Below are 110,394 nucleotides of genomic sequence, written 5' to 3'. Positions count from 1 at the left end.
CCTGCGGGCAGCGGACATGTCACGGCGGCGCACCGGCGCGGCCTCTCTGGGTGCGAGCTTGCGCCCTGCCACAAAGCCGATGATTGCGCCCAACAGCAGCAGGCCAAGCGCCAGCAGCACGCGCGCGGTAAAGCCGAGTGGTGGAGCGGCCGCAGGGACGATTGCGGGAATCCCCAGCGCGACGACCGGACCTTCGAACAGGGAGGGTGCCACGGCAAAGCTGCCGAGGCCGAAGAACGCTGCGAACCACAGGGATGTCACGACCGGAAACATCGGATGCGCGGTGATGGGCTTTGGCTTGCGCTTTGTCGCGGTCACGTGGGCGTCGTCCTGTCTGTTTCGGTCATCCTGCCGCCACCGGCGTCGCAGCTCAGGCCGCGACTGATGGCAGTTCGTGATTCGGTAACAGGGCTTGGTAAACAGGTAGATAACGTCTGACGTTGCCAGCCCAGTCGTGGCGTTCACGGACGAACGCCTTAGCAACGTCGCGCCGGGTGTGCCATCCGTCGCGGGATCCGAGCAGATCGGCAAGGGCCGTGGCAAGGCCGGCCGGATCGTCGGGCGGGAACAGGGTGCCGGTCCTGCCCTGCTCGATCAGTTCGCGATGCCCGCCGACGTCCGAGGCGCTGACCAGCTTGCCTTGCGCCATGGCTTCAAGCGGCTTCAAGGGGGTGACGAGATCGGTCAGCCGCATCGCCTTGCGCGGATAACAGACCACGTCGACCAAGGAGTAATAGCGATCCACCTCGTGATGCGGCACGCGGCCCACAAAGCGGATGGCGTCTGCTACCGCCGAGGCCTGCGCCTGCGCGCGCAAGTCCGCTTCGGCAGGGCCCCCGCCAACCATCAGCAGGCGCGCGTTAGGCACGCGAGCGACGATGGCCGGCATTGCCGCAATCAGGTCGTCGAGACCTTCGTAAGGGTAGAAGCTGCCGAGGAAGCCGATCACTGGCCCCTCTCCCAGCCCCAGTTCGTTTGCCAGCCCGGCATCGCGCGGCAGCGGTTCGCCGAACAGGTCGAGGTCGACGCCGTTGGGCATGATCGACAGTTTCTCCGGTGCAAAGCCGCGGGCGATCAGATCGGCCCGCAGGCCTTCGCAGATCGTCACGACGCGGTTGGCGCCACTGACGACATCGTTTTCCAGCACGCGCGTCAGCCAGTACCTGGCCGAGCCTTCGCGCCCCGTTCCATTGCCGACGGCGGCGTCCTCCCAGAACGCACGGATCTCATAGACGACCGGGATGCCGAGCTTGCGCCCGGCCCGGAGTGCCGCAAGGCCGCACAGCGCCGGCGAATGGGCGTGAAGCACATCTGGCCGCCATTCGCGCGCGATGGCGACGATGCGCTCGGCCAGCATTGCAACTTCGGACCATTCGCGCACCAGCGGGAGGCCGCCCGCCGTGCCGCCAGCGCGGTAAAAGGTCAGGCCATCGACGACTTCGGGATCGCTCGGCATGGGCGCCGTGTGGCGCTGCCCCGTCACGGCGCGCACCTCCAGCCCCATCGCCGCCTGCGCCTTGAGGATGGCGCGGGTGCGGAAGGTGTAGCCGCTGTGCATCGGCAGCGAATGATCGAGAACGTGGAGCACGCGTGTCATGGTCAACGCTCTGCCATGGAAGGCTTAACGCCGCGTCAACCTCGATCGGCTAGCGCAAGTCCTGCAATGATCGACAAGTTCACGATAATCCTGCCGCACGTGCTGATGGCGATCGCCATCTGGCGCCTGCTGCATCGTGACGATCTCAACGACGACCCTTCCCTGCCGAGCCGCAAGACGCCGTTCCGCAAAGGCCGCGAGCAGGCGCCGGGCGGTGGCGATGCTTGACCTGTTCCTGCTGTCCTGCGTGCTCGGCTTCATCGGCGCGGGCTTTCGCAAGCCGTTCATCTTCGTGCTGGCCTACAGCTACATCGACATCGTCGCGCCGCAGAAGGTCAGTTGGGGCATCCTCAGCCACATCCCGGTATCTCTGATCGCGTTCCTCTGCGCGTTCGCCTCGTGGTTCGTGGCCGAGGACAAGAACGGCATCCGCATCTCGCTGCGCCAGTTCCTGCTGCTGACCCTGCTGGTCTACTGCGGGCTGACAACGCAGGCCGCCGACTTCCCGGTAGAAGCGGCGGAGAAGTGGGCGTGGGTGTGGAAGGCGCTGCTGTGGGCGCTGTTCCTGCCCCTCACCCTGCGCACCCGCCTGAGAATCGAGGCGATCACGCTGATCCTGGCTCTGTCGATCGGAGTGATCGTGATCGGCGGCGGGATCAAGACTGCGGCAGGCGGCGGGGGCTACGGCGAATTGCGCCTGCTGGTGAACGACAATACCGGGCTCTACGAAGGTTCGATCATCTCGGCCGTCGCCATCGCGGTAATCCCGCTGGCGCTTTGGCTGTCGCGCTATGGCACGATCTTTCCGCCCGACTGGCGGGTGAAGATCTTTGCCTGGGCGCTGTGCTTTGCCTGCGCGCTGATGCCGATCGGCACGGGCGCGCGCACCGGCCTGGTCTGCGTCGTCGTTCTGGCGGCCATGATCCTGCGCACGGCCAAGCGACGCATGCTGATCGTCTCGGTCATGGCGGCCGGTGCCCTGATCGCGGTCCCGCTCCTGCCAAAGGAGTTCACGGACCGGATGAGCACGATCAGGAACCACCAGTCCGACCAATCCGCCTCGACGCGCGTGGCGGTATGGAAGTGGACGATCGAGTTCGCCAAGCGCCATCCCTTCGGCGGCGGGTTCGAGGCCTATCGCCAGAACAAGCTGACGTACGATACCGTCAAGGCCGACTACGCCGGCGACAACAATGCCGCGCTCGAATACCAGCCGATCGTCGAGCAAGGGCGCGCCTACCATTCGAGCTATTTCGAGATGCTGGGCGAGCAGGGCTACCCCGGCCTGGCGCTATGGCTGTCGCTGCACCTTCTGGGCGTATGGCAGATGGAATTGCTGCGACGACGCTATCGCAAGGAGACCTCCGAAGAATTCCGCTGGGTCGCGCCGCTTGCCGAAGCGTTGCAGCAGGCGCAGGTCATCTACCTGGTCGGCTCCACCTTCGTCGGCATCGCGTTCCAGCCGTTCTGCTACATGCTGGTCGGGCTGCAATGCGGTCTGTGGGCCTATATCAAACGGGTGCGTACGGCACAGCCGCAGCCTTTCCGCAAGGCAGCGCAGCAGCCTGCGCCGCACCCCGCCACGGCTTAACCACACACTTAAACCCGCTTGCTCCGCGTCCGGCTTGTCGCCATTGTGCCTGCCGAGAGACATCAGCAGGAGAGCGCATCGCCATGACGACATTCCTTCCGCCCGAGGAAATCAAGGCTCGGATCGGCCAGGTGGTCGGCACCTCGAACTGGATCGAGATCACGCAGGAGCGCGTGAACAAGTTTGCCGAGGCGACCGGCGATTTCCAGTTCATCCACGTTGACCCGGAAAAGGCGAAGCTGACCCCGTTCGGTGGCCCCATTGCCCACGGCTTCCTGACGTTGTCGCTGATTCCGCTGCTGACCATGGAAAGCGATTGCCCGCGGCCCGAGCATATCAAGATGGGCGTCAACTACGGCGGCAACCGCACGCGCTTCCTTGCGCCGGTGCGCGTCGGCAAGCGTGTGCGCGGCGTGTTCAAGCTGCTCGAGATGGACGAGAAGCGTCCCGGTCAGTGGCAGCAGACCATGGAGATCACCATCGAGATCGAGGGCGAGGCCAAGCCCGCGCTGCAGTGCGAGTGGATCACGCAGTTCTTTGTCTGAGGCCGGCCAGGCTGGCGGAGATTGCGCGCACCAGATGAAATAGCAGGTGCCGCGAATTGCCGGGGCCTTGGCCAGACCAAGCCCGGGGCGCGCCTTGCAAGCCTGCCACAGCATCCCCAGCCGGGCATCCAGGCGGCTTGCCAGGCCGTGCTCAAGAAGCACCCGCGCCCGCAGTCCGGCATCGTCCACTGCGGCAAGTTCGCGCCGTATGATCTGGCCGACGAGGCGGTGGATCTTGAGCGCGCGCGTGTCAGTCAGGCTCCCCTCATGACGTCGATAGAGATAGAGGTCCTCATCCAGGGTGACAAAACGGAACCTGCGCGCTGCCCGCAGCCAGAAGTCGTAGTCCTCGACGCCGAACAGCGCAGTGTCATACCCCCCAAGCACTTCGGTCACTTTGGCCCGATAGAGAAACGCCGCGCCGATGCGGTTGCCGAACAGTATCTCGGAAGCTGGCCCGACCTTCTGGAAGCCAATGATGCGGCCCTGCCCGTCGATCACGCTGTAGTTGGCGTGGGCAATGGCCGCATCGGGGTTGGCATCAAGCGTCTGGACCAGGCGTTCCAGCATGTGGGGACGCGCGATGTTGTCGTCCGATGTCCAGGTATGCAATGGCCCGCGTGCAGCAGCGAAACCCGTATTGAGAGCGCCCGGCAGGCCCTTGTTGGGCCGATTGGTGATGATGCGGATGCGCTCGTCGGCTGCGGCATGGCGCGCGAGGACAGCGGGCGTGCTGTCGGTGGAACCGTCGTCGACGCAGATCAGCTCGAAATCCGCAAAGGTCTGGTCGAGGACCGATTGTATCGCTTCATCGAGGAAGGCAGCGCCATTGTGCACCGGCAGCACGATGCTGACGCGGGGCGATGCTCCGCGTCCCGGTCCGCCGATAAAATGCGCTCCCTTGTCCACAAGGCCACCTCTGCCATTTCAAGGCATCCGCGATCTTGCCGGAAAGTTGCGCAATATTGCAGAGAAGTGGAAAGCCGACCTGTGCCGGATTGGCACGGTCGGCTTCGGGATTTGACGCTTCTTGCCGTTATTCAGGCGACGACGCTGAGCTTGCGGCCTTTCGCCTTCTTCTCGAACTGGGCGATCCACTGTTCGACCACCGGGGCGATCGACGAGCGCCAGCGCGAGCCGTTGAAGATGCCGTAGTGGCCGACTTCGGGGGCCAGCAGATATTGCTTCATGTCCTCGGGCAGGTTCGGCGTGACCTTGAGAGCAGCCTTGGTCTGGCCGATGCCCGAAATGTCGTCGCGCTCGCCCTCGATGCACAGGATTGCGGTGTCGGTGATCGCGCCAAGGTCCACGGCCTGGCCACGGTGAATGAACTCGCCCTTGGGCAGCGCGTGGCGCTGGAACACGACATCCACCGTCTGCAGGTAGAACTCGGCGGGAAGATCGCAGACCGCGCGATATTCGTCGTAGAAGGCCTTGGTCGCTTCGGCGCTCTCGTCGGCCCCGGCGTTCATATGCTGGAACAGCTTGTAGTGGCTCATCATGTGACTGCCGAGGTTCATCGACATGAAGCTGGCGAGCTGCACGAAGCCCGGATAGACGCGGCGTCCCTCACCCGGATAGTTGGTTGGCACGGTGGTGATCACGTTGTGCTTGAACCAGACATAGGGCTTGGTGATCGCGTGGTCGTTGACCGCAGTCGGGCTTTCGCGCGTGTCGATCGGCCCGCCCATCATCGTCAGGGTTACCGGGCGGCAGGGGTGCTTGCTGGCGCCCATGATCGCGGTGGCGGCGAAGGCCGGGACCGATGGCTGGCATACCGCCATCATGTGCGCGCCTTCACCGATATGCTCGAGGAAGCCAGTCAGGTAATCGATGTAATCGTCGAGGTCGAAGGTGCCTTCGGCCAGCGGCACATACTTCGCATCGGCCCAGTCGGTGATGTAGACCACGCAGCGTTCGAGCATGCGTTCGACCGTGCCTCGCAGCAGCGTGGCGTAGTGCCCGCTCATCGGTGCGACGATCAGCAGGCGCGGCGCATTCTTGGGCAGGCCATCGTGGGTGAACATCTTGAGGTCACCGAACGGGCGCGTAACGACCGTTGTTTCCTTGACCGCATGAGCCGTGCCGTCAACGTGGACGACCTTGATGCCGAACGCGGGCTTGCCGCGCGGCGCTGCTGCATGCGCGAACACATCGAGCGCGTTGGCGAGGGTCTGCGAGGGGCCGACGCCCGCCCACGGGTTGCGTGGATCGGTCAGCGCATCGGCCATCATCGAGGCCCAGGCGCTGCCCGCGTTCATCAGCGAGCGCTGAATTTCATAAGCCTTGTAGAGCACTGCGAACACCTTCTGATTATGGCCTGCCCAAAGAGCGGGAGTCGTTTGTATACAGATTGCCGCGATTCGATTGTTTGTGCAACGCAACAAATATCCGGTCATGTTGCGGGTTCCCTAACCGCCCCCTTTCGGTAATCCCCGCCATCGGCTAGGCACGCGGCCATGGACGAGGAAACCAAGAGCCCGCCGACCGCTGCCGAGCCCGCCCCCAAGGCCAAGACCCTCGGGCCGCTGCGCATGATCTGGCGCGAGGCGCTGAAGTATCCCCGCCAACTGGCATTTGCAGCACTGGCGCTGCTGACGACCTCGGCAGCCACACTCGCCATTCCATCGGGCTTCCGCCTGATCATCGACAAAGGCTTTGCCGCCGGCGCCAATGTCGATGACCTGGGACGCTGGTTCCAGTATCTGCTGCTGATCGTGCTGGTTCTGGCGATCGGCACGGCTTGCCGCTTCTACTTTGTTTCCTGGCTGGGTGAGCGCGTGGTCGCCGACATCCGCCTGCGCGTGCAGCAGAATCTCTTGCGCCTGCCGCCGTCCTTCTTCGAGACCAACAGCCCGAAGGAAATCTCCTCGCGGATGACTTCGGACACCGCCATCATCGAACAGGTGGTAGGCACGACGGTTTCGGTCGCGTTGCGCAACACGATCACGGCCATCGGCGGCCTCGGTTACCTGTTCTACCTGGCGCCGAAACTGACGGCGATCCTCATGGTCGGCATCCCGCTGGTCGTCGGCCCGATCGTGTTCTTCGGGCGGCGCGTCCGCAATGTCTCCCGGTCGAGCCAGGATCGCGTGGCGGGCATCGGCGTGATCGTGGCCGAAGTCCTCGGCGCAATGAAGATCGTGCAGGCCTTTGGACAGGAGAAGCGCGAGCTCGAGCGTTTCGGCGAGCGCGTCGAGGCGACCTTCCAGACCGCGCTTCGCCGCATAAGCCTGCGCGCGGTGATGACCGCGATCGTCATCCTGCTGGTGTTCGGCGGGATCACCATGCTGGTGTGGGAAGGCGCCGTCGGCGTCGCACAGGGGACAATCAGCGGCGGCACCATCTTCGCCATCGTCATCACGGCAGGCCTTGTTGCCGGTGCGGCAGGGGCCTTGTCGGAAGTCTATGGCGATCTGCTGCGCGGGGCCGGCGCTGCCGGACGGCTCAATGAACTGCTTCGCGAGGAGCCGGAAATCTCGGCCCCCGCCCGCCCCACGGCCCTGCCCGTGCCGCCGCGCGGCCAGATCGCGTTCCAGAACGTGACCTTCCGCTATCCTTCGCGGCCCGAAGTCCTCGCCCTCGACGACTTCTCGTTGACGGTCGAGCCGGGTGAAACCGTCGCCATCGTCGGCCCGTCAGGCGCTGGCAAGTCGACCCTGTTCCTCCTCGCCCAGCGCTTCTACGATCCGCACGGCGGCATGATCCGCATCGACGGCGTGCCGCTGACCAGCGCGGACCCGGCCGAAATCCGCGCGCGCACCGCGCTCGTCCCGCAGGACGCCACGCTGTTCGCAGCTTCGGCGCGCGACAACCTGCGCTATGGCAACTGGCAGGCCAGCGACGAGGCCATCTGGGAAGCAGCCCGCGCGGCCAATGCCGAACAGTTCCTGCGTGATCTGCCGCAGGGCCTCGACACGTTCCTGGGCGAGGACGGCGCCCGCCTCTCTGGTGGCCAGCGCCAGCGCATCGCCATCGCCCGCGCCGTGCTGCGCAATTCGCCGATCCTGCTTCTTGATGAAGCGACCTCCGCGCTCGACGCCGAAAGCGAGCGGCTGGTCCAGGAAGCGCTCGACCGGCTGATGCAGGACCGCACGACGCTGGTCATCGCCCACCGTCTCGCCACGATACGCGCGGCGGACCGCATCGTGGTCATGGATGCCGGCAAGATCGTGGAACAGGGCACCCATGCCAGCCTGACGGCGGCGGACGGGCTCTATGCGCGGCTCGCCCGCCTGCAGTTCGAAGGGCTTGCCGCCTAACACCTTGACTTGATGCTGCACTGCGGCAAACGCTTGGGACATCATGGACACGATCGTCACCGCCATTCTGCTCGGCATCGTCGAGGGCCTCACCGAGTTCCTGCCGGTCTCCTCGACCGGGCACCTCATCCTCGCCACCGAGCTGTTCGGCTATGACGCGCACCAGTGGGCGATGTTCAACGTCGTCATCCAGCTGGGCGCGATCCTTGCGGTGGTGGTGCAGTACTGGCGCACGTTCTGGGCCGTGGGCATGGGCCTGCTCAAGCTGAACCCCGTGTCGCTGCGGTTCCTGCGCAATCTGCTGGCGGCTTTCATTCCCTCCGCAATTCTCGGCCTTGCCCTGAAAGACTACATCGACGTGCTGCTGGGCAGCCCCGCCGTGGTGTGCTGGGCGCTGATCGTGGGCGGGGTGGCGATCCTGCTGATCGAGCGCAGCGCGAAGACTGGCGAACTGACCGGCATTGGCGAACTGCCGCTGCGTCAGGCCCTCGGCGTGGGCGCCGCGCAGTGCCTGGCCATGGTTCCCGGAGTCAGCCGGTCCGGCGCGACGATCATGGGCGCGCTCGCCATGGGCATCGAACGCCGTACTGCGGCCGAATTCAGCTTCTTCCTCGCCATCCCGACAATGCTCGGCGCCACTACGCTCGAACTGCTCGACAACCGCGATGCCCTGATGACCGGCACCATGGGTGTGGGCTGGACCGAGATTGCCATCGGTTTCGCCGTATCCTTCGTGGTCGCGCTCGCGGTTATCAGGATGTTCGTGGCATATGTCAGCAAGTCCGGCTTCAGGCCCTTTGCGTGGTACCGCATCGTGGCTGGCGCCATTGCACTCGTCTGGCTCGGAGCGCGCTAGCTCCCGATAGCCCGGTAACGCCCCACCGCATTTGCGGAACCAAGTTCATCGTCGGGATTTTAACCGACAACTGAACTTCAAAGGGGTACTTACCATGGGCCTTATCATTCTTCTCGTCGTCGGCGGCATTCTTGGCTGGCTTGCCAGCATCGTGATGCGCACCGACGCGCAGCAGGGCATCTTCCTGAACATCGTCGTCGGCATTGTCGGCGCGCTGCTGGGCGGCTTCCTTCTCGCTCCGCTGATCGGCGGCGGTTCGATCACCGACGGCATTTCGGCCGGCACGCTGATCGTTTCGTTCCTCGGCGCCCTGATCCTGCTGGCGATCGTGAACCTCGTTCGTCGCGGCTCGGTTCGCTAATCGGCGAAATTCCAACTTTCAACCTGAAGGCGGTCACTTTGGCCGCCTTCTCCATACCTGAAGGGGACTGACATGAAGGCAATTTTCAAGGGCGCGATGATGGCGTCTGTCGTGGCGATGGGCCTTGGCCTTTCGGCTTGCGACAGCGCGCAGGAAAACGCCGCCGAAGATCAGGCTGGCGCCGTGCGTGAATCGTCGGAAGCCGCTGCTGACACCATGGAAGACAAGGCCGACGCCATGGGCGGCGCTTCGGAAGACGCCATGGAAGCCAAGGCTGATGCCGTCCGCAATGCCGGCGAAGCCAAGGCCGACGCCATGGAAGACAAGGCCGACACGATGGACAAGACCCCGGGTTGATCCCGCTCTTTTCCGCCTAACGGCCAAGGAAGCCCGGCGCACCCTGGAAGGCGCCGGGCTTTTTGCTGTCTGCTAGACGGCGTGCGACCTAGACAGGCGTCGCGCCCGAACCGCGCCCGCCGCGCAAGTGATACTCGAGCGTGCCTCTATGGAGGACGTCATCGACGTCGATCACCGCGGTGTTGGCATAAGTGAACCCGGCGCCGAGGCCGCGATAGAGCCGGTCGAAGTCGCGCTCCACGGTCTGGTGATAGAGGTCCGCGAAGCTCTCGATCACGAAGTAGGTCGGCTGCAGATCATCGATCACGTAATCGGTGCGCATGACGCGGTCGACATTCAGCATGATCCGGTTGGGCGATTGCCCTTCAAGCGCGAATACGGCTTCTGCCGGTCCCGAAAGAATGCCGGCGCCGTAGACCTTCGGCATGCCGTCCTCCATCACCAGCCCGAATTCCACCGTATACCAATAGAGCGCACCGAGCGACTTGAGCCGGTTGTGGCGCATCGCTTTCCATCCGGCGCGGCCGTACTCCTGCATGTAATCGGCATATGTCGGGTCGGTCAGCATCGGGACGTGGCCGAACACGTCGTGGAAGACATCGGGCTCCTGGATATAATCGAAAGCCTCGCGCGTGCGGATGAAGTTGCCTGCCGGGAAGCGCCGGTTAGCCAGGTGCCAGAAGAACACGTGATCCGGGATCAGCATCGGCACCGGCACCACGCTCCAGCCGGTCAGCGCGCCGAGTTCCTCGGACAGGCGGCCGAAGTCCGGCACTCCACCCCGGCTAAGGTCCAGCCGCTCCAGCCCGCGCAGGAACGCACTGCACGCCCGCCCCGGCAGAACCTCCATCTGCCGGGCATAGAGATCGTCCCAGATTGCGTGCTCCTCGGGAGCATAGCGCCGCTGGGCGGTCTCAAGCCAATCCTCCCCAACCCGCGCTGGACGTTTGAGCGGCGCGGTGTAGACCCCTTCCGGCAGATCGGGCAGTCGCGAAAAGTCCGTGGCAAGGCTGGCAGTGCTCATCGTCTCTCAATCTGGTTTCGTATGCAACCATTAGCACGGTGGCTCCCTTCCGGCAAATCTCGCCGTCAGTCTCTCCTCGCTTGACTTTGCCCTGATTCTCCCCCAACGGCCCCACCCTGTGACGGCGGCGTGGAAACGCGCCGCCACATTCGTTTTCAGATTCGCGCGCGAAAGTTCAGGATAGAGCCATGGCAAAGCCCACCACCGTCAAGATCCGTCTGGTCTCGACCGCTGACACCGGCTTCTTCTACGTGACCAAGAAGAATCCCCGCAACACGACCGAGAAGATGACCTTCCGCAAGTACGACCCGGTCGTGCGCAAGCACGTCGAGTTCAAGGAAGCGAAGATCAAGTAATCAGCGCATCTGCGCTTTACCCGTGAAGCCCGTCCCGCCATTTTCGGAACCGGGACGGTTCACGGCGAGTTCAACGCCGACACTGCAAGGAACGGCGATGAACATGATCAAGACCTCGATTCGCAAGCTGGGCCGTCCTATGGCGGCCCTTTCGCTTGCCTTCGCTGCGGCCACGCCCGCAACGCTTCTCGCGCCGACTGTGGCGCTGGCACAGGCCTCCGACATCGACCGCGCGGTCTCTGCACTGCGCGGCATTTCGACGCTGCGCGCAAATTTCACGCAGACCGACCGTTCGGGCCAGAGCGTTTCAGGCGTGCTGACGATGAAGCAGCCCGGCAAGATCCGCTTCCAGTACCAGAAGGGCGTGCCGCTGCTGATCGTGGGTGACGGCAGGGCGCTCACCATGATCGACTACGAAGTGCGCCAGGTGCAGCGCTGGCCGATCAAGAACAGCCCGTTGGGCGCGTTGCTCGATCCCAACAAGGACGTCGCACGCTTCGCCAAGCAGCTGCCCACCGGCGATCCGGGCGTGATCAGCCTGCAAGTGCGCGATCCCAAGCACCCCGAATACGGCACGATCACCATGATCTTCGTCCGTAACGGCAATGCACCAGGCGGCCTGCAGCTTGATTCGTGGGTTGCGCTCGATTCGCAGAACAAGCGCACCACGGTGCGCCTCTCGGGCCACCAGTACGGCGTGGCGGTGAACGACAGCACCTTCCGCTGGACCGACCCGCGCCGTCCCGTGACGCGCTGAGCCGACTCACTTGTAAAACCTGCTCCCCCGCGAAGGCGGGGGGCCTTCATCGGCTTGCGCGGACGTTTCGTAACCCCCACAAGGTCCCCGCCTGCGCGGGGACGCGTTTGCATCCTGAAAGAAGCCGGCACCACCCGTCGCCCCAGATCGTCGCCTTACCCATCAACCGTTCACCCCCTGCGACAAGCTGCGACAAACCTGCAGCCCCCGTTCATCGGGGCGCAAGCGAAACGGGCCTAGAACGATTTTCGACGAGGCGGTCGAGGCGGGTTTCCCCCCTGTTGCCCGGTCTCCTGGAGACCGCAGCGTCAAGCGTGACGAACGCAAATGGAACCCTCGGACCAATGCCCCCGGTCCGAGGGTTTTGCGTTTGGGGTCCGGGAGTTCCCCCAGAGACGGCTGCGGATAGCGGCTTTCTGCGCTTCCGGTGCTCACGACCCAAAAGGTCGCTGCGCGCCAGTTCTCGAAATCCACCATCCTCGCTCGCCCCTGAGGAAACCCCGAACCCCAAACCCAGCGTAAATCCATCGTCACCCTGAACTTGTTTCAGGGTCCATTTCTCCGCATAAGCGTTGGCGCGATTTCAAAATCAACGGTGCAAGGTCATGGACGACTCGACACGACGATTGGGCAGTCGGTTGTAATGACCACCATTGAGGCCGTAACCATGATGCACAACCCTCCCCATCCCGGCGAACTGCTTCGTGACGAAGTGATCGAAGCGCTGAACCTGTCCGTCACCGAAGCCGCCAGCCGCCTTGCGATGTCGCGCGTCGCCCTCTCCCGCGTGTTGAACGGCAAGGCCGGGATCAGCCCCGTTCTGGCACTGCGACTGGAGCAGGCAGGCGCAAGCACCGCACGGGCGTGGCTGGCGATGCAGGCGAACCATGACCTGTGGCGTGCTCGCCAGCACGAGCAGCCGGTTGTGCGGCGGTTGTAGGAAACGGCTTGAGGGAAAGCGATCAAATGCGCTGCTTTCAAGTACTTCTGCATGGGCGCCTGATCTGGATTGGGAATGCGCCAGCACTGCCTACGGATACCGCGCAGCCAGCCGGATTCATGTGCAGTCACTTTGTGTTGGCATCCAACCAAGAAGCAGCCATCGAAAAGGTAGGAGTTCGCGTTACGCGCAACTTTGACCAAAAGACCCGCTGGTTACGCGAAGGCAAAGTGGGATTAACGCTTGAGGTGGAAGAAGTGTCGCAAGCCTCACTGCTAAGAAGCCTTTGGCCCGCGAACCAAGGCTTTGTATTCTACACGGACGAATAAGTGCACCTCCGTCACCCTGAACTTGTTTCAGGGTCCATCTCTCCGCAGCCACGTCCGCCTGAGTCTGAGAAATGGATGCTGAATCAAGTTCAGCATGACGAGGGGAGGGCAGAACCCGCCTCGCCCACCCCACATCCCATCTAGCAATCGCCCCCCTGCAACCCTAAAGCAGCGCCATGATCTCGGTTGCCACATGGAACATCAATTCGGTCCGCTTGCGCGCCGATCAGGTCGAACGCTTTCTCGTGCAGGAAGCACCCGATGTGCTGTGCCTGCAGGAGATCAAGACGCCGGAAAACCTCTTCCCGCACGAGGTGTTCGAGAAGCTTGGCTATACCCATCGCGCGGTCCATGGGCAGAAGGGCTACCACGGCGTCGCCACGGTCAGCCGCATCCCGTTCCGCGATTTCAGCAAGCATGACTGGCAGGACAATGGCGAGGCGCGGCACATCGGCGTCGAACTGCTTGGGGTGGGCAACGGCCTGATCATCGAGAACGTCTATATCCCCGCAGGCGGCGACGTGGCAGACCGCGAGGTGAACCCCAAGTTCGGCCAGAAGCTCGATTTCCTCGAGCGCATGACCCGCTGGGCCGAGAAGATCGAGCGGCCGACGCTGATCACCGGCGATTTCAACATCGCGCCGCTGGAATGCGACGTCTACGATCACAAGGCGCTGCTCAAGGTCGTCAGTCACACGCCAATCGAGGTAGAGACGCTGCAGCGCTTTGCCGATGCGCATGGCTGGGTCGATCTTGGCCGCAAGCACATCCCCGCGCCGGAACGCAACTATTCGTGGTGGTCCTACCGCTCGTACTGGCGTGCCAAGGACCAGGGCCGCCGGCTTGACCACATGTGGGCCTCGCCCGAGGCTGCCGCGCAGACGCGCTCGCACCGCTTCGTCGAAGAGACGCGCAAGTGGGAGCAGCCTTCGGATCACATCCCGCTGATCACCGAGCTGGATCTGTGAGCGAATCCCGGAATGTAGCAAAAGCGCTTGACGCGCTTCGCCACGGTTGGGCGATCCGGGTGACCGGCGCGGACGGCGCGCTCGACCTGCTGCCTGCCGAAACCGCTTTCGCCCAACCCGGCATCTATGCCGCGCGACTGCTGATTTCCGCCGCCCGCGCGGCGACGCTGAAGCTCGCTAACCAACGCGACGCCGCCGTGCCCGAAGCCCCGGTGATGATCCATGGCGCCGAACCATTCAGCCTTGGCTCTGCACGCAATCTGGCCGATCCGGCGAAGGACCTCGGCAGCCCGTTGCGCGGGCCCTTCAAGGCCGATCCGATCGAGGCGCATGATGCGGCCGTTGCCGCCATGGAACTGGCCCGTCTGGCAGGGATCCTGCCCGCTTTCCTGATCTCGACCGGCGTCGAGATCGCGGCGGAGGTATCGGCGGCCGATCTTGCGGCGTTCAAGGACCCGCTCAATCTCACCCTCCAGGCCCGCGCCCGCCTGCCCGTCCACGCCTGCGAACATGCTGAAATCGTGGCATTCCGCGCCCGGGATGACTTGCGCGAGCATGTGGCGCTGGTGATCGGCACGCAGACCAGCGAGCGCGAGCCGGTGGTGCGGCTGCACAGCGAATGCCTGACCGGCGACATTCTCGGCAGCCTCAAGTGCGATTGCGGCCCGCAGCTTGATGCCGCCCTTGCCCGCATGGCCGAGGAAGCCAATGCGGGCGGCTGGGGCGTCCTGCTCTACCTGCGGCAGGAAGGCCGCGGCATCGGCCTGATCAACAAGCTCCGCGCCTATGAGCTGCAGGACCAAGGCTTCGACACGGTCGACGCCAACGAACGCCTTGGCCTGCCGAGCGAAGCGCGCGACTTTCCGGTGGCGGCGCGGATGCTCGACCTGCTCGGCGTGCGTTCGATCCGCCTGCTGACCAACAATCCGCAGAAAGTGGCGACATTGCAGGCACTTGGAGTGGAGGTGACGGAGCGTCTGGCGCACCAGCTCCCCGCCAACCCCCACAACCAGCGCTATCTCGATACGAAGCGAGATCGGACCGGTCATCTGCTGCGTTAGAACGCGCGCCACGCGATCAGCAGCACCGCAGCCGCGATAATCGCCGCGAACAGGAGGGCATAGCCCATGTCCTTGACGGTGAACTTGTCCACGTTTTCAGAGCGAAAGAGCCGGTAGCCACGCTCGGCAGCGGGGTTGCTGGCGACGAGCGCGACGTCGAGCGCGCTGGCTTCGGAGCGGAACCAGTTGACCATGAGTTGCCGCTCCTCCGGCGTGACGTCGGGGTAGGCGGCGAGGAGCGCCTCGACGTGGGCGCGGCGAGAGTCGACTGCTTTCGCAATCGTGGAAGTGTTTGACATTGTGGGATTCCTGACATGCGTTTGAACTGCGCCCGAGGGGCGCGGGGCTCAGGTCAGGAAAGTGGCGGTGCCCTGGGTGCTGGCAGCAGCGCGAGCGGCTGTGGTGCAGGCGGCGCGGTTTGCGGGGGCCAGAAGCCTTCGTGCTGGACGAGCGGCACAGGCGCAAGCCTTGGCGCAAGGACGACCGGCGGCGGGGGCGCCATCGGCACGACAGCGCGTTGAATCTGCGCGGCTTTGCGCGGTGCCACCGCCATGTCCACCGTTGCCGCACTGAAGGCCGAGCCGTGACGCACGGTCACGGGTGCCTCGAAGGGGACAAGCGCGTGGGTCAGGACAGTGAGGGCGAGAAGGATCGCCCAGAGCCGTCCGCCCAGCCTCAGGAGGGCCGGACTCTGCATTTCCAACTCACCCTAGACTCTCGAAGGCAGAGGGGCAACTCCGCCCCAACTCGGCGCGACTCTAGCGGGACTCGAAGCGGCTGAGGCCCGAGCCCAGGGTGTTCGCCCCGAGCGCCAGCTTGTCGCCCGACCAGTCCGCGACGAAGGCCGACGAACGACTGACCCCCGGCGCGAACCGCGCATCATTTCCAACAATGGCGAGGCCGGTCGCAGGGTGTGCCTTGCCCTCGGCGGCGATGGCGATGAAGGCGCTGTAGTTTTCCTTGTCGAGTCCCTGGACGAAGACATTGTCGGCAATGCGACCGGTTGCCCCAGCGGGCAGGTCGATCATATAGTTCGTTGTTTTTCCTGCTGTATCGTCAAAACTGGACTGGGTGACCTCCACCCGACCCGCGCGGCTCTTGACGTAATGCCCGCCGCGCCCCGCTTCGAAGCGGCTGCGGCGGATGGTGACGCTGCCGTAATCGCCGAAATAGACCGAGTGGGCGCAGGAAAGGCCGCGATCGCACCGGCCAAGACGCGAAAAGGTTGATTTCTCAATGAGAACCGCGCCGGCGGGGTCGTCGGCGGAGAGGATGCCCTGCTCGCTGTCGCGGAACCATGACTGGCGCACGGTGAGGTTGCCGCGTTCCAGCCGGATGCCCGAGCCATTGGCATCGGGCACGCGGATGTTCTGGAAGATCAGGCCTTCGACCGTGGTCGAGCGTCCGCGCGCGACGATGACCGCCTTGCCCTCGCATGCCGCGCCGTCGAACACCGTCTGCCCCGGCACTTGCGCGACGAAGCCGATGTCGCCCGCCTGCTGCACCGCGCAATCGCGATAGACGCCGGGTTCGATGCGGATCGTGCCGGTGCCTTCGCCGATGGCGTTCACCGCCTGCTGGAGCGCGGCATAGCTGCGGCCGGTCTCGACCACCGTGTATGGCGAGCGCTGGCCCTGTGCGAGCAGCGCGGTGGCCGGAATCGTTGCAATCACCGCGATCCCGAGGAGGAAGACGGCAAGGCGCTGGCCACGGTGGCGGCGCTCTCTGGAGGCGAACGGGTTCATCATGCGCATATCTGTTCCCCGGCGATTTCGAATGCCGGGGTAGCGCGGAATGATTGACAGGCCCTTGCGTTCCCGCAGGAACCGGGGACCTGCCCGAAGTTACAGGATCAATCCTTCCTGCCCCAGCGCCACTTCCAACCGCCGCGCGTGCGCCTGGCGGAGACCGAGAACACGATTGCCGTGGCGACGATGAAAAGTGCGAAGCCCAGCGTGCGCAATCGGCCGTCGCCACTGTCATCCAGCAGCTTCACCAGCGGCAGCAGAGCGATATAGCCACCGATCAGGGCCCAGCCCTGCCAACGCAGCGGCAAGCCCGCGCCATAGCCAAAGCGCTTGGGCGCGAACCATGCGCCGTCGTCGGTGGCGGGCGGTTGGGACTTAGGCGGCCGGGTGGTGTAGCGGGCATCAACCATCGCTGTTCTCCGTGTCGATTTTCGGCGGCCGCCCGCGCTTGACCGGCTCGGCCGCGGCGAGCTTCACGCCGCGCCGGGTCAGGGCCTCGCGCAGCAGCACTTCGATCTGGGCATTGGCCGAGCGCAAGTCGGCCGAGGCCGTGCGCTCGATCGCGGCGAAGAGCGCCGGATCGATGCGCAACGGAAAGGCCTTCTTTGGACTCGGCGCCATCCCGAACGCCTTACTGGTAGAGCGTGCCGGTGTTGACGACCGGCTGGGTATCGCGCTCGCCACAGAGCACGACCATCAGGTTCGAGACCATCGCTGCGCGGCGTTCGTCGTCCAGCTCGACCACGTTCTTTTCCGAAAGCTGGGTCAGCGCCATTTCGACCATCGAGACTGCGCCTTCGACCAGCTTCTTGCGCGCCGAGATTACCGCTTCGGCCTGCTGGCGACGAAGCATGGCTCCTGCAATTTCAGGTGCATAGGCAAGGTGGGTAAGACCGCATTCGTCAACCGTGATGCCTGCAAGCACCAGTCGCGCGTTGAGTTCGGTGCGCAGTTCGGCGTTGATCTGATCGTGGTGGCCTCGCAGCGTGACTTCGTGGTGCTCGATATCGTCATACGGGTAGCGCGAGCCGATCGAGCGCACCGCGCTTTCGATCTGGACGAAGACGAAGGCCTTGTAGTCATCGACGTCGAACAGGGCCTGCGCAGTATCGGATACGCGCCAGACGACGTTTGCGGCAATCTCGATCGGATTGCCGCGCAGGTCGTTGACCTTGAGCTTTTCCGAGACGACGTTGTTGGCGCGTACCGAGATCTTGGTCTTGGTCATCCACGGCCAGACCCAGCGCAGCCCGTGGTTGCGGTCCGTGCCACGATAGGAACCGAACAGGTTGATCGCGGCGGCCTGATTGGGCTGGATCATGTAGAAGCCCGAGGCCATGAACACGATGGCGACCGGCAGCGCGGCAATCGTGGCAATGAAGCCCGGCACGGCATCTTCCGACGGATTGCCGCTGGCAAACCCGAGGACCCGTGCAGTGGTGAGGATCACCAGCACGACCATGAGGATCAACATGAGATAGCCGCTGATCGACCAGGCCCCGGTTTCGGTGCTGGCGGAATGCGTCTTCGACTCGGACATCGGAGATTCCCCTTAAATCTGATATCACATTAATATCAGATTCGGATTCAGGTGCAAATGGTTTCGGATTCCTGAGGGGCGTAGCGTTGCTTGCCCACTCCCAACCCCTCCCGCAGGCAGGAGGGGTTGGGGGTGGGTCGGTTTAAACACCCCCCTTGCAATCCGGACCGAATCACTCCACATTAGCGGAGCGGACCGGGCCCCTCTGGCGCGGCGTTCTGGCCATACTGGCAGTTCGCTTCGTGATGTCGGACCGCATCGGGTAATGCCGATGCCATGCGGGTCCGGGTCTCTTCCCCCTCCTTTCGGACTTTGGCCTCGCAGGCTTCGGCATTCCCGATCGTAGCAATTGCTCGACTAGGGAGCTTTGACATGTCCGCGTGGCTGAAGATGTCACGCTCTGCCCAACCGGCAAGGTCGAGCCGGGCCCGCATCGGCAGGAAATCGAAGCAGGCCTGCGCCATCGCGGTGCGGCCCTCGCGCTCCAGACGCTCGACGAGGATCGCGTGCATGGCATGGAGGTGGCGCACGTCGGATGCGGCGTATTCCTGCTGCGCATCGGACAGCACCGGCCCACCCCAGTCGCTCGACTGCTGCTGCTTGGAGATTTCCTTTCCGAGCAGTTCGCGCACCAGGTCCTTGAGCCCGTGGCGATCGGTATAAGTCCGGACCAGCTTCGAGGCGATCTTGGTGCAGAACACGGGCGCCGCGACCACGCCGAGGTAATGCTCGATCGCGGCAAGGTCGAAGCGGGCGAAGTGGTACAGCTTGACCCGCGAAGGATCGGCCAGGACAGCCTTCAGATTGGGCGCCGCATAGCTGCTGCCCGGTGAGAAGCGGACGAGGTGTTCGTCGCCCTGCCCGTCCGAAATCTGCACGACGCAAAGGCGATCACGCGGTGTGATCAACCCCATCGTCTCGGTATCGACGGCGACGGCACCCGGCGCAAGCACGCCTTCGGGGAGGTCTTCTTCATGGAAATAAACGGCCATTCCTGTCGCTTAGGGCGTTGGGCAAGGACCCGCAAGCTTTCAGTCCCGCCCAGACAAGTGCAAGGAGGAAAAGACGTGGCCCGTCACGACCGCCAAGTTGGCGTTTGCGGCATGAAAGTATTGTATTGCGGCCATGCTCCCAGATGGGAGCGCACCACACGCGGTGAATCGCGCAAGGAACGCTCACGCAATTACGGAGCGAGAGCCGTGGCACTGGACGCCAAGACCCTGACCCATCTAGAACGCCTTGAATCCGAGGCGATCCACATCATGCGCGAGGTCGTCGCCGAGGCGACCAATCCCGTCATGCTCTACTCCGTCGGCAAGGACAGCGCGGTCATGCTGCACCTTGCCCGCAAGGCGTTCTATCCCTCGCCGCCGCCGTTCCCGCTGCTGCATGTCGATACCACCTGGAAGTTCCAGGACATGTATGCCCTGCGCAACAAGATGGCGGTCGAGAGCGGCATGGAACTGCTCATCTACCAGAATCCCGAAGCTGCCGAGAAGGGCATCAATCCGTTCGATCACGGCGCGCTCCACACCGACATGTGGAAGACGGAAGGGTTGAAGCAGGCGCTCGACAAGTACGGCTTTGACGCGGCCTTCGGCGGCGCACGGCGTGACGAGGAAAAGAGCCGCGCCAAGGAGCGCATCTTCTCCTTCCGTACTGCCAGCCACGGCTGGGACCCGAAAAACCAGCGCCCCGAATTATGGAACCTCTACAACGCCCGCAAGAACAAGGGCGAGAGCATTCGCGTGTTCCCGATCTCGAACTGGACCGAGCTTGATATCTGGCAGTACATCCACCTCAACGACGTGCCGATCGTCCCGCTCTACTTTGCCGACGAGCGTCCGACTTATGAGTGGGAGGGCCAGCTGTTCATGGCCGACGACATTCCGCGTCTGGAAAAGGTGCTGGGCTATCGCCCCGAAATCACCATGAAGTCGGTCCGCTTCCGCACCCTTGGCTGCTTCCCGCTGACCGGCGCGGTGGAGAGCACCGCCAAGACGCTGCCTGAAGTGATCCAGGAAACCCTGCTCACCACCACCAGCGAACGTCAGGGTCGCGTGATCGACAAGGATGCCGGTGGCGCCGGCATGGAAGTGAAGAAGCAGCAGGGGTATTTCTGATGAGCACGCAGGACGTTATCTATCAGACCGACGCCCTCATCGCCGAGGACATCAACGCCTATCTGGACCAGCATCAGCACAAGACCATGCTGCGCTTCATCACCTGCGGGTCGGTGGACGATGGCAAGTCCACCCTTATCGGGCGCCTGCTCTATGATTCGAAGATGATCTTCGAGGACCAGCTGGCCGCACTCGAGAACGATTCGAAGAAGGTCGGCACGCAAGGTCAGGAAATCGACTTCGCGCTGCTCGTCGACGGTCTCGCTGCCGAGCGCGAGCAGGGCATCACCATCGACGTTGCCTATCGCTTCTTCAACACCGAGAAGCGCAAGTTCATCGTCGCCGATTGCCCCGGCCATGAACAGTACACCCGCAACATGATCACCGGCGCATCCACCGCCGACCTTGCCGTGATCCTGATCGATGCGCGCAAGGGCGTGCTGGTGCAGACGCGCCGCCATTCCTACCTGTGCCACCTGATCGGCATCCGCAATATCGTTCTGGCCGTGAACAAGATGGATCTGGTTGACTACGACCAGCAAGTGTTCGACGCCATCGTCAAAGAATATGCGGAATTCGCCAAGTCCATCGGGATCGAGAGCTTCACCGCGATGCCGATCTCCGGCTTCAAGGGCGACAACATCACGACGCGCTCGGCCAATACGCCCTGGTATCAGGGCCCCACGCTGGTCGATCACCTTGAAACCGTGGAAGTTCTTTCCTCGGTCGATGCCGACAAGCCCTTCCGCATGCCGGTGCAGTGGGTCAACCGCCCCAACCTCGATTTCCGCGGCTTCTCCGGCTTGATCGCCACTGGTTCGGTCAGGCCGGGCGATGAAATCCGCGTCCTTCCGTCCGGCAAGACCAGCAAGGTCACGCGCGTCGTCACGCTGGATGGGGACCTCGAACAGGGCGTTGCAGGCCAGTCGGTCACACTGTGCCTGGCCGACGAGGTCGACTGCTCGCGCGGCGACGTGATCAGCCTTGCCGACAATCCGCCTCAGGCCGCCGACCAGTTCGAAGCGACGCTCGTCTGGCTCAACGACGAAGCCATGCTGCCGGGTCGCGCCTACTGGCTCAAGCTCGCCACGCAGACCGTCTCGGTCACGGTGCAGCAGCCGAAATACGTCGTGAACGTCAACACGATGGAGCATCTTGCGGCCAAGACGCTCGAGCTCAACGCAATTGGCGTGGCCGAGATCGCCACCGACAAGCCGATCGTTTTCGAGGCCTACAACGATGGCCGCACGCTCGGCGGCTTCGTGCTGATAGACAAGATGAGCAATGCCACCGTCGCTGCCGGCATGCTCAACTTCAGCCTGCGCCGGGCCCAGAACGTGCACTGGCAGGCATTGGACGTGAGCCGCGAGGCCCACGCCACGCTCAAGAACCAGAGCCCCAAGGTGCTGTGGTTCACCGGCCTTTCCGGTTCCGGCAAATCCACCATCGCCAACATGGTCGAAAAGCGCCTGCACGCGCTCGGCAAGCACACCTTCCTGCTCGATGGCGACAACGTGCGCCACGGGCTGAACAAGGACCTGGGCTTCACCGAGGCCGACCGCATCGAGAACATCCGTCGCGTCGGCGAAGTCGCCCGCCTGATGACCGACGCCGGCCTGATCGTGCTCACCGCTTTCATCAGCCCGTTCCGGGCCGAGCGCGAAATGGTCCGCAGTCTGATGGCCGACGGCGAGTTCGTCGAAATCTTCGTCGACACGCCACTCGAAGTGGCAGAAGCCCGTGACGTGAAGGGCCTCTACAAGAAGGCGCGTTCCGGCCAGCTCAAGAACTTCACCGGGATCGACAGCCCCTACGAAGCGCCTGAGGCTCCCGACTTCCGCGTGGATACGACCGCCGAGTCGCCCGAAGATGCCGCCGAACGCATCGTGAATGCGCTTCTCGGGTGGGCCCCGACCATTTAAGCAATCGTCTCTGGCCGGGAGGGAAACCGCCAATGATTCTGTTTCATGGACACGAGGCGCACGCCCGTTCGATCGTCAAGGCGATCAGCTGGCGTACCTTGGGCAGTATCGATACGTTTTTGCTCGGCTGGCTGTTCACCGGCAGCATGAAGGCTGCCGGGGCCATTGCCGGCACCGAGGTGATTACCAAGATTGGACTCTATTACTTCCACGAGCGCGTGTGGAGTTCGATCCACTGGGGCACTCAGCGTCCCCCGGTGGAAGAGGAGGACGCTGCAATCAGCGCCGAAGCAGGCTTGGTCTGACCCCTCAGACCCGGCCGATGCTGCTGTAGGCAAAGCCTGCAGCACGCGCCTCGGTCGGGTCATAGACATTGCGCAGATCCACCAGCACCGGCGCGTTCATAAGGCTCTTCACCCGCGCAAAATCCAGCGCGCGGAACGCATCCCATTCGGTGACAAGGGCAACCGCGTCGGCCCCTGCAACGGCTGCATATGTAGATGCCGCCATGGTCACCTCAGGCAGGATCTCTGCTGCGGCGTCCATGCCTTCCGGATCGTAGGCCACAACTTCGGCCCCCGCATCCAGCAACGTCTGCACGATCGCGATCGAGGGTGCATCGCGCATGTCGTCGGTGTTCGGCTTGAACGTCAGGCCCAGCAGCGCCACGCGCTTGCCGCGGGCGTCGCCGCCCAGCGCCTCGATCACCTTGCGACCCATTGCGCGCTTGCGGCTGTCGTTCACCTTGACCACTGCTTCGACCAACCGCACCGGGCTGTTGTAATCCTCCGCGGTCTTGAGCAGCGCCAGAGTGTCCTTGGGGAAGCACGACCCGCCATAGCCCGGCCCCGCATGCAGGAATTTCGACCCGATGCGATTGTCGAGGCCGATACCCCGCGCCACGTCCTGCACATCGCCGCCGACCTTTTCGCACAGGTCTGCCATCTCGTTGATGAAGGTGATCTTGGTGGCAAGAAAGGCATTGGCGGCGTACTTGATCAGCTCGCTGCTGCGGCGCGAAGTAAACAGGATCGGCGCGCGGTTGAGAAACAGCGGGCGATAGACCTCACGCATCACGCCACGCGCCCATTCCTCCTCGGCACCGATGACGATACGGTCGGGCCGCTTGAAATCGCCGATGGCGGCGCCTTCACGCAGGAATTCCGGATTGGATACCACGGCGAATTTCACATCGGTTCCGCTCTCGCGAATGATCCGCTCCACCTCGTCGCCGGTGCCCACCGGCACGGTCGACTTGGTTACGACAACGGTCGGCGTCCTGATGTTTTCCGCCAGCTCCTGGGCCACGGTATAGACATAGGTCAGGTCGGCGTGCCCGTCGCCCCGGCGCGAGGGCGTGCCGACTGCAATGAAGATCGCAGCAGCATCTTCGATGGAACTGGCAAGATCAGTCGAGAACGACAGGCGCCCGGCCTTGACGTTGGCGGCGACCAGTTCGGCCAAGCCCGGTTCGTAGATCGGCATGACGCCGGAGCGCAGTCGCTCGATCTTGCTCTCGTCCTTGTCGATGCAGACCACGTCGTGGCCGAAATCGGCAAAGCAGGCTCCCGAAACCAGCCCGACATAGCCCGAGCCAACCATTGCGATCTTCATCAAAGCACTCCGTACAGCCCTGCGCTGTTAGCAAGCACTGGCCCATCCCGGAACCCTGCTTGCGGGCGCGCCTCCTAACCGTCTAACCTTGCCGGAACATGACTAGCATTTCCCTGCCCGAAAGCTGGCTGCCGAGCCTCGAACCGGTCCTGCAATCCCCACCCTTGCGCGACCTCGACGCTTTCCTCGACGCCGAAGAACGCATCGGCAAGGAGATCTATCCACCGCGCGATGCGCGCCTCGCCGCGCTGGAGCTGACGCCGCTCGATCAGGTGCGCGTGGTCATCCTCGGGCAGGACCCCTACCACAGTCCGGGACAGGCGCACGGTCTGGCTTTCTCCGTCCGGCGTGGCGTCAAGATTCCGCCAAGCCTCGTGAACATCTACAAGGAACTCGAAGCCGACCTTGGCATCCCGCGCGCAGGCCACGGCAATCTCACGCGCTGGGCGCAGCAAGGCGTGCTCCTGCTCAACAATGCGCTGACAGTCGAGGCAGCAAACGCTGGCTCGCATCAGGGCAAGGGCTGGGAACTGCTCACCGATGCCGCAGTCGAAGCCGTCGCCTCGCGGCCCGAGCCCACCGTCTTCATGCTGTGGGGCAGCCATGCGCAGAAGAAGGCAGCGCGCATCGCCGCGCTGCGGAGCGGCCCGCATCTCGTGCTCAAGGCCCAGCACCCCAGCCCGCTTTCGGCCTACAAGGGCTTCTTCGGCTCGAAACCCTTCAGCCAGGCCAATGCCTTCCTTCAGGCCCATGGGCGCGGCGCGATAGACTGGCGCCTCCAGGAAACCCTGTTCTGACGCAAAAAGCCCCGCCGCAGCGGGGCTTTCACATCGGGATCGGGCCGAAGCTCAGCCCGGAATCGAAGCAGACGCTGCCTGACCGTCACCTTCCGGCGCGGCAAGGATGTCGCGCACGACCTGGCCCTTGGCCACGGTCTGCGTTGCCGGATCGCCCACGGTCGAACGGATCGAGGCTGCTGCGGTACCCGCACGGTTGAGCGCGTCGGTCTCCACGCTGGAACGTGCCGAAGGACCGCCGAACAGGGTTTCCAGCGCCTGCTTGCCGGTTTCCGAATCCTGCGGACGCGGCGCGCCGGGGCTCGGCGGGGTCAGCGCGAAATCGGGCGGCACGACCAGCGGCGCGGCGCGCGTCACGGCCATTTCGTCAGGACGGTCACGGTTGAACAGCGAACCGCCGCCACCGCAGGCCGAGAGCAGGGTCGCCCCCGAGACGACAAGAGCAAGGGCGGCAGCTTTACGCATCATGCATTCTCCGTGGCGGTTTGGTCGCCGCTATCGTTTGGCTTTTCGCGCGATTTGAACGAGCGGGCAAGCAGTATCAGGACACCGAACGTGATCGCCACGTCGGCCAGATTGAAGATCGCGAAAGGCCGCCATTCGCCGATGTGCAGGTCGGCATAGTCGATCACATAGCCCAAGGTCAGCCGGTCATAGATATTGCCCAGCGCCCCGCCCAGCACGAGCCCAAGCGCAAGAATGTCACCGCGCAAGGTCTCGCGCAGCATCCACACCGTCACGCCCAGCGCAATCAGTGCCGTCACGATGATCAGACCGTACCGCATCTCCATCGACGTTGCCGTGAACATGCCGAACGAAACGCCATAGTTCTCGGCATAGCGCAGGTCGAAGAGCGGCAGCAGGTCTATTACCCCCAGATCGCGCAGCATCAGCGGGCCCACCATGACCGCCTTGACGATCCGGTCGACCACAGCAACCAGCAGCGCCAGGCCCAGGCCCTCGATGCGCGGACGGGTCAGCATCAGGCCGCTGCACCTGCGTCAATGGCCGTCACGACCTCGTCGCAACGATCGCACAGCGCTCCGTCTTCCGTGACTTCCGGAAGCAGGCGCCAGCAACGGCCGCACTTGTGGTCGGTGGAACGGGTGACAATCACATCACTGCCCTGCCCGCGATTGACTGTCGCGGTGATGAACAGCTCTGCCAGATCAGCCTCCGGCGCGCCTTCCGGCACGGTCACAACCGCTTCGAGGCCCGAGCCCAGCACCTTTTCCCGGCGCAGCGGTTCGATCGCCTCGTTCACCGTCTGGCGCAGCGCGCGAAGTTCGCTCCAGCGCGCATCGTCCACCGAAACGGCAGGAACCTCAGGCCATTCCAGCAGATGCACGCTGTCGCTGCCCGGATAGCGCGAGGCCCAAACCTCTTCCGCTGTGAACACCAGCACCGGCGCGCCATAGCGGACCAGCGCGTGGAACAGCGTGTCGAGCACGGTGCGATAGGCGCGGCGCTTCGGGTCCGAAGGTGCGTCGCAGTAGAGGCAATCCTTGCGGATATCGAAGAAGAAGGCCGAAAGGTCCTCGTTGCAGAAATCGGTCAGCGCGCGGACATAGGTGTTGTAGTCGAAGTCCTCGACAGCCTGCTTCAGCGTGGCATCGAGCTTGCCGAGCAGGCCGAGCATGTACTGCTCCAGCTCGGGCATCTCCACCACCGGCAGCCGCTCGGCCTCGCTGAAACCGTCCAGCGCGCCCAGCAGGTAGCGATAGGTGTTGCGCAGCTTGCGGTACTGGTCGGCAACGCCCTGGAGGATTTCCTTGCCGATGCGGTGGTCCTCGGTGAAATCGACCGAGAGCGCCCAGAGCCGCAGGATATCCGCGCCGTAATCGCGCATCAGGTCGATCGGGCTGATCGTGTTGCCCAGGGACTTGGACATCTTCATGCCCTTCTGGTCCATGGTAAACCCGTGCGTCAGCACCGCATCATAGGGCGCCCGCCCGCGCGTAGCGCAGGATTCCAACAGCGAGGACTGGAACCAGCCGCGATGCTGGTCCGACCCTTCGAGATAGAGGTTCGCAGGCCACTGCAGATCGGGCCAGCGCCCCGATTCCAGCACGAAGGCATGGGTGGAGCCGGAATCGAACCACACGTCGAGAATGTCGGTGACGCGCTCGTAGTCCTCGAGCTTGTACTTGTCGCCCAAGTACTCCTGCGCCCGCTCCTCATCCCAAGCATCCACGCCCTCGGCCATGACCGCCGCGACGATGCGCGCGTTCACTTCGGGATCGTTGAGATACTGCCCGGTCTTGCGATCCACGAACAGCGTGATCGGCACCCCCCACGCCCGCTGGCGCGAAAGCACCCAGTCCGGACGCCCTTCAACCATCGCGCCGATGCGATTGCGGCCCTTTTCGGGGACGAAGCGGGTGTCGGCGATGGCCTTGAGCGCGATCTCCCTCAAGGTCCGCTCGCCCTGAGCCTGTCGAAGGGCCTCGCCCGGGGCTTCGACAAGCTCAGCCTGAGCGGGACTGGGGGCAATCGCCCGATCCATCGGCACGAACCACTGCGGCGTGCAGCGATAGATCACCTTGGCCTTCGAACGCCACGAATGCGGATAGGAATGCTTGTAATCGGCACTCGCCGCGAGCAACCCGCCCGCCTCGCGCAGGGCCTCACAGATCGGCCCGTCGGGCGCATTGAACTTGGGGTTGATGACCGAGCCCTGCCCGCCGAGCCAGGCCCAGTCCTCGCGATACTTGCCATCGCCCTGCACCGCAAAGACCGGCTCGATCCCATGCGCCTTGCACAGCGCAAAGTCGTCCTCGCCATGATCGGGCGCCATGTGGACAAGGCCGGTGCCGCTGTCGGTCGTGACGAAATCGCCGGGGAGCATCGGGCGCGGCTTGGCGAAGAACCCGCCCAGCGCGTGCATCGGATGGCGGACGATGGTGCCAGCGAGGTCGGATCCTTTGAACAGTTTTCGGGGATGATTTTGCTCGAACGAACCCACGAAGCTCGAGTTATTGTTCGAATAAGCCTCGGCGCTTCGCTCCATCATGGCTTCAAGAAGCGAATTAGCGACAATCAGCTTGCGTCCGCCATATGGCACCAATGCATACTCAACCTCCGGCCCATAAGCCAAAGCCTGGTTCACCGGAATCGTCCACGGCGTCGTCGTCCAGATCACCGCATAAGCGCCGACCAGTTCGGGGATCGGCGACTCAACAATCTCGAACGCCACATCGATCTGGGTCGAGACGATATCCTCGTACTCCACCTCGGCCTCGGCCAGGGCGGTCTTTTCGACCGGAGACCACATCACCGGCTTGGCCCCGCGATAGAGCTGGCCGCTTTCGGCAAACTTCAGCAGTTCGCGCACGATGGTGCCCTCAGCCTGGCTGTCCATCGTCAGGTAGGGGTTGTCCCAATCGCCATTGATGCCAAGGCGCTTCAGCTGCTCGCGCTGCACGTCGACCCACTTCTGGGCATAGGCGCGGCATTCGGCGCGGAATTCCTTCGGCGGAACCTCGTCCTTGTTCTTCTTCTTCTTGCGGTACTCTTCCTCGACCTTCCACTCGATGGGCAGGCCGTGGCAGTCCCAGCCGGGCACATAGGGCGCGTCCTTGCCCAGCAGCGACTGGGTGCGGCAGACCATGTCCTTGAGGATATGGTTCAGCGCATGGCCAATGTGCATGTCGCCATTGGCATAGGGCGGGCCGTCATGGAGAATGAACTTCTCGCGGCCTTTGCGCGCCTCGCGCAGCTTCCGGTAAATCCCCTCGTCCTGCCAGCGCGAAAGAATGACCGGCTCCTTCTGGGGGAGGCCAGCCTTCATCGGGAAATCGGTCTTCGGCAGGAAGACGGTCGGTCGGAAGTCGCGTGGTTCAGTCATGACGGCTGCGCACTAGAGCAATTGCGCACATTGGGGAAGTGGGGCGCTGGCAAGCGGCAACAAGCCTTCAAAGCAAGCACATCGTCACCCTGAACTCGTTTCAGGGTCCATCTCTCCACACGAACAGCAGTTTGATCGGCAACATGGATCCTGAAACAAGTTAGGGATGACAGGGTGACGAGCAGCGGGCCGCTACGCCAGCAACCGCCGCGCTTCGTCGCAATCCCGCCCCATCTGCGCCACCAGCGCATCGAGCCCCTCGAACTTCGCCTCGGGTCGCAGGAAGTGGTGGAACGCCACCTCGATTTCCTGCCCGTAGAGATCGCCCGAGAAATCGAAGAAGTGCGGCTCGAGCAGCTCCTTGGGCGGATCGAACGTCGGGCGGATTCCAAGGTTCGCCGCGCCTTTGAGCACGCACCCGTCAGGCAGGCGCCCCGTAACCGCATAGATGCCGTAACGCGGGCGCAGATACATGCCGATGTCGAGGTTCGCGGTGGGGAAGTTGATCGTCCGCCCCAGCTTGTCACCATGCTGCACCATGCCGCGGATCGCGAATGGCCGCGTCAGCAGCTTCGTCGCCGTCTCGCAGTCGCCCGATTTCAGCGCCTCGCGGATGCGGCTCGATGAGACGACCTCGCCCTCCAGCGTGACCGGCCCCACCGCGCGCGCCGTCAGGCCAAAGCGCGGCCCCTCTTCGCGCAGCACTTGCGCATTGCCGCTGCGGCCCTTGCCGAAGGTGAAGTCCTCGCCCGTCACCACGCCGACCGCGCCAAGATGCCCGACCAGCCCCGCCTCGATCCATTCGAGCGCGGTCATCCCGGCAACGTCCGCGCCGAAGTGGATCACCAGCATGGCATCGGCACCAGCGGCCGCGAACAGCTCCTGCCGCTGATCCAACGTAGTAAGGCGGAACGGCTCGGCATCGGGCTTGAAGTGCCGCACCGGATGCGGATCGAACGTCGCTACGATCGCCGGACGCCCTTCCGCCTTGGCCCAACGGATCGCCTCACCCACCACCGCCTGGTGGCCAAGATGAAACCCGTCGAAATTGCCCAGCGCGACAATCCCGCCACGCATCGCTTCCGGAACCGGCTGCAGACTGTCGAGACGAATCATGCGTCCGCCCTGGCGTACGTGACGAAATCGAAAGCGGGTCTCTCAGCCTGCGCCGGATGCACTTCGCGCGATACCTCTGTCCACTCCTGTCCGAGCGGCTCCATCACGGTATCACCCTCGAACAGCCCACGTACTTCCGTCAATTCCACCCGTTCGGCAAGGGGCATGAACAGGCGGTAGATCTCCGCCCCGCCGACGACGGCAACCTCGCCCTCACCCGCCAGCGTCAGAGCCTGCTCCACGCTCGTCGCCACTTCGGCACCTTCGGCGTTCCAACCGGCATCGCGCGTCAGCACGATGTGGCGACGTCCCGGCAGCAACCCTGGCAGGCTCTCGAAGGTCTTGCGCCCCATGATCATCGGCTTGCCAAGGGTCAGCGCCTTGAACCGCTTGAGATCGGCGGGCAGGCGCCACGGCAGGCCATTGTCCTTGCCGATCACGCCGTTGTCGGCGCGGGCATAGATCAGGAACAGCCCAGCCCTGATTGCGCTCACAGCACCAGCCGCGTCACGTGGCCCATCTTGCGCCCCGGCCGCACCGCCGCCTTGCCGTAAAGGTGCAGGTGGTTGGCAGGGTCGGACAGGATCGCGGGCCAATCGTGCGCATCATCGCCGATCAGGTTGTCCATGACCACGCCCTTGGCCGCCAGCGCGGTCGAGCCCAGCGGCAGCCCGCAGATCGCGCGCACGTGGTTCTCGAACTGGCTGGTGAGCGCGCCTTCGATGGTCCAGTGCCCCGAATTGTGCACGCGCGGCGCCATCTCGTTGAACACCGGGCCGTCAGCCGTCGCAAAGAACTCCAGCGTCAGCACGCCGACATAGCCCAGCGCATCGGCCACCTTCGCCGCCAGCGCCCGCGCCTCTTCCACTTGCGCCAGGATGACCGGCGATGCAGGTACGGTGGAGCGATCCAGAATGCCGCCCTTGTGCACGTTCTCGGCGCTGTCCCAGAAGCGCACTTCGCCCGCTTCCGTGCGCACGAGGATCACCGAGAACTCAGCGTCGAAGGTCACGAAGCCTTCGTAGATCAACGGCTTGCCGGGCAGTTCAACGGCCTCGGCATCAGAAGCCTGCATGATCCGCCACTGGCCCTTGCCGTCATAGCCATCGCGCCGTGTCTTGAGGATCCCCGGCGCGCCGATACTGGCCACCGCGGCGCGCAGGTCCTCCATCGAATCGACCTTGGCCCAGGGAGCAGGCCGCCCGCCGAGTGCTTCGACGAACGACTTCTCGTTCACGCGGTCCTGCGCCACTTCCAGCGCCCTGGCCGGAGGATGGAGCGGCGCATGGGCCGTCACTGCCGCCAGAGGCGTTGCCGCCACGTTCTCGAACTCGTAGGTCACGACCGCGCATTGTGCAGCGAATGCCGCCAGCGCCGGCTCGTCGTCGTACTCGCCTTGCGTGAATGCGGCGCAGACATCGGCGGCAATCGAATCCGCTTCCGGCGCATAGACGTGGCAGCGATACCCCAGGTTCGCCGCCGCCAGCGCAATCATCCGGCCCAGTTGGCCGCCACCGAGGATGCCGATCGTCTCGCCGGGGGGGATCATCAGACTGGCTTCTCCGCCACCGAATCGGTCTGCGCGGTGCGGAAGGCAATCAGCCGCTCGGCCAGCGCCGCGTCAGACGTCGCCAGGATCGACGCTGCAAAAATGCCCGCATTGGTCGCGCCCGGCACGCCGATGGCCAGCGTCCCGACCGGAATGCCGCCCGGCATCTGCACGATCGACAGCAGCGAATCCATGCCTTTCAGCGCCTTGGATTCGACCGGCACGCCCAGCACCGGCAGATGGGTCATCGAAGCGACCATGCCCGGAAGGTGCGCCGCACCACCAGCGCCGGCGATCACCACCTTGAAGCCTTCGGCATGCGCGCCCTTGGCAAAGCTCACCAGCCGATCGGGCGTGCGGTGCGCCGAAACGATGCGGCATTCATGTGCCACGCCGAGCTTTTCCAGCACGGCAGAGGCGTTCTTCATCGTCTCCCAGTCGGACTGGCTGCCCATGACGATGGCGACCAAAGGCTTGTCAGTCATGTCCCCTGCCCCCTTCAGGCTTGCCGAAGCGCTCAGCGCTCCGAGAGGTAATAGCGTTCGATCTCGGCAAGGTTGTCGTCGAGTTCATAGACGATCGGCTGGCCGGTCGGAATCTCGAGGCCGGTGATGTCCTCGTCCGAAATGCCGGACAGGTGCTTGACCAGCGCGCGCAAGGAATTGCCGTGGGCCGAGACGATAACCGTCTCACCGGCACGCAGCGCAGGCGCGATCTTTTCTTCCCAGCACGGCAGCACGCGCGCGATGGTATCCTTGAGGCTTTCGGTCGAAGGCACCGCGATCCCGGCATAGCGCGGGTCGGACGACAGATCGAATTCGCTGCCTGCTTCGAGCACCGGCGGCGGCACGTCAAAGCTGCGGCGCCAGACCTTGACCTGATCGTCGCCATGCTTGGCCGCGGTCTCGGCCTTGTCGAGCCCGGTCAGGCCGCCATAGTGCCGCTCGTTCAGGCGCCAGTCCTTGTCTTCCTGCACCCACAGACGGCCGGCAGCCTCAAGCGCCAGATGCAGCGTCTTGATCGCGCGGGTCTGCAGCGACGTGAAGGCCAGCGTCGGCAGCACGCCCTTGTCCTTGAGCAGCTTGCCTGCGGCGAAGGCTTCGGCCGCACCCTTCTCGGTCACGTCGACGTCCCACCAGCCGGTGAAGCGGTTCTCGAGGTTCCACTGCGACTGGCCGTGGCGAATCAGGATCAGGCGGGGCATCAGGGCATCCTGTAACTGACTTTAAGAAGGAACCGCGCCCCTAGCGTCGGGCGGCCGAATTGGAAAGCCCGGTTTCCGGCGAATCGGGCGATTCGGACTCGGATTCGCTGGCAGATCCCATGGCACGTGCCTGTGCCTTGCGGCGCTTGAGGTTCTCGCGCAGCCGCGCCGCCAGCCGCTCTTCGCGCGTCATCGGGGTTTTTGCATCGTTCATGGCACCCGATTGCCGGTATCGCCGACCAACTGCAAGACTTGAAGGCATTGCGCCGGAACGTCGCTTGACAAAGGGTCATGCCCCCGTCATTAGCGCGCCCCTGCCCACCCCGCCGGTTCGCCGGTGGGAAGTGGCCAAGCGGAAATGGTGTGCTGCTGTAGCTCAGTGGTAGAGCGCATCCTTGGTAAGGCTGAGGTCGGGAGTTCAATCCTCCCCAGCAGCACCATTTCCCCGCAGACACAGCATGGTCTGCCGCAAAAACTTACTTTTGATATATGGAACCTGCCGTAGCGCTGCGGCTTTATGCTGTATTGAACGCGCGTGGGGGCTCCCGGATGCTGTCTAGAGCAGAACTCTCTCCTGAAAGCCTGTCCCACGTCCTTGAACAGAGCACCGATTGCGTAAAGCTGGTCGATCCGCAGGGCAACTTGTTGTGGATGAATCCCAACGGCCTTTGCGCGATGGAAATCGAGGACTTCGACTTACTTAGCGGTCAGGAGTGGGCGGCACTCTGGCCGGAGGATGCCCGCCCGGTGATCCGTTCTGCCCTGGCCGACGCCAGCGCAGGCGGCGTCGTGCGCCTCGAGGCGTTCTGCCCCACCGCCAAGGGCACGCCTCGCTGGTGGGAAGTCAGCCTTTCCGCGGTTCGCGCCCCTGATGGCGAACACGCCGGCTACATCTCCATCTCCCGCGACGTCAGCCAGCTGCATGCCGATCGCGAGGCGCTGAAGATCCTGCTGTCGGAAATGCGCCACAGGCTGAAGAACAGCTTCGCCATGGTCTGCGCCATGTTGCGCACGGTTGCTCGCGGAAACGAGACCCACACGGAGTTTGCCAGCGACATGGTCGCGCGGATCTCGGCCCTTGCCACCGCACAGACCCTGTTTGACGGCGAGACCGACCAATCCGACCTGCATGATCTGCTCTCCACGCTGATTCTCCCCTTTCGCACGGCACAGGGCACGCGGGTCGAGCTTGATTGCGCCGCCAGCCAGGAGGTTGATCGGCGGGAGGCCGACGTGATCTCGCTGGTCGTGGGGGAGTTGACCGTCAATTCCACCAAGCACGGTGCCATCGGGCACGGTGGCAGCATCGCGCTTGACGCGCGCACGGAAGGCGAGGGACTGGAGACGCGCCACGTTATCGTCTGGCAGGAACAGTCCGATCGCCCTGTGGTCGCCAGATCACGCTCGGGCGGACAGGGGCTGACCCTGATCGAGCGGATCTGCGCCGCCCGCGGAGGCACGTTCAGCATCGAGTGGCAGGACAGCGGCCTAGCCGCCATGCTGTCCCTGCCGAGGATAGCCTGATCAGGCCCTGAGGTCGGCCCACTCCGGATGGCGGCGAAACGCCGCTTCCACATAGCTGCACTGTGGCACGATCCTGAAGCCGAACTGCCGCGCGTCTTTCACCAGCGCCTTGACCAGTTCGCCCGCCACCCCGCGACCGCCGATTTCGGTGGGCACCAGAGTATGGTCGGCCACCACCACGTCACCGTTCCGCTGATACGTCAGCCGCCCGATTGCGTCGCTGCCTTCGACCTTGGCGTGGTATTCCCCGCGCGCGCCCTGATCGAGATGAGTGATGCTGACGTCGGCCATTGTGCTTCCTGTCCTTTTGTGACTGCTTGACCCGAAACGCCGCTCCCGACATTGCGGTTTCCGATGAAATTTCTCTCCGACAACACCGCCGCTGTCCACCCCGCGGTCTGGGATGCCATGCGTGCCGCCGATGCGCCCGATTCGGGCTATGACGGCGATGCCCTCTCGCAGCGCATGGACGAGGCTTTCTCCGAGCTTTTCGGCACCGAATGCACCGCGCTGTGGGTCGCCACCGGCACAGCGGCCAACTGCCTGGCGCTCGCCGCGATGGTGCCAGCCCACGGCGGCGTGGTCTGCCACCGCGAGGCGCATATCGAGATGGACGAAGGCGGCGCGCCCGGCTTCTATACCCACGGTGCCAAGCTGATGCTGGCCGAGGGCGAAGGCGCGAAGCTGACCTCGCAGGCGATCGAGCGCGTGATCGACCCCATCCGCAACGACGTACACCAGGTCCAGCCGCACGCCATATCGATCACGCAGGCCACCGAATATGGCCGCGTCTATACGCCAGAGGAAGTCGCCCGCATCGGCTCGCTGGCGCAAGGGCGCGGCCTTGGCCTGCACATGGACGGGGCGCGCTTTTCCAATGCCGTTGCGCATCTGGGCTGCCACCCGGCCGAAGTCACTGCGCAGGCCGGCGTCGACGTGCTGACCTTCGGCTGCGTCAAGAATGGCGGCATGAACGCCGAGGCGCTGGTATTCTTCGACATGGAACTGGCCGATGTTGTCCGTTACCGCCGCAAGCGCGCCGGGCACCTGCAATCGAAGGGTCGCTACCTTGCCGCGCAGGTCCTCGCCATGATCGAAAATGACCTGTGGCTCGACAATGCGCGCGCCGCCAATGCCGCCGCGCAGGAAATCGCGCAGGCCTGCGGATCGCGCGTGTTCCATGCCGTCGAAGCGAACGAGATCTTCGTGGTACTTTCGCCGGCCGAGCAAGCGACACTGCGCGCGCAGGGCTTCGACTTCTACGACTGGACGGCACCCGAAGGTGCCCCGGGCGCCGCGCGCCTTGTCACCGCCTGGAACACCGACCCGGCCCACGCCTCCGCGCTTGCCCGCGCCATCTCCGCGCTGTGACCGAGACGGGACAAGCGGGACACGAATTGCCCGGACAGGCGAAGTTCTGGCAATGGGACGTTGCCGGGCCGTTCTTCCTCGTCGCGTTGATCTGGGGTTCGACCTGGCTGGTGATCAAGGACCAGATCGGCAGCGTGCCGCCAAGCTGGTCGGTGACCTGGCGCTTTACCGCAGCCGCCATCGGCATGGCGGCGCTTGCGCTGGTCCGGCGCGAATCCTTGCGCGTTTCGGACAGCACGCTGAAAGTCGCAGCGCTGCTGGGCCTGCTTCAGTTCGTCATGAACTTCCAATTCGTGTACCGCGCTGAACATCACCTCACCTCGGGCATCGTCGCGGTGTTTTTCGCGTTGCTGATTGTGCCCAATTCGCTGCTTGCTTGGATCGTGCTCAAGCAGCCGGTGACGCGCGGCTTCCTCGTCGGATCGGCGGTGGCGGGGGCGGGCATCGCCCTGCTGCTGCTGCACGAATACCGCATGGCCCCGCCCGAGGGACAAGTCCTGACCGGCATTGCCCTCACCACCGCCGCGCTGTTCAGCGCTTCGTCCGCCAACGTGTTGCAGGCCAGCCCCATGGCCCGCGGCACGCCGATGATCCCCATGCTGGCCTGGGCAATGCTGTTCGGCGCGGCCATGGACGGAGCTTTCGCGTGGGCCGTCGAGGGTCCGCCGCAGTTCGACATGCGTCCCGGCTACATCTTTGGCGTGCTGTACCTTGGTCTGATCGGCTCAGTTGTCACCTTCCCGCTCTATTTCCGCCTGCTTCAGCGCCTCGGCGCAGGGCGCGGGGCCTACAACGGCGTGCTGGTGCCGGTCGTCGCGATGCTGCTTTCCACCGCGTTCGAAGGCTATCGCTGGTCGGTTCTGGCGCTTGCTGGCTCGGCACTGGCGATGCTCGGCCTCGTGCTGGCGCTAAGGGCCCGCAGCCCATCGCGATAGGTCGGATAGGCAGGCTTCCATCCGAGCAGCCGCTTGGCCTTGCCGTTCGCCACGCGCCGGTTCTCGGCATAGAACGCCAGAGCCATCGGCGAAAGGTTCGCCTCCTCAAGCGATTGCATCGGCGGCGGCGCAACGCCCAGCAGCCGCGCTGCCTCCTCGATCACCGCGTTCTGGCTGCAGGGCAGATCATCGGCGAGGTTGTAGACGCCGGCATTCCCGGCAAACCCCGCGATGACGCCGCTGGCAATGTCCTCGACATGGATGCGGCTGAACACTTGCCCGGGAATATCAATGCGATGCGCCTTGCCCTCGGCCACCCGCTCCAACGCACTGCGCCCCGGCCCGTAGATGCCGGGCAGGCGGTACACCCGCACCTTGGGCGATAGCGCCTGCCAGTCGAGGTCCGCCTGCGTCCGCGCCGAACGCCTGCCAGTGCCGACACCTGAGCTTTCGTCCACCCAAGCCCCGCCCGCATCGCCATAGACGCCGGTCGAAGACAGGTAGCCGATGGCCTCGAGCGGCGCGGCAGCAATCGCCCCGCCATAGGCCTGCAATACCGGATCGCCGCCCTCTCGCAGGGGTGGAACGGAGGACAGCACGTGCGTTGCCCGTGCCAGCGTGGCCTCGATCAAGGCCTTGTCACCAAAGGCGATATCGCCTGCGCTGCCCGTGCCCCGCACCGTCCAGCCCCGCGCCCGCAGCCGCGCCGCAAGCACCTGCGCGGTGTAGCCCATTCCGAAGATCAGCAAGTTTCCCATCAAAAGCCTGATAACCGCGATTGCCCCACCGCGCACGCGTTCCTAAGTTCAGCCTCATGAACGATCTCTCCAGCCAGCCCGTCGTCGCCCCACAGGTCATCCCCCCGCAAGTCATTCGGCGCGCGGACTATCGCCCGCCCGAATGGCTCGTTCCCGAAATCGCGCTGGATTTCGCGCTTTCGCTGAACGCGACGAAGGTGCAGGCGACCCTGAAGGTGGCGAAAAATCCTGCGGGCACAGGCACTTCGCTGTTGCGCCTCAACGGCGATGCGATCGAGCCCAAGTCTGTCACGGTCGATGGCCACGCCCACAATGACTGGCACATGGACGGCGCCGATCTCGTGATCGAACTTCCCGGCGATGCCCATGACGTCGGCATCGAAACGCTGATTGATCCTTCGGCAAACACCCAACTTTCAGGGCTTTACGCCTCGAACGGACTGCTCTGCACCCAGTGCGAGGCCGAGGGCTTCCGCCGCATCACCTTCTTCCCCGACCGGCCCGACGTGCTTTCGGTCTATTCAGTGCGGATGAGCGGGGACAAGGCGCTGTTCCCGGTGCTCCTGTCCAATGGCAACCCCACTGCTGCGGGCGACAATGGCGACGGCACCCACTGGGCAGAGTGGCACGATCCCTGGCCCAAGCCTTCGTACCTGTTCGCGCTGGTGGCCGGTGAATTGGTCGCAAACCGCGATAATTTCACGACAAAATCGGGCCGCAAGGTCAATCTTGCGATCTACGTCCGCCCCGGCGACGAGGAGCGCACCACCCACGCCATGCGCTCGCTCATCGCCTCGATGAAGTGGGACGAGGACGTCTATGGGCGCGAGTATGACCTTGACGATTTCAACATCGTCGCGGTGAGCGATTTCAACGCCGGAGCAATGGAGAACAAGGGCCTTAACGTCTTCAATACGCGCTATATTCTGGCCGATCCCGAGACGGCGACCGATGGCGACTACGACGCGATCGAGGGCGTGGTGGCGCACGAGTACTTCCACAACTGGTCGGGCAACCGCGTGACCTGCCGCGACTGGTTCCAGCTGAGCCTCAAGGAAGGCTTCACTGTCCTTAGAGATCAACAGTTTAGCGCCGATCGCGGCTCCGCGCCGGTCAAGCGGATCGAGGATGTGCGGATTCTGCGCGCCGTGCAGTTCCCTGAGGATTCGGGGCCGCTGGCGCATCCGATCCGCCCCGATTCCTATCAGGAAATCAGCAACTTCTACACCGCGACCGTCTACAACAAGGGGGCCGAGGTGATCCGCATGATGACCGTGCTGGCGGGCTTGGAGCGGTTCCTGAAGGGCACCACGCTCTACTTCGATCGCCACGATGGCGAGGCGGCGACCTGCGAAGACTTTGTAAAGGCTATCGAAGATGGCGCCGGGCTGGACCTGAAGCAGTTCCGCAACTGGTACGAACAGGCCGGAACCCCGCGCGTGAGCGTTGCCATGACGCTCGATGCGGCAAATCCAACTCTCGAGGGCGAAGCGGCAACTCTCGGAGGCAGAGGGGTAACTCTCACGCTCAAACAGACAACTGCACCCACACCCGGACAGCCGGACAAGAAGCCGTTCGTGATCCCGCTTCGCATCGCGCTGTTCGACCGCGAGACGGGGAAGCACCACGGCGAGGAACTGATCGTCCTGACCGAGCCGGAGCAGTCCTTCACCTTCGAGGGCTTCACCTCGCTCCCCGTCCTTTCCATCAACCGCGGCTTCTCCGCGCCGGTCGAGATCGTGGCGCCGATGACGACGGAGGACCTCGTCTTCCTCGCCCGCCACGATGATGATCCCTTCGCCCGCTATGAGGCGATGCAGCAGCTGATCGTGCGGCATCTGGTTGGCGCTGTGGCGGGGACGCTGGAGAAGCGCGAGGAATCGCAAGGTGCAATCGGCGCGGCGATGGGCGCGATTCTCGATGACACCGCATTGGACGACCTGATGCGCGGCGAATTGCTGATCCTGCCGGGCGAGGCCTACCTTGCCGAGCAGCTGACCCGCGCCGACCCGACGCGCATCTTTGCCGAGCGCGAGGGGCTCAAGCGCTGGCTGGGCGAGACGCTGAAGTACAAGTGGCTGGCCCTGCACGATCGCGTCTCTGCCGTGCCCTACAGCCTTGCCGCCGAGGCGCGGGGCGCGCGCAAGTGCAAGACGCAGGCGCTCGTCTATCTCGGGGCCGCCGATCCCGCCGAAGCCGCACGCCGCGCCAAGGCGCAGTACGATGCCGCCACCAACATGACCGACCGCCAGGGCGCGCTCATGGTGCTGTGCAGCCTCGAATGCCCCGAGCGCGAAGCGGCGCTGGCCGATTTCCACTCGCGCTTTGCCGGCAACATGCTGGTGATCGACAAGTGGTTCTCGCTGCAGGCAGGCTCGCTCAATCCCAAGGCGACCGAGCATGTGAAGGCATTGGCCGAGCATCCAGACTTCACCATGACCAACCCCAACCGCGTCCGCGCGCTGTGGATGGCGTTTGCGGCCAATGCGCAGGCGTTCCATCGGGAAGGCGGCGAAGGCTATCGCCTGATAGCCGACCTGATCCTGAAGCTGGACCCGATAAACGGCAACGTGGCGGCGCGCTTCGTGCCCTACCTCGGCCGGTGGAAGAAGGTCGAGGAAGGCCGCGCCGCGCTGATGCGGGCCGAGCTGGAGCGGATCGCCGCCGAGCCGACGCTGTCGCGCGATGTGCGCGAGCAGGTGAGCAAGAGTCTGGAGGCGTGAGCGTCGAGGCGCTTACCCATCCGCTTCTCGCTGGCGCCGCCCACGGCTTCCTTGGCCGCAAGGGCGGGGTGAGCACGGGTGACCTTGCGGGGCTCAATGTCAGCTACAGCGAGGATGACCCGGCGCTGACTGCCGAAAACCGCCGACGTGCGGTGGAGGCGGTGCTGCCGGGCGGGACCTTGCAGACCTGCTTCCAGATTCATTCGCCTGACGTGGTGACCGTGACCGAACCTTGGGCCGACGCAGATCGTCCAAGGGCCGATGCCCTGGTAACGGACCGCCCCGGCTTGGTCCTTGGCGTGCTGACCGCAGACTGCGCGCCGGTGCTGTTCGTTGACCAGCGTGCAGGCGTGGTCGGCGCGGCACATGCGGGCTGGAAGGGTGCGTTTACGGGCGTGACCGATGCGACGATTGCGGCGATGGAAGCGCTTGGCGGGAACCGGCAGAACATCGCCGCAGTGGTGGGCCCTTGCATTGCGCAGAAGAGCTACGAGGTGGACGCAGGGTTCGAAGCGCGGTTTCTTGAACAGGCGGGCGAGAACGAGCGCTTCTTCCGGGCCGGGCGCGAGGGCCATGCCTGGTTCGACCTTGAAGGCTATGTCGCCTCGCGTCTGCGCGATGCGGGCCTCACCAAGGTCGGGATGATGGGCGAGGACACGTACGCGCAGGAAGAGCGGTTTTATTCCTTCCGCCGCGCCACGCACCGCCAGGAGCCGGGCTACGGCCGGCAGGTCTCGCTGATCGCCTTGCGCGGCTGAGCCAATGGCATTGCCGGTCCTCTACAGCTTCCGTCGCTGCCCTTATGCGATGCGGGCGCGACTGGCGATTGCGGTCAGCGGCGTGAGCGTGGAGCTGCGCGAGATCAAGCTTTCCGCCAAGCCGCCCGCGATGCTCGAAGCCTCGCCCAAGGGGACGGTGCCGGTGGTGGTCCTTCCCGACGGCGCGGTGATCGAGCAGAGCCTCGACGTGATGCACTGGGCGCTCTTGCAGCATGATCCCGAAGGCTGGCTGGAGCGCGACGATGCGGGGCTGATCGCGCGCAACGACGGGCCATTCAAGCATGACCTCGATCGCTACAAGTATCCGGAGCGGCATGACAGCAATGCGCTGGAGCATCGGGAAAGCGGCTTGGCGTTTCTTGCAGATTTGGATTCGCAGCTCGCCGAGCACGGACAACTGTGCGGGAAAGAGCGGGGCCTTGCCGATATGGCGGTGATGCCATTCGTGCGGCAGTTTGCGGCGACGGACCCTGTCTGGTTCGAGAGCCAGGCTTTGCCGCACCTGCAGCGCTGGCTTTGCGCGCACCTTGAGTCTGCGTTGTTCGCGAGCGTGATGGGCAAGTTCCCGCCTTGGCGCGAGGGCGATTTGCCGGTGGTGTTTCCCTTCCCTTGAGGTGGCGGGCGGCAGTGCTTCTTGCCTACCCCCAACCCCTCCCGCCTGCGGGAGGGTCAAGAAAAAGGGGCTCATTCCGTCCTTCATCAGTGCACGGCCCACTCGGTTCGTCGCACGCTTGGCGCTGCCAGTGCCCGGAATCGGGTTCCCGGGCGGGATCGTTCATCTGCGGGAAAGTTCCGTCGCAACACCGACACCTTTTTGAAGGTCGCAAGGAGCGTTCTCGATGACTACCACTACCCCCCGGCGCGCAAGGCTGATGCTGCTCGCTGCGGCTGCCGCATCGGTTTCGGCCATGGCTGTCGCTCAGCCACAGCAGAACGGGATGCAGGACCCCAACATCATCGTCGAAGGCGAGGTCGTGCCTGATACCTCGGCGATGACCAAGGGTCCCGAGGTCAAGGGTATCATCACCGCGCGCAAGGGCGACAAGATGAAGGTCACTGCCGACGATGGCACCAGCACGATCGTGTTCTTCAACGACGCCACGACGGTGAAGGCCAGCACCGGCCTGTTCGGATCGAAGAAGCTGACGACGGAAAACCTGCTCAATGGCCTGCCCGTGACGGTAAAGACCATGCAGGCGGGCGAGGCGCTGCTGGCCAGCCAGATCACCTTCCGCAACGGTGACTTCAAGACCGCGAAGATGATCCGCAACGGCACCGCGCAAGGCTTTGCCGAACAGACCGCTGCCACTGCCGCGCTCAAGGGCCGCATGGGCGACATCGACAAATACAACATCAAGGCAACGACAAACGTCTACTTCGACACCGGCAAGTATGCGCTGACGCCGCAGGCCAAGGCCGAGCTGTGCCAGACCGCCTCGATGGCAAACGGCACCGAGAACGCGCTGATGCTGGTGGTGGGCTATACCGATTCGGTCGGTGACGAGGAATACAACCAGACCTTGAGCGAGAAGCGCGCCGCCAGCGTGATCAATTTCCTGCAGCAGCAGTGCCGCTGGGCGCCCTACCGCATGCTGACGCCGACCGGCATGGCCGAATCCGATCCGGCGGCGGACAATTCGACCGAGGAAGGCAAGGCGCAGAACCGCCGCGTTGCCGTGAACGTGCTGGTGAGCAAGGCCATCGACGGGCTTTGATCACGTGGGGGCGAGAGGGTGCGTTACACCTCTCTCCTCCCCCTTGCCGTCACCCCGGGCTTTGCCCCGGGGTCCCGCTTCCGGCTTCGGTTGACGCCGTGGCCAAGAAGGAAGCGGGACCCCGGAGCAAGTCCGGGGTGACGTTGTTTCTGCAGGTGAGAAGCGGGGTTAGAGCAGGCCCAGCGCGCGCATTCGCTGCTCCAGCACATCGGGATCGCCGACGAAGTGGTGGACGTGCCACCCCAGCGACCTGGCCGTCGCGATGTTAGCGGCGTTGTCGTCTATGAACAGCATGGTTTCGGGCGCACGACCGAAGCGGCGGGCAGCGAGGTGGAAGATTGCCGGGTCGGGCTTTACCAGCCGTTCGACCGCCGAGATCACGATGTCGCCCATGTGGTCGAGAATCGGGAAGGTCGGGCGGAACAGGCCCCATGAATCGATGCCGAAATTGGTGATCGCGTATTGCGGGACCTGGCGTGCGGCCAGACGCTCGATCAGTTCGTGCGTGCCGGGCACCGGACCCGGCAGGCTGGCAAGCCAGTTGCTGGCGTAGAGCGCAATCAGGTCGGCGTATTGCGGAAACTGCGCCGTGCGGGCGGCGACCATCTGCGCGAAGGACACGCCTTCATCGTGCTGGGCGTGCCAGTCCTCAGTGACGACTTCGGAGACGAATCGGGAGCGTTCTGCGGGATCGGGAATCGCTTCGGCATAGATGCCGGAAAGGTCGAACTGCACCAGTACGCGGCCGATGTCCCAGACTACCACTTCTACGGACATGCCAGCCTCTCGATTCGCGGTCCTGCGATGTGCGGCCCATAAACGACTGCGCCCCCGCGTTTCGGCGGGGGCTGCGTGGCTTTTGCAAAGCCTGCCGGTTTCCGGTGCAGCCCCGCCGTCGCGAGACTGCACCGAAACTGGTGAATTAACCCTGGCGCGCCTTGAAGCGCTTCTGGGTCTTGTTGATCACGTAGACGCGGCCACGGCGGCGGATCACGCGGTTATCCCGGTGGCGGTCCTTGAGCGACTTCAGGCTGTTGCGAATCTTCATGTCGAATCCCTTTGCCCGAAGCTGACCGGGCTGAAAACTGAAGCGTGGCCGTTAGTGGGGGCAAAAGCCCAAGTCAACCCTGCAGGTGCCGAGGATGGCGCTTGCCCGGCCGTCATGAGCATGCAAATCGTGCTGATGCGGGCGGGGCCTCGCGGGATGGACGGGAACCGGGCGGATGACCTCTTCGATCATGACAGGACTGCTGCACAAGCCCGGGCAGTCGGTCTTTCTCAACCCCTCGCTGATGGCCAGGAACGTGCTCGAATTCGATGTGCCACAAGCGATTCTCGACGAGCTTGCCCCGCTGGCCGAGGCCGCGCGGACAATGGAAGAGGACAAGGCGACGTATACGCTGCCCGGCGGACAGAAGCTTTACAATCAACGTCCTGCGGCATGGAAGAGCGATATCTGCTGGCTGAGCAATGCCGACGAGGCGACCTACTGGTGGTTCGATGGCCTGTTGCGTCGGCTCAGGCTCGACGAGGCCGTCGCGCCGTTCGTGGCGCACGATGCCGTGATCCGGCTCTATTCCGGCTTCTTCGTCACCCGCAGCCGATGCGAGGCGCATGACATGCACCGCGATTGGCTGACGGAAGGCAACACGGCCTTTACCGTGATGGCACCGCTGACCCCCATCGCCTGCGCGATGGGCCTCGCCTATGTTTCAGTGAGGGGCGAGGAACGCGAATACCGGTATCGCATGGGCAAGGGCGTGGCGTTCGGCTCGGGCTTCGTCCACTCAACCGCCATCGGCCGGCTCGACGAGCGCGCGGTGTTCCTTTCGCTCACCTTCGGGACCGACCGGATGGACGAATGGAACACGATCGAAAGAACCGCAGGCCGGCAGGGGCGCTTTTTCTGCCAGCCGGACGGCGTGTTCCGGTCAATCGGTGGCTAGGGGCGGGACCTGGTCAGGGCGAATCTCGTCCAGCTTGCGCTCCCAGGCCAGGGCGTGGGTGACGATAGTGTCCAGATCATCATAGCGCGGGACCCACGGCAGCGTGGCTTTGATGCGGCTGTTGTCGGAGATCAGCGCGGCGGGATCGCCCGGACGGCGGCCCTGCATCTCGCGCACGATCTTGCGGTTGGTGACGCGATCGACCGCGTCGAGCACTTCGAGCACCGAGAAACCGCGCCCGTAGCCGCAGTTCATCGTCAGCGATTCGCCGGGATCGGCAACAAGCGCCTCCAGTGCCAGAACATGGGCGGCGGCAAGATCGGAGACGTGGATGTAATCGCGCACGCCGGTGCCGTCGGGGGTGTCGAAATCGCTGCCGAACACACCGACCGAGGCGCGCTTGCCCAGTGCCGCCTCGACCGCGACCTTGATCAGGTGCGTTGCGCCCGCAGTCGACTGGCCGGTGCGGCCCTGCGGATCGGCGCCGGCGACGTTGAAATAGCGCAGCACGCAGTAGTTGAGCGCATGGGCGGCGGCGACATCGGCCAGCATGGCTTCGGTCATCAGCTTTGACATGCCATAGGGATTGATCGGGCGCTGCGGCGTGTCCTCGGTAACAGGCGAAATCTCGGGCGTGCCATAGGTTGCCGCGGTGGAGGAGAAGATGAAGTGTGGCACGCCCGCCTCGACCACCGCGGCGATCAGTGCGCGGCTCTTGGCGGTGTTGTTGTGATAGTACTTGAGGGGGTTCGAAACCGATTCGGGCACGACCACGGAACCGGCAAAATGCATGACCGCGCGCGTACCCTGTTCGGCAAAGATGCGCTTGAGAAGGTCGGCGTCCTCGATATCGCCTTCGTAGAACGGCACGCCATCGGGCACGGCGAAGCGGAAGCCGGTGACCAGATTGTCGATCACCGCGACCGGATGGCCCGCGTCCCTCAGCGCCAGCACAGCGTGGGCGCCGATGTAGCCTGCGCCGCCGGTGACGAGAACGGGAACCTTCGACATTGGCAATTCGCTCCGCTCTGGCGCAGGTTTCGTTGCTCCCGCGCGTTCATGGTTGCGACAGCGCGGGCGATTCACACGTCCGGCCGGGTCGCGCCTCACCCCTTACGGGAAAATTACGAATGAAAGCCAAACCGATCTTGTCTGCCGTCGCATTCCTTGCGGCAAGCTCCAGCGCGTTTGCCCAAGCCATGCCGCCGGGGGAACGGTGGGACCAGCCGATGGACCAGCGCATCGGGCGCCAAAACGGGCGGCAGAGTGCCCAGCCTTCGCGCAAGGTCGAGGTCGAGGCGTTCCAGGCCGCCGATGCGGCATCTCTTCTGGGCAAGGGGCCGATCACCGTCGCCGCTGCCGAAGGCGCCGAGGCGGAATGGAAGCTGCCGGTCTATGAAGCCGCCGTCGTCGATCAGTTGGCCAAGCTTGGCTACGAAACGGCCGTGAACGGCGCGGAAGGCGGACAGATCGCGCAGATCGGCATTCGCCACGAGCAGGTCGTGCCCGAGGAAGCCAAGCGCAAGCCGGTTTCGGGCGCGATGGAGGTGGGCGTTTCCAATCGCGGCAACTACACCGCGATGGCGCTCAACATCGACCTGACCAAGGCGAAGAAGGCTATCGTCGCCACCCGGCTCGACGTGCGCATCCGCGACAAGGCGAGCAATCGCGTGCTGTGGGAAGGCCACGCCGAAACGCAGACGCGCGAGGACGACGATGGCCTGAACAATGGCGCAGTTGCGGCAAGGCTGGCCTCGGCGCTGTTCGCGAAATTTGCCGATGCGCATGTGGTTCCGGCGAGCTGACTGGAGCAGGTGTGCCAATTGGCATTGCGGTGAAATCCGCGGCGTAGCACCACCTGCGCCATGATCATGGGACGCAGAATGATGAAACGCCTTGTAGCCGCAATTGCCCTTGCTGCCCTGATGGCAACGCCCGTCATGGCCAAGCCCGCACCGATCGAGGTCACGCGGTTTCACACCGCGCAGACGCTGCCCCGGCTGAAAGGCGCGGCGGTGATTGTCGAGGCGGCGCCGGGCAGTGACCGATCCAGCCTGGAAGATCAGGTCTGGCTTGCCGCCGTACAGAAGGAACTGTTTGCCAGCGGTTTTGGCAGCGCCACGCCGGGCGCCGCCGATGCCGTGGCCGAAGTGCGCGTCGACCGCGAGGTGCAGAGGCGCGAGAGGCTGCGCGGACCGGTGAGCGTCGGCGTGGGCGGATCGACCGGCAGCTATGGCGGCGGCGTGGGGCTGGGTGTCGGCATCAATCTGGGCGGAGGGCCGAAGGACTACGTCGTCACGCGCCTGTCGGTGCGCATCCGCGACCGCCGGACCGGCGAGGCGCTGTGGGAAGGCCGTGCCGAAAACCGCGAGAAGGCCAAGGCGAAGGAAGCCGACCCGGCGCTTGCCGCACCTCGCCTGGCGCATGCCCTGTTCTCGGGCTTCCCCGGCACGTCAGGGGATACTATCACTGTGAGAGCCAGATAACTTATAATTGACCCATCGGGACGGAGCTGATTTTGGCTCAGTGCAAGGATTGAGAAGGGAGCCATGCTATCGCATGGTGACCGACGAAAGACGCCGCACTGGGCCAAAATCAGCCCGCCCCTTCGGGGTTGGTTTGTGAGGCCCGCCGGCAGCGTCACGTCGCTTGCACGGGCAACCAGCCCGCGCTGCGCAACGCTCCTTGTCGGCGAACCTCACAAACCAATCACGGTGGGTCAATTATATGCTATCTGGCTCTAAATGACAGATATCCGCATCAATGCCGCGTTCGATTCCGGCAACATCGAAGTGCTCCAGGTTTCGGGCGCGCGTGCGAAGCTGGCGATCCGCAAGGACCGCGACTCAGAGTTCTTCCAATGGTTCCACTTTCGCGTCGACGGGGCTGCGGGGCGTGAGCTGGAGCTGAAGATCACCGGACTTGGCAATTCCGCCTATCCGGGTGGCTGGCCGGGGTATCGGGCAGCCTTCTCCGAAGACCGCGAGTTCTGGGGCCGGACCGAGACCAGCTATGATCCGGGCGAGGACGGCGCGACGCTGACCATCCGCCACACACCCGAGGCTGGCACCTGCTGGTTCGCCTATTTCGCGCCCTATTCGATGGAGCGGCATCACGATCTGGTGGCGCAAACGGCGGCGCTGCCCGGCGTCACCCATCGCTGCCTTGGCACCAGCATCGAAGGCCAGCCGATCGACTGTCTCGAACTGGGCGAAGGCCCGAAGCAGGTCTGGCTCTATGCCCGCCAGCATCCCGGCGAATCGATGGCCGAATGGTGGATGGAAGGCGCGCTCGAACTGCTGACCGACCCTGCCGACCCACATGGCCGCAAGCTGCGCCAGCTCTGCCGCTTCCACGTGGTGCCCAACGCGAACCCGGACGGATCGTGCCGGGGGCACTTGCGCACCAATGCCGTTGGCGTGAACCTCAACCGCGAATGGCACGAGCCGACGCCGGAGCGTTCGCCCGAAGTGCTGGCAATCCGCAATGCCATGGACGAGAGCGGCGTTGACTTCGCCATGGACGTCCACGGCGACGAGGCGATCCCGCACGTGTTCCTTGCCGGATTCGAAGGCATCCCTTCGTGGACCGACGAGCTTGGCGCCTCCTACGAACGCTACCGCCGCATCCTGGAACGCCGCACCCCCGATTTCCAGACGCGGCGCGGCTATCCGATCGCCGCGCCGGGCCGCGCCAACCTGACGATGTCGACCAACCAGGTCGCCCACCGCTTCGGCTGCGTGGCAATGACGCTGGAAATGCCCTTCAAGGACAACGACGACCTGCCCTGCAAGGAACAGGGCTGGAGCCCGGAACGGTCGAAGCTGCTGGCGCGCGATTGCCTCGCCTCGCTGCTGGAGTGGCTGGAGGGTTAAGCCCTTTTACCCAAAGTTAAGAGATGAGGGCGCATGGCTCGAGCATGGCCCGCACCATCGCCCTCATCCACGCGCCCCTCGCCGACTTCTCGGCGGCTGAACTGGCGCGCAAGGCGATCGTCCTCGGCTGCGCCGCCGCGCTGATCATGGCGGGCAAGCCGTTCCTATTCTTCTGAGCTAGCACTGCCCAATCTAGGTCAAGTGGCAACGCCTGTGACCGCTCGCCGCTCTAGTCACGAAGCTCCAGAACCCGCTTTACCGCAAACCAAGTACCCCAATCGAAGGGTGCATCGCTCAGAGATCCGGACAGAGTCTCCGCAACCAAACTCATCAAATCGGCGTAGTGGCTCATGCACGCCGCATTTCCGGATCCACCGACGACTGCCCGCTCCCGCCATCGCTCGAACATGAATCCTGTACCGTCGACGCACTGGAATGCTTCGCCCCTGTACCTACCCACTTTCCGGTCAAACACATCCAAGAACAGTTTTGCCTGGCCTTTGCTAAGCGAGAAGCTTCTCTCGTATGCTGGCCCCGTCCCATCATATGCAATCGCGTAGATTGCGCCTTTGGCAGTGCCATCTAAGCGACGGTCCAACGAAATCTTGTACCGCCAGCGAGGCCATTCCGACAGAACCAGCCGCAAGCCGCCATTCGCTTCCGGGTCGAGACTATGGCGCTTTTCAAACTCACGAATGATCTTCAGATCCGCATCGTGCCATTCATCGCCAAGGACGAACTGGCGCTGTTGGGTTGTTCGGCTGTATTGGCGGTACGATTCATCCAGAACAAATAGTCCGACACCGTAGAGCACGATTGCGGCGGCCAAGAAGACAGTAGCGACGACGACGATCTTGCGAACCGATCTGTCGTTAAACTTGATCATGGCCGGGAGCTAGCCGCAAGTCAGCCAAGGCGACAATAGGGTTTGTCGAAGCTGGGCAAGAAGACCTTCAAGGTTGCGACAGGTTCCTTCGGAAGATCGCCGTCGCCCGGTGTTCGACATGGGGCTGCGCTCATTCTGCGATTACGCGCTCGGCATGACGGCTCAACAGGCGCGGCAAGATTCGCGGGAGTCTGCGAGGGGCGTCAGAAGGGAGCCAGGCCCCGTGTCGAGCACGGGGCGACGAGGGGTTTGGGGCTGGTTGGAGCGGGTAGGCTCAACCGCCGCTCCCCCTACAATATCTCCAGCACCTTTTCCTTCGGGCGGCACAGGCGGACGCCCTTTTCCGTCTCCACCAGCGGACGCTCGATCAGCTTGGGTTCGGCGGCCATGGCGGCCAGCACCGTCGCGTCATCGGCTGAGGGCAGGCCGCGTTCCTCGGCGTCGGTGCCACGCAAGCGCAAGCCCTGCTGTGGGGTGAGGCCGGCATCGCGGTAGAGCTGGGCGAGCTTTTCGGCACTGGGCGGGGTCTTGAGGTATTCGACCACCGTCACCTCCGCGCCCGCATCCTGCAGCATCGCCAAGGTGTTGCGCGAGGTGCCGCAGTTGGGGTTGTGCCAGATCGTTGCCTTCATCGCTGCCTCCTGCGTGTTCGATGCAAGCCTCATAACCCCGCGAGCACTGGCTGCAACGCCCGCGTTTTGACGCAGGTCAATGTTATTGCGAAAAATTCGCAAGAAACCCCTTGCAAGTGCGATTGACTCGCAATACTCGCCCTCTTGCGAATGATTATCGCAAACACGTGATCGTTAAGGGGACTACCGTGAACCGTCTTTCCAGCCTGCTGCTCGCCGGAACCATGCTGATGCCTTCTGCCGCCTTTGCAGAAGATCTGGTGCCCGCAGATGCCGCGCTGGAGGCCGATGGAACCAACACCGTGATCGTCGTGACCGGCACCGCCGACGGCTATCGCCCGGTCGATGCCAATGCAGTGAAGACGCCGACCCCGCTGGTCAACGTGCCGCAGACCATCACCGTGCTTACCCGCGAGCAGCTTGACGACCAGGGCATCACCCAACTGGGCGATGCACTGCGCTATGTTCCGGGCGTGGTGCTCGGCCAGGGCGAGGGCCATCGCGACCAGATCAACCTGCGCGGCCAGAACACCACTGCCGACTTCTACCTCGACGGCCTGCGCGACGACACGCAGTATTACCGCTCGCTCTACAACATCGAGCGGGTCGAAGTGCTGAAGGGCGCCAATGCGCTCCTGTTTGGCCGTGGCGGCGGTGGCGGCGTGGTCAATCGCGTCAGCAAGACGCCCGACCTTGACCGAACCAAGGGCGAGGCCAGCGCCAATGTCGACAGCTTCGGCGCCTTTGCGCTGGCCGCCGACTGGAACCAGCCCCTCACCGAGACTGTCGGCGCGCGCTTCAACGGCACCTACGAGGAATTCGACAACCACCGCCAGGACTTCGAGGGCCGCTTCATCGGCGTGAACCCGACCATGGCCTTCCAGCCCGGCGAGAAGACCCGCATCGAGTTGTCCTACAACTATGACGACGACCGCCGTACCACCGACCGCGGCGTGCCATCGGTAAACGGCAAGCCGCTGACCGGCTATGACGATACCTTCTTCGGCCGCTCGGACGTCAACATTGCGACGGTTGTCGCGCACATCGCGCAGGCCCGCCTCGATCACGAACTGGCCGATGGCCTCAGCTTCAACGTGCTGGGCCAGTACACCCACACCGACAAGTATTACGGCAACGTCTTCGCCGGCAGCGCGGTGAACGCTTCGAACCAGCTGACGCTCTCGGGCTATTCCAGCGCCAACGTGCGCGAAAGCTGGGTCGGGCAGACCAACCTTGTCTGGGAAGGCCGGACTGGCGGCATCGGCCATACCGTTCTGGCCGGTCTCGAGGTCTCGAGCCAGGACACCTCGAGCCTGCGTTCCGACCCGATCTTCAGCGGCTCCACCACCGTGACACTGGCCAAGCGCCTGACCATCCCGGCGGTGACTTTCGCCGCGCCCAGCCGTTCGACCTTCAGCCGGGTCGATACCTGGTCAGCCTACTTCCAGGACCAGATCGAGCTGGCCTCGTTCCTGCAGGTCGTGGCGGGGGTGCGCTTCGACGAATTCAGGATCAGCGCTGACAACCGCATCGCCACGACCACGGCCGCGCGCACGGACCGCAAGTGGTCGCCGCGCTTTGGCCTGATCCTCAAGCCTCAGGAGAACGTCAGCGTCTACGGCAGCTTCACCCGGACCTTCCTGCCACAGTCGGGCGACCAGTTCGGCTCGCTGGATGCAACGCAGGCGACGCTGGCGCCCGAGCAGTTCGAAAACCTCGAGGCCGGGGTGAAGTGGGACGTGAACGCCGGCCTTGCCTTCACAGCCGCCATCTATCAGCTCGACCGCGACAATTCGCGCTTCAACAACCCGGTCACCGGCCTGCCCGAACTGTCGGGCAAGACCCGCGCCAAGGGCGTGGAGCTTTCGCTCGCCGGCCGCGTGCTGCCGGAACTGCAGGTGAGCCTTGGCTATACGCTGCAGGATGGCGAGGTCCGTTCAGCCACCACCGCTGCGCCTGCCGGACGCAAGCTGTCGCAGCTGCCGCGCCACCAGGCTTCGGCGTGGGCCCGCTACGACGTGAGCGACAAGCTGGGCCTTGGCATGGGTCTGACGCACCAGTCGAAGAGCTTCACGACGATCAGCAACGCGGTAACGCTGCCGGCGTTCACGCGGATCGATGCCGCGGTATTCTATGACCTGTCGGAGAACCTGTCGGTCCAGCTCAATGTCGAGAACCTCACCGACACCGACTATTTCCCCTCGGCGCATACCGACAACAACATCTCCACCGGCGAGCCGATCAATGCCCGCCTGACGGTGCGCGCGAAGTTCTGAAACACCCCAGGCGCTCTCCCCTTCCCCCCTCGCGAGGGGAGGGCGCCACCCCTTCAGCCTGCGCCGGGCGCAATGATCGCCGGCGGCGGAGCGGCGCTGATCGTCTCCTCGCCGCGCATCACGCGGGCGGCGCGCTGGATCGCGCGGGTCAAGCGCGGATAGACGCCGCAGCGGCAGATGTTGGTGATGGCGCGGCCGATATCCTCGTCGGTCGGGCTGGCGCTGGTGGTGAGCAGCGCGGCCGCAGCCATGACGATGCCCGGCGTGCAGAAGCCGCACTGGATTGCCTGCTCGGCCACCAGCGCCTGCTGCACCGGGTGCGAGCGGTCACCCGACAGGCCTTCGATGGTGGTGACGCTGCGGCCCTCGGCCTCGCCCAGCGAGAGGGTGCAGCTGGGCATTGCCTGTCCATCGACGATGACCATGCAGGCGCCGCATTCGCCGGTGCCGCAGCCGTACTTGGTGCCAGTGAGATTGGCCGCATCACGCAGCGCCCAGAGCAGCGGGGTATCGTCCTCGAGACGGTACTGAACGGGCTGGTTGTTGACGGTGAGGCGAGCCATGGCCTCCGCTTAGCGCGCCGCCACCGCTTCAATCAATCCCGCCAGCTGCGGTCGATCCTGTCGATGCGGCGGGTCCATGCGGCGAAGTCCGCCTCGCCGACGCGGCCGCCGGCATTGACCTGGCCGAGATCGCGCTGGTGGACCTTGATCACGTCCTCACCGACGTGGATCGGCGGGCGGCCCATCGAAAGCGTCGCCATCTGGATCTCGCAGGCGCGCTGCAGGCTCCACTGCGTGATGAACATCTGCTGCAGTGTCTGGGCCAGCACCACCGGGCCGTGGTTGCGCAGCATCAGCACGCGCTTGTCGCCAAGGTTGGCCAGCAGGCGCTCACCCTCTTCGGCGCGGACGGTGACGCCCTCGAAATCGTGGTAGGCGAGCTGCCCAATGAAGTTGCAGGCGTAGAAGTTGATCGGCATCAGCCCTTCTTCGAGGCTGCACACCGCCATCGTCTCGGTCGTGTGGACGTGGCTGATCGCGTGGGCCCAGGGCAGGTGGCGGTGGAAATAGGCGTGCTGGGTGAAGCCCGCCTGGTTGACCGGATAGGTGCTGTCATCCAGCTTGTTGCCGTCGATGTCGATCTTGACGAGGTTCGAGGCAGTGACCTCGCTGTAGAGCAGGCCGAACGGGTTGATCAGGAACGCGCCTTCCTGATCCGGCACTTTCAGCGAGATGTGGTTGTAGATCGATTCGGACCAGCCCAGGTGGTCATAGATGCGATAGCAGGCGGCGAGTTCCTGCCGGGCATGCCATTCAGCGTCGCTGCATTCGATATTCGGCCGCAAATGGGTGGCCATGGCGCTCTCCCGCACATATCTGGTTGTTATGTGCAACTTGTATCGCATGACCAGCAACGTGCAAGCCATCGCGCAGATGTTCGCGCCGGTGGCCAATGCGCAGGTCAATCTGCCCGCCTTTTCCGAAATCTACCCCGATGCCGAAGCGCCCGTGCTGATTGCGCGGGGGCCGACGCGCAGGCTGGGCACGATGCGCTGGGGCTGGCCGCCGTTCGGCGAAGTGAAGCGCCCGGTGACCAATATCCGCAACCTCGCTTCGCCAATGTGGCGGGCAGCGCTGGAGGACCCGAACCGGCGCTGCCTCGTACCCGTCACGGCCTTCTCGGAGTGGTCGCAGACGCCGGACCCGGACACGGGACGCAAGCGCAAGCACTGGTTCGCCCTGAAGGAGCAGGAGTTGTTCGCCTTCGCAGGGCTGTGGCGTCCGACAGCGGAGGGGCCGCACTTTGCCTTCCTTACCTGCGAGGCCAATGCCGTAGTCGGGCGGGTCCATCCCAAGGCGATGCCCGTCATCCTCGGCACGGCGGAAGCCGCACACCAGTGGCTGACCGCTCAAGGCGATGCGGCGGTGGCGATGCAGCGGCCCTATGCCGACGCGGCGATGGTGGAAATAGAGGTAGAGGAGAACGCGCCCGCTCCGTCGGCGCCGCGCAAGCCGGAACAGCCCAGCCTGTTCTGACGCCTACTTGTGATCATCCTCCCAGCGTCGCAGCACGCGGCGTTCGACCGCGCGGAACAGCGCGTCGAGATCTTCCGGTGCGACGTCGAGCACTTCGTCCCAATCTTCCAGGACGGCATCGAGGTCCGCACGCTCGTATGTGCCTGCCCATGTGCCCTTTGGCATGGGTGGGGCCTGAAGCGGAATGTGCGGCCATGGGTGGCCAGTGAAGTTGTTATAGAGCCACCCTGCGAAGACAAGTCCCAGCAGATTGGCGAGGAGCGGCAGAAGAAGCCCGATTGCGCTACTGGCAGGGTTAGTTGCCGCAAGCGCGCCGAGGATGGCACAGGCGCCGCCGGGTGGATGAAGGCAACGGGCCAGTGTCATCGTGGCGATCGCCATGCCCACCGCGAGGCCTACCGCAGTCAGCGGATCGCCGACCAGATGGCCTGCGGCAAGGCCGGTTAGCACAGCAACCATGCTTCCGCCGAGGACTGACCATGGCTGCGCGAGAGGGCTGGCAGGAACCGCGAAGACCAGCACCGCGGATGCACCGACAGGCGCGACGATCCATGGCGACTGCGGAGTGCCGGGGAGAAGTTTGCCGGCCACTGCTGCCAGCGCCACGCCGAAGAGCGCACCCACAGCGCCACGCGCCCAGCCGAGGCGTCCGCCGAAGCGCAACTGCCCCCATGCTGCGGGGCGCGGCAGCCTGATCATCGCGCAAGGTCTCCTCTCGTCCGCGCATGCGATGCGACGGTGGAATGCTGCAGGCAAGAAAAAAGGGGCTGGCCCGGAAGCCAACCCCTTGTTTCTGTTCTGCCTTGCAGCCGAAGCGCGATCGGCGCTTCGAGAACTGCCCGCCGAAGCGCGATTAGCGCTTCGAGAACTGGAAGCTGCGGCGGGCCTTGGCCTTGCCGTACTTCTTACGCTCGACGACGCGCGGGTCGCGGGTCAGGAAGCCGGCAGCCTTCACGGCGCTGCGCAGTTCGGGTTCGAACTTCGACAGCGCCTGGGCGATGCCGTGCTTGACCGCGCCGGCCTGGCCCGAGAGGCCACCGCCCTTGACGGTGCAGACGATGTCGTACTGGCCTTCGCGACCGGCGACTTCGAAGGGCTGGTTGATCACCAGACGCAGGGTCGGACGGGCGAAGTAAACTTCCTGGTCACGGCCGTTGACAGTGACCTTGCCCGAGCCGGGCTTGAGCCACACGCGGGCCACGGCGTCCTTGCGGCGGCCGGTGGCATACGAACGGCCCTGCGCATCGACTTCGCGAGCGCGGATCACGGCAGCGGGGCCGGTGCGGACAGGACCGGCTTCACCAGCCTCGGCCGGAGCGGCAGCCACGGGAGCGGCAGCGGTCAGGTCCTTGAGGTCGGCGAGGCTCGACACGGTGTTTTCGGTTTCGGCCATGATTATGCACCCACCTTGTTCTTGCGGTTCATCGAGGCGACGTCGAGCGCCACCGGCTGGGTGCCGCCATGCGGGTGCTCGGCACCGGCATAGAGGTGAAGGGCGCGCATCTGCGCACGGCCGAGCGGGCCGCGGGGGATCATGCGCTCAACCGCCTTTTCAAGCACGCGCTCGGGGAAGCGACCACCGAGGACCTTGTCCGCGGTGACTTCCTTGATGCCGCCGGCATAGCCGGTGTGCTTGTAGTAGGTCTTGTTCTTCAGCTTGTTGCCGGTGAACTTGACCTTGTCGGCGTTGATCACGACAACGTGATCGCCGCAATCGACGTGCGGGGTGTAGCTCGGCTTGTGCTTGCCGCGCAGATAGTTGGCGATGACGACGGCGAGACGGCCGACAACCATGCCTTCAGCATCGATCAGATGCCAGTTCTTCTCCACCTCGGCCGGCTTGATCGACCGGGTGACCTTGCTGAGAGCCTTCATGGCTACGGGTTCCCTGGATATTCGGTGCGTCGATCCAAGCGGGAATCCGCTACTTCACGACGAAGGAAGCGCGCCTTTGTTGCAAATGCCCGCGAGAGTCAAGCAAACTGCGGGTTTTCCGAGAGGTAAAATAATACCTCTTCCAATCTGCTGCTTTGCGACGCGCCTTATTGATCACCAAACTTTAGTGCCAACCTGAAGGCAAGCGGCGCAAAGATCGCAGGAATGACGCTCAGCAGTCCGATGGCGCTGCTTGTTAGGAACCAGAGTGCAAGGGTGCTCGCCAGTACGGCAATGGCCGAAGCACTTACGCTCCATGGCCAAGGATGCACCCGGATTGGATCTGCAAATACTACCCCGAACACCGTCGCCAATGCGAGAAAAGGCAAACCCGAGAGAAACAGAAGCTTGGCGACCCAAAGTCCTTCCCGACCCGTGACAAGGATTGGAAGAAACGCAGCTGCATATGCGGCCATCACAGCGAGCAAGACGAGAACTCGATTGCGCATTGTCGCAGATAACATCGTCTTGCCGCGACGACACAACGAATATTCATGGCAGAGTAGGCCCGCACTCTGCCTCCAGCCAGCCCAGCGTCGCCACTCCCGCCGCATTGCAGCGCCAGCCTGAAATGGCGGGCGCATCGTAGGGATGTAGAGCTTCGAGGCGCGCGACGGCGGCATCCAGCAAATCGGCGCGGGTCTTGAGCAGGACGGCGACTTCGCTGCCCTCGCCGCGCTCGCCATTCCAACGGTAGAGCGAGCGGACGGCGGGGAGGATGTTGGCGCAGGCGATCAGGCGCTCTTCGAGTAACTGACCTGCCGCCGCCTCGGCGCTCTCGACGTCGCCGAAGGGGCACCAGATCAGCGCGGCGGTCATTGCGCACCTTGTTTCGGGCGGCCGAGGATGTGGGCGCACCATACTGTGGTGGCGACGAGCAGCGCGCCGACCAGCTGGTGCAGCACACCGAGCCACAGGGCGACGCCGCTCCATACGGTGAAGATGCCGAGCAGGACCTGTGTGCCAAAGACCGAGTGGAGGACGACAGAAGCCTTGCGGTCCGTTTTGCGCAGCTTCCGGGCGACAACGACCAGCACGGCGACCAGGCCCCAAGCCCACCAGCGGTGGATGAAGTGGACGAGGAACGGATCGGACAACAGCGCGTGGCCTGCGCCCAGTGCCCAGTCGATGCCATCGGGATAGACCTTGCCCTGCATCAGCGGCCAGGCGTCCCAGTTGAACCAGCCGCCGCCGGCCGAAGTGCCTGCGCGCAGGCCCGCTACCAGCGCGCCGTAGAACAGTTGCAGCACCAGCATGATGAGCGCGAGCAGACCTATGCCGTGCAGGCGTGAGCGACCCTCGCCCTTGCCGAGCGCGATCAGATCAAGCGCGGTCCACACGAGGCCTGCAAGCGTGAACAGCGCGACCAGCAGGTGCGTGGCGAGGCGGAAGTGGCTAACCTTGACGTCGTTGACGATGCCCGACTTGACCATCCACCAGCCGACCGCACCCTGCAGTGCGCCCAGTGCCAGCAGCGCGAGCAGCCGGGGCTTGTAGCCTTCAGGGATGCGCCGCTTGATCCAGAACCACGCGAGCGGCGCTGCAAACACGAGGCCGATGGTGCGGGCGAGCAGGCGGTGGACCCATTCCCAGAAGAAGATGACCTTGTAGGTCTCGAGCGTCATGCCCGCCGGACCGTTGACCAGCTGGTACTGCGGCGTGGCGCGATAGGCGTCGAATTCGGCCTGCCATTGCGCCTCGGTAATCGGCGGCAGGGTGCCGCTGACCGGCTTCCACTCGGTGATCGAGACACCCGATTCGGTGAGGCGAGTGATGCCGCCGACCACGACGATGGCGAGGACCATGAAGGCGACAATGAACAGCCAGCGCGCAAGGGCAGTGGCATCGTTTCGCAGCTTGGGCGTGACGCTGTTAGTCATGGCTCTCGCCCCTGCTCCCGCCCTCCTCGAATCGCAAGAGCGATTGTCGGGCAGTACCGTAGACATTCGGACAGGAGAGAATTTCGCCACATCGCCTTGTGTGATGTAACATTGTAACATATATGAGGCTGCATGAGTGATGCCCTGCTTGCCTTGCGTGCCCGGCTTGACCGGATCGGCGTGCTCCTTTCGGGGCTGTGCCTGATTCACTGCGTGGCGGGGCTGTTCCTGGTCGGGATGCTGGGCATCGGCGGCGGTGTGCTGCTGAACCCGGACATACACCGCTGGGGCCTCGCCTTCGCGCTGGTCATCGGCGCGGCGACGATCGGGATCGGCGCGCTGCGTCATGGACGCTTGCTGCCATTGGCCATTGGCGGGTCGGGGCTGGCGCTGATGGGCGCAGCCGTTGCAGTTGGCCATGGCGATGCCGAAGTGGCGCTGACGGTGGGCGGCGTGATCCTCGTGGCAGTGGCGCACGTGATCAACATGCGCGCCTCTCACTAAGGCCATACTTGCACCCTGCCCCCGCGTCGCTAAAGCGGGCCGCATGACTGGAATGCTCTCCCTTGTCGTCAACGGCGAACCCCGCCGGGCCGCGCCCGGATCGATCGCCGATCTGGTGCGCAACCTCGAACTCGAGCCGACCAAGGTTGCGGTCGAGCGCAATGGTGAGATCGTGCCTCGCTCCACGCTGGGCGACGTGGCGATTGCCGAGGGCGACGTTCTGGAAATCGTGCATTTCGTAGGTGGAGGACAAAGCGACGTGACGGATTCAAGCGATACCTGGACCGTTGCCGGCCGCACCTTCCGCTCGCGCCTGATTGTCGGCACCGGCAAGTACAAGGACTTCGAGCAGAACGCCGCCGCAGTCGAGGCCTCGGGCGCGGAGATCGTCACCGTGGCGGTGCGCCGCGTCAACGTGTCGGACCCCAAGGCGCCGATGCTGACCGACTACATCGACCCCAAGAAGATCACCTACCTCCCCAACACTGCCGGGTGCTTCGATGCCGAAAGTGCGATCCGCACGCTGCGCCTGGCGCGCGAGGCGGGTGGCTGGGATCTGGTGAAGCTCGAAGTGCTGGGCGAGGCACGCACGCTCTATCCCAACATGATCGAGACGATCCGCGCCACTGAAGTGCTGGCCAAGGAAGGCTTCCTGCCGATGGTCTACTGCGTGGACGATCCGATTGCGGCCAAGCAGCTCGAGGATGCGGGCGCCGTGGCCGTCATGCCGCTGGGCGCGCCGATCGGTTCAGGCCTCGGCATCCAGAACAAGGTGACGGTGCGGCTGATCGTCGAAGGGGCCAAGGTGCCGGTGCTGGTCGATGCCGGCGTGGGCACGGCTTCGGAAGCGGCCGTGGCGATGGAACTCGGCTGCGACGGCGTGCTGATGAACACCGCGATTGCCGAAGCCAAGGACCCGATCCGCATGGCCCGGGCGATGAAGCTGGCAGTGCAGGCCGGGCGCGATGCCTATCTTGCCGGACGCATGCCAACGCGCAAGTATGCCGATCCAAGCAGTCCGCTGGCGGGATTGATCTAGGTTCCGAGGCACTGCGCCCCAGCCTTCGCGGGGGCGCAAGTCCGAAAACTTAACCCACAACCCCTGCAGCCGCCAGCACCGCCAGCGTCAGGATATCGGGCGCCAGCGAGGTCATCGGTGCGATCTGGACGGGCTTCTCCATGCCCAGCAGCATCGGGCCGATCACGGCATTGCCAGCCAGTTCGCGCAGCAACTTGGCCGAGATGTTGGCCGATTGCAGGCCCGGCATGATCAGCACGTTGGCCGGAGCGGAAAGGCGGCTGAACGGATAGTTGGCCATGACCTTGGGGTTCAAGGCAGCATCCGGCGCCATTTCGCCTTCGTATTCGAAGCCCGGGTCTTCGGCATCGAGAATGGCCACCGCACCGCGGATCGATTCCAGCCAGCGGCCATAGGGATTGCCGAAGGTCGAGTACGACAGGAACGCAACGCGCGGTTCGTGGCCCATGCGCCGTGCGACGGCGGCCGTTTCCTTGGCGATATGCGCCAGGTCCTCGGCCGAAGGACGCTCGTTCACGGTCGTATCTGCCAGGAACACCGTATAGTTCTTGGCGACCATGAGATGGATGCCAAAGGGCAGGTGGCCGGGCTTGGGATCGAGAACGCGGCGCACTTCCTTCATCGACTGCGCGAAAGTACGCGTCATGCCGGTGATCAGTGCATCGCCATGGCCGAGCGCGACGAGCAGCGAGGCAAAGACGTTGCGGTCCTGGTTGACCATGCGCTTGACGTCACGCTCAAGATAGCCGCGGCGCTTGAGGCGTTCATAGAGGTAGGCAACCATCTCGGGCACCAGCGGCGAGACCGCGGAATTGTGGATTTCATAGGACGAAGGATCGCTGACGCCGAGTTCGGTCAGCAGATCGAGCACGCCCTGGGTGCGTCCGACCAGCACCGGGGTGCCATAGCCGAAGTCCTTGAACTGGATCGCGGCACGCAGCACCACCTCGTTCTCGGCCTCGGCAAAGACGACGCGCTTGGGATTGTCCTTGGCCTGGGCGAACACGTTGGTCAGCACCGAGGTTGTCGGGTTGAGGCGCGCCTTGAGACTGGTCCGGTAGGCGTCCATGTCCTCGATCGGCTTCTGCGCCACGCCCGAATCCATCGCTGCCTGCGCCACTGCCGACGACACGACTTCCATGAGGCGCGGATCGAACGGTGCGGGGATGATGTAGTCGAGACCGAAGGTGTGGTTGATGCCATAGGCGGCAGCGACCTCCTCGGGGACAGGCTCGCGAGCGAGCTGGGCAATCGCCTCGGCTGCCGCGATCTTCATTTCTTCGTTGATCGCGGTCGCCTGAACGTCGAGCGCGCCGCGGAAGATGAAGGGGAAGCCAAGGACGTTGTTGACCTGGTTCGGATAGTCCGACCGGCCCGTGGCGATGATGCAATCCGGGCGCACCGCCTTTGCTTCGGGCGGAGTGATTTCCGGGTCCGGGTTGGCCATTGCGAAGATGATCGGCTGCGGCGCCATCTTGGCCATCCAGTCCGATTTCAAGGCCCCGGCTGCCGAAAGGCCAAGGAAGATGTCTGCGCCGACCAGAGCATCCTCGAGGCTCCGGGCCGAAGTATCGACCGCGTGCGCGCTCTTCCACTGGTCCATGCTGTTCTCGCGGCCGCGGTAGATCACGCCAGAACGGTCGCACATGATGACGTTGTTGTGGCGCACGCCCATCGCCTTGATCAACGCGGTACAGGCAATGGCCGCAGCGCCCGCGCCGTTGACGACAACCTTGACGTCCTCGAGCTTGCGTCCGGTCAGGTGGCAGGCATTGAGCAGACCTGCGGCGGAAATGATTGCCGTGCCGTGCTGGTCGTCGTGCATCACCGGTATCTTCAGGCGGTCCTTCAGGGCCTGTTCGATGATGAAGCATTCGGGCGCCTTGATATCTTCAAGGTTGATGCCACCGAACGAGGGCTCCATCAGCGCAACAGCTTCGATGAAAGCGTCGGGATCTTCGGTGGCGAGCTCGATGTCGATCGAATCGACGTCGGCAAAGCGCTTGAAAAGCACGGCCTTGCCTTCCATCACTGGCTTGGAGGCCAGCGCGCCAAGGTTGCCAAGCCCAAGGATGGCAGTGCCATTGGAAATCACGGCAACAAGGTTGCCCTTGGCGGTGTAGTCATAGGCGGTGGCGGGATCTTCGGCGATCGCGCGGACCGGGACCGCGACGCCGGGAGAATAAGCCAGCGACAGATCACGCTGGGTCGCCATCGGCTTGCTGGCGATGATCTCGATCTTACCGGGGCGAATCGTGTTGTGGTAGAAAAGCGCCTCGCGTTCGGTGAAGCGGACGTTGCTTTCCTCGGACATGGTTCCCCCGTATCTGACCGGACTTGTTGTGATGGCAGTGTCCGACCTTTGACGTTACGTCAAGGCGCGCGGACACTGCAGAGTCGATGCAAATCTATCGAAAATGCCGGATGCGGAATCGGACTGCCGGTTTAGAGGTCCTTCGGCTGCCACGTCGGGATGCCGAGCCGCCTTACCTTGAACAACAGGCTGCGGCCCTCCTGCCAGACCAGTTGCAAGCGAGGATCGGCGCGTCGCGGCAGGCCAGTGTCGATCAGCCAGACATAGTCCACGCGCTCGATCGGGGCGTACTTCAGCGCGGTATCGACGCTGCGACGCCAGCCACCGGCGCAACCGCGCGACCAGACGAACTCTGAAGGGTCCGCCGTGAAGTTGCGACCCGGACGAAAGCGCGGCACGACCATGTGCAGGCCGGGGACCGCCCAGTTGTCGTTGACCCAGGCCTGCCGGTAGAGGCTCGCGAGGCTGGCGAGGTGATCGCGGCGGGTGTTGCGCCAGGATTCGTCGAGGCACGAGTGCTCTACGAAAGCGAGGACGCGGCTGCCGGGCTCGACATGGGTCAGCGCGGAAAGCTGCTTGTTGTAGTCTTCGGCATAGCCGTTGAAGCTCCATGCCGTCACGGTGAGGCGCACGGCAAGCAGGGCCATGCCGGCATAAGCGACTGCGCGCGCCCATTGCGGGCGGCGGGCGCCGCTCCAGTCCTGCAGGCCGAGGCCGAGCATGGCCGCGACCGGAAGGATGCGGATGTCGACGAAGGCCGAACCGTTGATGTCGCTCGGGATCGCAAGGAAAAGCAGGAACACCATCAGCGCGGGCATGCCCTGCCGGAAGCGCCACTTTGCGCCGAGGAACGGCCCGACCAGCACCAGCAGGCAGGCGATGATCGTGGTCCCGGCATCGAGCAGCTTGGACTGGTCGCGCAAGGTCAGCACGAAGGACCACGCCTTCTGGTCCCAGCGCCAGATGTTCATCGACTGGACGGGCGGCGAAAACGCCTTCCACAGCACGATCGTGATCACCGTGGCCAGCAGCGGCCAGCAAGCTTGCCAGAGGCGCAAGCCAATCGCCTTCCAGTCAAGCGTGCGCAGCCACTGGCGGTTGGTCAGGTCGCGCCAGCGCCAACCTTCGGGCAGTTCGTCCATCGCGCGGCCGAAAGCATGGGCGCCTACCAGCAACGCCAGCAGCAGGCCGCCGATCGCGTGGCAGAGCATTGCCACAGGCTGCGCGATCACGAGCATCGCGGCGCGCGCCTTGGGGTTGCGCTGTTCGAGCCAAAGCGAAGCGCCGAACGCGGTCAGCGAAAGGCCGGTGGCAAGGATGTAGTTGAGGAAGCCCGTCAGCAGCGGGAAGCTGAACACGAACATCAGCGACCATGCCGCAGCGTGCCCACCCTTGGGGTTGAGCATGCGGATGGTCCACAGGCAGCCGCCCGCGAAAAGGCCCGTGGCAAGCACCGTGCTCCACCAACCTGCGGCGAGGATGCCGAACTGCGCTCCGAGCACCTTCATCAGCACGCCGCCGCCGATGTTCAGGGTGAACACCCACTTCCAGGTGAAGTACTGTTCTAGCGGATTGCCGGGGCCGGCAGCCTCGATCGCGGCGGCGCCCATGTGGCCGGGCACGTCGATCAGTGGCGGCACTTCGACCAGCGCGAAGGGGGCGCAAACGAGCAGCACTGCAATGAGGATGCCGGGGCCCGAAAGCCACGGCAGCGCTCCTGCGCGGGCCCAAGCGGCCTTCAGACCCTGGAGCCAATCCTTTTCGCGGACTTGCGTCAAACCGTAAGTACCCCCACAAGACCGGAACCGTCCCCATGCTGCCTGCTCTGCACAGAGCTGCGCGCTGGAGTTGCGGATATCCCGGTGTCGATGGTTTGAGAAACACGTCGCGCTCGTCTAGCCACGTGCGCGTGACGCCTAATGCCCCAACTCCGATGATGGCGCAATATCTTGCGCTTAAACAGCAGGCTGGCGACTGCCTGCTGTTCTACCGCATGGGCGACTTCTTCGAGCTGTTCTTCGACGACGCCAAGATCGCCGCGCAAGTCCTCGACATCGCGCTGACCAGCCGTGGCGAGCATGGCGGCGCGCCGATTCCGATGTGCGGCGTGCCGGTCCATTCCGCCGAGGGCTACCTTGCCCGGCTGATCAAGGCGGGCTGCCGCGTGGCCATCGCCGAACAGGTCGAAACGCCCGAGGAAGCGAAGAAACGCGGTGGTTCGAAGGCGCTGGTGGCGCGCGACATCGTCCGATTCGTGACAGCGGGCACGTTGACCGAGGAAGCACTGCTCGAACCGCGCCGGGCGAACGTGCTGGCCGCGGTGTGCGAGGTGCGCGGCGCGATCGGCATTGCCGCCTGTGACATCTCCACGGGCCGCATGGAGCTTGAGGAATGCGCGCCCGATGAGATGGGCGCGGCGCTGGCCCGGCTTGGCGCGAGCGAGGTGGTCGCGCCCGAATCATGGGGGAACGCGCCGATTGATTGCGTTCCTCGTCCGAATCGGTTGTTCGGCAGCGATGAAGGCGAGACGCGGCTGAAGGCCGTGCATGGGGTCTCCACACTCGACGGATTCGGGCAGTTCAGCCGCGCCATGCTGGCTGCGGCGGGCGGTCTCGTCGCCTACCTCGATCATGTCGGCCGTGGCGCGCTGCCCCTGATCCTGCCGCCGGTGGCGCGCGAGGCCGGCACGCACATGGCGATGGACGAAGCCACGCGCAGCAGCCTTGAGATACTGGTCAGTTCGAGCGGTACCCGGCGAGGCTCGCTGGTCGAGGCGATTGATCGCTGCGTAACGGGGGCCGGGGCGCGTCTCCTGGCCGAGGACCTGTCAGCCCCGCTGACCGATACGCGCGCGATCAACCGGCGGCTGGAACTGGTCAGCTGGCTCCACGACGATCCGCTGCTGCGGGGCGACATCCGCGGCATCCTGCGCAGCCTGCCCGACGTCGGCCGTGCGCTGGGCCGGGTCGTGGCTGGGCGTGGCTCTCCACGCGATCTTGGCCAGTTGCGCGACGGGCTTTCCGAGGCACGCCGCCTGCACGACGTGCTGCGCGCGCGCTCCGACCGGCCCGGCCCGCTCGACGAGATGCTGCCCTCGCTATCGGGCCATGGCGCGTTGTGCGATCTCTACGCCCGTGCGCTGGTGCCAGCGCCGCCGACCGAACGGTCGCAGGGTGGCTATATCGCCGAGGGCTACGACGCCGCGCTCGACGAGTTGCGCCGGGTTTCCGGCAACGCCCGCCGCGCCATTGCGGCGCTGGAGGCGAAGTACCGCGACGATACCGGGGTCGCCGCGCTGAAGATCCGCCACAACGGCGTGCTGGGCTACTTCATCGAGGTTCCGGCGCGCCACGCCGACCGGCTGATGGCGCCCGAATCAGGCTTTACTCATCGCCAGACCATGGCGGGCGCAGTGCGCTTCAATGCGCTGGCCCTGCATGAGGAAGCCAGCCGGATTGCAGAAAGCGGTGGCCATGCGCTGGCAGCGGAAGAAGCGCATTTCGAGGACCTCGTCGGTCACGCCGTGCGCGCCAGGGAAGCGATCGCTGCCACGGCGGCAGCACTTGCCCGCATCGACGTGGCCGCGGGACAGGCCGAGCGGGCAGCCGAAGGCGGCTGGGCGCTCCCCCGCGTGGTGGACGAGCCCTGTCTTGAGATCACCGGCGGGCGGCATCCGGTGGTCGAGGCAGCGCTGGCGGCCAAGGGCGAGCGTTTTGTCGCCAACGACTGCTGCCTGCATCCGCAGGATCGGCTCTGGCTGGTCGGCGGGCCGAACATGGGCGGTAAATCCACCTTCCTGCGCCAGAACGCACTGATCGTGCTGCTGGCACAGGCCGGCGGCTTTGTGCCCGCGCAAGCCGCGACGATCGGCCTGGTCGATCGCCTGTTCAGCCGCGTCGGCGCATCGGACAATCTGGCGCGCGGCCGCTCGACCTTCATGGTCGAAATGGTCGAGACGGCGGCGATCCTGTCTCAGGCGACCGAGCGCAGTTTCGTGATCCTCGACGAGGTGGGCCGGGGTACATCGACCTACGACGGCCTGTCGTTGGCCTGGGCGGTGGCAGAGGCAATCCATTCGATCAACCGCTGCCGCTGCCTGTTCGCCACGCACTACCACGAGCTCTCGCGTCTTGCCGAAGCTTGCGATTCGCTCTCGCTCCACCACGTCCGCGCGCGGGAATGGAAGGGCGATCTGGTGCTGCTGCACGAACTGGCGGAAGGACCGGCAGACAAGTCCTATGGCCTTGCCGTGGCGCGGCTGGCAGGCGTGCCGGCGCCTGTGATCAAGCGCGCCAAGTCGGTGCTGGAAAAGCTCGAGAAAGGCCGCGCCGCCACCGGCGGCCTTGCCGCAGGGCTCGACGACCTGCCCCTGTTCGCCGCCGCGATCGAAGCGGCAGAGGAAAAGGTCGATGCCCTGCGCGAGCGCCTGAACGGCCTTGACATCGATGCGCTGTCGCCCCGCGAGGCTTTGGATCTGCTCTATCAGCTGAAAGCCCAAGCCAATGGTTGAGCTGACGCAGCTTGGAGCGAAGCGCGCGCTGTTCGTGATGGCAGCAGAGCCTGAATATGGCCCGCACCTGCGCGCGCGGTTCGTGCCGCTGATTACCGGAATCGGCCCGGTCGAGGCGGCGCTGCACGCAGGAATTGCGCTGGCGCGACTGGAGGCGGCGGGCACCCTGCCCGACCTGATCGTCTGCCTCGGCTCGGCCGGATCGCGGCGCTGCGCCCTGGGCTCGATCCACCAGATCGGCAGCGTTTCGTGGCGCGACATGGACGCCTCGGCGCTGGGCGTGGAGCCGGGCGTGGTGCCCTATCTCGATGAGCCCAAGGACCTGCCGCTGGACACGCCGCTGGACCTGCCCATCGCCACGCTATCGAGCGGCGGCGACGTTGTCAGCGGCGATCACTGGAACCGGGTGAGCGCCGACATGGTCGACATGGAAACCTACGCCGTCGCCCGCGCCGCCCGCACCTTTGGCGTACCGCTGGTGGGCCTGCGCGGCGTGTCGGACGGCCCCGGCGAACTGGCCGGCGCGCACGACTGGCACAAACTGCTGGGCTACCTCGACGGCGAACTCGCCAAGGCGGTGGATATACTGGCGGAACATTTCGCCTGACGTCACTCCAACGTCGCCCCGGACTTGATCCGGCAGGGCGTTTCTCGCGCGTGTTTGGAAAGAAGCCTTGGCCCGGATCAAGTCTGGGCCGACGAATGTATGTCGTTGAAATCCCCGCCTAGAGGCTGAGAAACAGCCCCGCCAATGCGGCGCTCATCAGATTGCTGAGCGCGCCTGCTACCAGCGCGCGGATGCCGAGTTTGGCGATGATCGGGCGCTGGTTGGGGGCAAGGCCTCCGGTTACCGCCATCTGGATCGCGATCGAGCTGAAGTTGGCAAAGCCGCACAGTGCGAAGGTGACGATGGCGACGGTGTGGGCCGACAGCGCGGTGTCCTTGCCGAGTTCGATGAAGGCGACAAATTCGTTGAGCACGATCTTGCTGCCGAACAGGCCACCAGCCTGCATCGCCTCGCTCCAGCCGTCGGCACCCAGCAGGTAGAACACCGGCGCGAAGACATAGCCCAGCACCATCTGGAACGAGAGGTCGGGCGTACCGAACCACCCGCCGATCCAGCCGAGCACGCCGTTGGCGAGCGCGACCAGCGCGACGAACGCCAGCACCATGGCGCCCACGGCGACGGCGAGCTTCACCCCGGTCTGCGCCCCTTGGCTTGCCGCCATGATGATATTGGCGGGGCGCTCTTCCTCGTCCGAGGCGAGGCTGGGTTTCACGTGCGGGTTGGGCAAGGCTTCGTCGGCAACTTCGGCGGGCACGGGCGGCTCGTCGGGCATCATCAGCTTGGCCATCAGAATCCCGCCCGGTGCCGACATGAAGGCAGCCGCCACCAGATAGTCGATGCGAATGCCCATGCTGGCATAGGCTGCAAGGATGGTCCCCGCCACGCCCGCCATGCCCACCGTCATCACGGTGAACAGCTGGCTGGGGTTGAGCGCGGCAAGATAGGGCCTGATCACCAGCGGTGATTCGCTCTGGCCGACGAAGATGTTGCTGGCGGCGCATAGCGATTCGACCTTGCTGATGCCGGTGACCTTTTCAAGCGCACCTCCGATCCAGCGGATCACCAGCTGCATCACGCCAACGTAGTAGAGGATCGAGATCAGCGCGGCGAAGAACACGATCACCGGCAGGGCCGAGATGGCAAAGCTGGTGCCGCCGATCGCCGGGTCCGCCAAGGGACCGAACAGGAAGGCCACACCGGCGCGGGCGAAGCCGAGCAGGCTTTCGACGCCGCCCGCTGCGCCCTGCAGCAGGCGATTGCCGACCGGCACATACAGCACCAGCGCGGCGAAACCCGCCTGCAGGGCAAAGGCCGCGGCCACCACGCGCAGGCGGATCGCCCGGCGGTTCGACGAGAGCAGGAAAGCGAGGGCAAGGATGAGCACCATCCCGAGAAGACTTGAAGCGACACGCATCGGGAAGGATCTGCTCCGCACGCAAAATTGGTTTCAGCCGAATCTAATAGCGAATTGGCGGGAGGTTAAAAGCGCGCTATCGGCCCGAAATGCACGATACCACCGCGCCAGCCTTCGCAATCCCCCGTTCGCTGTTCCTCTTCGCGCTGTTCTATGGCGGCATGGTGACGTTGGGCGGTGTGCTGGGAGCAAAGCAGGTTGCGCTTGGTCCGCTGGCGGTGGAGGCCGGGATATTTCCCTTCCTCACTCTCGTCGCCATTTCCAGCGGGATAGCCGAGCTTCATGGCAAGGACGCCGCAGACCACCTTGTCCGCTATGGCTTCCTGCCGCTGGCCTTTGCCATCGCGCTGACGCTGTTCGTGCTGAACCTGCCGACTGACCCGGGCATGTACGAACCGGCCAAGGAAGCCTTCCCGATCATCCTTGGCCAATCGTGGCGCATGATGCTGGCCGGGATCATGGCCTATGGCGTGTCGGTGACGCTGAACGTGTGGATCTTCAACCGCTTGCGCGGTGCGGCAGGGCGGTTTCTTGCCGTGCGCGGTTTCATTGCCGCGGCACTTTCGCAGGTTGTCGATACCCTGATCTTCATTTCGGTTTCGTTCTATGGCGTGCGTCCTATTGCCAGCCTGATGGCAGGCCAGATGCTGGCCAAGGTCGTGCTGTCGGCAGCGCTGGTGCCGCTGATCATTGCGCTGGTGATGAAGATCGGTCGCAGGCTCGACAGCCCATCCTGATTGGACGGCATAAGCTGCCGTCACGCGCGCAACGCCAATATTGGATTCTGCAAGCATTGCGCGTAAGGGCGCGCGCATGAGCCAGAACCACGACCCCGCGATGCTTGCCAAGGCAGAGACCCTGACCGAGGCGCTGCCCTATCTCCAGCGCTATGCCGGCAAGACTTTCGTGGTGAAGTACGGCGGCCACGCGATGGGCGATCCCGAACTGGCGCAGGACTTTGCCGAGGACATCGTGCTGTTGAAGGCCGTGGGCATCAACCCGGTCGTCGTCCACGGCGGCGGGCCGCAGATCGGCCGGATGCTAAAGGCGCTGGGCATCGAATCGCAGTTCGTCGACGGCCTGCGCGTAACCGACAAGCAGACCGCCGAAGTGGCTGAAATGGTCCTGGCCGGCGCCATCAACAAGGAGCTGGTCAGCTGGATCGCCCGCGCGGGCGGCAAAGCCATCGGCATTTCCGGCAAGGATGGCGGCATGGTGGTCGCCCGCAAGGTCCAGTCGAAGAAGTCGCCCAAGGCCATCGAAGGCGAGGATGGCGATCCGATCGTGGTCGACCTCGGCTTCGTGGGCGAGCCCGACCGCATCGACACGACCGTGATCGACACCATCGTCAACGCCGGAATGATCCCCGTGATCGCGCCGATCGGCGTCGGCGAGGATGGCGAGACCTACAACATCAATGCCGACACCATGGCAGGTGCGATTGCCGCCGCACTCGGTGCCTCACGCCTGTTCCTGCTGACCGACGTTCCGGGCGTGCTCGACAAGGACAAGAACCTGCTGACCGACCTCAGGCCCGCCGACATCGCGCGACTAGCCGAAGACGGCACCATCAGCGGCGGCATGATCCCCAAGCTCGAGACATGCGTCCACGCCGTCGAGGCGGGCTGCGAGGCGACGGTCGTGCTTGATGGCCGCGTGCCCCATGCCATGCTGCTGGAGATCTTCACCGCGCGCGGTGCGGGGACGCTGATCCGCGCCTGAGGCGCCGATTCGACCGGAGATTATGTTTCCATTAAGCGCGGAACCGGATCGGCCCGCGTTCGTCCCTGCGGCATGATCCGCACCGCTCTTGTCACGGCCGCCATGTCGGCGCTGGTCTTTCACCTTGGCGGTTGTCAGCGGGGGCCGGCGTCGCCTGCAGAAGACAGCACCGCGATGGCTGCGCCCGCTGCTCAGTCGACAGCCGGTCCTGCACAGCGATTGGAGCCTGCAGCATCCGGAAAAGTGGCTCAGCCCTCTCTTGCCAAGCGGCCCGAGGACGTGCTCGATGCCTTTGCCGCCGCCATCGAAGCCCGCGACTGGCGCAGTGTCCGCGCCTTCTGGGCAGACAAGGGCAATCGCAGTGGCATGGACGCCGAGACGTTCGCCGAGACCTGGGGCACCCTGAAGGCGCCGTCGGTGGTCATCAGCGAAGGCCAGCAGGAAGGCGCGGCCGGTTCGATCTATTACACCGCGCCGGTCGTCATTACCGATGGTGACCGCACCATCACCGGCGACGTGATCCTGCGCCGTGTCAACAACGTTCCCGGAGCTTCGGCGGAACAGTTGCGCTGGCATATCGACAGCACGACGCTCAAGCCCTGAGGACAACGGCGGCACAGCTTGCCTAATTTGTAAGTAGCACATACAGAGCCGCGCAAGTGTCGCCCCATAGCGACACTGCGGGCACTTGTGGCCCGGCAAGAGGGTCGGCTAGGAGCATGGCTCGCTCTCAATCTGCCGACGAGGATATGAACCGATGCTGCTTTACACGCTGATCGCCATGATCAACTACCTCGTGAACATCCTTGTCGTAGTGGTCATCGTGCAGTTCGTGCTGAGCCTGCTCATCTCGTTCAATGTCGTCAACATGCACAACAACGCGGTTGCCGCGGTGTGGAAGGCCCTAAACGCTATCCTTGAGCCGATGCTTCGCCCGATCCGCAAGATCCTGCCCGATACCGGCGCACTCGATTTCTCGCCGATGGTTCTGATCATCGGCCTCAACCTGCTGACGATCCTGCTGAGCGGCATTGCCGCGTCCTCGGCGGGAATGTGACACACAAACTCGCTGGATTATAGATGATGACTGCTGCCGTGATCGACGGAAAGGCCTTCGCCGCCACCCTGCGTGCCCGCGTGGGCGATCTTGCCGCTGCGTTCGAGGCCCAGGCCGGGCGCAAGGCTGGCCTGGCCGTGGTGCTGGTGGGCGAGGACCCGGCAAGCCAGGTCTATGTCCGCTCCAAGGGCAAGAGCACGGTGGAAGCGGGCATGAACAGCTTCGAGCACAAGCTGCCAGCCGAAACGTCCGAGGCCGATCTGCTGGCGATGGTCGAGCAGCTCAACGCCGATCCAGCGGTCGACGGCATCCTCGTGCAGCTGCCGCTCCCGAAGCACATCGACGAGCAGAAGGTGATCGCCGCGATCAACCCCGACAAGGACGTCGACGGCTTCCACGTCACCAACGCCGGCCGCCTTGCCGTGGGCCAGCCGGGTTTCGTGCCCTGCACGCCGCTTGGCTGCCTGATGCTGCTCAAGGACAAACTCGGCAATCTATCGGGCCTCGACGCGGTGGTGATCGGCCGCTCCAACATTGTCGGCAAGCCGATGGCGCAGTTGCTGATCGCGGAAAGCTGCACGGTGACGGTGGCGCATAGCCGCACGAAGAACCTCCCAGATGTGGTGAAGCGGGCTGATATCGTCGTGGCTGCCGTTGGCCGACCAGAGATGGTCAAGGGAGACTGGATCAAGCCCGGCGCGACCGTGATCGACGTAGGCATCAACCGCGTACCCGGCGCCGAAGCAGGCAAGACCAAGCTGGTGGGCGATGTCGACTATGAAAGCGCCGCGCAAGTCGCCTCAGCCATCACGCCGGTGCCCGGTGGCGTCGGCCCGATGACGATCGCGGTGCTGCTGCGCAACGCGCTCGTCGCGGCCTATCGCAACGAGGCTCTGGATCTGGCGGCGGACGCAATCTGATCTGCCCCTTGGCGGGAGAGGTTTGGCGGGGTGGGCAGGCTGCAGCGCATCGGCTAGGCTGGTGTGATGAAGCGCCTGATCCCCCTCGCATTCCTCCTTGCAGCCACGCCCGCACTCTCTCAATCGGCCCCGGATTCGCAAGGGCCTGGCCGCCCGCAGCGCGCCTATGCCAATCCTTCTGCGCTGATCGCCGCGGACATCGGCTTTGCCCGGCTGGCGCGGGAGAGGGGACAATGGACCGCCTTCCGCGAGACGGCGGACGAGACCGCCGAGATGTTCGAAGACGGACGCCAGCTGGCCAGGACATTGCTCAAGGACCGCAAGGACCCGCCCGCGACGGTAAAGTGGGCTCCGCACCTTGCATGGATCAGCTGTGACGGCACCGCAGGGCTGACCTATGGCGCATGGCAGGGACCGTCGGGAGGGGACGGCGAATACGTCACCGTGTGGCAGCGCCAGTTCAAGGGCAAGGTCGATTGGAAATGGGTGCTCGATGACGGGCAGGACCTCGCCTCGCCCTTGCGCGAGGTGGACTGGGCCGAGGGCAAGGTTGCCGATTGCCCGGCCCGTCCTCGTCCGCCGGGAGACCCAGCGCCGCAGCCCGGCAGCAAGCGCGAGCGCAAGGAGAACAGCAAGCTGCCGCCCATGCGTCCGCTTGCCGGAGCCATTCCGGCAGCCGAAGGCGGCGACAGCAAGGACGGCCAATCGCGCGACGGCACCCTGGCCTGGCGTTCGACCGTTCTGCCTGACGGCAACCGTCGCTTCACTGCTTGGATCTGGAAAGACGGCGCGATGCGCGAAGTGATCGCGCGCAACTTCAAAGCGAACGGAGCCTGAGGCGATGCTGCAGCTATTCCTCTCCGCCTTCGTCACGCTGTTCGTGGTGATCGACCCGCCCGGCTGTGCGCCGATCTATGCGGGCCTCACCGCCAACGCGACGGCGAAACAGGCGTTCTCCATGGCCTTGCGCGCCTGCCTGATCGCCACCGGCATCCTGCTGGTCTTTGCATTGTTCGGCGAGGATCTGCTGGGCTCATTGCACATCGAACTCGACAGCTTCCGGATTGCCGGCGGCATCATGCTCTTCCTGATCGCGCTCGACATGGTGTTCGAGAAGCGCACCGAACGGCGCGAGGAGCGGGCCGAGAAGGTACGTTCCGCCCAGCCGCAGGTGGAGGACGTCTCGGTCTTCCCGATGGCCATGCCGATGCTGGCCGGCCCCGGCTCGATCGCGTCGGTCATGCTGCTGACGGCACGGGCCAACGGGCTGGAGGAAACCGCCGTGATCCTTGGGGCGCTCGCCGTGGTGATGGTGCTGAGCTTCATCGCGCTGGTCGCGGCGCGACCACTGATCCGGGCGCTGGGTTCGCAGGTGGAGGCGGTGATCACCCGCCTGCTCGGCGTGCTGCTGGCGGCTCTCGCAGCGCAGTTCGTGATTGACGGAATTCAGGCCCAGTTCTGAAGTTCGTTGCAACTACTGCAACGTCACCCGCCCGCCATCGTCGCTGTCGCGCTTGCCGAAGAACTGCATGAGCTGGACCAGCAACTCGCACCGTGCCGCCAGCGAATCGGCTTCGAGCAGGGCCTGCTTGGCCGCTGCGTCGAATGGGGCGATTTGCGAGACGCCGTTGATCAGCGACATGTCATCCAGCCGTCCGACCGAATCCCAATCGACCGCATAGCCCTGCGCATCGGCGAAGCGGCGGGCTTCCTGTTCGAAAGAAGCGCGCTCGACCGCGCTGAGCGCTTCTGCCATGTCGTCGGCGAGGAGTTCGGCTTCGATCTGGCGGAACGGGGTGGTCACGTCCAGTTCGCGGATCATGCGGAACCTGGCGATGCCTTCAAGCACGAGATTGAACCGCCCGTCCTCCAGCGCCTCGACGTCGGCGATCTTGCCGACACAGCCCACGCTGAACAGCGGCGCGCCATCGACCGGCGATTGCGGCTGGATCATCGCGATGCGCCGATCACGCGCCAGTGAATCGCTCACCATCGCACGGTAGCGGGGTTCGAAGATGTGCAGCGGCAGCTGCAGGCCGGGATAGAGCACCGCGCCTGTCAGCGGGAAGATCGACAGGCGCGTCGTGTTTGCGCTCGCGCCCATCGCGCTCAACCGAACAGCACGGCGGAGAGCTTGCGCCGCGTGGCCGCAACCCAGGGATCCTCCAGCCCGATCGCTTCGAAAATCTGCAGCAGGCGGGCCTTGGCCGCGCCCTCGTTCCACTCGCGGTCGGCGGCGATCATGGCAAGGAGCTTGGCGGCAGCCTCGTCTCGCTGGCCGGCGGCATAGAGTCCGTTGGCGAAGGCAAGCTGGGCGTCCATGTCGGCCGGGCGTTCTGCCGCCGCAGCGCGCAGGGCAGCAAGTTCGCCCTCTTCCGGCGCATCCTCGGCCAGTGCCAGCGCGGAGCGCGCTTGAGCGAGGGCCGGATCCGCAGCGAGCTTGGGGTCGAGCGAATCGAGTACGGCCTGTGCTTCGTCCTTCTGGCCTGCCGCGATCAATGCGCGCACGAGGCCGGCGTGGGCCTGAGCATTATCGGGCGCGATCTCGACGATCTGGGCAAAGATGCTGGCAGCGCGTTCGCCATCGCCTTCCGCCAGCACTTCCTCGCCCATGGCAAGCAGCGGCGTCACGTCCTGCTCGGGCTCGCCCGCCTGCACCGGCAGCTTGGCGAGGATCTGGTCGAGGTACTGCTTCAGCTGTGATTCGGTGCGCGCAGGTGTCAGGTCCGCCACCGGCTGGCCCTGAAACATCGCATAGACCGTGGGGATCGAGCGTACCTGGAACTGCGCGGCGATGAACTGTTCCTCGTCGACGTTGACCTTGGCGAGGACCACGCCCTTGTCGGCATATTCTGCGGCGACCTTTTCGAGCACTGGCGTGAGCGCCTTGCACGGCCCGCACCACTCCGCCCAGAAATCCAGGATGACGAGCTTGGTCATCGACGGCTCGACCACGTTCTTGCGGAAGCGGTCCACTGCCTTCTGTTCGTCGAGATTGAGCCCCATGCTGGCCAAGATGCGTCTCCGGTCGATGTTTTCAGGTTTGCCGCACAATGTGGGAACGCTTCGCGCTTCGGCAAGGGGAATCGGGGGTTTTGCGAAAGACTTCGCCTTCGATGCATTTTTGGTGTTGCGCTCTTTCCGAGTCGCCGTTAGAGGCCCCCACACCCCAGCCGGACGGGGCACTTCCCACCGGCCAGAAACGCACGAGCGGGCGTAGCTCAGGGGTAGAGCACAACCTTGCCAAGGTTGGGGTCGAGGGTTCGAATCCCTTCGCCCGCTCCAGTTTCGACTATCACCTCATCGTTGAATTCGGGCTTGGTTCCTCCCTTCGGGGAAACCTTACTGCTCGATTTGCAATCGCGGTGCCTTGCCCGTGAGGTTGTGGGCCCGGCCTGCGCCGGGGCGACGATCCTTGCTGATCGTTGGTTAGCCGGATGCTGGCTCGCAGGTTCTCGGCTTGCGAAGCGACTTCCCACTTCGTGCGTCATCCCGGCAAAGGCCGGGATCCATTCACTTGGGTTCGCGCATTTCCCTCATCGGAACCATTGCTGAATTGCGACAGGATGAACGACCTTCGCGATAACTGTGATAGAACTAACCCGTTGGTCTGCAAACATTGAGCGAATTATCCGATTGCCAGCCCGCTATCGCGCGGGGCAACAGGAGGAGAGAAACTCATGCAGATCAGCAGGATTGCACTGGCCGCCGTGCTTGTGGCCGCCTTGCCGCTCGGCAGCGCTGCAATGGCCGAAACCGTTACGCCGACGAGCGAACCCGCCGCGAAGGAATGGTATCCCAAGACGCTCGACCTGACCGCGCTGCGCCAGAACGAGGCGACCAAAGCCAATCCCTATGGCCCGGACTTCGACTATGCCAAGGAATTTGCCTCGCTCGATCTCGATGCGGTGAAAGCCGATATCCGCAAGGTGCTGACAACGCCGCAGCCGTGGTGGCCGGCCGACTATGGCCACTACGGCCCGTTCTTCATCCGCATGGCCTGGCACAGCGCGGGGACATATCGCACCGGCGACGGGCGCGGTGGTTCGGACGGCGGCGAACTGCGCTTCGAGCCGCTCAATTCCTGGCCGGACAACGTCAACCTCGACAAGGCCCGCCGCCTCGTCTGGCCGATCAAGCAGAAGTACGGGCGCAAGCTTTCGTGGGGCGACCTGATGGTCCTGACCGGCAATGTTGCCATGGAGGACATGGGCTTCAAGACCTTGGGCTTTGCCGGTGGCCGCGTCGATGCCTGGCAGCCTGACCTCGTGTTCTGGGGACCCGAGACCAAGCTGCTCGACGACAAGCGCCGGGATGGCAAGGGCAACCTCAAGGGGCCGTTGGGCGCGACGCAGATGGGCCTGATCTACGTGAACCCGGAAGGCCCGAACGGCGTGCCCGATCCTCTTGCGGCTGCGGCCGACATCCGCCGCGCCTTCGGCGCAATGGCGATGACCGATGAAGAAACCGCGGCGCTGATCGCTGGCGGCCACACCTTCGGCAAGGCGCACGGCGCGCACAAGCCCGAGGAATGCGTCGGCAACGATCCGGGGCAGGGCAAGATCGAGCAGCAAGGCCTTGGCTGGGCCAACAAATGCGGCAAGGGCAATGCCGAGGACACGGTGACGAGCGGGCTGGAAGGCGCATGGTCGGCCAACCCGATCGCCTTCACCACGCAGTATCTCGACAATCTTTACGGTTTCGAATGGGTCAAGACCAAGAGCCCGGCCGGGGCGACGCAGTGGATCCCGAAGGACCCGGCGGCGGCAAACCTCGTACCCGACGCGCACCGGCCCGATGTGCGTCACGCACCGATCATGTTCACCACCGACATCGCGATGCGCGAGGACCCCGGTTTCCGCAAGATCACGCAGGGCTGGCAGAAGAACCAGCAAGCCTTCAGCGACGCCTTTGCCCGGGCCTGGTTCAAGCTGACCCACCGCGACATGGGACCGCAGGCGCGCTACCTTGGCAAGGATGCGCCGAAGGTGACGATGACATGGCAGGACCCGCTGCCCAAGGCGAACTACGCCATGGTCGACGCCGCGGACATTGCCGCACTGAAAGGCAGCATCCTGTCATCCGGCCTGACCACGGCCGAACTGGTGCGCACAGCCTGGGCCTCGGCCTCGACCTTCCGCGCGACCGATATGCGCGGCGGGGCCAACGGTGCTCGCGTAAGGCTTGCCCCGCAGAAGGACTGGGCGGTCAACGATCCGGCAGAGCTGGCGAAGGTGACGGCCAAGCTCGAGGCAATCCGCCTCGGCTTCAACAAGGCGGCCAAGGGTGGCAAGCAGGTGAGCCTGGCTGACCTGATCGTGCTGGGCGGCAATGCCGCGATCGAGCAGGCAGCCAAGGCCGCAGGGCATGACGTGAGCGTGCCGTTCACGCCGGGCCGGGTCGATGCCACGCAAGCGCAGACCGACGTCGAATCGTTCAATTACCTCCAGCCAAAGGCCGATGCCTTCCGCAACTACTACGCGGCGGATTCCTTCTACGGGCCGACCGAAGCGCTGGTCGACAAGGCGGACATGCTGGGGCTGACCGTGCCGGAGACGACCGTGCTGCTGGGCGGAATGCGAGCACTCGGCGCGAATGCCGCTGGATCGAAGGCGGGCGTGTTCACCGACCGTCCCGGCACGCTGAACAATGACTTCTTCGTCAACCTCCTGTCGATGGACACGGTTTGGACGAAAGCGGCCGCGCCCGGCCTCTACGAGGGCAAGGACCGTGCAAGCGGTGCCCTGAAGTGGACGGCGACGCCGGTCGACCTCGTGTTCGGTTCGAATTCCGAACTGCGCGCGGTAGCGGAAGTCTATGCCTCGGATGACGCGAAGGACAAGTTCGTGGCCGACTTCGTGGCGGCCTGGACCAAGGTGATGAACGCCGACCGTTTCTGATCGGTCAACCAATGCAGGGCGGCGGCGGAGCGATAGGCTACGCCGCCGTTTCCTGTTCGGGATCGCGCTGCCCCAGCCGCGGCGCGATCAACGCGCAGGCGATGAGCTGGAGTTGATGGAACACAATCACCGGCAGGAGCACGATGCCGACCGAAGCGGCCGGGAACAATACACCGGCCATTGGCACACCCGAGGCCAGGCTCTTCTTCGAGCCGCAGAACAACAGGACAATGGCATCCTCGCGCGGTAGCTTCATCGCCTTGGCGGTCTGCCAGGTTGCAGCAAGGACCAGCGCCAGCATGACGAGGCAGACCAGCGTGAGCACGAGCAGGCTTAAGGGGGCAACGCGCTGCCACAGTCCCTCGACCACGGCGGCGCCGAACGCGGCATAGACGACGAGCAGGATCGAGCCGCGATCGACCTTGCCCACCCATGCCTTGTGGCGGGCGATGAAGCCGCCGATCCACGGACGCAGCAGGTGCCCCGCCACGAACGGGAGGAGCAACTGCAGCACGATCGTTTCGGCAGAGGCCCAGGAGAACCCGCCTGTTGCCCCGCCCATCAACAGCGCAACAAGCGCGGGCGTGACGAAAATCCCGGCGAAGTTCGAGAACGATGCAGCGCAGACCGCAGCTGCCACGTTCCCGCGGGCGATGGCGGTAAAGGCAATCGAGGACTGGACCGTGGAGGGCAGCAGAGCAAGGAAGAGCAAGCCCGCACCGAATTCGACCGGGAGAAACGGCAGGGCGCGAGCGGCAAGCCCCAGCAGCGGGAACAGCGCGAAAGTCATCGCCAGCACGGCCAGGTGCAGTCTCCAGTTGCGGGCCCCCTCCCAGATCGCTTCACGCGACAGCTTGGCACCGTGGAGAAAGAACAGCAGCACGATCCCCGCATCTGCCGCTCCATCGACCAGCGGCACGAATGCGCCGCGCGCCGGCAGCACGCTGGCGAGGACGACCGTTGCAACAAGAGCGAGCAGGAATGGATCGAGCAGGGAGGCGATGCGCCGGAACATATAAAGGACCTGCTTCAACGAAAGGGGTGCGGACCTCTTGTGCGCTTGCGACAGTGTGTCAAGGCACAGGGTTCTGGCGTTGGAGCAGGGACCTGACACTGGCGCGCGCAACTGGCGACCGTCTCAGCGAATGGCAATGGCGCACCCGACAGGATTCGAACCTGTGGCCTTTGCCTTCGGAGGGCAACGCTCTATCCAGCTGAGCTACGGGTGCAGGGCCGAGACGGCACCTAGCAGCGGCTTGGCGGGCATGCCAGCGATTTTGTGTTCCAGTCGCGTTTAGCAATTTGGGAACGGGTTGCGGGCTAGGCCGAAACCATGAACGGGGTTTCGACGTCATCAGGCGATTCGCGCGCCGCGCTGCCGCAGGCGGGCCGGGCCGAGTTCGGCCATGCCGCTGGCAATGCCATGTCGATGAAGTGGTCGGCATTGCACGATGCCGCTGCCGTGGTCTGCACTCTCGCGGGTTTACAGCAGGAAATGCGCAAGCCCGAAGTGCGCAACTTCCCGGCGATCATGCGTGATACCGGTGGATGGCGCTATGACTTGGCGAAGCAGGGCGTTGACGATCTCGCCGCGATCATGGAGCCGGGATTGGCGGCATTGCTTGCGGTTTCGGCGCGCGGGCAAAGCCCCGGCCCGGCCGCGACGGCGCTGTGGCATGAATTCCTGGCATCGCGCGCCGCCTTGCTGGCGCTGGTACCGCCATTGGGCATCAAGCGGCGGGCCTGATCAGCTTTCCCAAGCGGCGCAATGGGGATCAATGCCGACAAGCTGACGGCGCAACGATGCGCGGGCAAGACGTTCCACTTCGGCCTTGCGGCGTGCAGCAGCCAGCGGAATGGTGGGCGCAGGGCGCAGAATCTCGGCATCATAACCGTCGGCGACGATTACCCCGCAAGCATGCGGCAGGAAATTGTCGGTGTCGAGCACGGCACGGTCAAGATGCGGCGCAAGTCCCCAGTAGAACCGGTCGCAATGATCCAGGTAATCGGTCCACTTGCCATCGCCCAGCAGGTCGGCCCGGGAGACCTTGATCTCCACGATCACGACCTGCCCCTTGGCGTCGATGCCCATGAGATCGGCGCGCCTGCCGGAACGAAGCGGCATTTCGGGCAGGCACCAGATGTCGTTGCGCGCGAACAGGCGGCAGATGCCGCGCGCGACGGCGCGTGCTTCGCGTTCGACGACATCCGGGCTTGCGCCGGGACCAGTGGCAGCTGATTCGATCATGTCGCCAGTTTAGAACAAATGCCGAACGCGTAAAGGCTTAGAAGAAGCCCAGTGTCTGAACGAACAACCACACGCCGGTGGCAACGAGCAGCGCGGCGGCAACCATTCGCACGATGTCGAGCGGAACACGCTTGATCAATTCGTTGCCGAAGATCACGGCTGGGACGTTGGCAATCATCATGCCAAGCGTCGTACCGGCAGTGACCGCGATGGCATCGTTAAAGCGTGCGCCCAAAGCAATCGTGGCGATCTGCGTCTTGTCGCCCATCTCGACGATGAAGAATGCCACCAGCGTAGTGAGAAATGCGCCGTAGCGCGAAGGCTTGGGTGCTTCGTCCTCGTCCATCTTGTCCGGCACCAGGGTCCACAGGCCCATGGCGACGAAACCGATGGCAATGGCGAAGCGGAACCACTGGCCATCGAGGAAGGCGGCGGCGGTCGCACCGAGCAGGGCAGCGAGGAAGTGGTTGGCAAGCGTTGCGCCAAGGATGCCGAGGACGATCGGCAGCGGCCTTTTGAACCGGGCGGCGAGGATGATCGCGAGCAATTGCGTCTTGTCGCCAATCTCGGCGAGCGCGACAATCGCGGTGGACGTGCTGAAGGCTTCGAGCATCGACAATTCCGGGGCCGGGCGGAGCGATCAGGCCAACGACAGCTTACCCCTCCGCCCGGCCCGGACGATGGGTTCGCTGTCATTGGTCTCGCCCGGTGGACAAAAGTCCTGCCGCCTGCGCCATGGTCTCTCGACCAAGCATGTTGACGCTGAGGGCCGCGCCAGGCCCGAAAACCTGCCAGCGGTGGCTACTCCCCAAATGACGTGGGGTGCCGTTAGCTGCGTATGGCGTGGCATGCAAGTGCAGGCTATGGGCAGTAGCAACGCTATCCGACCACGGGTGCGCCGGGGAAAGTCAGATCGTGAAGCGCATTGCCGTTGCCGTCCTTGCCTGCAGCATTGCGCTGCCCGCGCAGGCCGAGGAAGGCCCGTGGACGTTGTCAGCCTCGGCGCGGCTGCGTGTGGAATCGATCGGCGGGCAGTTCCGCCCCGCCCCTGCCCCCGCAACCGACACGATGGTTTCGCTCAGGACCGAGCTTGCCGCCGGCTATGATGCCGGGCCGGTGCGGTTCAATGCCGAGCTCTGGGACGCGCGGGCTTGGGGACAGGACGCGCGCTCTTCAGCGAACACTGGCGAGGTCAACGCGCTCGAACTGGTGCAGGCGAACATGGCGGTGAAGCTGGCGGGCAAGAGCACGCTGACGCTGGGGCGCTACACCCTCGACCTCGGCAACCGGCGCATGGTGGCGCGTCAGCGATTTCGCAATACGACCAATGCCTTCACGGGCGCGCATCTTGAGCTGGACGGGGGCAAGGGACGCAGGCTCGACCTGATGTTCGCCCTGCCCCACCAGCGCCTGCCGGACGACGTTGCGGGCATTCGCGAGGACCGGGTGAAGTGGGACCGCGAGAACTTCGACGTCATGTTCTTTGGCGCGCATGGTACGCTGCCGCAGGTGCTTGGCGGGACCCTTCAGCCCTATGCCTTCGGACTGATCGAGCGCGACGGCGCGGGGCTGGCGACAGCGAACCGGCGGATCGGCACGGTGGGCGCGCGCCACTTCGTGAAGGCAAGCGCCGGGGCTTGGGACCACGACGTCGAAGGCGCGGTCCAGTTCGGCAAGGCACGGCGGACATCGGGGGCGGCGGATGTGACCGATCTCAACGTGTTCGCCTGGTTCGTCCACGCCGATGCCGGCTATACCTTTGCCGGTGGTTGGAAGCCCCGCGTGGTGGCGATGTTCGACGCCGCGAGTGGCAATAAGGGCAGCGCACACAAGTTCACCCGTTTCGACACGCTCTATTCAGCGCGGCGCTTCGAATTCGGGCCAAACGGGCTTTACGGGCCGTTTCGGCGGAGCAACATCGTCTCGCCCTCGCTGCGTCTGGAAGTGACTCCGTCGAAGCGAACCGACGCTTTCGTGGCGTGGCGCACGGCCTGGGCCGAGAACCGGCGCGACCAGTTTGCCGCGACCGGGGTGCGTGATGCCAGCGGAGCCTCAGGCAGCCTCGGCGGGCACCAGATCGAAGGGCGCGTACGGCACTGGATCGTGCCGGGGCTGCTGCAGGTGGATGGCGGAGCGGCAGTGCTGTTCAAGCGGAGCCTGCTGCGCGACGCGCCGAATGCGCCGCCGACCGGGAATACGACCTACGGCTATTTGGATGTCACGCTGACGCTCTGACGCGCAGCGAGGTCGCGCAGGATCGCGTGCTTGTGCGCAGCCGATGCCGTGAACCATGCGGTGATTTCGGCCAGTGTGCGATGGCAACCGCGGCACTGCGTGCTGAGCGGATCGATTTCGCAGACACCGGTGCATGGGCTGGGCGGGTGATCGTCGTTCACCGGTCGGACTTTTCCGCCGCCAGCCGCGTCATCAGCAGGGCAGCGCGCTTGGCCTGGGTCCAGATGCTGGCGACATCGACAGTCTCGCCGGGCGCATGGTCGCCGGTGGAATGGGGGCCGAGGCCGACGAGACCGTCGATGTATTCGGCAACGAAGCTGATGTCGCCCGCGCCGCGCTTCATCGGATCGAGCGGCTGCATCTCAGGCAGATCGAGCGTGGCGTTGACCCGATTCAGCTTGGCGAGGAGCGCCTTGTTGCCTGCGGTCGGCGCCATCGGCGGGTAGCCTTCGCTGAACGTGATCTTCGCCGAGGTGACGCCTGGGTAACTGCGCGCCACGATCCACTCCATCTTGCGCATCGCGGCAGCGTTCTGTTCGAGGCTGAGTGTGCGCAGGTCCCCGCGCGCCACGACCTTTCCGGGGATAATATTGGTCTTGCCCTTCGCCGACACATGCGCGTTGTCATCGGCCACGTCAGCTTCCGCCCCACCTGCGATCAGGCCCACGTTAAGGGTAAGGTAGGGTTCGGGCAGCTCCTCCCGGAAAGCGCTCAAGATCCTCGACGCAGCATAGATGGCGCCATCGCCGGCGTTCGCCCCCCAGACACCGCTGGAGTGGCCGGACTTCGCCTCGACCGTCAGCGTCCAGCTTTGCGAGGAGCGGCGGGCGATCGATCCCATGTCCTTGCCATTTTCGCGGCTCAGCCCTTCGAAATCGAGCGCGACATCGGCAGCCTTGGCTGCGGTGACAAGATCTGCGCGTGCGACTTCGGTGGGGGAGCCTGCCTCTTCCTCGTCACCGGTGAGGAATACCTCGATGTTGGCGTTCTTGAGCGTGCCTGCCGTTTGCATGGCACGAACGGCGGCGAGGATCACGGCGATACCGCCCTTGTCGTCACCCACGCCGGGACCGGTCGCCTTGTCGCCGTTCAGCACATAGGTCTGGAACGGGGAATCCGGCTCGAACACGGTATCGAGGTGGCCGATCAGCAGGAGCTTCTTCCCGCCCTTGCGACCCTTGTGCGTGAGCACGAGATGCCCGGCGCGCCCGGTCTGCTCCATCGGAATCCAGCGCGAAGTGAATCCCAGAGCCGTGAACGCGGGCGCAACGATATCGCGCAACCTTCGTACGCCTTCGAGATTGCGGCTGCCCGAGTTCTGGTTGACCATTGTTTCAAGGAACTTGAGGGTGCGCGCCTGTTCGGCATCGACGGTGGCGACCATCCTTGCCTCGGCCCCCGTGGGCGCGGCCTGCGCAGAGCTGCCGACAAGGACGAAGGCAGAAACCAGACCAATCGTGAAACGCATCGACCCACTCCTTTTGCGGGCACGTTGGCGAGCTGGACGAAGCCTTGCAACCGCCTTTTGCCCGAATTTCCTTGCTTTAACGGGAAGTGCTGCCTATGTGCACCGCAGCAAGACCGGTGGCGGGCAACCCGCTGCAGTCCGGATGCTGGCGTGAGATTTCGCTGAAACGGCAGAAATCCGCTCCGGACGAACGGTTGTTGCCCCGCCCGCTTCCCCTTTCACGCATGGGTCGCATGATCGACCCCGCTCGTGCCCTTCAGGCGCGTGCGCCCAGCGAATTCAACTCGCACGTCGGCCCTGCGCCGATGCGCCCACGAAAGCATATTCATGTCATTCTTCGCCGAACTCGGCCTTGCCGAACCCATTCTCCGCGCCCTTGAAACCAAGGGCTACAACGATCCCACGCCAATCCAGCGCCAGGCCATCCCGGCCCTGCTGCAGGGCCGTGACCTGCTTGGCATCGCGCAGACCGGCACCGGCAAGACCGCCGCGTTCTCGCTGCCTTCGCTGCACCGGCTTGCCGCCAACCCGCAGCCGCGCAAGCCGGCCTCGTGCCGCATGCTGGTGCTTTCGCCGACGCGCGAACTGGCCGCACAGATCGCTGACAACATGAAGGGCTACGCCCGCAACCTCAACATGTCGGTAGACTGCGTGTTCGGCGGCGTGCCCGTCGGCAAGCAGGCCCGCCGCCTCGTGCCGGGCGTCGACATTCTGGTCGCCACGCCGGGCCGCCTGCTCGACCTGATCGACCAGCGCGCGCTGACGCTTGGCCGCACCGAAATCTTCGTGCTCGACGAAGCCGACCAGATGATGGACCTCGGCTTCATCCACGCGCTGAAGCGCGTGGCCAACCTGCTGCCCAAGACCCGCCAGAGCCTGTTCTTCTCGGCCACGATGCCCAAGGCCATCGAAGATCTGGGCAAGCAGTTCATCGTCAATCCGGTGCGCGTCGAAGTCGCCCCGAACTCGACCACGGCCGAGCGGGTCGAGCAGTACGTGACCTTCATCAACCAGGCCGAGAAGCAGGCCCTGCTGACGCTGCGCATCCGTGCGCTGCTGGCATCGAAGGAACTGGACCGCGCGCTGGTGTTCACCCGCACCAAGCACGGCGCCGACCGCGTGGTGCGCCACCTTTCGTCCGCAGGCATCGACGCTCGTGCCATCCACGGCAACAAGAGCCAGGCGCAGCGCACTGCCGCGCTCGAGGCTTTCCGTCAGGGTTCGTGCCCGGTGCTGGTCGCCACCGACATCGCCGCGCGTGGCATCGACGTTTCGGGTGTGAGCCACGTGTTCAACTTCGAACTGCCCAATGTGCCCGAACAGTACGTCCACCGCATCGGCCGCACCGCGCGTGCCGGCGCTGATGGCATTGCCATCAGCTTCTGTGCGCCGGACGAGAAGCCCTACCTCAAGGACATCGAGAAGCTGACCCGGGTCAAGATCGACACCATGGGCCTGCCCGAGAATTTCATGGCCGAAGCCGCCAAGCTGCCTGCACCGAGCCGCAAGCCTGCGGAAATGGAGCAGGATGCCCGCCGTGACGCGCGCGATGCACGCGGTAATGGCGGTCGTGGTGCGGGCGGTCAGGGTCGCGGCGGCGAAGGTCGTGGTGGGCAGAACCGCAACAGCCAGGCCCACGGGGGCCGCGCGCAAGGCCGGGACGGGCGCCCGCGCGATGTCTCGCCGCGTCAGGAGCGTCGTGACGGCGGTGCCGCCGATCGTGGTCCGGTGCGCAATCCGGTGCTCGAAGCCACTCTTAACGGTGGCGAGCGCGAGGACGGCAACAAGCCGCGTCGCTTCCGTCCGCGCGGTGCGCCGGGCGTCGGTGCGCACAAGCACAAGGTTCGCCGCGCGAGCTGATCTGCGGAAGGCTCGGCCCTGCCCCAAGGCAGGGCTGTCCTCCGCCTCAAAAGCTTGGCATAGGGACGCGCAATGGACAGCGTTCTAGCCTCGGCGATTGCCATGACCGTGATCGTCGCGGTGCGCTATCTGATCACCAGCGGAATGTTCGCCTGGGCGACGCACAAGGTGCGGCCGGGGCATTATGCTGGCCTTGAAAAGCAGATCCGTTCGGAGATCACCTGGAGCCTCGCCACCGCCGCAATCTACGGCGTGCCGGCCGGCGTGGTCGCGTGGGGCTGGCAGCAGCGCGGATGGACCAGGATCTATGCCGACCCGCTGGCCTATCCGCTGTGGTGGATGCCGGTCTCGCTGCTGCTTTACCTCTTCATCCATGACACCTGGTTCTACTGGACGCATCGCTGGATGCATCGTCCGCAGGTGTTCCGGCGCATCCATGCCATCCATCATGCCAGCCGCCCGCCCACGGCATGGGCCGCCATGAACTTCCATCCGATCGAGGCGGCGATCGTCTCGCTGCTGATTCCGGCGCTGGTCTTCGTCATCCCGATCCATGTCGGGATGCTCGGGGTGGTGCTGCTGGTGATGACTGTGATGGGCGTGACCAATCACATGGGCTGGGAGATGTTCCCCCGCTGGCACGTTCATTCTGGCGCAGGGAACTGGCTGATAACGGCGAGCCATCACCATCGTCATCACGAACTCTATCGCTGCAACTACGGTCTCTATTTCCGTTTCTGGGATCGGCTGTGCGGCACAGACAAGGGACTGTCCGCACCATGAAGCGCGCCTTACTCCTTCTGCCATTTCTTCTCGCCGGAAATGCCCCTGCGCCGACAAGCATCACGGTCGACATCAATGGCCTGCGCAATGCCAAGGGCATGATCTGGCTGTGCATGAGCGGAAACCCCAAGCTGTTCCCGGAAGGATGCGACAAGGACCCCAATCGCCGCACTGCGTCGATCCGGGCAGACCAGCCCGGCCCGCTGGTGATCCGCGACGTGATGCCGGGGCGCTACGCCATCGTTCTCCTGCATGACGAGAATGGGAACAAGAAGATGGACAAGACGCTGTTCCTGCCGAAGGAAGGTTTCGGCTTCTCGCGCGATGCGCCGGTCAAGATGTCGGCGCCCAAGTTCGAGGCGGCAGCCTTTGACGTTACCGGCGGCGCACCTGTCCGCATGAAGATGAAGGTCCGATACCTGTAGTGCCAGCCGCTTCTGCCAAGCCTGTTCATGGAAGTCCCCTAGCACCGTTCTGTTACCGCGCATTCCGGGCAATCTGGACGGCCAACCTGTTCTCCAACATCGGCTCGATGATCCAGTCGGTGGGCGCGGCATGGCTGATGACCGAGCTGACCACCAGCCACGTGCTGGTGGCGCTGGTTCAGGCCTCGGCAACGATCCCGATCCTGCTGCTGGGCGTATTCGCGGGCGCCATTGCCGACAACTACGATCGCCGCCGGGTGATGCTCGCGGCACAAACCGGCATGCTGATTGTGTCCTCGGTGCTGGCCGTGCTCGCCTATACCGGCAATGTCGGGCCATTCTCCTTGCTGGCGCTCACGTTGATGGTGGGTATGGGTACGGCGCTGAACGGCCCCGCATGGCAAGCGTCGGTGCGGCTGCAGGTGGGGCGGCAAGACCTGCCGCAAGCAATCTCGCTCAATGCGATCTCGTTCAATCTGGCAAGGAGCGTCGGGCCAGCGCTCGGCGGGATACTCATCTCGCTGTGGGACACGAGCCTTGCCTTTGCGCTCAACGCAATCAGCTATCTCGGCATGATCGTGGTGCTGTCGCGCTGGCGGCCTGAATCGCTGCCGCCGATGCGCGAGCCGATGCTGGCGGCGATCGGCCGGGGCGTGCGGTTCTGCGCCTCGTCCTCGCCGATCCGCAAGGTGCTGCTGCGCGGTCTGGCCATCGGCTTTGGCGCGGCAGGCCTGCAGGCACTGATGCCGAGCGTGGCGCGCGACATGCTCAAGGGCAGCGAGCTTGATTACGGCCTGATGCTGGGCGGGTTCGGCATCGGTTCGATCGTGACGGCACTGTTCGTCTCGAAAGTGCGGCAACGGCTTGGCAGCGAGACCGTGGTGACCGGGGCGACGCTGATCTTCGCCTGCGCGCAATTGCTGATGGCTTCGGCCACGGGCATCCCGATGGCCGTGCTCGCCGCTTTCGTGGGTGGCATGGGTTGGGCCAGCGCAATGACCAGCCTCAACGTGGCGATGCAGTTGCGCAGTCCGGAAGACATTCTCGGCCGCTGCCTGTCGATCTATCAGGCGGTGACCTTCGGCGGCATGGCGCTGGGCGCATGGTGCTGGGGCTCGGTGGCCGATCTTGCCAGCTTGCCGACCGCACTTCATGCCGCAGCGGCGTGGCTGGTGCTTTCACTTGCCATGCACTTTTTTGCGCCTATGCCGACGCGCGAAGAGGGGCGGCTGGACGCTGTCCCTGCGCCAAAACGCTAGAAGTTCGAAGGTTCTCGCCATGACCGACGCCCGCCCCTTGCGCTCGCTTCTCTACATGCCGGCCAGCAATGCCCGGGCGATGGCCAAAGCGCGCAGCCTCGATTGCGATGCAGTGTGCCTCGATCTGGAAGACGCGGTGGCGCCCGAAGCCAAGGCCGAGGCACGCGCGGCGCTGGTCGCCGAGGTGCAGGCAGGAGGCTTCGGTCATCGACGACTGATCGCGCGGATCAACGGCCTGTCGACGCCATGGGGGCATGACGATCTCGCTGCGCTCGCACAGGCTCCGGTCGAGGCAGTGCTCGCTCCGAAGGTCGATGACGCTGCCGACGTGCAGGCACTTTCGGCCGGGATGGACGCTGCTGGCTTCGCGCCCGATGTCAAACTGTGGGTAATGGTCGAGACGCCGCGCGCCGTTTTGGCGCTGGAGCGGATTGCCGATTGCGCAAGAGACACGCGGCTTGCAGGCTTCGTGCTGGGGCTCAACGATCTCGCCAAGGATAGCGGCATTGCCCAGTTGCCGGGGCGCATGGCCTTCCTGCCGGTGCTGACCATGGCCGTGCTGGCGGCGCGGGCCAATGGCCTCGTGATCCTCGACGGCGTGTGCAACGCGATCGAGGATACCGCGCGGCTCGAAGCCGAATGCGTGCAGGCGCGCGATTCGGGATTTGATGGAAAGACGCTGATTCACCCCGCGCAACTTGCCACGTGCAACCGTGTGTTCGCACCGAGCGAAGCCGATATCGCCGAAGCGGAGTCCATCGTCGCGGCCTTTGCCGACCCGGCAAATGTCGGCAAGGGCGCGCTGCGCCTCAACGGGAAAATGGTGGAATTACTGCACCTTGCCCAAGCCGAGAAGGTATTGGCCACCGCCGCCGCCATCGCTGCGCGTTAACCCCGTATAAGCTCCACTGGCGCAACTTAAGCACTTCTTCACGAAGTTGCGCCAGACCAGTCCTCAATCAAGGGGACCAGGTGAGCCTGATGGATACTTTGCGTGGATTTGATCGTGACGCCGCCGAGGCCGAACTCGACCTCTCCGGTTTCGAGGACGACGTTCCGAGCGAGCCGCCGCCGCCGGTGGTGGGGCAGGACGAGCGCCGCATGCAGGTGCGCGCCTACAACTACTGGGCCGGCCAGCTGGGCGAACATTCGTTCCCGCTGGTCACGCCGCTCCTCTCGGGCACTTATCCGGACTTTGCCGACAACCTCGTGCTGCTGCACTTCGACGAGGGGATCGAGGACCCGGCGATTGCCTTTCTCGGCGCCAGGCTGGCCGACGAGTGCGGCACGGAAAGCTCGATCACCCGCCTGAGCCAGGTGCCCGGCCGCTCGCTGCTGTCACGCATCACCGACCACTACATGCAGATCATCGCCAATCAGGCGCCGATCGGCTTCGAGGCCGAGTTCGTGAACCACTTTGGCCGCACGATCCTCTACCGTGGCATCCTGCTGCCGTTCTCGTCGGACGGCACGCGCATCGACTACATCATGGGTGCGATCAACTGGAAGGAACTGGCCGACCAGGCGACGACCGACGAGTTGCTGCTGGAAATCGGGCAAGCGCTCGATTCGGCGCCGATCAAGAGCCAACCGCGCCGTCCGCTGATCGAGCCGACCGATGCCTGGGCCGATGGCCCCACCTCGCTTGATGCCGATATCTTCCCTGAGCCCGCCTTCGGGCTCGACGACGATATCCTGCCACTGCCCGCAGGCGCGCCTGCCGATGAACCGGAAGCCCTGGCCGATTGGCTCGCCTCTGCGCGCGAACTGGCCCTCGTGGCCAATTCGAGCGAAGACCGCACTCGCAGCGCGCTTTATGCCGCGATCGGGCGGGCCTGGGACTTCGCCCTTGCAGCGCAGGCAGAACCGGAAGAGTTTGCCGAACTGCTCGAAGACGCAGGGCTGACCATGCAGGAGCGCGCGCCGATGACGCCGGTGGTCAAGCTGGTGTTCGGCGCCGACTACGACAAGACGCGCCTCACCGAGTACGCCACCGCGCTGACCCATGCGCAGCGCATCGGCCTCGGCCGGGGTGAGCTGGGCGCCTACCTCTCCGAAGCCGCTGGTGGCCTCAAGGGCGTGATCAATGCCGAGCGCCGCCTGCGCCGCGAGGAAGCCGGCAAGGCGCTCGCCAGGCGCGGCCCTGAAGCGCTTGCGCAGTCGCTGCGCGCGCTGCCGGCACGCAAGGTCACCGAGATCGCGCCACCCGAAGGCGAGGAATTCGCGCTGGTGGTGGTGCGTCGCCTTGAGAGCGGCGAGATTGTCGCTCTTGGCGAGGTGCACGATGACGCGGCCCTGTTCGAACGTGCAGCGCGCCATCTGATCGGCTGACAGACTGCAACTGCCGGTGCCTTGCGCAATGGCGGCAGCCTGCTAGCCAGTGCCCTATGGCACGGACGGTGAAGGGCAGGCGGCGCATGGGTTGGATCGGCTGGGCGGCGCTTTGCTTCGTCCTGCTCGGATTGGTCGGCTATGCCGCCTACAGCCATGCCATGCGGAATAATGCTGTTGCCGTGCTCGACGGTGCCGACAAGCTGCTCAACGGTGGCGATGGCGCGATCCAGCTGGTCGCGGCCGAGCGCTATGGCAACGATCCGGCGCAGAAGCTCGAGATGTTCGTGCCGCAAGGCGCCAAGGGCGCGCTGCCGATCGTGGTGTTCGTGCATGGCGGCAGCTGGGCGAGCGGCGATCCCCACGACTATCGCTTCATTGCGCGGACGCTGTGCGCGCAGGGCTATGCGGTCGTGCTGGCGGGTTACCGGCTCTATCCGCAGACGAAGTTTCCCGGCATGCTGGAGGACGGCGCGGCGGCGCTGCGCTGGGTGCAGGACAATGCCGCAAGGTATCGTGGCGATCCGGCGCGCATGGCGCTGATGGGGCATTCGGCCGGGGCCTACAACGTGGTCATGCTCACGCTTGATCCGCAGTGGCTGAAGGGCGTGGGGCTGGACACGCAGGCGATCCGCGGGACGGTCTCGCTCGCTGGACCGTTCGATTTCGTGCCCCTCGATTCCCCGGCAACCATCAACAGCTTCGGCGATTCGCCTGATCTTTCCAGAACCCAGCCGGTCAACTTCGCGCGCCAGGACGCGCCGCCGCTCCTGCTGGTGACGGGCGATGCCGATACCCGGGTCAAGCCGCGCAATTCGCAGGCGCTCGCCCAGCGACTGACCGAAGCAGGCGCGCCGAACCAGCTGGTCCAGCTCGAGGGCGTCACCCATGAAAGCATCATCATGATGTTCGCGCGCCCGTTCGCGCGCGATACCCGTGCGCTTGACGCAGTCCTGCCGTTCCTCGCCAGGGTCACCGCGCCTTCAGTTGCGGTTCAGGCTGCGGGCCGATAGTCCAGGCATCGTGTCCGTCCGAATCCCCGCCCTGTTCCTCTCGCGCCTGCTCGCGCTGGTCGCCGCGCTGTCGCTCTGCATCCAGCCAGCGGCTGCGCAATCGGTGCTGCGCGATGCGGAAACCGAGGCGCTGTTCCGCGATGCCTCTGCCCCGATCTTCAAGGCGGCGGGGTTCAACCCCAAGGCGATCGATCTGGTCCTGCTCAACGACGGGTCCATCAACGCGTTCGTCGCCGGTGGACAGGCGATCTATATCCATTCGGGCCTGATCAGCGCAGCTGACAACGTCAACGAACTGCAGGGCGTGATCGCGCACGAACTGGGCCACATCACCGGCGGCCACATCATCCGCTACAACGAGGGGCTCAAGCCGGCCACCGGCATCACCGTGCTTTCGCTGCTGCTCGGCGGTCTGGCGGCTGCGGCAGGTTCGCCCGACGCGGCGCTGGGCGTGTTCATGGCCGGGCAGCAGGCCGCGCTGGGCAAGTTCCTCGCCTTCAGCCGCGCGCAGGAAAGCTCGGCAGACGCAGCGGGCGCAAAGTTCCTTTCCGATGCCGGCATTTCCGGACGCGGTTCGATCGAGTTCTTCAAGAAGCTGCAGAACCAAGAATTCCGCTATGGCTACAATGCCAGCAAGAATCCGGACGCGGAGTTCTACAGCACGCACCCGATGACGTCCGACCGCCTGACCACGCTCCAGGATGTCTACGAGAAGGACCCGGCGTGGAACACCCCGCCCCCGGCCGAGCTGCAGGCGCGGTTCCAGCGGGTCAAGGCCAAGCTCAACGGCTATCTGGCCGAGCCGCAGGACACGCTGCGCGCCTACCCCGATTACATGACCGACATTCCCGCGCGCTATGCTCGCGCCTATGCCTTCCACAAGGAGGCTTATGTCGACAAGGCTCTGGCGGAGACCAGGGCGCTGATCGCCAGCGATCCGGACAATCCCTATTTTCTCGAGCTGGAGGGACAGATCCTGCTCGAATCCGGCCGCCCCGCCGATGCCGTGGCGCCGCTGCGCAAGGCTACGCAACTGACCGGCAACGAGCCATTGATCGCCACCACCTTTGGCCACGCCCTGATCGCCACCGAGGACAAGGACAATTTCGCCGAAGCCGAAAAGGTGCTGAAGACCTCGGCAGCGCGCGACCGGGACAATCCCTTCACCTGGTACCAGCTCGGCGTCGTCTACGAAGCCAAGGGCGACATTCCCCGCGCGCGCCTTGCCAGTGCCGAACAGCAGCTGATGAACATGCGGCTGGCCGAAGCCGTACGCAGCGCCGAGGCCGCCGAGGCCGCACTGCCCAAGGGCACGCCCGACTGGCTACGCGCGCAGGACATTGCGATGTCGGCGCGGGCAATGATGGAACGCCAGAAGAAATCCCGCTAGGCACCAGACAATGTCAGATACAAAGCCCCGCCGCATAGGTGCCTTCGGCGCCCTCGCCCTGCTCCTTGCCACAGGCGGCGCAGCTGGAGGATGGTGGTACGCCCACCGCGACGCCGATACCGCGTCAGGCGACGACGCGGACCTTGAAGCCTCGCTGGCGAGCGCAGGAATCAATGGCAAGGAACGCGCCGCGATCGAAGGACTGGTGCGGTCTTATATCCTTGAACACCCCGAAGTCCTGCCGGAGGCGATGGAGCGGCTGCAGCAGCGCGAGGCGGCAGCGCAGATCGGTCCGATGCGCGGCGCGCTTGAAACACCCTTCCCCGGTGCGGTCATGGGCAATCCCGACGGGAAGGTCACGCTGGTGGAGTTCACCGACTTTGCCTGCACCTATTGCCGGCAGAGCGTGAAGACCCTGGACGCGCTGATCGCGAAGAACCCCGACTTGCGCGTGGTTGTGCGTGAACTGCCGATCATCGCACCCGAAAGCGCGCCCGCCGCGCGCATGGCGCTGGCGGCGGCAGCGCAGGGCAAGTATCCCGCCTATCACAAGGCGATGTTCGAGGGCGCCCGGCCTTCGGATGCCAGCATCACCGCTGCGGCGACCGCGGCGGGGCTCGACCTCGCCTCGGCACGCACCTTTGCAGCCCGGCCCGATGTCGAGGAAGAGCTCAAGCGCAACCTTCAGCTGGCCCGCCAGCTTGGCATCAACGGGACGCCCGCATGGGTGATCGGCGAACAGCTGGTTCACGGCGCAGTTCCGCAGGAAGACCTGCAGGCTGCCATCGATGCGGCACGCAAGAGCTGAGGCGGAAGTAACAGGGGCGGGCTAGCCTAGCCCGCTCCGAACGGTTACAAACCTTTTCATGGCAGCCTTGCCGTTCAGACCGACGCCGTTCTTCGGCAACAAGAACAGAGCCTTCTGGCGCCTGCAGTTCATGGGCTGGGGCGGCGCGATGCTGCTGCGTGCGATGTCGTCCATCGCCAATGCGCAGCCGTGGTCGTTCCTCGTCATCGTCGTCATCGCCACGATCACCGGCTTCTCGATCTCGCTGATCCTGTCGGTAATCTACCGCGCGCTGATCAACCGGCGGCCGATTGTCACCTGGGGCGTGACTGCCATCGCGATGTCGGTGGCGGTCGGTCTTTACGCCTTCATCGATTCGTGGGTCATCAGCCTCTACCGGCAAGGCGGCGATGCCAGTTTCGCGCAGCTGTTCCTCGGGGTGTTTTACCTCGACCTCACGCTCGTGATCTCGTGGACCGGGCTGTATTACGCGATCAACTTCTTCCTGCAGGTGGAAGAGCAGAACGACCAGCTGATGCGGCTGGAGGCACAGGCAACCTCGGCCCAGCTGGCCATGCTGCGCTACCAGCTCAACCCGCACTTCTTGTTCAACACGCTCAATTCGATTTCCACGCTGGTCCTGCTCAAGCAGACCGAACCGGCAAACGCGATGCTTTCGCGCCTGTCCTCGTTCCTGCGCTACACGCTGGTCAACGAGCCGACCGCGCGGGTGACCGTTGCCCAGGAAATCGAGACATTGAAGCTCTACCTCGATATCGAACGCATGCGCTTCGAGGAGCGCCTGCGCACCGAGTTCCGCATCGATGATGCCGTCCGCAATGGCCTGATGCCTTCGCTGCTGCTGCAACCGCTGGTCGAGAATGCCATCAAGTATGCGGTCAGCCCGATGGAGTACGGCGCGGAAATCACCGTCGAGGCGCAACTCGTCGGCCCGATGCTGCGGGTCACCGTGTCGGACACCGGGCCGGGCTTGCCACCGGGCACCGATCCTTCAAGCGTGTTCGGCGTGAGCAGTGACAGCACCGGGATCGGTCTTGCCAACATCCGCGACCGTCTGGTCCAGGCCTATGGCGAGAACCAGCGCTTTGACATCTCAAACCGCCCGGAAGGGGGTTTTCAGGTCGTGCTCGAACTGCCGTTCGAAGCAAAGGCCGAGCCTGTACAGGCCATGCCCGTCCGACGCCCGATCGGGGTCGGCATGGGGGTTGGTGCATGATCTCGGGAACCGACTGCCACTTTACCCGTCCTGCCATCAGGCAGACTCCAACGGGGGACCGTTTCGGGGGCGCAACGTGATCCAAGTCTGGACAAGACCCAAGGGAACCGCATGACGATCCGCACGATCCTCGTCGACGACGAGAAACTGGCCATTCAGGGGCTGCAGCTCCGGCTTCAGGCCTTCCCCGATGTCGAAGTGATCGACACCTGTTCGAACGGCCGCGAGGCCATCCGCAAGATCAAGACCGAAAAACCCGACCTCGTCTTCTGCGACATCCAGATGCCCGGCTTTGACGGCTTCTCGGTGGTCAAGGGCGTGATGGAAATCGACCCGCCGCTGTTCGTGTTCGTGACCGCTTATTCCGAGCACGCGATCAAGGCGTTCGAAGCCAATGCCGTCGACTACCTGCTCAAGCCGGTTGAGGAAGACCGTCTTGCCGACGCACTGGACCGCGCGCGGACGCGTCTGTCCGAGAAGCGCGGCCGCGAAGAAGCCGAGAAGCTCAAGACCGTGCTCGCCGAAGTGGCGCCCGATGCCATGCCGGAAATCGAGGACGAGGGCGAGCCCGTTGCCGGCCGCTTCGAGAAGCTCATCAACATCAAGGACCGTGGCAAGATCTTCCGCGTCGATGTCGACACGATCGAGCGCATCGAGGCTGCGGGCGACTACATGTGCATCTACACCGGCGACAATTCGCTGATCCTGCGCGAGACGATGAAGGACTTGGAGCGTCGCCTCGATCCCCGCGTGTTCCAGCGCGTGCACCGCTCCAAGATCGTCAACCTCGATCAGGTGCGCCAGGTCAAGCCGCATACCAACGGCGAATGCTTCCTTGTCTTGGAAAGTGGTGCCGAGGTGAAGGTATCGCGCTCCTACCGCGACGTGGTAGCGCGTTTCGTTCACTGACCAAATTCGCCTCACACTTCCGCTCATGCTGAGCTTGTCGAAGCATGCCCGAGCCGGTAGCTGCGAAGGACGTGCCTGCCTCGCGTCCTTCGACAGGCTCAGGACGAGCGGAGTGCTTTGATGCAAGAATTTCTCATCCCCGGCTTTGATCTCGAAGCCTTCGTCACCGCAACGCTCGCCGAGGATCTTGGCGAAGGCCTGCCTGGCGGCGGACATGACGTGACCAGCGAAAGCGTGATTCCGGCCGATGCGCGCTTTTCCGGCGTGATGGACAGCCGCGACGCGATAACGGTGTGCGGCTTGCCGATTGCCGCCGCATTCTTCCGCGCGCTCGATCCTACCATGAAGATCGAAATTCTCGTCGCAGAAGGCGCGCAGGTTTTGCCCGGCTCCGACCTGATGCGGCTCGAAGGCAATGCCCGTGCGATGCTGACGGCAGAGCGCAGTGCGCTCAACACCGTCCAGCACCTTTCGGGCATTGCCACGCTCACCCGCCAGTACGTTGATGCCATGGGCGAGACGAACGCGAAATTGCTCGATACCCGCAAGACCATCCCCGGCCTGCGCCTCCTCGAAAAGTACGCCGTGCGCACCGGTGGCGGCACCAATCATCGCATGGGCCTGTGGGACGCGGCGATGATCAAGGACAACCACGTACTCGTCGCAGGTGGCGTGGCCGAAGCCGTGCGCCGCGCGCTGTCTGCAGGGGTCAAGGACGTGATCTGCGAGGTCGATCATATCGACCAGATCGAACCCGCTCTCGATGCCGGCGCAACCCGCCTGCTGCTCGACAACATGGGACCAGACTGCCTGCGCGAAGCCGTGGCGCTGGTTGCCGGCCGCGTCCCATGCGAGGCTTCGGGCGGGGTGCGGCTTGACACCATCGGCGCGATTGCCGCCTCGGGCGTGGATTACGTATCGGTCGGCCGCCTGACGCAGAGCGCGCCCGCCGCCGACATCGGCCTCGACTTCACGCCAATCGCCTGAACGGAACCCCAGATGCGCCCCGCCACCATCCGCGCCTTTGAAATCAGCGTGATCGCCAGCCAGCTGATCCGTATCGTCAACATCGTCGCCAATGCCGGCGCGATGGCAGCCGCGCTGGAAGTCGGCCGCAATGAGTTGCTGATCGGACCGTTTGCCAACGCGCTGGTCGCCATCGGTCTTGCGCTCGCAGTTTCTCGCGGCCGGTTTGCGATAGCGCGCTGGTTTCTCGCCGCCGTGATCGCGCTCGACGTGCTGGGCCTGGGCGGAATTCCGGCCGTGGCGACCATGATCGGCGTTCCCTTCGCGATCTTCTCGGTCATCGCCATCCTGCTGATGATTGCCGCAGGCGTGCTGATGTTCCTGCCGGCATCGACGGCGTGGCTGAAGCAGGACAAGGCTGGCTGAGACAATGCGATCACGCATCGCGGCGATTGCCTTCGGCCTCACCGCCACTCCTGCCCTCGCGCAAGGCTGGCAATGCCAGGTGCCACCGCAGATCAGCGTACCCGCCCTACCCGAGCCTGACGCGCCGCCGCGCATCGTGCCAACGACCGGCTACACGCTCGCCATAAGCTGGTCGCCCGAGTTCTGCCGCACACGCAAGCTCGACCCCGCCCATGCCACCCAGTGTTCGGGCAGGCAGGGACGCTTCGGCTTCGTGCTCCACGGACTGTGGCCAGATGGCAAGGGCGGCAAGTATCCGCAGTACTGCCCCTCGCGCCTGCGGCCGGATGCGCAGGTCCTGCGCCGCAACTTCTGCACCACGCCCTCGGCCGACCTGATGGTGCACGAGTGGGCCAAGCATGGCACCTGCATGGGGATTACCCCTGCGGAGTACTTCGACCAGGGCCGCGCGCTGTTCCAGGGTCTGGAGTTTCCCGACATGGCCCGTCTCTCGCGCACCGAGGGGCTGGACGTGGGCAAGGTCAAGCAGGCGCTGGTCATCGCCAATCCGCGCCTCCGGCCGGAAATGATCCGCCTGCTGCTGGGTCGCGATGGCTGGCTGCGCGAGGTGCACCTGTGCCATTCGCGCAAGCTCAAGCCCATGCGCTGCCCGATCGGCAACAGCGGGCCGCCAAACACGGTTCCGGTGAAGATCTGGCGCTCTTTCTAGCGCCGCTCGCGGAAGAACCGGCGCAGCATCTCGGCCGCTTCATCCTCGCCCATGCCGGAATAGACTTCGGGCCGGTGCAGGCAGGTGGGCTGTTCGAACACGCGCGCGCCGTGCTCCACCGCGCCGCCCTTGGGATCGCTGGCGGCGTAGTAGACCCGTGCGATGCGGGCGTGGGCAATGGCCCCTGCACACATCGCGCAGGGCTCGAGGCTCACCCACAGGTCACAACCTTCGAGCCGCTCCTGCCCGAGCGCCGCAGCCGCAGCCCGAATCGCCAGCACTTCGGCATGGGCGGTGGGGTCGCAGAGTGTGCGCGGCTGGTTATGGGCCGCAGCGATGACCTTGCCGTCGTTGACGACCACCGCACCGATTGGCACTTCGCCCTCATCGGCAGCAATACGGGCTTCCGCAAAGGCCAGTCGCATCGGTTCAGGCAGGGGCCAGCGGATCATGGTGCGGGGTATAAGGAGCAGATTGCTGCTTTCAAACTCCGAATCCTTGACTTCGCCCGGTGAATCGATAAGAGCCGCGCCTTCCCGATAGGTATTATCGAACACAAGCGAGTTTTAGCCATGTCGCGTATCTGCGAACTGACCGGTAAGGGCCGCCAAGTCGGTCACAACGTAAGCCACGCCAACAACAAGACCAAGCGTCTGTTCCTGCCCAACCTGCAGAACGTCACGCTGATGAGCGAGAAGCTGGAGCGCAGCTTCAAGTTCCGCGTTTCGACGCATGGTCTGCGTTCGGTCGAACACAACGGGGGTCTCGACAACTGGCTGCTCAAGCAGTCGGACACCAAGCTCTCGACGCGCGCCCTCAAGGTGAAGCGCGAGCTGGTCAAGGCGAACGCCGCCTAATCTTTCTGCCCGCAAGGGTTTGAAAATCGAAGGCCCCCTTTCCCTAACCGGATCGGGGGCTTTTGCTGTACCTGCTATCGGGCGGAAAGCGTCGCCGGATCGAACCAGAGCCTCAGCAGCCGTGTCTGCTGGAACGTCGAGGCGTTGGCGTCGGAGACCAGCCAGAGTGACAGCCCGTCCGTGCTAGGCGTCAGCGCCATCCCTTCCCAGTTCTCGCGCATGGCTGGTCCTTCGAGGCGGGCCAGTTCCGTGGTCGGCAGTGGCCGCCGGGGATCGAGGCGCGAGAGATCGGCCAGCACGATTCGCGCCGAGAAGCCGGGTGGTGAAAAGCCCAGCTTGCGCACAAGGATGAGCAGCCTGCCATCCGGCAGCGGCACAGCGTCCACCGGATCAAACGCCGCAGGGACGATGAATCCGAACTTTTGCGCCTTCGACAGTCCCGGACGACCTTTAACCAACAGCCCGAGATGAAGCCCGCCCCGACCGGTGCCGCAGGATTCGCACAGTATGATCCAGCGGCCATCGGGCAGGCGGGCCATCGCCTCGGCCCCGCCATTGCGCGGCCAGTCCCGCGTTTCGTTCACCGGGATGAGATTGGTGGCACCGGTGCCGGGGTCCGTCCGGACCACGCGCCAATCGTCTTCCAGCCCGGTCCAGAGGCTGCCATCGGCAGAATCACGCACGACACTTTCGGTATCGAAGCCAACGCTGGTGTGTCCATCGGGCCAGCGCTGCACCACCATGTTCGGCATCGATGAGGTGAAGGCGCCGGGCGTCAGCGACAAGGGGATCGAAAGCGTGCGGTTGCGGTCGCTGATGGCAAGCAGTCCGCCATCTTGCGGCACCAGCGCCGAATAGCCGCCGAAGCGGTGGTCCGCCCCTTCCAGCAACCAGGCCTGTTGCAGAATGAAGGGGCCAAGCTGCTTCCGCTCCGCCGCGGGGATACCCGGCATGAGGTCAGTGACGACAACCCGTCGGTCGAACGTGAAGGGGTCCTTGCGCTGCGTTGCCCAGACCAGCACGGCCAACGGCAGCAGGACGAGGAAGGTGAAGAGTTTGCGACGCACCGGCATGCCGTGGGCATCGCGCCCAGCACCGTCAATCGCGAAATATGCTCAGGTCCTGCAATCAGGCAGGGCGGAACTTCAGCGCATCGCCGTTGATGCAATAGCGCAGCCCCGTGGGCGCGGGGCCGTCGCCAAAGACATGGCCGAGATGGCCGCCGCATTGCGTACAGTGGACTTCGGTACGGACCATTCCCAGCGAACGGTCGGAACTGGTCGCCACGCCCTTGGGCAGGGGCTTCCAGAAGCTGGGCCAGCCGGTCCCGCTATCGAACTTGGTGGCGGACGAGAACAGCGGATGGCCATCGGCCGCGCAGACGAAGGTGCCCTTGCGATGCTCTTTCAGCAGTGGCGACGTAAAGGGGCGTTCGGTGCCTTCCTCGCGCAGGATGTAGAACTGTTCTGCCGTCAGGACACGGCGCCATTCAGCCTCGCTCTTCATGATCGGGAACGTGCCCTTGGCCGCAGGCTTGGCACTGCAGGCGCTGGCAAAGGGCAGGACCGAGCCTGCGGCGAGGAAAGCCATGAAGCTGCGACGCGAGGTTGACTGGGCGATCATCTGCAAACCTTCCGGTGTCCTGCCGATGGGAGAGAGGGTGTTACCTCGGGGGCGGAGTGCCCACCGGCAGGACTTGGGCCATGCTAGCCTGGTCCTGCCTGCTCCATCGTGACGCAGGTCATAGCACGACGACCTGTATCCGCGATTACCGCTTTTCGAGCACGACCTCGAGCTTGCGGAAGCCGTGGACGAAGTTGGCGCGAACGCGCTCCACTGCGCCAGCCACGCGCACCTGCATCCGCCGCTCGTGCATTTCCTCGAGCAGGATGCGCAGTTGCAATTCCGCCAGACGCGCGCCGACGCAGCGGTGCACGCCATAGCCGAAGGACAGGTGCCGCCGCGCATTGTCGCGATCGACGATCAGCTTGTCGGCGTTCTCGAACACGCTCTCGTCGCGGTTGGCCGAAATGTACCACAAGATCAGCTTCTCGCCGGCCTTGATCTGCTGGCCAAACAGGTCGGCATCGGCCGTCGCCGTGCGTCGCATGTGCGCCAGCGGGGTGACATAGCGGATGCATTCCTGCACCGCGTTGGGGATCAGCGAAGGATCGCGGGCGAGCAGGTCACGCTGGTCGGGGAACTGGTCGAGCGCGTGGACGATGCCTGACATCGTGTTGCGCGTGGTATCGTTGCCGCCGACGATCAGCAGCACGAGGTTGCCCATGAACTCCTGCGGGCTCATGTGGTTCATTGCCTCGGAATGGATCATCATCGAGATGAGATCGCCAGAGGGCTCGGCGCGCATGCGTTCGCCCCACAGGCGCTGGAAATAGTGCGCCATCTCGCCAAGGAAGCCGAAACGCATGTCGGACAGTTCGCGGGCGAGGATCAGTTCGACGTCACCGGCCCAGTCCGACCAGAACGTCAGCAATCGGCGATCCTTCCACGGGAAGCCGAACAGCAGCGCCAGCATGCCGGTGGTGAGTTCGATCGAGACCTTGTCGACCCAGTCGAACTTCGAGCCCCACGGCAGCGAATCGAGCACCTCGCCGGTGCGCTGGCGGATCTCCCGCTCCATCTCGACCATCTTGGCCGGGGTAAAGGCGGGGGCGACAGTGCGGCGCTGGCCGGTATGCTCGGGCCGGTCCATGGCGATGAACATCGGCAGCTGCCGTTCGGCCAGCAGCGCAGGATCGGTATCTGCCGGGGGATCGCCGATGGTGATGCCGCCATGCTTCCATGACGAGGAATAGAGTTCGGGAAGCGATTCGACGTGCTGGATCGCCTTGTGGTTCACCACGTTCCAGTAGGCACCGTAGGGCGATTCGGGGATGAAGTTGACCGGCGCTTGCGCACGCATCTCTGCAAAGATCGGCTGCCAGCGATCCTCGACATAGATGTCCGATCGGCTGACATCCCACTTGTGATTGTGGACCGGGGCGCCTTGCGGGTTCTCCTTGAGCCAGGCGGTGAACGCCTCGATCGCGGTGGGAGAGCTGCGGTAGGTGAACTGCTGGGCTTCGGGTGCAAGCTGCGTGGCCATGGCTATCCTCCGGAACGGCCGCACGTTGCCCGCACGGTCCTCGTCACTTTGGTAGCTTGCCACAACCTACACGGGTGTCAATAAGGTTTGCGCCTGAACCGTGCGAACACTCCGCCCCTGGCCTTGCCGCGCGCCGGGCCTGACTTCATCACCGTCCGGCGGAACAGCTGTGCTCCGGCCCGCACGATCACGACAACCCAGAACGCCTGCCACAGCAGCGCAAGGACGTGCGGCCACACCTCGGGCTGTTGCGCGGCGCGCGCCAGCATGGCGTAGGGCGAACTGACCGGGAAGATTATCGAAAGCCATTCCACCCACGTGCCCGGCATCGTCAGCGCATAGCTCGAGAAGAAGAACACCATCAGCTGGAACATCGAGACGGGCATCGAAAGCGTCTGCACCTCCCGCACCGTGGCCGCCATGCCGCCGATCGACAGGAACAGGGATCCCATCAGCAGATAGGCCATCGCGAAGTAGAGGAAACCGAGAACCAGGAACAGCGGCCAGCCCACTGCCGGGGCGGACAGGCTGGGCAGGCTTTCAGAACCGGCCAGCACGATCGCGCCGATGGCCGTACCCCACACGGCAATGCCGACAAGGCTGACGGCAAGCATGGCAAAGAGCTTGCCCATGAACAGGGCGTCCATCGGGATGGCCGCAGCCAGCACCTCGATGATCTTGTTGCCCTTTTCCTCGACAAGGTTGGACAGGACCATGCCCGCCAGCAGCATGGTCAGCAGGAACAGCAGAACCTGAGCGCCCTGTGCCGTGTAGATCTGGCCGGTGCGGACCTTCGCAATCGACGTGTTGACCTCCTCGACCTGCACGTCCGGATAGGCCGTTGGCGCCTCGGCGCGGGCGCGCGCGGCAAGGTTGGAAACAAGGCCGACCCACTGGCGTGCACGGTCGGCGGTTGCGGTCAGGGTCGGTCCATCGAGCGTCCCGCCGACCACCGCAGTCACCTCGCGGTTGCCATCGGCAAGGGCGCTCCGGGCATCGAAGGCCTTTCCTGGCGCGGCGGCGGCAAGTTCGATCATGTCGGGCAGGCCACCGGCCATTCGCCCGTCCAGTTCTTCGCGCGCGGCCATCATGCGCCTGTTGTCCTCCGCGCTCATGGCAAGGCCGATGGTCGGCCGCTCGACGTTCTGCTGGACCTTGGCGCCAATGTTTCCGGCAAGGCCACCCACGACAAGCGGGAAAGCCGGGCCGATCAGGAAGAAGATGAAGGTCTTGGAGAACACCACCGCGACGAAATCGCGCCGGGCGATGACCAGCGCGCAGCGCAGCTTTTCGGCAAATCCGCTCACCGCGCCTCTCCTTCGCTTTCCTCGAGCGCCTTGGCCGCTGCCTCGCCGGCGATGGCAACGAAGGCATCGTGCAGCCCCGCCCGCTCGATCGAAAGGCTGAGAATGCCGGCATCGCCTTCGATCAGCGCGCGCAGCAACGGTTCGACGCCGGTCTCGGGCAAGGTGAAATACCAGAATGCGCCTTCGTGCCGCACGTCGGCGGGGAGCGCCGCGCGCCATGGCCCATCCTGCGCGCGCGTTTCGAGCCGGACCTGCGGGCGCAGGCGGTCGCGGGCAAGGTCTACCGGTCCGGCGAAGGGCACCTTGCCGCCGGCGATGATCGCGATCCTGTCGCACAGGCGCTCGGCATGGGCGATGACGTGGGTCGAGAAGATCACCGTGGTACCGCCCGTTGCCAACGCACGGATCATGCGCTCGAGCTTGCCCTGGTTGAGGGCGTCGAGCCCGGAGAAGGGCTCGTCCAGCACGACGAGATCGGGCTTGTGGACGAGCGTGCCGAGCAGCTGGACGGTCTGCGCCATGCCTTTCGACATCTGCCGGATCTGGCGATCGGCCGCATAGCCAAGACCATGTTCTTCCAGCAATTCGCGCCCGCGGCGGCGTCCCTCCTTGAGCGGCACGCCGCGCAGCGCGGCGAGGAAGCCGATTGCCTCGTATGCCTTCATCGCGGGATAGAGGCCGCGTTCCTCCGGCAGGTATCCGATGCGCCGGGCGACCTCGGTCGGGCGTTCGTGGCCCAGCACGCGGCGATAGCCCGCGTCCGGATCGATGATGCCCAGCAACATGCGCAGCGTCGTGGTCTTGCCGGCGCCGTTGGGGCCGAGAATGCCATAGATCGCGCCCTTGGGCACGGATATGTCCACGCCATCGACAGCCGTGAAACCGTCGAAGCGCTTGATAAGACCTCGCGCCTCGATGGCGAGTTCCTCTCCGGCACTGTCAACCGCGTTGCCAGCCACCGGCCATTCCCCTAGCTCGATCTTCATGGGTCATCGCCCTAGCGATAGGCGATGAACGAGCAGGGCAGCAAGTGTGGTTAACTCAAGTCCAACTCTCGAAGGCAGAGAGGCAACTCCCGGGGGCAGAGGGGCAACTCTTGGCAGCGAAGGCCTGACTCTCGAGGGCAAACTGGCAGCGGAAGCCACGCGCCTGGGCTTTGCCGCCTGCGGCATCGCGCCTGCCCATGACGACCCCCTCAGAGCGGCCCGACTCGAACAGTGGCTGGGCGAGGGATGCCACGGATCGATGGAGTGGATGGAAACCCGGCTTCATCATCGCCGAGGGCCGCAATCCCTGTGGCCCGATGCGAGAAGCGTGATCGCGCTGGGGATGAGCTACGCCCCGGCGGCGGACCCCCGCGCGCTGGAGGCGCACCCGGAGCGCGGGCGCATTTCGGTCTATGCCCAGGGCGGCGATTATCATGACGTGGTGAAGCGCAATCTCAAGGCGCTGGCGCGCTGGCTGGTGGCCGAGGTGCCGGGGGCCGAGGTCAAGGTCTTCGTCGATACCGCGCCGGTGATGGAAAAGCCGCTGGGGCAGGCAGCGGGGATCGGGTGGCAGGGCAAGCATACCAACCTCGTCAGCCGGACCCATGGTTCGTGGCTGTTCTTGGGCGCGATCTACACCACGCTGGACCTGACGCCCGATGCACCGCATGCCGACCGCTGCGGATCGTGCACGGCGTGCCAGACAGCCTGCCCGACGAATGCTTTTCCCAAGCCCTATCAACTGGATGCGCGGCGGTGCATTTCCTACCTGACGATCGAGCACAAGGGCCCGGTGGCGGAGGAATTCCGCGAGGCGCTGGGCAACCGCATCTATGGCTGTGACGATTGCCTGGCGGCCTGTCCGTGGAACAGCTTTGCGAGGGCCGCGCAGGCCAACCGGGCGTTCCTGCCCCGCGCCGAACTGACCGCGCCGAAGCTCAAGGAACTGCTGGCGCTGGACGATGCCACGTTCCGGCAGGTGTTCAGCGGCAGTCCGATCAAGCGGATCGGGCGGGACCGGATGGTGCGCAATTGCCTTTATGCGGCGGGCAACAGCGGCGAGCGGGCATTGCTCCCTGCGGTGACAGCCCTTGCCGACGATCCCGACCCGGCGGTGGCAGATGCCGCCCGCTGGGCCGTGGCCCGTTTGGCCTAGAGCATTTCCTTGAGCGGAACGCTGGCGTCGGCGAGCTGTTCAGGTGCGATCTGGGCGCGGGCTTCGACCAGCTTCTTGCCCTGCACGTAGTCCTTGACCATGTTCACGCAATCGAGCGCGATGACCTTGCCGTTCTTGAGGTAGACCACCGAGAACGAGCGCGTGGCCGGATCGCCGCGCAGCACGGCGTTGTCATGTCCGGTGGAGAGGCCGACCGTCTGCAGGCGCAGGTCATACTGGTTGGACCAGAACCACGGCGTCGCCTTGTAGGGCGCTTCGGTGCCGCAGATGCACTTGGCAACGGTGGTGGCCATGTCGTTGGCGTTCTGGACGGATTCGAGGCGGATCACGGCGCCGTCGGCGAAGTCGTTCGAGTGAGCCGCGCAATCGCCGATCGCATAGACATCGGGCAGCGAGGTGCGGCACAGTTCGTCGACATCGACGCCGTTTCCGCCTGAAGCGCCAGCAGCCAGCAGCGGGCCGACGCACGGGACGATGCCGATGCCGACAATGACGATATCGGCCGGGATGACCGACCCGTCCTGCATCTTCACGCCGGTCGCCTTGACGCCATCGCCTTCGATGCAATCCATCGCCGCGCCGGTGCGCAGATCGACGCCATGGGCGCGGTGTTCGGCCTGGTAGAATTCGGACAGCGCTTCACCGGCGACGCGCGCAAGCACGCGCGGCAGGGCTTCGAGCAGGGTGACCGAAACGTCGAACTTGGTCAGCACGGCGGCAGCTTCGAGGCCGATATAGCCTCCGCCGACGACCACGGCGCGCTTGGCTCCGGCGTCCAGCTCCGCCATCAGCCGGTCGGCATCTTCCTTGGTGCGGACGGCGTGGACGCCCTTGAGGTCTGCCCCCATGCAGGACAGGCGGCGCGGATCGCCGCCAGTGGCCCAGATCAGCTTGCCGTAGCCGATCTCGCTGCCATCGCCGAGCTTCACTGTGTGTGCGGCGGGATCGAGCGAGACGACTTCGGCGCCGAGCTTCATCTCGACGGCCTTGTCCTCCCAGAACTGTGCCGGGCGGATGCAGATGCGCTCGAAGGTCTTTTCGCGCGCGAGGTATTCCTTGGACAGCGGCGGACGCTCGTAGGGAATTTCCGGCTCGCGCCCGATCACCAGGATGCGGCCTTCAAAGCCGTTCTGGCGCAGCGCGATCGCGGCCTGCGCGCCGCCGTGCCCGGCACCCACGATGATGACGTCTGCCTGTTCCATTGCGAATCCTCCCGGCTGTTGCGAGGGCGTTTGGCCAAAAGCCCGCGTTCGTCAACTGACAGACGCGGAAAAGTCCGTTTCAGCCAACCGATTGCCCGGATCAGATTTCGACGATCGCCCCGGCGAGCCGTTCGACTTCTGCGCGATCATGGCTGACGTAGAGGATGGGCAAACCCACTTCGTCGCGCAGGCGCTCGATGGTGCGCATGATCTCTTCGCGGCGGGCGCGGTCAAGCGAGGCCAACGGTTCGTCCATCAGCAGGAAGCGCGGGTTGGACAGCAGTGCCCGGCCGATGGCAACGCGCTGGGCCTCTCCGCCCGACAGGCTTCGTGGCCAGCGATCGAGCAGATGGGCAAGCCCGAGGAAGTCGATGACATCGGCTTGTGACATCGGTCCATCGCCACGCGCGCCATAGGCAAGATTGGCACGGACCCGCATGTGCGGGAACAGGCGCGCGTCCTGGAAGACATAGCCCGAGTGGCGCTGCTGGACGGGTATGTCGATTCCGGCGGCGCTGTCGAACAGGACTTGGCCGCCGACTACGATCCGGCCGTGATCGGGCCGCAGCAGACCGGAAACCATGTTGAGCACCGAGCTCTTGCCCGCGCCCGAAGGACCGAACAGTGCGGTCAATCCATTGGGGGCAAGGAAATTGCAGGCAACCATCGCCTTGCCCAGCCGACGCGATACCTTCACCTCAAAGGACATGGGAGCTTCTCCCCATGCGCCGGGCAAGCATCTCGGACACGACCAGCGCGATCAGCGACAGCGCCACGGACGTGGCCGCCAGCCGGGTCACCGCATCTTCACCGCCGGGTACTTGCAGGGCGCTGTAGATGGCCAGCGGCAGGGTCTGCGTTTCGCCGGGAATGTTGCTGACGAAAGTGATCGTTGCGCCGAATTCGCCGAGCGAGCGGGCAAAGCCGAGCACGGTTCCGGCAATCACGCCGGGCAGCGCGAGCGGAACAGTGATGGTGCGGAACACGCGCCAGCGCGAGGCGCCCAGTGTCATCGCCGCGGCTTCTAGGCGCTGGTCGACGGCTTCGATCGACAGGCGCATGGCGCGGACCATCAAAGGCAGCGCCATGACGGCAGCGGCAAGCGCGGCCCCGGTCCAGCGGAACATGAAGGTGAGGCCGAGCGCCTGCTCCACCCACGCGCCGATCGGGCCTTGCGGTCCGAAGGCGAGCAGGAGCAGCCAGCCGGTGACGACCGGGGGCAGGACCAGCGGCAGGTGGATCAGCGCATCGAGCATGACCTTGCCGGGAAATCGCCCTCGCGCCAGAGCCCATGCCAGAGCGAAAGCGACAGGCAGGCAGGCTGCGACCGCGACGGCGCCGACCCTGAGCGAAAGCCGGACGATCTCAAACTCTTCGGAAGTCATCGGCGCTGGCCGAACCCGCGCCGGAGAAAGATGGCGCGACCTTCGCGCGAGATCAGGAAGCGACGGAAGGCTTCGGCATCGCCATGGCGCGAGGTTGCAAGCAGGGCGACAGGGTAGGTGATCGGCTGGTGACTTGTTGCGGGGAAAGTCCCGACCACTCGCACGCGGCGCGAGGCCATGGCATCGGTCGCGTAAACGATACCGAGGGGGGCGGCGCCACGTTCAACCAGCGCGAGGGCTGCGCGGACGTTCTCGGCGGCGGCGACCTTGCCCGCGACGCCGGTCCAGACGCCCAGCCTGGTGAGCGCTTCGCGTCCGTAACGTCCGGCGGGGACGGCGGCCGGATCGGCCATGGCGAGGCGGCGGGTCCCAAGCGCCTTGGCCAGCGGAAAGTTGCGGGTGATCTGCAGGTTCAGGCGGCTTGGCAGCGGGGCAACGAGGACGAGGCGGTTCTCGGTCAGGCGGGCGCGGGTGCCGGACTTGAGCAGGGACTTGCCCTGAAGGTAGTCCATCCACTCCTCATCGGCAGAGGCGAAAAGATCGGCGCGGGCGCCCGCTTCGGCCTGACGCGCCAAGGCCGATGAAGCGGCGAACGACAGGACGGGGCGCGGGTGGCCCTTCCTGGCCCAGGCGGCGGCTGCATCGGTCATCGCTTCCTGCAGGCTGGCCGCAGCGAGGACCAGCGGCCCCTTCTCCTGCGCAAGCGCCGGAGTGGCACCCGCAAGCGCGATCAGCAGGGCAAAGAGGGCGCGCAGCAGAATCGGCGGCATCACGGTTCCGGAACAAGCTATGTTCGGCTGTATATACCATGATGCCGCTGCGGCAATGTCCTGCTTGGACAGCTTACCGGCCGAGCAATGTCCTTGCCTGGCTGGCCACTTGCGCCAGCATGGCCGGTGACACCACCGGAGCGGCCTGAGCGCGGGCGACGAGGCTGCGGAACTGCCGCACCGCCGCGGCATTGGCCGTAAGCCAGTCGCCGACGAACGCGTCGGGTGAGCCGCCCTTGGAGCGCGCGAGGAAATCGAGGCGCATCTGCTGGAAATCGCGGGCGAGGCCGGCGACAAGCAGACGCTCCCACGGGTCTGACGGGTTCATCCGCCGCGCCGCCTGCTGTGCCCAGTCGATGCCGAGCGCCGCGCCGAGATCGGCGAAGGCACCAGTCAGGGCTGCGGCATCGACATTGACTTCGCCTGCAAGGTGGGCGAGGCCGATGGCGCCGTCCATGTCGTAGAGGTGGACAAGGCGTGCGGCGATTTCGGCGGGCACGCCGCTGGTGGCAAGGTCGTCCGCCATGCGGCGAGCTTGCGCCTGCGCGGCACCTCGCAGCAGTTCTGCGGTGGTATGCGAAAGCAGCGCGACGCCGCCGAACAGGTCCTCGATCAGGTCGTCGGGCGATTGCGTGCCGCGGCCCGAACGCAGGACATCGGCAACATGGCCGCGCAGGCCTTGCGCCACGCGGTCGAACAGGTCGAGCCGGAGGGTTTCGGGCATCTGCGCCGAATCGAGCAGGCCCCAGGTCTTGCGCAAGTCGAGCAGGCGCTCTGCCGCGACGAAGGCCGCAGCGACCTGCGCGAGCGAGACGCCTTCCTCTTCACACAGTTCGAACGGGATGACCGGCCCCATGCGGTTGATGATGCGGTTGGCGAGCTTGGTGGCGATGATTTCGCGACGCAGGCGGTGGTGGACGATCTCGCTTTCGAAGGGTTCCTGCATCTGCGGCGGGAAGGCTGCGACGAGCTCCTCCTCCAGCACCGGGTCATCGACCACCTTGCTCTCTTCCAGTTCGCGCTGGAGGACGAGCTTGCTGCTGGAGAGCAGGACGGCGAGTTCGGGGCGAGTGAGGCTCTGCCCGGACGCGGCGCGACGGGCGAGGTCTTCGGCGCCGGCGAGGCCCTCGGTCTTGCGATCGAGATCACCGCCTTCCTCAAGCACGTCGATCAGACGCGACCATGCCGGCATGGCAGTAGCGCCACCGCGTTCGGCGATGGAGAGGGCCAGCGCCTGCAGGCGGTTGTCCTCGAGCACGAGGTGCGCAACCTCGTCGGTCATCGCCGCCAGCAGCTCGACGCGGGCGTCCTCGGTCAACTTGCCCGAGCGCTTGGCCGCGGCGAGCGCGATCTTGATGTTGACCTCGTTGTCGGAGCAATCGACGCCGGCGGAATTGTCGATGAAGTCGGTGTTGATGCGCCCGCCATGCAGCGAGAATTCGATGCGCGCGGCCTGGGTGATGCCGAGATTGGCGCCCTCGCCGATGACCTTGGCACGGACTTCGTTGGCAGATACGCGGACGGAGTCGTTGGAAGGATCGCCGACGTCGACGTTGTTCTGCGTGCTCGCCTTCACGTAAGTGCCGATGCCGCCGAACCACAGGAGGTCCACGGGGCTCTGCAGGATCAGGGAGATCAGCGAATCCGGATCGATCTCGGGCAGTTCGACGCCGAGCAGGGCCTGGACTTCGGCTGAAAGCGGGATTGATTTCATCGAGCGCGGGAAGACACCGCCGCCTGCCGAGATCAGGCTCTTGTCGTAGTCGTCCCAGCTGGAGCGGGGCAGCGCGAACATGCGGTTGCGCTCTTCCCAGCTACGCGCCGGATCGGGATCGGGATCGAGGAAGATGTGGCGGTGGTCGAACGCGGCCA

Annotated in this window: 115 protein-coding genes, 3 tRNA genes, 2 pseudogenes and 1 riboswitch (2 of these 121 running past the window's edge); of the genes and pseudogenes, 62 read left to right on the top strand and 58 right to left on the bottom strand. The window is 64.8% G+C overall.

Annotation, left to right across the window (positions count from 1 at the left end; genetic code table 11):
• On the bottom strand, positions 1 to 318 hold the 5' end (the start) of the coding sequence (locus IM701_RS00840) for a hypothetical protein (protein WP_193827494.1). Its footprint begins 1,254 nt before the window's first position; 318 of the gene's 1,572 nt are visible here — the first part of the coding sequence; the start codon lies at positions 316 to 318; the stop codon falls past the left edge of the window.
• 52 nt (positions 319 to 370) lie between these two features.
• Positions 371 to 1,597, bottom strand: a complete 1,227-nt coding sequence (locus IM701_RS00835; RefSeq protein WP_193827493.1) for a TIGR04063 family PEP-CTERM/XrtA system glycosyltransferase — start codon at positions 1,595 to 1,597, stop codon at positions 371 to 373.
• Between the two features lie 66 nt (positions 1,598 to 1,663).
• On the opposite strand from IM701_RS00835, the gene IM701_RS00830 reads away from it, so the two are divergent.
• The 3 genes from IM701_RS00830 to IM701_RS00820 all read left to right on the top strand — a co-directional run bounded on the left by IM701_RS00830 (position 1,664) and on the right by IM701_RS00820 (position 3,733).
• Entirely contained in the window at positions 1,664 to 1,825 is a 162-nt protein-coding gene (locus IM701_RS00830; RefSeq protein ID WP_156452022.1) for a hypothetical protein, read from the top strand.
• Entirely contained in the window at positions 1,818 to 3,188 is a 1,371-nt protein-coding gene (locus IM701_RS00825) for a putative O-glycosylation ligase, exosortase A system-associated (protein WP_193828296.1), read from the top strand. The genes IM701_RS00830 and IM701_RS00825 overlap by 8 nt, the downstream gene beginning before the upstream one ends.
• 83 nt (positions 3,189 to 3,271) lie before the next feature.
• Positions 3,272 to 3,733 (top strand): MaoC family dehydratase, encoded by a 462-nt coding sequence (locus IM701_RS00820; RefSeq protein WP_039337195.1) that lies wholly within the window; start codon positions 3,272 to 3,274, stop codon positions 3,731 to 3,733.
• A gap of 309 nt (positions 3,734 to 4,042) precedes the next feature.
• On the opposite strand, the pseudogene IM701_RS22200 reads toward IM701_RS00820, so the two are convergent.
• Positions 4,043 to 4,570, bottom strand: a pseudogene (locus tag IM701_RS22200) (glycosyltransferase family 2 protein); the annotation flags it as partial.
• Positions 4,571 to 4,773: 203 nt separating this feature from the next.
• Positions 4,774 to 6,030: a polyhydroxyalkanoate depolymerase gene (locus IM701_RS00810; protein ID WP_082734547.1), complete on the bottom strand. Its 1,257-nt coding sequence runs from the start codon at positions 6,028 to 6,030 to the stop codon at positions 4,774 to 4,776.
• Between the two features lie 162 nt (positions 6,031 to 6,192).
• On the opposite strand from IM701_RS00810, the gene IM701_RS00805 reads away from it, so the two are divergent.
• The 4 genes from IM701_RS00805 (at position 6,193) to IM701_RS00790 (ending at position 9,569) form a co-directional block, all read left to right on the top strand.
• The gene (locus IM701_RS00805) at positions 6,193 to 7,995 is read left to right on the top strand and encodes an ABC transporter transmembrane domain-containing protein (protein WP_039337197.1); all 1,803 of its coding nucleotides are present in this window, start codon (positions 6,193 to 6,195) and stop codon (positions 7,993 to 7,995) included.
• 43 nt (positions 7,996 to 8,038) lie between these two features.
• Entirely contained in the window at positions 8,039 to 8,851 is an 813-nt protein-coding gene (locus tag IM701_RS00800) for an undecaprenyl-diphosphate phosphatase (RefSeq protein ID WP_193827492.1), read from the top strand.
• A 94-nt stretch (positions 8,852 to 8,945) separates the two neighbouring features.
• The gene (locus IM701_RS00795; protein WP_039337201.1) at positions 8,946 to 9,212 is read left to right on the top strand and encodes a GlsB/YeaQ/YmgE family stress response membrane protein; all 267 of its coding nucleotides are present in this window, start codon (positions 8,946 to 8,948) and stop codon (positions 9,210 to 9,212) included.
• Positions 9,213 to 9,284: 72 nt separating this feature from the next.
• Positions 9,285 to 9,569 carry a hypothetical protein gene (locus IM701_RS00790; RefSeq protein WP_052242641.1) on the top strand — a complete coding sequence of 95 codons (285 nt, stop codon included), beginning with the start codon at positions 9,285 to 9,287 and terminating at the stop codon, positions 9,567 to 9,569.
• An 88-nt stretch (positions 9,570 to 9,657) separates the two neighbouring features.
• Here IM701_RS00790 and phhA read toward each other — a convergent pair whose 3' ends face one another.
• A complete protein-coding gene (gene phhA / locus IM701_RS00785) occupies positions 9,658 to 10,593 on the bottom strand; it encodes a phenylalanine 4-monooxygenase (RefSeq protein WP_193827491.1) in 936 nt (311 codons plus the stop codon).
• Between the two features lie 188 nt (positions 10,594 to 10,781).
• Between phhA and rpmG the strand changes: the two genes are divergently transcribed.
• The 5 genes from rpmG (at position 10,782) to ribA (ending at position 15,004) form a co-directional block, all read left to right on the top strand.
• On the top strand, positions 10,782 to 10,949 hold the full coding sequence (gene rpmG, locus IM701_RS00780) for a 50S ribosomal protein L33 (protein WP_011446825.1): 168 nt from the start codon (positions 10,782 to 10,784) through the stop codon (positions 10,947 to 10,949).
• 97 nt (positions 10,950 to 11,046) lie between these two features.
• On the top strand, positions 11,047 to 11,706 hold the full coding sequence (locus IM701_RS00775; RefSeq protein ID WP_230487746.1) for an outer membrane lipoprotein carrier protein LolA: 660 nt from the start codon (positions 11,047 to 11,049) through the stop codon (positions 11,704 to 11,706).
• A 643-nt stretch (positions 11,707 to 12,349) separates the two neighbouring features.
• Entirely contained in the window at positions 12,350 to 12,646 is a 297-nt protein-coding gene (locus tag IM701_RS00770) for a HigA family addiction module antitoxin (protein WP_230487745.1), read from the top strand.
• A gap of 505 nt (positions 12,647 to 13,151) precedes the next feature.
• Entirely contained in the window at positions 13,152 to 13,943 is a 792-nt protein-coding gene (locus IM701_RS00765; protein ID WP_193827490.1) for an exodeoxyribonuclease III, read from the top strand.
• Complete coding sequence (gene ribA, locus IM701_RS00760; protein WP_193827489.1) at positions 13,940 to 15,004, top strand: GTP cyclohydrolase II; 1,065 nt, start codon at positions 13,940 to 13,942, stop codon at positions 15,002 to 15,004. Before IM701_RS00765 ends, ribA begins: the two co-directional genes overlap by 4 nt.
• On the opposite strand, the gene IM701_RS00755 is transcribed toward ribA, so the two are convergent.
• The 7 genes and pseudogenes from IM701_RS00755 to IM701_RS00725 all read right to left on the bottom strand — a co-directional run.
• A complete protein-coding gene (locus tag IM701_RS00755) occupies positions 15,001 to 15,303 on the bottom strand; it encodes a hypothetical protein (RefSeq protein WP_062343460.1) in 303 nt (100 codons plus the stop codon). The genes ribA and IM701_RS00755 overlap by 4 nt on opposite strands.
• 53 nt (positions 15,304 to 15,356) lie before the next feature.
• A complete protein-coding gene (locus IM701_RS00750) occupies positions 15,357 to 15,701 on the bottom strand; it encodes a hypothetical protein (RefSeq protein ID WP_193827488.1) in 345 nt (114 codons plus the stop codon).
• A 61-nt stretch (positions 15,702 to 15,762) separates the two neighbouring features.
• Entirely contained in the window at positions 15,763 to 16,758 is a 996-nt protein-coding gene (locus tag IM701_RS00745) for a right-handed parallel beta-helix repeat-containing protein (protein WP_193827487.1), read from the bottom strand.
• A 98-nt stretch (positions 16,759 to 16,856) separates the two neighbouring features.
• Positions 16,857 to 17,162, bottom strand: coding sequence for a hypothetical protein (locus tag IM701_RS00740; protein WP_039337214.1), 306 nt, complete (start codon positions 17,160 to 17,162; stop codon positions 16,857 to 16,859).
• Positions 17,155 to 17,373, bottom strand: a complete 219-nt coding sequence (locus tag IM701_RS00735; RefSeq protein WP_039337216.1) for a hypothetical protein — start codon at positions 17,371 to 17,373, stop codon at positions 17,155 to 17,157. Before IM701_RS00735 ends, IM701_RS00740 begins: the two co-directional genes overlap by 8 nt.
• Positions 17,374 to 17,383: 10 nt before the next feature.
• Positions 17,384 to 18,292 (bottom strand): SPFH domain-containing protein, encoded by a 909-nt coding sequence (locus tag IM701_RS00730; protein WP_193827486.1) that lies wholly within the window; start codon positions 18,290 to 18,292, stop codon positions 17,384 to 17,386.
• A 380-nt stretch (positions 18,293 to 18,672) separates the two neighbouring features.
• Positions 18,673 to 19,284: pseudogene (locus tag IM701_RS00725) on the bottom strand (ribonuclease D); the annotation flags it as partial.
• 207 nt (positions 19,285 to 19,491) lie between these two features.
• On the opposite strand from IM701_RS00725, the gene cysD reads away from it, so the two are divergent.
• The 3 genes from cysD to IM701_RS00710 are packed head-to-tail and all read left to right on the top strand — an operon-like array spanning position 19,492 to position 22,642.
• Positions 19,492 to 20,415 (top strand): sulfate adenylyltransferase subunit CysD, encoded by a 924-nt coding sequence (gene cysD, locus IM701_RS00720; protein ID WP_230487744.1) that lies wholly within the window; start codon positions 19,492 to 19,494, stop codon positions 20,413 to 20,415.
• Positions 20,415 to 22,337 (top strand): sulfate adenylyltransferase subunit CysN, encoded by a 1,923-nt coding sequence (gene cysN, locus IM701_RS00715; RefSeq protein ID WP_039337219.1) that lies wholly within the window; start codon positions 20,415 to 20,417, stop codon positions 22,335 to 22,337. Before cysD ends, cysN begins: the two co-directional genes overlap by 1 nt.
• Before the next feature lie 32 nt (positions 22,338 to 22,369).
• Positions 22,370 to 22,642, top strand: a complete 273-nt coding sequence (locus IM701_RS00710; RefSeq protein WP_039337221.1) for a DUF2061 domain-containing protein — start codon at positions 22,370 to 22,372, stop codon at positions 22,640 to 22,642.
• 4 nt (positions 22,643 to 22,646) lie between these two features.
• On the opposite strand, the gene IM701_RS00705 is transcribed toward IM701_RS00710, so the two are convergent.
• Entirely contained in the window at positions 22,647 to 23,951 is a 1,305-nt protein-coding gene (locus IM701_RS00705; RefSeq protein WP_193827485.1) for a UDP-glucose/GDP-mannose dehydrogenase family protein, read from the bottom strand.
• Between the two features lie 98 nt (positions 23,952 to 24,049).
• Here IM701_RS00705 and ung point away from each other — a divergent pair, with 98 nt between their 5' ends.
• The gene (gene ung, locus IM701_RS00700; RefSeq protein WP_193827484.1) at positions 24,050 to 24,748 is read left to right on the top strand and encodes a uracil-DNA glycosylase; all 699 of its coding nucleotides are present in this window, start codon (positions 24,050 to 24,052) and stop codon (positions 24,746 to 24,748) included.
• A gap of 51 nt (positions 24,749 to 24,799) precedes the next feature.
• Here the strand turns inward: ung and IM701_RS00695 are convergent, their stop codons facing one another.
• The 9 genes from IM701_RS00695 to IM701_RS00655 form a co-directional block, all read right to left on the bottom strand.
• Complete coding sequence (locus tag IM701_RS00695; protein WP_370584341.1) at positions 24,800 to 25,213, bottom strand: DUF3035 domain-containing protein; 414 nt, start codon at positions 25,211 to 25,213, stop codon at positions 24,800 to 24,802.
• On the bottom strand, positions 25,213 to 25,731 hold the full coding sequence (gene lspA, locus IM701_RS00690; RefSeq protein WP_193827482.1) for a signal peptidase II: 519 nt from the start codon (positions 25,729 to 25,731) through the stop codon (positions 25,213 to 25,215). Before lspA ends, IM701_RS00695 begins: the two co-directional genes overlap by 1 nt.
• Positions 25,731 to 28,595 carry an isoleucine--tRNA ligase gene (ileS, locus tag IM701_RS00685; RefSeq protein WP_193827481.1) on the bottom strand — a complete coding sequence of 955 codons (2,865 nt, stop codon included), beginning with the start codon at positions 28,593 to 28,595 and terminating at the stop codon, positions 25,731 to 25,733. Before ileS ends, lspA begins: the two co-directional genes overlap by 1 nt.
• A 192-nt stretch (positions 28,596 to 28,787) precedes the next feature.
• The gene (locus IM701_RS00680) at positions 28,788 to 29,711 is read right to left on the bottom strand and encodes a bifunctional riboflavin kinase/FAD synthetase (protein WP_174544578.1); all 924 of its coding nucleotides are present in this window, start codon (positions 29,709 to 29,711) and stop codon (positions 28,788 to 28,790) included.
• The gene (locus tag IM701_RS00675) at positions 29,708 to 30,205 is read right to left on the bottom strand and encodes a dihydrofolate reductase (protein WP_039337229.1); all 498 of its coding nucleotides are present in this window, start codon (positions 30,203 to 30,205) and stop codon (positions 29,708 to 29,710) included. Before IM701_RS00675 ends, IM701_RS00680 begins: the two co-directional genes overlap by 4 nt.
• Positions 30,202 to 31,260 carry a 5-(carboxyamino)imidazole ribonucleotide synthase gene (locus IM701_RS00670; RefSeq protein ID WP_193827480.1) on the bottom strand — a complete coding sequence of 353 codons (1,059 nt, stop codon included), beginning with the start codon at positions 31,258 to 31,260 and terminating at the stop codon, positions 30,202 to 30,204. The genes IM701_RS00675 and IM701_RS00670 overlap by 4 nt, the downstream gene beginning before the upstream one ends.
• Complete coding sequence (gene purE / locus IM701_RS00665; RefSeq protein WP_062347702.1) at positions 31,260 to 31,745, bottom strand: 5-(carboxyamino)imidazole ribonucleotide mutase; 486 nt, start codon at positions 31,743 to 31,745, stop codon at positions 31,260 to 31,262. Before purE ends, IM701_RS00670 begins: the two co-directional genes overlap by 1 nt.
• A 32-nt stretch (positions 31,746 to 31,777) precedes the next feature.
• Positions 31,778 to 32,464 (bottom strand): 2,3-diphosphoglycerate-dependent phosphoglycerate mutase, encoded by a 687-nt coding sequence (gene gpmA / locus IM701_RS00660; protein ID WP_039337234.1) that lies wholly within the window; start codon positions 32,462 to 32,464, stop codon positions 31,778 to 31,780.
• A gap of 40 nt (positions 32,465 to 32,504) precedes the next feature.
• Positions 32,505 to 32,678, bottom strand: coding sequence for a hypothetical protein (locus tag IM701_RS00655; protein ID WP_193827479.1), 174 nt, complete (start codon positions 32,676 to 32,678; stop codon positions 32,505 to 32,507).
• Positions 32,679 to 32,829: 151 nt separating this feature from the next.
• On the opposite strand from IM701_RS00655, the gene IM701_RS00650 reads away from it, so the two are divergent.
• A tRNA-Thr gene (locus IM701_RS00650) sits at positions 32,830 to 32,904 on the top strand.
• A 109-nt stretch (positions 32,905 to 33,013) separates the two neighbouring features.
• On the top strand, positions 33,014 to 33,988 hold the full coding sequence (locus IM701_RS00645; RefSeq protein ID WP_039337236.1) for a PAS domain-containing protein: 975 nt from the start codon (positions 33,014 to 33,016) through the stop codon (positions 33,986 to 33,988).
• Here the strand turns inward: IM701_RS00645 and IM701_RS00640 are convergent, their stop codons facing one another.
• On the bottom strand, positions 33,989 to 34,279 hold the full coding sequence (locus tag IM701_RS00640; RefSeq protein ID WP_039337238.1) for a GNAT family N-acetyltransferase: 291 nt from the start codon (positions 34,277 to 34,279) through the stop codon (positions 33,989 to 33,991).
• A 63-nt stretch (positions 34,280 to 34,342) separates the two neighbouring features.
• On the opposite strand from IM701_RS00640, the gene IM701_RS00635 reads away from it, so the two are divergent.
• Both IM701_RS00635 and IM701_RS00630 read left to right on the top strand, forming a co-directional pair.
• Positions 34,343 to 35,359, top strand: a complete 1,017-nt coding sequence (locus IM701_RS00635; protein ID WP_193827478.1) for a low specificity L-threonine aldolase — start codon at positions 34,343 to 34,345, stop codon at positions 35,357 to 35,359.
• Positions 35,360 to 35,385: 26 nt separating this feature from the next.
• Positions 35,386 to 36,294, top strand: a complete 909-nt coding sequence (locus IM701_RS00630) for a DMT family transporter (protein WP_039337315.1) — start codon at positions 35,386 to 35,388, stop codon at positions 36,292 to 36,294.
• On the opposite strand, the gene IM701_RS00625 is transcribed toward IM701_RS00630, so the two are convergent.
• Positions 36,204 to 37,052, bottom strand: a complete 849-nt coding sequence (locus IM701_RS00625) for an SDR family NAD(P)-dependent oxidoreductase (RefSeq protein ID WP_193827477.1) — start codon at positions 37,050 to 37,052, stop codon at positions 36,204 to 36,206. The genes IM701_RS00630 and IM701_RS00625 overlap by 91 nt on opposite strands.
• Before the next feature lie 56 nt (positions 37,053 to 37,108).
• On the opposite strand from IM701_RS00625, the gene pepN reads away from it, so the two are divergent.
• The 4 genes from pepN to IM701_RS00605 all read left to right on the top strand — a co-directional run bounded on the left by pepN (position 37,109) and on the right by IM701_RS00605 (position 42,269).
• A complete protein-coding gene (pepN, locus tag IM701_RS00620) occupies positions 37,109 to 39,775 on the top strand; it encodes an aminopeptidase N (protein ID WP_193827476.1) in 2,667 nt (888 codons plus the stop codon).
• Entirely contained in the window at positions 39,772 to 40,533 is a 762-nt protein-coding gene (gene pgeF, locus IM701_RS00615) for a peptidoglycan editing factor PgeF (RefSeq protein ID WP_193827475.1), read from the top strand. The genes pepN and pgeF overlap by 4 nt, the downstream gene beginning before the upstream one ends.
• A gap of 4 nt (positions 40,534 to 40,537) precedes the next feature.
• A complete protein-coding gene (locus IM701_RS00610; protein WP_193827474.1) occupies positions 40,538 to 41,167 on the top strand; it encodes a glutathione S-transferase in 630 nt (209 codons plus the stop codon).
• Positions 41,168 to 41,393: 226 nt separating this feature from the next.
• On the top strand, positions 41,394 to 42,269 hold the full coding sequence (locus tag IM701_RS00605; RefSeq protein ID WP_062346536.1) for an OmpA family protein: 876 nt from the start codon (positions 41,394 to 41,396) through the stop codon (positions 42,267 to 42,269).
• Positions 42,270 to 42,437: 168 nt separating this feature from the next.
• On the opposite strand, the gene IM701_RS00600 is transcribed toward IM701_RS00605, so the two are convergent.
• Positions 42,438 to 43,046: an HAD-IA family hydrolase gene (locus IM701_RS00600; protein WP_193827473.1), complete on the bottom strand. Its 609-nt coding sequence runs from the start codon at positions 43,044 to 43,046 to the stop codon at positions 42,438 to 42,440.
• Positions 43,047 to 43,191: 145 nt separating this feature from the next.
• Positions 43,192 to 43,317 carry a type B 50S ribosomal protein L36 gene (ykgO, locus tag IM701_RS00595; protein ID WP_011446910.1) on the bottom strand — a complete coding sequence of 42 codons (126 nt, stop codon included), beginning with the start codon at positions 43,315 to 43,317 and terminating at the stop codon, positions 43,192 to 43,194.
• 175 nt (positions 43,318 to 43,492) lie between these two features.
• On the opposite strand from ykgO, the gene IM701_RS00590 reads away from it, so the two are divergent.
• Positions 43,493 to 44,215, top strand: coding sequence for a hypothetical protein (locus IM701_RS00590; RefSeq protein WP_193827472.1), 723 nt, complete (start codon positions 43,493 to 43,495; stop codon positions 44,213 to 44,215).
• On the opposite strand, the gene galE is transcribed toward IM701_RS00590, so the two are convergent.
• Positions 44,201 to 45,226, bottom strand: coding sequence for a UDP-glucose 4-epimerase GalE (galE, locus tag IM701_RS00585; RefSeq protein ID WP_193827471.1), 1,026 nt, complete (start codon positions 45,224 to 45,226; stop codon positions 44,201 to 44,203). The two genes, IM701_RS00590 and galE, sit on opposite strands and share 15 nt — an antisense overlap.
• 119 nt (positions 45,227 to 45,345) lie before the next feature.
• On the opposite strand from galE, the gene IM701_RS00580 reads away from it, so the two are divergent.
• From IM701_RS00580 to IM701_RS22085, 4 genes are all read left to right on the top strand, one after another.
• Positions 45,346 to 46,020 carry a DUF4136 domain-containing protein gene (locus IM701_RS00580; protein WP_193827470.1) on the top strand — a complete coding sequence of 225 codons (675 nt, stop codon included), beginning with the start codon at positions 45,346 to 45,348 and terminating at the stop codon, positions 46,018 to 46,020.
• Between the two features lie 78 nt (positions 46,021 to 46,098).
• On the top strand, positions 46,099 to 46,701 hold the full coding sequence (locus tag IM701_RS00575) for a DUF4136 domain-containing protein (protein WP_230487743.1): 603 nt from the start codon (positions 46,099 to 46,101) through the stop codon (positions 46,699 to 46,701).
• Between the two features lie 258 nt (positions 46,702 to 46,959).
• Complete coding sequence (locus IM701_RS00570) at positions 46,960 to 48,090, top strand: M14-type cytosolic carboxypeptidase (protein WP_193827469.1); 1,131 nt, start codon at positions 46,960 to 46,962, stop codon at positions 48,088 to 48,090.
• Positions 48,091 to 48,134: 44 nt separating this feature from the next.
• Entirely contained in the window at positions 48,135 to 48,266 is a 132-nt protein-coding gene (locus IM701_RS22085) for a hypothetical protein (protein ID WP_255527758.1), read from the top strand.
• 53 nt (positions 48,267 to 48,319) lie between these two features.
• Here the strand turns inward: IM701_RS22085 and IM701_RS00565 are convergent, their stop codons facing one another.
• Both IM701_RS00565 and arsC read right to left on the bottom strand, forming a co-directional pair.
• Positions 48,320 to 48,976, bottom strand: coding sequence for a hypothetical protein (locus IM701_RS00565; RefSeq protein WP_039332961.1), 657 nt, complete (start codon positions 48,974 to 48,976; stop codon positions 48,320 to 48,322).
• A gap of 290 nt (positions 48,977 to 49,266) precedes the next feature.
• Positions 49,267 to 49,608, bottom strand: coding sequence for an arsenate reductase (glutaredoxin) (arsC, locus tag IM701_RS00560; protein ID WP_039333306.1), 342 nt, complete (start codon positions 49,606 to 49,608; stop codon positions 49,267 to 49,269).
• Positions 49,609 to 49,796: 188 nt separating this feature from the next.
• Here arsC and IM701_RS00555 point away from each other — a divergent pair, with 188 nt between their 5' ends.
• Positions 49,797 to 51,884, top strand: coding sequence for a TonB-dependent siderophore receptor (locus tag IM701_RS00555; RefSeq protein WP_230487742.1), 2,088 nt, complete (start codon positions 49,797 to 49,799; stop codon positions 51,882 to 51,884).
• A gap of 53 nt (positions 51,885 to 51,937) precedes the next feature.
• Here IM701_RS00555 and IM701_RS00550 read toward each other — a convergent pair whose 3' ends face one another.
• Positions 51,938 to 52,447, bottom strand: a complete 510-nt coding sequence (locus IM701_RS00550; protein ID WP_193827468.1) for a (2Fe-2S)-binding protein — start codon at positions 52,445 to 52,447, stop codon at positions 51,938 to 51,940.
• A gap of 32 nt (positions 52,448 to 52,479) precedes the next feature.
• Positions 52,480 to 53,244, bottom strand: a complete 765-nt coding sequence (locus IM701_RS00545) for a class II aldolase/adducin family protein (protein ID WP_039332968.1) — start codon at positions 53,242 to 53,244, stop codon at positions 52,480 to 52,482.
• A gap of 46 nt (positions 53,245 to 53,290) precedes the next feature.
• Between IM701_RS00545 and IM701_RS00540 the strand changes: the two genes are divergently transcribed.
• Positions 53,291 to 53,923, top strand: coding sequence for an SOS response-associated peptidase (locus tag IM701_RS00540; protein ID WP_230487741.1), 633 nt, complete (start codon positions 53,291 to 53,293; stop codon positions 53,921 to 53,923).
• Between the two features lie 3 nt (positions 53,924 to 53,926).
• Here IM701_RS00540 and IM701_RS00535 read toward each other — a convergent pair whose 3' ends face one another.
• The 5 genes from IM701_RS00535 to IM701_RS00515 all read right to left on the bottom strand — a co-directional run bounded on the left by IM701_RS00535 (position 53,927) and on the right by IM701_RS00515 (position 57,738).
• Entirely contained in the window at positions 53,927 to 54,622 is a 696-nt protein-coding gene (locus IM701_RS00535) for an HPP family protein (RefSeq protein ID WP_062346961.1), read from the bottom strand.
• Positions 54,623 to 54,776: 154 nt separating this feature from the next.
• Positions 54,777 to 55,316: a 30S ribosomal protein S9 gene (rpsI, locus tag IM701_RS00530; RefSeq protein ID WP_193827467.1), complete on the bottom strand. Its 540-nt coding sequence runs from the start codon at positions 55,314 to 55,316 to the stop codon at positions 54,777 to 54,779.
• A gap of 2 nt (positions 55,317 to 55,318) precedes the next feature.
• Positions 55,319 to 55,798, bottom strand: coding sequence for a 50S ribosomal protein L13 (rplM, locus tag IM701_RS00525; protein ID WP_193827466.1), 480 nt, complete (start codon positions 55,796 to 55,798; stop codon positions 55,319 to 55,321).
• 552 nt (positions 55,799 to 56,350) lie between these two features.
• Positions 56,351 to 56,677, bottom strand: a complete 327-nt coding sequence (gene cutA / locus IM701_RS00520; protein ID WP_193827465.1) for a divalent-cation tolerance protein CutA — start codon at positions 56,675 to 56,677, stop codon at positions 56,351 to 56,353.
• Positions 56,674 to 57,738, bottom strand: a complete 1,065-nt coding sequence (locus IM701_RS00515; RefSeq protein WP_193827464.1) for a COX15/CtaA family protein — start codon at positions 57,736 to 57,738, stop codon at positions 56,674 to 56,676. Before IM701_RS00515 ends, cutA begins: the two co-directional genes overlap by 4 nt.
• 132 nt (positions 57,739 to 57,870) lie before the next feature.
• Between IM701_RS00515 and IM701_RS00510 the strand changes: the two genes are divergently transcribed.
• Together IM701_RS00510 and thiS are read left to right on the top strand one after the other, a co-directional pair.
• Positions 57,871 to 58,242, top strand: a complete 372-nt coding sequence (locus IM701_RS00510) for a MerC domain-containing protein (protein WP_039332980.1) — start codon at positions 57,871 to 57,873, stop codon at positions 58,240 to 58,242.
• Positions 58,243 to 58,285: 43 nt separating this feature from the next.
• Entirely contained in the window at positions 58,286 to 59,281 is a 996-nt protein-coding gene (gene thiS / locus IM701_RS00505) for a sulfur carrier protein ThiS (RefSeq protein WP_193827463.1), read from the top strand.
• Positions 59,282 to 59,330: 49 nt separating this feature from the next.
• Here thiS and IM701_RS00500 read toward each other — a convergent pair whose 3' ends face one another.
• Positions 59,331 to 61,595: an NADP-dependent malic enzyme gene (locus tag IM701_RS00500; RefSeq protein WP_039332981.1), complete on the bottom strand. Its 2,265-nt coding sequence runs from the start codon at positions 61,593 to 61,595 to the stop codon at positions 59,331 to 59,333.
• A gap of 131 nt (positions 61,596 to 61,726) precedes the next feature.
• Positions 61,727 to 63,373, bottom strand: coding sequence for a hypothetical protein (locus tag IM701_RS00495; RefSeq protein WP_230487740.1), 1,647 nt, complete (start codon positions 63,371 to 63,373; stop codon positions 61,727 to 61,729).
• A gap of 155 nt (positions 63,374 to 63,528) precedes the next feature.
• On the opposite strand from IM701_RS00495, the gene mutS reads away from it, so the two are divergent.
• Positions 63,529 to 66,105: a DNA mismatch repair protein MutS gene (gene mutS, locus IM701_RS00490; protein WP_193828289.1), complete on the top strand. Its 2,577-nt coding sequence runs from the start codon at positions 63,529 to 63,531 to the stop codon at positions 66,103 to 66,105.
• Positions 66,098 to 66,712 (top strand): 5'-methylthioadenosine/S-adenosylhomocysteine nucleosidase, encoded by a 615-nt coding sequence (locus IM701_RS00485; RefSeq protein WP_193827462.1) that lies wholly within the window; start codon positions 66,098 to 66,100, stop codon positions 66,710 to 66,712. The genes mutS and IM701_RS00485 overlap by 8 nt, the downstream gene beginning before the upstream one ends.
• A 118-nt stretch (positions 66,713 to 66,830) precedes the next feature.
• Here IM701_RS00485 and IM701_RS00480 read toward each other — a convergent pair whose 3' ends face one another.
• Complete coding sequence (locus tag IM701_RS00480; protein WP_193827461.1) at positions 66,831 to 68,087, bottom strand: NupC/NupG family nucleoside CNT transporter; 1,257 nt, start codon at positions 68,085 to 68,087, stop codon at positions 66,831 to 66,833.
• An 89-nt stretch (positions 68,088 to 68,176) separates the two neighbouring features.
• Here IM701_RS00480 and IM701_RS00475 point away from each other — a divergent pair, with 89 nt between their 5' ends.
• The 7 genes from IM701_RS00475 to IM701_RS00445 all read left to right on the top strand — a co-directional run bounded on the left by IM701_RS00475 (position 68,177) and on the right by IM701_RS00445 (position 73,248).
• Positions 68,177 to 68,824 (top strand): queuosine precursor transporter, encoded by a 648-nt coding sequence (locus IM701_RS00475; RefSeq protein ID WP_193827460.1) that lies wholly within the window; start codon positions 68,177 to 68,179, stop codon positions 68,822 to 68,824.
• Positions 68,825 to 68,900: 76 nt separating this feature from the next.
• Complete coding sequence (gene argB / locus IM701_RS00470) at positions 68,901 to 69,809, top strand: acetylglutamate kinase (protein WP_039332987.1); 909 nt, start codon at positions 68,901 to 68,903, stop codon at positions 69,807 to 69,809.
• Positions 69,810 to 70,052: 243 nt separating this feature from the next.
• Positions 70,053 to 70,412: a hypothetical protein gene (locus tag IM701_RS00465; RefSeq protein ID WP_193827459.1), complete on the top strand. Its 360-nt coding sequence runs from the start codon at positions 70,053 to 70,055 to the stop codon at positions 70,410 to 70,412.
• A gap of 154 nt (positions 70,413 to 70,566) precedes the next feature.
• Positions 70,567 to 70,866, top strand: coding sequence for a YggT family protein (locus tag IM701_RS00460; RefSeq protein ID WP_039332988.1), 300 nt, complete (start codon positions 70,567 to 70,569; stop codon positions 70,864 to 70,866).
• 26 nt (positions 70,867 to 70,892) lie between these two features.
• Positions 70,893 to 71,786 carry a bifunctional methylenetetrahydrofolate dehydrogenase/methenyltetrahydrofolate cyclohydrolase FolD gene (gene folD / locus IM701_RS00455; protein WP_193827458.1) on the top strand — a complete coding sequence of 298 codons (894 nt, stop codon included), beginning with the start codon at positions 70,893 to 70,895 and terminating at the stop codon, positions 71,784 to 71,786.
• Between the two features lie 66 nt (positions 71,787 to 71,852).
• Positions 71,853 to 72,623 (top strand): hypothetical protein, encoded by a 771-nt coding sequence (locus IM701_RS00450; RefSeq protein ID WP_193827457.1) that lies wholly within the window; start codon positions 71,853 to 71,855, stop codon positions 72,621 to 72,623.
• A 4-nt stretch (positions 72,624 to 72,627) separates the two neighbouring features.
• Positions 72,628 to 73,248 carry a MarC family protein gene (locus IM701_RS00445; protein ID WP_193827456.1) on the top strand — a complete coding sequence of 207 codons (621 nt, stop codon included), beginning with the start codon at positions 72,628 to 72,630 and terminating at the stop codon, positions 73,246 to 73,248.
• A gap of 12 nt (positions 73,249 to 73,260) precedes the next feature.
• On the opposite strand, the gene IM701_RS00440 is transcribed toward IM701_RS00445, so the two are convergent.
• Both IM701_RS00440 and IM701_RS00435 read right to left on the bottom strand, forming a co-directional pair.
• Complete coding sequence (locus IM701_RS00440; RefSeq protein WP_039332993.1) at positions 73,261 to 73,890, bottom strand: LON peptidase substrate-binding domain-containing protein; 630 nt, start codon at positions 73,888 to 73,890, stop codon at positions 73,261 to 73,263.
• Between the two features lie 5 nt (positions 73,891 to 73,895).
• Positions 73,896 to 74,792: a tetratricopeptide repeat protein gene (locus IM701_RS00435; protein ID WP_039332994.1), complete on the bottom strand. Its 897-nt coding sequence runs from the start codon at positions 74,790 to 74,792 to the stop codon at positions 73,896 to 73,898.
• A 204-nt stretch (positions 74,793 to 74,996) separates the two neighbouring features.
• Between IM701_RS00435 and IM701_RS00430 the strand changes: the two genes are divergently transcribed.
• Positions 74,997 to 75,071: transfer RNA gene (locus IM701_RS00430), tRNA-Gly, on the top strand.
• Positions 75,072 to 75,466: 395 nt separating this feature from the next.
• A complete protein-coding gene (gene katG / locus IM701_RS00425) occupies positions 75,467 to 77,686 on the top strand; it encodes a catalase/peroxidase HPI (protein ID WP_305082407.1) in 2,220 nt (739 codons plus the stop codon).
• A 37-nt stretch (positions 77,687 to 77,723) separates the two neighbouring features.
• Here katG and IM701_RS00420 read toward each other — a convergent pair whose 3' ends face one another.
• Together IM701_RS00420 and IM701_RS00415 are read right to left on the bottom strand one after the other, a co-directional pair.
• Positions 77,724 to 78,701, bottom strand: a complete 978-nt coding sequence (locus IM701_RS00420) for a bile acid:sodium symporter family protein (RefSeq protein ID WP_193827454.1) — start codon at positions 78,699 to 78,701, stop codon at positions 77,724 to 77,726.
• A gap of 137 nt (positions 78,702 to 78,838) precedes the next feature.
• A tRNA-Arg gene (locus IM701_RS00415) sits at positions 78,839 to 78,915 on the bottom strand.
• Between the two features lie 104 nt (positions 78,916 to 79,019).
• Between IM701_RS00415 and IM701_RS00410 the strand changes: the two genes are divergently transcribed.
• Complete coding sequence (locus IM701_RS00410; RefSeq protein ID WP_039332999.1) at positions 79,020 to 79,433, top strand: hypothetical protein; 414 nt, start codon at positions 79,020 to 79,022, stop codon at positions 79,431 to 79,433.
• Here the strand turns inward: IM701_RS00410 and IM701_RS00405 are convergent, their stop codons facing one another.
• The gene (locus tag IM701_RS00405) at positions 79,434 to 79,934 is read right to left on the bottom strand and encodes an MmcB family DNA repair protein (RefSeq protein WP_039333001.1); all 501 of its coding nucleotides are present in this window, start codon (positions 79,932 to 79,934) and stop codon (positions 79,434 to 79,436) included.
• Positions 79,935 to 79,971: 37 nt separating this feature from the next.
• Positions 79,972 to 80,547 (bottom strand): TMEM165/GDT1 family protein, encoded by a 576-nt coding sequence (locus tag IM701_RS00400; protein ID WP_039333003.1) that lies wholly within the window; start codon positions 80,545 to 80,547, stop codon positions 79,972 to 79,974.
• A gap of 26 nt (positions 80,548 to 80,573) precedes the next feature.
• A riboswitch (yybP-ykoY riboswitch) is annotated at positions 80,574 to 80,757 on the bottom strand.
• 92 nt (positions 80,758 to 80,849) lie between these two features.
• Between IM701_RS00400 and IM701_RS00395 the strand changes: the two genes are divergently transcribed.
• Positions 80,850 to 82,169, top strand: coding sequence for an alginate export family protein (locus IM701_RS00395; RefSeq protein WP_230487739.1), 1,320 nt, complete (start codon positions 80,850 to 80,852; stop codon positions 82,167 to 82,169).
• Here IM701_RS00395 and IM701_RS00390 read toward each other — a convergent pair.
• Both IM701_RS00390 and IM701_RS00385 read right to left on the bottom strand, forming a co-directional pair.
• A complete protein-coding gene (locus IM701_RS00390; protein WP_193827453.1) occupies positions 82,142 to 82,330 on the bottom strand; it encodes a DUF1289 domain-containing protein in 189 nt (62 codons plus the stop codon). The two genes, IM701_RS00395 and IM701_RS00390, sit on opposite strands and share 28 nt — an antisense overlap.
• Positions 82,327 to 83,637, bottom strand: a complete 1,311-nt coding sequence (locus tag IM701_RS00385; protein WP_193827452.1) for a M20/M25/M40 family metallo-hydrolase — start codon at positions 83,635 to 83,637, stop codon at positions 82,327 to 82,329. Before IM701_RS00385 ends, IM701_RS00390 begins: the two co-directional genes overlap by 4 nt.
• A gap of 327 nt (positions 83,638 to 83,964) precedes the next feature.
• Here IM701_RS00385 and IM701_RS00380 point away from each other — a divergent pair, with 327 nt between their 5' ends.
• The 14 genes from IM701_RS00380 (at position 83,965) to IM701_RS00315 (ending at position 97,732) form a co-directional block, all read left to right on the top strand.
• Positions 83,965 to 85,497: a DEAD/DEAH box helicase gene (locus IM701_RS00380; RefSeq protein WP_039333011.1), complete on the top strand. Its 1,533-nt coding sequence runs from the start codon at positions 83,965 to 83,967 to the stop codon at positions 85,495 to 85,497.
• 72 nt (positions 85,498 to 85,569) lie between these two features.
• The gene (locus IM701_RS00375; RefSeq protein ID WP_193827451.1) at positions 85,570 to 86,280 is read left to right on the top strand and encodes a sterol desaturase family protein; all 711 of its coding nucleotides are present in this window, start codon (positions 85,570 to 85,572) and stop codon (positions 86,278 to 86,280) included.
• Positions 86,277 to 86,705 carry a DUF2141 domain-containing protein gene (locus IM701_RS00370; protein ID WP_193827450.1) on the top strand — a complete coding sequence of 143 codons (429 nt, stop codon included), beginning with the start codon at positions 86,277 to 86,279 and terminating at the stop codon, positions 86,703 to 86,705. Before IM701_RS00375 ends, IM701_RS00370 begins: the two co-directional genes overlap by 4 nt.
• Positions 86,705 to 87,964 (top strand): MFS transporter, encoded by a 1,260-nt coding sequence (locus tag IM701_RS00365; RefSeq protein ID WP_193827449.1) that lies wholly within the window; start codon positions 86,705 to 86,707, stop codon positions 87,962 to 87,964. Before IM701_RS00370 ends, IM701_RS00365 begins: the two co-directional genes overlap by 1 nt.
• A 19-nt stretch (positions 87,965 to 87,983) precedes the next feature.
• Positions 87,984 to 88,856, top strand: a complete 873-nt coding sequence (locus IM701_RS00360; RefSeq protein WP_193827448.1) for a CoA ester lyase — start codon at positions 87,984 to 87,986, stop codon at positions 88,854 to 88,856.
• Positions 88,857 to 88,945: 89 nt separating this feature from the next.
• Positions 88,946 to 90,295, top strand: coding sequence for a hypothetical protein (locus IM701_RS00355; protein ID WP_193828286.1), 1,350 nt, complete (start codon positions 88,946 to 88,948; stop codon positions 90,293 to 90,295).
• A gap of 86 nt (positions 90,296 to 90,381) precedes the next feature.
• Positions 90,382 to 91,308: an alpha/beta hydrolase gene (locus tag IM701_RS00350; RefSeq protein WP_193827447.1), complete on the top strand. Its 927-nt coding sequence runs from the start codon at positions 90,382 to 90,384 to the stop codon at positions 91,306 to 91,308.
• Positions 91,309 to 91,315: 7 nt separating this feature from the next.
• Positions 91,316 to 92,698 (top strand): M48 family metalloprotease, encoded by a 1,383-nt coding sequence (locus IM701_RS00345; RefSeq protein ID WP_230487869.1) that lies wholly within the window; start codon positions 91,316 to 91,318, stop codon positions 92,696 to 92,698.
• A gap of 10 nt (positions 92,699 to 92,708) precedes the next feature.
• Positions 92,709 to 93,506 carry a DsbA family protein gene (locus tag IM701_RS00340; protein ID WP_193827446.1) on the top strand — a complete coding sequence of 266 codons (798 nt, stop codon included), beginning with the start codon at positions 92,709 to 92,711 and terminating at the stop codon, positions 93,504 to 93,506.
• Between the two features lie 58 nt (positions 93,507 to 93,564).
• Complete coding sequence (locus tag IM701_RS00335) at positions 93,565 to 94,722, top strand: sensor histidine kinase (protein ID WP_039333024.1); 1,158 nt, start codon at positions 93,565 to 93,567, stop codon at positions 94,720 to 94,722.
• A gap of 111 nt (positions 94,723 to 94,833) precedes the next feature.
• Positions 94,834 to 95,631 (top strand): LytTR family DNA-binding domain-containing protein, encoded by a 798-nt coding sequence (locus IM701_RS00330; RefSeq protein ID WP_039333025.1) that lies wholly within the window; start codon positions 94,834 to 94,836, stop codon positions 95,629 to 95,631.
• Positions 95,632 to 95,751: 120 nt separating this feature from the next.
• Positions 95,752 to 96,618, top strand: coding sequence for a carboxylating nicotinate-nucleotide diphosphorylase (gene nadC / locus IM701_RS00325; protein WP_039333026.1), 867 nt, complete (start codon positions 95,752 to 95,754; stop codon positions 96,616 to 96,618).
• Between the two features lie 12 nt (positions 96,619 to 96,630).
• The gene (locus IM701_RS00320) at positions 96,631 to 97,023 is read left to right on the top strand and encodes a hypothetical protein (RefSeq protein WP_039333027.1); all 393 of its coding nucleotides are present in this window, start codon (positions 96,631 to 96,633) and stop codon (positions 97,021 to 97,023) included.
• A gap of 4 nt (positions 97,024 to 97,027) precedes the next feature.
• Complete coding sequence (locus IM701_RS00315; RefSeq protein ID WP_193827445.1) at positions 97,028 to 97,732, top strand: ribonuclease T2; 705 nt, start codon at positions 97,028 to 97,030, stop codon at positions 97,730 to 97,732.
• Here IM701_RS00315 and IM701_RS00310 read toward each other — a convergent pair.
• Positions 97,729 to 98,184 carry a nucleoside deaminase gene (locus IM701_RS00310; protein WP_193827444.1) on the bottom strand — a complete coding sequence of 152 codons (456 nt, stop codon included), beginning with the start codon at positions 98,182 to 98,184 and terminating at the stop codon, positions 97,729 to 97,731. The genes IM701_RS00315 and IM701_RS00310 overlap by 4 nt on opposite strands.
• A gap of 120 nt (positions 98,185 to 98,304) precedes the next feature.
• Here IM701_RS00310 and rpmB point away from each other — a divergent pair, with 120 nt between their 5' ends.
• The gene (gene rpmB / locus IM701_RS00305; RefSeq protein ID WP_039333029.1) at positions 98,305 to 98,589 is read left to right on the top strand and encodes a 50S ribosomal protein L28; all 285 of its coding nucleotides are present in this window, start codon (positions 98,305 to 98,307) and stop codon (positions 98,587 to 98,589) included.
• Between the two features lie 74 nt (positions 98,590 to 98,663).
• Here rpmB and IM701_RS00300 read toward each other — a convergent pair whose 3' ends face one another.
• From IM701_RS00300 to IM701_RS00280, 5 genes are all read right to left on the bottom strand, one after another.
• Positions 98,664 to 99,656: an esterase-like activity of phytase family protein gene (locus tag IM701_RS00300; protein WP_193827443.1), complete on the bottom strand. Its 993-nt coding sequence runs from the start codon at positions 99,654 to 99,656 to the stop codon at positions 98,664 to 98,666.
• Positions 99,657 to 99,717: 61 nt separating this feature from the next.
• A complete protein-coding gene (gene msrB / locus IM701_RS00295) occupies positions 99,718 to 100,212 on the bottom strand; it encodes a peptide-methionine (R)-S-oxide reductase MsrB (protein ID WP_193827442.1) in 495 nt (164 codons plus the stop codon).
• Between the two features lie 145 nt (positions 100,213 to 100,357).
• Complete coding sequence (locus IM701_RS00290) at positions 100,358 to 101,695, bottom strand: cytochrome P450 (protein ID WP_193827441.1); 1,338 nt, start codon at positions 101,693 to 101,695, stop codon at positions 100,358 to 100,360.
• 77 nt (positions 101,696 to 101,772) lie between these two features.
• Complete coding sequence (locus IM701_RS00285) at positions 101,773 to 103,002, bottom strand: ABC transporter permease (protein WP_193827440.1); 1,230 nt, start codon at positions 103,000 to 103,002, stop codon at positions 101,773 to 101,775.
• Positions 102,999 to 103,988, bottom strand: a complete 990-nt coding sequence (locus IM701_RS00280; protein WP_193827439.1) for an ABC transporter ATP-binding protein — start codon at positions 103,986 to 103,988, stop codon at positions 102,999 to 103,001. The genes IM701_RS00285 and IM701_RS00280 overlap by 4 nt, the downstream gene beginning before the upstream one ends.
• Before the next feature lie 124 nt (positions 103,989 to 104,112).
• On the opposite strand from IM701_RS00280, the gene queG reads away from it, so the two are divergent.
• Complete coding sequence (gene queG, locus IM701_RS00275) at positions 104,113 to 105,144, top strand: tRNA epoxyqueuosine(34) reductase QueG (protein WP_370584369.1); 1,032 nt, start codon at positions 104,113 to 104,115, stop codon at positions 105,142 to 105,144.
• On the opposite strand, the gene IM701_RS00270 is transcribed toward queG, so the two are convergent.
• The 5 genes from IM701_RS00270 to IM701_RS00250 all read right to left on the bottom strand — a co-directional run.
• Complete coding sequence (locus IM701_RS00270) at positions 105,141 to 106,367, bottom strand: NAD(P)/FAD-dependent oxidoreductase (RefSeq protein ID WP_039333041.1); 1,227 nt, start codon at positions 106,365 to 106,367, stop codon at positions 105,141 to 105,143. The genes queG and IM701_RS00270 overlap by 4 nt on opposite strands.
• Positions 106,368 to 106,467: 100 nt before the next feature.
• Entirely contained in the window at positions 106,468 to 107,076 is a 609-nt protein-coding gene (locus tag IM701_RS00265) for a molybdenum ABC transporter ATP-binding protein (protein ID WP_039333043.1), read from the bottom strand.
• Complete coding sequence (gene modB, locus IM701_RS00260; protein ID WP_193827438.1) at positions 107,066 to 107,752, bottom strand: molybdate ABC transporter permease subunit; 687 nt, start codon at positions 107,750 to 107,752, stop codon at positions 107,066 to 107,068. Before modB ends, IM701_RS00265 begins: the two co-directional genes overlap by 11 nt.
• Entirely contained in the window at positions 107,749 to 108,522 is a 774-nt protein-coding gene (gene modA / locus IM701_RS00255; protein WP_193827437.1) for a molybdate ABC transporter substrate-binding protein, read from the bottom strand. The genes modB and modA overlap by 4 nt, the downstream gene beginning before the upstream one ends.
• A 73-nt stretch (positions 108,523 to 108,595) precedes the next feature.
• Positions 108,596 to 110,394: the final stretch of an NAD-glutamate dehydrogenase domain-containing protein gene (locus IM701_RS00250; protein WP_193827436.1), read on the bottom strand. It continues 2,899 nt past the right edge of the window; only the last 1,799 of its 4,698 coding nucleotides appear in the window; its start codon lies off the right edge, out of view; it ends in the stop codon at positions 108,596 to 108,598.

It is taken from the genome of Novosphingobium sp. ES2-1 (assembly GCF_015169775.1).
In the GTDB taxonomy this organism is placed as follows: Bacteria; Pseudomonadota; Alphaproteobacteria; order Sphingomonadales; family Sphingomonadaceae; genus Novosphingobium; species Novosphingobium subterraneum.
The sequence above is the reverse complement of the archived record's forward strand: the minus strand, read 5'-3'. Positions and strand labels throughout refer to the sequence as shown.

Excerpts from the sequence above, each read along its gene's own strand:
- IM701_RS00575 (WP_230487743.1), top strand. The coding sequence starts at position 46,099 with ATGATGAAACGCCTTGTAGCCGCAATTGCCCTTGCTGCCCTGATGGCA.
- folD (WP_193827458.1), top strand. The coding sequence starts at position 70,893 with ATGACTGCTGCCGTGATCGACGGAAAGGCCTTCGCCGCCACCCTGCGT.
- IM701_RS00750 (WP_193827488.1), bottom strand. The coding sequence starts at position 15,701 with ATGCAGAGTCCGGCCCTCCTGAGGCTGGGCGGACGGCTCTGGGCGATC.
- IM701_RS00475 (WP_193827460.1), top strand. The coding sequence starts at position 68,177 with ATGCACGATACCACCGCGCCAGCCTTCGCAATCCCCCGTTCGCTGTTC.
- IM701_RS00565 (WP_039332961.1), bottom strand. The coding sequence starts at position 48,976 with ATGATCAAGTTTAACGACAGATCGGTTCGCAAGATCGTCGTCGTCGCT.
- IM701_RS00510 (WP_039332980.1), top strand. The coding sequence starts at position 57,871 with ATGAGTGATGCCCTGCTTGCCTTGCGTGCCCGGCTTGACCGGATCGGC.
- IM701_RS00790 (WP_052242641.1), top strand. The coding sequence starts at position 9,285 with ATGAAGGCAATTTTCAAGGGCGCGATGATGGCGTCTGTCGTGGCGATG.
- IM701_RS00450 (WP_193827457.1), top strand. The coding sequence starts at position 71,853 with ATGAAGCGCCTGATCCCCCTCGCATTCCTCCTTGCAGCCACGCCCGCA.
- nadC (WP_039333026.1), top strand. The coding sequence starts at position 95,752 with ATGCAAGAATTTCTCATCCCCGGCTTTGATCTCGAAGCCTTCGTCACC.
- IM701_RS00290 (WP_193827441.1), bottom strand. The coding sequence starts at position 101,695 with ATGGCCACGCAGCTTGCACCCGAAGCCCAGCAGTTCACCTACCGCAGC.
- lspA (WP_193827482.1), bottom strand. The coding sequence starts at position 25,731 with ATGCTGACCCGTCCGCGCATCGAGGGCCTGGGCCTGGCGCTGCTGGTT.
- mutS (WP_193828289.1), top strand. The coding sequence starts at position 63,529 with ATGATGGCGCAATATCTTGCGCTTAAACAGCAGGCTGGCGACTGCCTG.
- msrB (WP_193827442.1), bottom strand. The coding sequence starts at position 100,212 with ATGATCGCCCAGTCAACCTCGCGTCGCAGCTTCATGGCTTTCCTCGCC.
- IM701_RS00550 (WP_193827468.1), bottom strand. The coding sequence starts at position 52,447 with ATGGCTCGCCTCACCGTCAACAACCAGCCCGTTCAGTACCGTCTCGAG.
- IM701_RS00500 (WP_039332981.1), bottom strand. The coding sequence starts at position 61,595 with ATGTCCGAGGAAAGCAACGTCCGCTTCACCGAACGCGAGGCGCTTTTC.
- IM701_RS00480 (WP_193827461.1), bottom strand. The coding sequence starts at position 68,087 with ATGCGTGTCGCTTCAAGTCTTCTCGGGATGGTGCTCATCCTTGCCCTC.
- IM701_RS00635 (WP_193827478.1), top strand. The coding sequence starts at position 34,343 with ATGAAATTTCTCTCCGACAACACCGCCGCTGTCCACCCCGCGGTCTGG.
- rplM (WP_193827466.1), bottom strand. The coding sequence starts at position 55,798 with ATGAAGGCTCTCAGCAAGGTCACCCGGTCGATCAAGCCGGCCGAGGTG.
- IM701_RS22085 (WP_255527758.1), top strand. The coding sequence starts at position 48,135 with ATGGCCCGCACCATCGCCCTCATCCACGCGCCCCTCGCCGACTTCTCG.
- ung (WP_193827484.1), top strand. The coding sequence starts at position 24,050 with ATGACTAGCATTTCCCTGCCCGAAAGCTGGCTGCCGAGCCTCGAACCG.
- IM701_RS00435 (WP_039332994.1), bottom strand. The coding sequence starts at position 74,792 with ATGGGGCTCAATCTCGACGAACAGAAGGCAGTGGACCGCTTCCGCAAG.
- IM701_RS00705 (WP_193827485.1), bottom strand. The coding sequence starts at position 23,951 with ATGAAGATCGCAATGGTTGGCTCGGGCTATGTCGGGCTGGTTTCGGGA.
- IM701_RS00460 (WP_039332988.1), top strand. The coding sequence starts at position 70,567 with ATGCTGCTTTACACGCTGATCGCCATGATCAACTACCTCGTGAACATC.
- IM701_RS00410 (WP_039332999.1), top strand. The coding sequence starts at position 79,020 with ATGAACGGGGTTTCGACGTCATCAGGCGATTCGCGCGCCGCGCTGCCG.
- IM701_RS00320 (WP_039333027.1), top strand. The coding sequence starts at position 96,631 with ATGCGCCCCGCCACCATCCGCGCCTTTGAAATCAGCGTGATCGCCAGC.
- IM701_RS00265 (WP_039333043.1), bottom strand. The coding sequence starts at position 107,076 with ATGTCCTTTGAGGTGAAGGTATCGCGTCGGCTGGGCAAGGCGATGGTT.
- IM701_RS00775 (WP_230487746.1), top strand. The coding sequence starts at position 11,047 with ATGAACATGATCAAGACCTCGATTCGCAAGCTGGGCCGTCCTATGGCG.
- katG (WP_305082407.1), top strand. The coding sequence starts at position 75,467 with ATGCAGATCAGCAGGATTGCACTGGCCGCCGTGCTTGTGGCCGCCTTG.
- IM701_RS00535 (WP_062346961.1), bottom strand. The coding sequence starts at position 54,622 with ATGATCAGGCTGCCGCGCCCCGCAGCATGGGGGCAGTTGCGCTTCGGC.
- rpmB (WP_039333029.1), top strand. The coding sequence starts at position 98,305 with ATGTCGCGTATCTGCGAACTGACCGGTAAGGGCCGCCAAGTCGGTCAC.
- IM701_RS00310 (WP_193827444.1), bottom strand. The coding sequence starts at position 98,184 with ATGATCCGCTGGCCCCTGCCTGAACCGATGCGACTGGCCTTTGCGGAA.
- IM701_RS00600 (WP_193827473.1), bottom strand. The coding sequence starts at position 43,046 with ATGTCCGTAGAAGTGGTAGTCTGGGACATCGGCCGCGTACTGGTGCAG.
- IM701_RS00540 (WP_230487741.1), top strand. The coding sequence starts at position 53,291 with ATGACCAGCAACGTGCAAGCCATCGCGCAGATGTTCGCGCCGGTGGCC.
- rpsI (WP_193827467.1), bottom strand. The coding sequence starts at position 55,316 with ATGGCCGAAACCGAAAACACCGTGTCGAGCCTCGCCGACCTCAAGGAC.
- IM701_RS00820 (WP_039337195.1), top strand. The coding sequence starts at position 3,272 with ATGACGACATTCCTTCCGCCCGAGGAAATCAAGGCTCGGATCGGCCAG.
- IM701_RS00835 (WP_193827493.1), bottom strand. The coding sequence starts at position 1,597 with ATGACACGCGTGCTCCACGTTCTCGATCATTCGCTGCCGATGCACAGC.
- IM701_RS00830 (WP_156452022.1), top strand. The coding sequence starts at position 1,664 with ATGATCGACAAGTTCACGATAATCCTGCCGCACGTGCTGATGGCGATC.
- IM701_RS00405 (WP_039333001.1), bottom strand. The coding sequence starts at position 79,934 with ATGATCGAATCAGCTGCCACTGGTCCCGGCGCAAGCCCGGATGTCGTC.
- IM701_RS00420 (WP_193827454.1), bottom strand. The coding sequence starts at position 78,701 with ATGTTCCGGCGCATCGCCTCCCTGCTCGATCCATTCCTGCTCGCTCTT.
- IM701_RS00515 (WP_193827464.1), bottom strand. The coding sequence starts at position 57,738 with ATGACTAACAGCGTCACGCCCAAGCTGCGAAACGATGCCACTGCCCTT.
- thiS (WP_193827463.1), top strand. The coding sequence starts at position 58,286 with ATGACTGGAATGCTCTCCCTTGTCGTCAACGGCGAACCCCGCCGGGCC.
- IM701_RS00360 (WP_193827448.1), top strand. The coding sequence starts at position 87,984 with ATGACCGACGCCCGCCCCTTGCGCTCGCTTCTCTACATGCCGGCCAGC.
- pepN (WP_193827476.1), top strand. The coding sequence starts at position 37,109 with ATGAACGATCTCTCCAGCCAGCCCGTCGTCGCCCCACAGGTCATCCCC.
- IM701_RS00695 (WP_370584341.1), bottom strand. The coding sequence starts at position 25,213 with ATGCGTAAAGCTGCCGCCCTTGCTCTTGTCGTCTCGGGGGCGACCCTG.
- IM701_RS00770 (WP_230487745.1), top strand. The coding sequence starts at position 12,350 with ATGACCACCATTGAGGCCGTAACCATGATGCACAACCCTCCCCATCCC.
- IM701_RS00385 (WP_193827452.1), bottom strand. The coding sequence starts at position 83,637 with ATGCGTTTCACGATTGGTCTGGTTTCTGCCTTCGTCCTTGTCGGCAGC.
- IM701_RS00355 (WP_193828286.1), top strand. The coding sequence starts at position 88,946 with ATGGATACTTTGCGTGGATTTGATCGTGACGCCGCCGAGGCCGAACTC.
- IM701_RS00800 (WP_193827492.1), top strand. The coding sequence starts at position 8,039 with ATGGACACGATCGTCACCGCCATTCTGCTCGGCATCGTCGAGGGCCTC.
- arsC (WP_039333306.1), bottom strand. The coding sequence starts at position 49,608 with ATGAAGGCAACGATCTGGCACAACCCCAACTGCGGCACCTCGCGCAAC.
- IM701_RS00825 (WP_193828296.1), top strand. The coding sequence starts at position 1,818 with ATGCTTGACCTGTTCCTGCTGTCCTGCGTGCTCGGCTTCATCGGCGCG.
- IM701_RS00670 (WP_193827480.1), bottom strand. The coding sequence starts at position 31,260 with ATGATCCCCCCCGGCGAGACGATCGGCATCCTCGGTGGCGGCCAACTG.
- IM701_RS00645 (WP_039337236.1), top strand. The coding sequence starts at position 33,014 with ATGCTGTCTAGAGCAGAACTCTCTCCTGAAAGCCTGTCCCACGTCCTT.
- IM701_RS00640 (WP_039337238.1), bottom strand. The coding sequence starts at position 34,279 with ATGGCCGACGTCAGCATCACTCATCTCGATCAGGGCGCGCGCGGGGAA.
- IM701_RS00680 (WP_174544578.1), bottom strand. The coding sequence starts at position 29,711 with ATGATTCGTCTCGACAGTCTGCAGCCGGTTCCGGAAGCGATGCGTGGC.
- IM701_RS00370 (WP_193827450.1), top strand. The coding sequence starts at position 86,277 with ATGAAGCGCGCCTTACTCCTTCTGCCATTTCTTCTCGCCGGAAATGCC.
- IM701_RS00570 (WP_193827469.1), top strand. The coding sequence starts at position 46,960 with ATGACAGATATCCGCATCAATGCCGCGTTCGATTCCGGCAACATCGAA.
- phhA (WP_193827491.1), bottom strand. The coding sequence starts at position 10,593 with ATGAGCACTGCCAGCCTTGCCACGGACTTTTCGCGACTGCCCGATCTG.
- modB (WP_193827438.1), bottom strand. The coding sequence starts at position 107,752 with ATGACTTCCGAAGAGTTTGAGATCGTCCGGCTTTCGCTCAGGGTCGGC.
- IM701_RS00580 (WP_193827470.1), top strand. The coding sequence starts at position 45,346 with ATGAAAGCCAAACCGATCTTGTCTGCCGTCGCATTCCTTGCGGCAAGC.
- ykgO (WP_011446910.1), bottom strand. The coding sequence starts at position 43,317 with ATGAAGATTCGCAACAGCCTGAAGTCGCTCAAGGACCGCCACCGGGAT.
- IM701_RS00270 (WP_039333041.1), bottom strand. The coding sequence starts at position 106,367 with ATGGAACAGGCAGACGTCATCATCGTGGGTGCCGGGCACGGCGGCGCG.
- ileS (WP_193827481.1), bottom strand. The coding sequence starts at position 28,595 with ATGACTGAACCACGCGACTTCCGACCGACCGTCTTCCTGCCGAAGACC.
- IM701_RS00545 (WP_039332968.1), bottom strand. The coding sequence starts at position 53,244 with ATGGCCACCCATTTGCGGCCGAATATCGAATGCAGCGACGCTGAATGG.
- rpmG (WP_011446825.1), top strand. The coding sequence starts at position 10,782 with ATGGCAAAGCCCACCACCGTCAAGATCCGTCTGGTCTCGACCGCTGAC.
- argB (WP_039332987.1), top strand. The coding sequence starts at position 68,901 with ATGAGCCAGAACCACGACCCCGCGATGCTTGCCAAGGCAGAGACCCTG.
- cutA (WP_193827465.1), bottom strand. The coding sequence starts at position 56,677 with ATGACCGCCGCGCTGATCTGGTGCCCCTTCGGCGACGTCGAGAGCGCC.
- IM701_RS00485 (WP_193827462.1), top strand. The coding sequence starts at position 66,098 with ATGGTTGAGCTGACGCAGCTTGGAGCGAAGCGCGCGCTGTTCGTGATG.
- IM701_RS00740 (WP_039337214.1), bottom strand. The coding sequence starts at position 17,162 with ATGGTTGATGCCCGCTACACCACCCGGCCGCCTAAGTCCCAACCGCCC.
- IM701_RS00400 (WP_039333003.1), bottom strand. The coding sequence starts at position 80,547 with ATGCTCGAAGCCTTCAGCACGTCCACCGCGATTGTCGCGCTCGCCGAG.
- IM701_RS00735 (WP_039337216.1), bottom strand. The coding sequence starts at position 17,373 with ATGGCGCCGAGTCCAAAGAAGGCCTTTCCGTTGCGCATCGATCCGGCG.
- IM701_RS00730 (WP_193827486.1), bottom strand. The coding sequence starts at position 18,292 with ATGTCCGAGTCGAAGACGCATTCCGCCAGCACCGAAACCGGGGCCTGG.
- IM701_RS00745 (WP_193827487.1), bottom strand. The coding sequence starts at position 16,758 with ATGCGCATGATGAACCCGTTCGCCTCCAGAGAGCGCCGCCACCGTGGC.
- IM701_RS00605 (WP_062346536.1), top strand. The coding sequence starts at position 41,394 with ATGACTACCACTACCCCCCGGCGCGCAAGGCTGATGCTGCTCGCTGCG.
- gpmA (WP_039337234.1), bottom strand. The coding sequence starts at position 32,464 with ATGCCCCGCCTGATCCTGATTCGCCACGGCCAGTCGCAGTGGAACCTC.
- IM701_RS00445 (WP_193827456.1), top strand. The coding sequence starts at position 72,628 with ATGCTGCAGCTATTCCTCTCCGCCTTCGTCACGCTGTTCGTGGTGATC.
- IM701_RS00590 (WP_193827472.1), top strand. The coding sequence starts at position 43,493 with ATGACCTCTTCGATCATGACAGGACTGCTGCACAAGCCCGGGCAGTCG.
- IM701_RS00375 (WP_193827451.1), top strand. The coding sequence starts at position 85,570 with ATGGACAGCGTTCTAGCCTCGGCGATTGCCATGACCGTGATCGTCGCG.
- IM701_RS00350 (WP_193827447.1), top strand. The coding sequence starts at position 90,382 with ATGGGTTGGATCGGCTGGGCGGCGCTTTGCTTCGTCCTGCTCGGATTG.
- IM701_RS00755 (WP_062343460.1), bottom strand. The coding sequence starts at position 15,303 with ATGTCAAACACTTCCACGATTGCGAAAGCAGTCGACTCTCGCCGCGCC.
- IM701_RS00610 (WP_193827474.1), top strand. The coding sequence starts at position 40,538 with ATGGCATTGCCGGTCCTCTACAGCTTCCGTCGCTGCCCTTATGCGATG.
- IM701_RS00710 (WP_039337221.1), top strand. The coding sequence starts at position 22,370 with ATGATTCTGTTTCATGGACACGAGGCGCACGCCCGTTCGATCGTCAAG.
- IM701_RS00655 (WP_193827479.1), bottom strand. The coding sequence starts at position 32,678 with ATGAACGATGCAAAAACCCCGATGACGCGCGAAGAGCGGCTGGCGGCG.
- IM701_RS00795 (WP_039337201.1), top strand. The coding sequence starts at position 8,946 with ATGGGCCTTATCATTCTTCTCGTCGTCGGCGGCATTCTTGGCTGGCTT.
- IM701_RS00280 (WP_193827439.1), bottom strand. The coding sequence starts at position 103,988 with ATGAAGATCGAGCTAGGGGAATGGCCGGTGGCTGGCAACGCGGTTGAC.
- IM701_RS00340 (WP_193827446.1), top strand. The coding sequence starts at position 92,709 with ATGTCAGATACAAAGCCCCGCCGCATAGGTGCCTTCGGCGCCCTCGCC.
- IM701_RS00315 (WP_193827445.1), top strand. The coding sequence starts at position 97,028 with ATGCGATCACGCATCGCGGCGATTGCCTTCGGCCTCACCGCCACTCCT.
- IM701_RS00335 (WP_039333024.1), top strand. The coding sequence starts at position 93,565 with ATGGCAGCCTTGCCGTTCAGACCGACGCCGTTCTTCGGCAACAAGAAC.
- IM701_RS00380 (WP_039333011.1), top strand. The coding sequence starts at position 83,965 with ATGTCATTCTTCGCCGAACTCGGCCTTGCCGAACCCATTCTCCGCGCC.
- purE (WP_062347702.1), bottom strand. The coding sequence starts at position 31,745 with ATGACTGACAAGCCTTTGGTCGCCATCGTCATGGGCAGCCAGTCCGAC.
- IM701_RS00805 (WP_039337197.1), top strand. The coding sequence starts at position 6,193 with ATGGACGAGGAAACCAAGAGCCCGCCGACCGCTGCCGAGCCCGCCCCC.
- IM701_RS00330 (WP_039333025.1), top strand. The coding sequence starts at position 94,834 with ATGACGATCCGCACGATCCTCGTCGACGACGAGAAACTGGCCATTCAG.
- IM701_RS00765 (WP_193827490.1), top strand. The coding sequence starts at position 13,152 with ATGATCTCGGTTGCCACATGGAACATCAATTCGGTCCGCTTGCGCGCC.
- IM701_RS00440 (WP_039332993.1), bottom strand. The coding sequence starts at position 73,890 with ATGGGCGCGAGCGCAAACACGACGCGCCTGTCGATCTTCCCGCTGACA.
- galE (WP_193827471.1), bottom strand. The coding sequence starts at position 45,226 with ATGTCGAAGGTTCCCGTTCTCGTCACCGGCGGCGCAGGCTACATCGGC.
- cysN (WP_039337219.1), top strand. The coding sequence starts at position 20,415 with ATGAGCACGCAGGACGTTATCTATCAGACCGACGCCCTCATCGCCGAG.
- IM701_RS00625 (WP_193827477.1), bottom strand. The coding sequence starts at position 37,052 with ATGGGAAACTTGCTGATCTTCGGAATGGGCTACACCGCGCAGGTGCTT.
- modA (WP_193827437.1), bottom strand. The coding sequence starts at position 108,522 with ATGCCGCCGATTCTGCTGCGCGCCCTCTTTGCCCTGCTGATCGCGCTT.